This is a genomic window from Pseudomonas sp. LRP2-20 (assembly GCF_024349685.1).
Classification (GTDB): Bacteria; Pseudomonadota; Gammaproteobacteria; order Pseudomonadales; family Pseudomonadaceae; genus Aquipseudomonas.
This window is the reverse complement of the sequence record NZ_AP025944.1, coordinates 3,044,895-3,158,515: the sequence shown is the minus strand read 5'-3', so window position 1 is coordinate 3,158,515 and position 113,621 is coordinate 3,044,895. Positions and strand designations below refer to the sequence as shown.

Genomic DNA, 113,621 nt, shown 5'->3' with positions numbered 1-113,621 from the left:
CCAGTTGCAGGCCATCGCGCAGGCGCACAAACAGCACCACGCGCACATCGCCGTGCCAGTCCTGGCCGATGGCCACGCTTTCCAGCACTTCTTCGACCTTTTCCACCTGGCGGTAGATCTCTGCGGTGCCGATCCGCACGCCGCCCGGGTTGAGCACGGCATCGGAGCGGCCATGTATCAGCAGGCCGCCGCTGCTACGCTGCTCGGCGTAGTCGCCCTGTGTCCAGACCCCGGGGAACTGGCTGAAATAGGCGTCGTGGTAGCGGCTGCCGCCGTCGTCATTCCAGAAGCCCAAGGGCATGGAGGGGAAGTTGCGGGTGCAGACCAGCTCGCCTTTTTCATCGAGTACCGGCTGGCCCTGTTCGTTCCACACCTCCACCGCCATGCCCAGGCCCTTGCAGGCCATCTCGCCGCGGCGCACCGGCAGGGTCGGGTTGCCGAGCACGAAGCACGAGACGATATCGGTGCCCCCGGACATCGACGCCAGGCACAGGTCGGCCTTGATCTTGCCGTACACGTAGTCGTAGCTGTGAGGCGACAAGGGCGAGCCGGTGGAGAGGATCAGTTGCAGGCTGTCCAGCCGATGACTGCGCGCAGGCTCCAGCCCTTGCTGCTCCAGCGCGGCCAGGTACTTGGCACTGGTGCCGAAGGCCTGGATGCGTTCGGCGTCGATCAGGTCGAGCAGGCGCTCGGGGCCGGGGTGGAATGGCGAGCCGTCGTACAGCACCAGGGTGGCACCGATGGCCAGGCCGCTGGCCAGCCAGTTCCACATCATCCAGCCACAGGTGGTGTAGTAGAACAGTACGTCGTCGGCCTTCAGGTCGTTGTGCAGGCCGTGTTCCTTGAGGTGCTGCAGCAGCACGCCACCGGCGCGGTGGACGATGCACTTGGGCACACCGGTGGTGCCGCTGGAATAGAGGATGTACAGCGGGTGGTCGAATGGCAGCGAAGCAAATAAAGGTTCGCCACCGGCCTTGTAGAAGTCGTCCCACAGGCTGACCTTGGCGGCGCTGAATTCGGACGCTTGGGTCTGGGGGCGGGTATAAGGCACCACGATCAACTGCTGCAGCCCCGGAAGCTGGGCGCAGACCTGGTTGATCTTGTCGACCTGATCGATCGACTTGCCGGCGTATTGATAACCGGCGCAGACCAACAGCAGTTTCGGTTCGATCTGGCCAAACCGGTCGATGATGCCGTGCAGGCCGAACTCTGGCGAAGACGTCGACCAGACCGCGCCAAGGCTGCTGCAGGCGAGCATCGCCACCAGGGTCTGCCAGGTGTTGGGCATCACGGCGGCGATGCGGTCTCCGGGCTCGATGCCGGCGGCCTTGAACGCCTTCTGCAGGCCCGCGACTTCGGCGGCCAGTCGGGCATGGGTGAAGACTACCCGCTGGCCATCTTCGCGAACAGAAACCAGTGCAGGTCGGTCGTCACGCCGGCGCAGCAGGTGTTCGGCGAAATTCAGGGTGGCGCCGCTGAACCAGCGGGCTTGAGGCATCAGCGCGCCTTCGCTGAGGATCTGGCTGGGCGGGGTGTGCCAGGCCACCTGGAAATAGTCGGCAAGGGTTTGCCAGAAGGCCGCGCGCTGCTCGATGCTCCAGCGGTGCAAGGCCGCATAGTCGTTGAGCTGCAGGTTGTAGCGCAGGTTGACCCGGCGACGGAAGGCATCCATCCGGCTGGCTTCGATCTGCGCCGTGGAGGGGCGCCAGAGCACGTCGTTCATGCCGAACCTCCCGATACTGCTTGAGGTCGAGGGCCCCACGACGAGGCCCTCGGGGTTGTTTATTCCACTTTAGCGCTTTGCACGTCAGGCGACGCCGACCACACGCGATAACGCACTTCGACCCCCTTGGGCACGTACACCACCACCGGCAGCTTGCTGTTGTAGCGCAGCATGAAGCCTTCACCGACCACCGGCACGAAGGCCTGGGTCTTCTTGCCATCCGGGCAGGCCATCAGGGTGCTGGCCGGGCCACCGACCTTGTCCAGGCGGTAGTAGCTGTAGCCCCAGCCTTCCAGGGTGTGCTCTTGCAGGCTGCCGGCCAGGCGCTGGCGGTTGCAGTCCACTTGCAGCGTCTTGCCCGCCAGGATTTCCAGCTTGTGGGCCGATTCATCGGTTTGCGCCGGCAGGTGGATGACCTGCCGGGTAAAGCCTTTTTCCGCCTCGGGATAGGGCGCGACGTCCTTGAGGCTGGCAGCCATCGCCGGAGCGACGGCGGCCAGGGTCAGGGCAAAGATCGCGGTCATTGGGTTAGGGCGCATAGGGCCTCCTTGCAGATGAACGAGTGCAAGACCGTTGCCAGGCCCAGGCCGCCCGTCATTGGGCCAACCAGCCACCATCGACGTTCCAGGCGGCTCCGCGAACCTGGCTACCGGCCTCGCTGCACAAGAATAGTACCAGCTCACCGAGGTGCTCGGGCGTGACGAAGGCCAGCGAGGGTTGTTTCTCGGCCAGCAGATCGTGCCGTGCTTGCTGTGGGTCGACGCCGTTGGCGGCACGATCGTCGATCTGTTTCTGCACCAGCGGGGTCAGCACCCAGCCTGGGCAGATGGCATTGCAGGTGACGTTGCTGGTGGCGGTTTCCAGCCCCACCACCTTGGTCAACCCGACCACACCGTGCTTGGCCGCCACATAGGCCGCCTTGCCGGTGGAACCGACCAGCCCGTGCACCGAAGCGATATTGATGATCCGCCCCCAGTTGCGCGCGCGCATGCCCGGCAGGGCCAGGCGGGTGCCATGGAACACGGCCGAGAGGTTGAGGGCGATGATCTTGTCCCAGCTCTCCAGCGGGAACTGCTCCACCGGCGCCACGTGCTGGATGCCGGCGTTGCTGACCAGGATGTCGACACCGCCGAACTCGCGCTCGGCCATCGCGAACAGCGCTTCGATCTGCGCCACCTCGGCCAGGTCCGCCGGGTGGTGGGCAACCTTGACGCCATGGCTGGCGATTTGCGCCAGTGCCGCCGCCGGGTCGCCGAAGCCATTGAGCAGGATGTTGGCACCGGCGCGGGCCAGCACCTGGGCGATGCCCAAGCCGATGCCGCTGGTGGAGCCGGTGACGAGTGCAGTCTTGCCTTTCAAAGTCATGCAGAAACTCCTTAGACGATGCCGGTGGCGTAGAAGGTGGCGATGACCACGAATACCGCCAGGGTCTTGATCAGGGTAATACCGAAAATGTCCTTGTAGGCTTCGCGGTGGGTCAGCCCGGTCACCGCCAGCAAGGTGATCACCGCGCCGTTGTGCGGCAGGGTGTCCATGCCGCCGCTGGCCATCGCGGCCACCCGGTGCAGCACTTCGAGGGGAATGTTGGCGGCGTGGGCCGCGGCGATGAAGCTGTCACTCATGGCCGCCAGGGCGATGCTCATGCCACCTGAGGCGGAGCCGGTGATGCCGGCCAGCAGGGTCACGGTGATCGCTTCGTTGACCAACGGATTGGGAATGCCGCGCAAGGCATCAGCCAGTACCAGAAAACCTGGCAGCGAGGCGATCACCGCGCCAAAACCGTACTCGGACGCAGTGTTCATGGCCGCCAGCAGGGCGCCGCCGACCGCGCTCTTGGTGCCCTCGGCCAGGCGTTCGCGGATCACCCCGAAGGCGCACACCAGCACCATCAGGATGCCTACCAGCAGCGCGGCCTGCACCGCCCAGATTGCCGTGAGCTTGGCCACGTCACTGTTTACCGGCGCGCTCATGCCGGGCAACTGTAGGGTGTGGCTGGTGCCGTACCACTGCGGGATCCAGTGGGTGAACAGCAGGTTCATCACGCCCACCAGCACCAGCGGCGACAGGGCCAGCCAGGGGTTGGGCAGGGCCAGGTCGGCAGCCGTCTCAGGCTCGTTGCGCAGGTTGCTGCCGTAGCCTTCACCCGCTCGCTGAGCCTTGTTGCGTTGGCGCTGCAGGTAAAGCATGCCGCTGCAGAACACGAACAGCGTGCCGATCAGGCCCAGCCATGGCGCGGCCCAGGCGGTGGTGTTGAAGAAGGTGCTGGGGATGATGTTCTGGATCTGCGGGGTGCCGGGCAAGGCATCCATGGTGAACGAGAACGCGCCCAGGGCGATGGTCGCCGGGATCAGGCGTTTGGGGATGTCGCTCTGGCGGAACATCTCGGCGGCGAACGGATACACCGCGAACACCACCACGAACAACGACACACCACCGTAGGTGAGCAGGGCGCAGACCAGCACGATGACCAGCATCGCCTGGCGGGTACCGAGCAGGCGGATGGCGGCGGCGACGATCGAGCGCGAGAAGCCCGACAGTTCGATGAGTTTGCCGAACACCGCGCCGAGCAGGAACACCGGGAAGTACAGCTTGATGAAGCCGACCATTTTTTCCATGAACACCCCGGTGAACGCGGGGGCCACGGCGGCCGGGTCGGTGAGCAGGACGGCGCCGAGGGCGGCGATCGGGGCGAAGAGGATTACGCTGTAACCGCGGTAGGCGGCCAGCATCAGCAGGGCCAAGGCGGCGAGGGCGATGAGCACGGTCATCGGGGTGGATCTCCTGGGTGAGTCTTGTTGTTATGGGTGACCGGGAGATAGCGGGAATCGTGCCAAATCTGTAACTGGTTGAATTTAAAGGAATTATTAAGTTTGGTGATGAGCGGTGTCTACATTTTGAGATTGCACGGGGCTGCTTTGCAGCCCATCGCGGCTGAAGCCGCTCCTACAGGAGACCGCGATACCCCTGTAGGAGCGGCTTCAGCCGCGATCGAGGGCGTAGCCCTCGCAATAATCTCCAAACGGAAACAAAATTCTCTAATCAGAGACCAAGGGCTACCATTTTCTTGTACAAGGTCGAGCGCCCCAACCCCAGCGCCTTGGCAGCTTCCGGCACATTCCCCGCCTGTTCGGCCAACGCCCCGGCAATCAGCTGCCGCTCGAACTGTTCACACGCCTCACGATAGCTCATCCGCTGTTCCTGACCCGCAACCGGGCTCAACGGCCCCAGCGCCGCCGTCAGCTCGGCTACGCCCAGGCGTGGCTGGTCAGTCAGCAATGTCGCCCGCTCCAGCACATTGCGCAGCTCGCGAATGTTCCCCGGCCACGCGTGCCGCGCCAACAAGGCCAGGGCATCGAGCTCCAGCTCGTACTGGCTGCCCAGTTCGGCCAGGATCGCTTCGCACAACGCCGGCAGGTCCTCGATCCGCTCGCGCAGCGGCGGTACCGCGATCGGCAGCACATTCAGCCGGTAGTACAGGTCGGCACGGAACGCCCCCCGAGCCATGGCGGCCTGCAGGTCGATGGAGGTAGCGGCAATGATGCGCACATCGCTGCGCAGCATCTGGTTCGAGCCGACCGGTTCGTACTCCTTTTCCTGCAGCACACGCAGCAGCTTGCTCTGCAGCGCCAGGGGCATGTCACCGATTTCGTCGAGGAACAACGTGCCGCCCTCGGCCAGTTGCAGCTTGCCGCTGCGGCCCTTGCGGTCGGCACCGGTAAAGGCGCCGGGCGCGGTGCCGAAGAATTCGGCCTCCAGCAAGGTCTCGGGGATCGCTGCGCTGTTGATGCTGACGAAGGCCTTGTGTGCCCGCGCGGAGGCGGCGTGGATGGCATGGGCCAGCAGCTCTTTGCCGGTGCCGGTTTCGCCCAGCAGCAGCACCGGCGAATCGCTGCCCGCACCGCGCCGCGCGCGGCGCTTGGCCTCGAGGCTGGCCGGGCTGCTGCCGACGAACTGGGCGAAGCTGTATTTGGCCTGGCGTGCGCGCAATTGCGAACGGGTGCTGGCCAGTTCCTGCTGCATGCTCGAATAGCGCTTGAGCAGGGGCGACAGGCTGCGCAGCTCTTCGAACAGGGCAAAGCCGATGGCGCCGATCAGTGCACCCTGGGCATCGTGGATCGGCAGGCGCATCACCACTAGCGGCTCGTTGGGGGTGTCGAGCATGTCCAGCAGGATTGGCCGGCCATTGCTCACCACCTGACGCATCAGGCTGCCCGGGATGACCGCCTCGCAGGGCTGGCCGATTGCGCTGGCGGCGTCGGTGAGGCCAAAACGCCTGGCGTAGCGCTCGTTCATCCAGACGATGCGAGCGTCGCGGTCGACGATCACCGTGCCTTCGCTGGACTGCTCGATGATCTCGAACAGCGAGCGGATCGCCAGTTGCCGTACCTGGGGGTAGTCCTTGAGGCTGTCGCTGTCGTGCATCTTCTTCTACCTGAATCTTGTGGGTGCAGGCCCGGCCTTTTCGCGGGCAAGCCCGCTCCCACAGGTATTCCACACTTTTCAGCTTTGTGGCGATCCTGTGGGAGCGGGCTTGCCCGCGAAGAGGCCGGGCCTGAAAACCTATCCTCTGGGGTCGAACGCTTCGCGCAGGGCATCCCCGATGAACACCAGCAGCGACAGGATCACCGCCAGTGCAAAAAACGCGGTAAAGCCCAGCCAGGGCGCCTCCAGATGCTGCTTGCCCTGAGTCACCAGCTCGCCCAGCGAGGCACTGCCGGCGGGCATGCCGAAGCCAAGAAAGTCCAGAGCGGTCAAGGTGGTGATCGCCCCGGTCAGCATGAAGGGAACATAGGTCAGCGTCGCATTCATCGCGTTGGGCAGCACGTGGCGCAGCATCACCTGGGTATCCGGCAACCCCAATGCTCGGGCCGCCTTCACGTACTCCAGGTTGCGCCCACGGAGAAACTCGGCGCGCACCACATCCACCAGGGTCAACCACGAAAACAGCGCCATGATCCCCAGCAGCCACCAGAAGTCCGGCTCGACGAAGCCGCTGAGGATGATCAGCAGGTACAGCACCGGAAGCCCCGACCACACCTCCAGCAGGCGTTGCCCGAACAGGTCCACCCAGCCGCCGTAATAGCCTTGCAGCGCGCCGGCGCCAACACCGATCAGCACGCTGATCAGCGTCAGGGCAAAGGCGAACAACAGCGAGGTGCGGGTGCCATACAGCACCCGCGCCAGCACGTCGCGGCCCTGGTCGTCGGTGCCCAGCCAGTTGCTCGCGCTGGGTGGGCTGGGGGTGGGCACCAGCAGGTCGTAGTTGGGGGTGTCGGCGCTGAACGGGATGGGGGCGAACAGCATCCAGCCGCCCTGGCCCTCGATCAGCTGGCGCACATAGGCGCTGCGGTAGTCTGGCTGGAACGGCAGTTGGCCACCGAACTGCTGTTCGCTGTAGCGCTTGAGCGCCGGCATGTACAAGTCGCCTTTGTAGCTCAGCAGCAGGGGTTTGTCGTTGGCCACCAGTTCGGCGCAAAGGCTCAGCAGCAGCACGCCGGCAAACAGCCACAGCGACACCCAGCCCAGGCGGTTGCGGCGAAAGCGCAGCAGGCGACGACGCGAGACTGGCGACAGCATCAGTGTGCCCTCGAGTCGAAGTCGATGCGCGGATCGAGCACGGTGAAGGCCAGGTCACCGATCAGGCGGAACAGCAGGCCGGCCAGGGTGAAGATGAACAGCGTGCCGAACACCACCGGGTAATCGCGTGACACGGCCGCCTCGTAGCTCAGGCGGCCAAGGCCGTCGAGGGAGAAGATCACCTCGATCAGCAAGGAGCCTGCGAAAAACACGGTGATCAACGCCTGCGGCAGCCCGGCCAGCACCAGCAGCATGGCGTTGCGCAGCACGTGCCCATACAGCACGCGGCGTTCGCTGAGGCCCTTGGCGCGGGCGGTGACCACGTACTGGCGGGAGATTTCATCGAGGAAGGCGTTCTTGGTCAGCAGGGTGAGGGTGGCAAAGCCACCGATCACCAGGGCGCCGACGGGCAGTACCAGGTGCCAGAAGTAGTCGGCGACCTTGCCCAGCAGGCTGAGCTGGTCGAAGTCGTCCGAGACCAGGCCACGTACCGGGAACCAGTTCAGCGAAGTGCCACCGGCGAACAATACGATCAGCAGCAAGGCGAACAGGAACGAGGGCAGGGCATAGCCGACCACGATCAGCGCGCTGCTCCAGGCATCGAAGCGGCTGCCATGGCGCACCGCCTTGCGGATGCCCAGCGGGATCGACACCAGGTAGGTGATCAGCGTGGCCCAGAAGCCCAGCGACAGGGTCACCGGCAGCTTGTCGAGGATCAGGTCGGTGACCTTGGCGCCGCGGAAAAAACTCTGGCCGAAGTCCAGCCGGGCGTACTGGCCGAGCATCAGCCACAGGCGCTCTGGCGCTGTCTTGTCGAAGCCGTACTGGCGTTTGATCTCCTCGATCAGCTTCGGGTCCAGACCGCGGGTGGCACGGGATTCGCCGTGTACCACCTCTACCCGCGAGCCGGGCGCGCCACCGCCGAGGCCCTGCAACCGCGCCACGGCCTGCTCGACCGGGCCACCGGGGGCGGCCTGGACGATGGCGAAGTTGACCAGCAGGATCGCCAGCAAGGTCGGGATGATCAGCAGCAGGCGCCGCAGGATGTAGCTGGTCATGGCTTGGCCTTCTGTCGTTCGGCCATCTGCGCGTTGGTCAGCGCCGTCGGGCTGATTTCCCACCAGCTGTCCAGGCCTTCGTCATAGGCGGGCTGGGTTTTCGGCAGGCCAAAGCGGTTCCACCACACCGTCGAGCTGCCCGGCGGGTAATAGTTGGGGATCCAGTAGTAGTTCCATTGCAGCACCCGGTCCAGTGCATGGGCGTGGTGCAGCATGTCGGCCTGGGTGTCGGCGCGTACCAGGCCGTCGATCAGCTGGTCCACCACCGGGTCCTTGAGCACCATCAGGTTGTTCGAACCTGGGTCGTTGGCGGCGGCCGAACCAAAGTAGTTGTACAGCTCGGCGCCCGGCGACAGGGTGACCGAATAGCCGGTGACGATCATGTCGTAGTCGCGGGCCATCAGCCGGTTCACATACTGCGCCGAGTCGACGTTGCGGATGTTCAAGGTGATGCCGATCTGTGCCAGGTTGCGCTTCCACGGCAGCAGCAAACGCTCCATGCCGGACTGGCCGTTGAGGAAGGTGAATGCCAGCGGCTCGCCCTGGGCATTGACCAGGCGATCGCCATCGGGGTGCCAGCCGGCCTGTTGCAACAAGGCCAGCGCCTGCAGTTGTTGCGGGCGGATGATGCCCGAGCCATCGGTGACCGGCGCGGTGAAGACTTGGTTGAAGACTTCGTCCGGCACCCGACCGCGCAGCGGTTCGAGCAGCTTGAGCTCGCCTGCATCCGGCAGCGCGCGGGCGGCCAATGCCGTGTTGGAGAACACGCTCTGCTGGCGGATGTACATGTTGCGCATCATCTGCCGGTTGCTCCACTCGAAGTCCCAGAGCATGGCCAGCGCCTGACGCACACGGCGGTCCTTGAACTGTGGCCTGTCCAGGTTGAACACGAAGCCCTGGGCCGCCTGCGGCTTGGCCGGGCCGAGGTGCGCGCGCTGCAGGCGGCCATCGTCCAGCTGTGCGCCGTTGTAGCCCAGGGTGTAGGCGGTGGCGGAAAACTCGCGGTTGTAGTCGTAGCCGCCACCCTTGAGCACCTGACGCGCCACTTCGGTGTCGCCGAAGTATTCGATGCGGATGTGTTCGAAGTTGTAGCGCCCGCGATTGACCGGCAGGTCCTTGGCCCACCAGTTCGGGTCGCGTTCGAAGGTGATGCTGCGGCCGTTGTCGATGCGCCCAATGCGATACGGGCCGCTGCCGACCGGCTTGTCGAAGCCGGCGCCGTTGACGAAGTCGCGGTTGGCCCAGTCGTGCTCGGGCAGTACTGGCAGGCTGGCCAGGTCCAGGGCCAGGGTACGGCCGTGGGGCTGCTTGAAGTCGAAGCGTACCTGGCGCGGGCCTTCGACCGTGACCCCGGCGACATCGGCGAACTGGGTGCGGTACTTGAGGCTGCCTTCGGCCATCAGCTTGTCGAAGCTGAAGCGCACATCTTCGGCGCGCACCGGCTTGCCATCGGCGAAGGTTGCCTTGGGGTCGATCTCGAAGCGCAGCCAGGCGTCATCCGGGCCACGTTCCATGCGCCGGGCAATCAGGCCGTAGACGGTATAAGGCTCGTCGAACGAGCGTTGCGCCAGGGGCGCGTACAGCCAGCCATCGACTTCGCTGACGCCGATGCCTTTGTCGATGTACGGCAGGATATGGTCGAACTGGCCGATCTCGATGGCCGAGCGGCGCATCAGGCCACCTTTGGGGGCGTCGGGGTTGACGTAGTCGAAGTGGCGGAAGCTTTCGCCGTAGCGGGGGGCTTCGCCGTAAACAGTCAAAGCGTGAGTAGGTGCGGCCTGGGCCAGCCAGCCCATGCACAGCATCCAGACCCCCAGAAGGACCTGTGGGAGCGGGCTTGCCCGCGAATAGGTCCGCCCAGTCAACCGTGCTGACTGCTCAGGCCTATTCGCGGGCAAGCCCGCTCCCACAGGGATAATCATCGGATGCGATGACTTAGTCCTGGCGGCTGGTCACTTCCAGCAGGTGGTAGCCGAACTGGGTCTTCACCGGGCCCTGTACGGTGTTGACCGGGGCGCTGAACACCACGGTGTCGAATTCCTTGACCATCTGGCCTGGGCCGAACGAGCCCAGGTCACCGCCCTGGCGGCTGGACGGGCAGGTGGAGTTGGCCTTGGCGATTTCAGCGAAGTCGGCACCGGCTTCGATCTGGGCTTTGAGTTCGTTGCACTTCTCTTCGCTGGCAACGAGGATGTGACGGGCGGTGGCGCGTGCCATGGGTACTACTCCTTGGGGGGTGAAAACGGCAAGCCTAGCGCACTTGATCGGGTCATGTCTCGCCAGGCTTGCTGTAGGCACTTCACATACGTGCAGCGGCCTCGCGCAGCAGGGCTTCGGTCGCGCTCCAGCCCAGGCAGCCATCGGTGATCGACACGCCGTATTTCAGCGCGCCCTTGCCCAGGGCCTGGCAACCGTCGAACAGGTGGCCTTCGAGCATGACCCCGACAATCGAGCGGTCACCGGCCAGGCGTTGGGCCAGCACGTCCTCGAATACCGCTGGCTGGCGGGCAGGGTCCTTGCCGCTGTTGGCATGGCTGCAGTCGACCATGATGCGGGCCTGCAAGCCGGCCTTGGCCAAGCCCTGACGGGCCTGGGCGATGCTGTTGGCATCGTAGTTCGGGCCCTTGTGGCCGCCGCGCAGCACCAGGTGGGTGTCCGGGTTGCCCAGGGTTTCGATGATTGCCGGGTAGCCCTGCGCATCCATGCCGAAGTGGCGGTGTGGCGCCGCAGCGCTGCGCATGGCGTCACAGGCGATGCCGACGCCGCCGTCGGTGCCATTCTTGAAGCCCACCGGCAGTTCCAGGCCGCTGACCATTTCCCGGTGAACCTGCGATTCGGTGGTGCGGGCGCCAATCGCCGCCCAGCCCAGCAGGTCGTCGAAGTAGCCGGCGGCCATCGGTTGCAGCAACTCGGTGGCGATCGGCAGGCCGCGTTCGATCATGCTCAGCATCAAGCCACGGGACAGGGCGATGCCGGCATGCATGTCGTCGCTGCCGTCCAGGTGCGGGTCGTAGGCCAGGCCTTTCCAGCCCACCGTGGTGCGGGGTTTTTCCACGTAGGCGCGCATCACCAGCAGCAGCTTGTCATCGACGTCACGGCTTAGGGCGGCCAGGCGGTCGGCGTATTCCAGGGCCGAGCGGGGGTCGTGGATCGAGCAGGGGCCAACGACTACCAGCAGGCGCTCATCGCGGCCTTCGAGGATGGCGCGGATGGCCTGGCGGTGGCTATGGACCTGGTGGGCGAGTTCGCTGGACAGCGGCATCTGCTGCTTGAGCAGGTGCGGGCTGGGCAGGCGCTGGCTGACGGTGGTGTTGGCAGCGTGCGGTTGGGTCAGGGGCAGAGCGAGGTTCGAGGCTTGCATGGCGTATGTTCCCTGGGCGGACGGCGGGTTCTGGCCCGCGCGGTCGGCCCTATCGAGGTGTTCGACTATTCGTTGATTGATTGTCTGCAGCATTGCCACCGGAGAGGGACCGATCGGAGGCGGCAGGCTGGCCCGAACGGGATTGGCTAAATCGCCAGGCATAGGTGTTTGCGGAGTAATAAGTGGCGTAGTTCATGAATCTGTCCTCAATATGAATCGGTAAAAGTGCAATGGCCTGAAAAGCAAAACCCCCGGTCGGGGAGCCGACCGGGGGTTTGAGTATTCTCATGTTCGGCGGCCCCTCGAAGGTGGGCGCCGTGGGGGTATCGGCGCCTAGTGGCTAAACCAATACCCAAAGTAATAGCTGGCAGCAGCCTTGCAGCCGGCAACGGCCAGCACAGGGCGCAGGGTGCGACCGGTGTGGTTGGCGTGGTTGCGGGTGTTGTTCGGCATGTTGCTCTCCAGTGAATGAGCCCGAGCTTACTTCAAGCGATGCGCGCTGTTCAATGGATAAATGCTATCGCGCCGATATTTGCACAAAACGGATAGCACTCTGCACGCGATGGATATTGCCGCCCCAGGGCAACCCCTAACCTGACCCGGTCTGAACAATAACAATGGAGACCCTGGCCATGTCCCTGGGATTCGACTACCTCAATGCCATGCTTGAGGACGACCGTGAAACCGGCGTCTATCGCTGCAAACGCGAGATGTTCACTGACCCGCGCCTGTTCGACCTGGAGATGAAGCACATCTTCGAGGGCAACTGGATCTACCTGGCCCACGAAAGCCAGATCCCCGAAAAGAACGACTTCCTCACCCTGACCATGGGGCGCCAGCCGATCTTCATCGCGCGCAACAAGGACGGGGAGCTCAATGCCTTCCTCAATGCCTGCAGTCACCGCGGCGCCATGCTGTGCCGGCATAAGCGCGGCAACCGCGCCAGCTACACCTGCCCGTTCCACGGTTGGACCTTCAACAACAGCGGCAAGCTGCTCAAGGTCAAAGACCCGAGCAATGCCGGCTACCCCGACAGCTTCAACTGCGACGGCTCCCACGACCTGACCAAGGTCGCCCGTTTCGAGTCGTACCGTGGCTTCCTGTTCGGCAGCCTGAATGCCGACGTCAAGCCGCTGGTCGAGCACCTCGGCGAGTCGGCGAAGATCATCGACATGATCGTCGACCAGTCCCCCGAAGGCCTGGAGGTACTGCGCGGTGCCAGCTCGTACATCTACGAGGGCAACTGGAAACTCACCGCCGAGAACGGCGCCGACGGCTACCACGTCAGCTCCGTGCACTGGAACTACGCCGCCACCCAGAACCAGCGCAAGCAGCGCGAAGCGGGTGACGAGATCAAGACCATGAGCGCCGGCGCCTGGGCCAAGCAGGGGGGTGGCTTCTATTCCTTCGACCACGGCCACCTGCTGCTGTGGACCCGTTGGGCCAACCCCGAAGACCGCCCAGCCTTCGAGCGCCGCGACCAGCTGGCCGCCGACTTCGGCCAGGCCCGCGCCGACTGGATGATCGAGAACTCGCGCAACCTGTGCCTGTACCCCAACGTCTACCTGATGGACCAGTTCAGCTCGCAGATCCGCATCGCCCGGCCGATTTCGGTGAACAAGACCGAAATCACCATCTACTGCATCGCGCCGAAGGGCGAGAGTGCCGATGCCCGGGCCAAGCGCATCCGCCAGTACGAAGACTTCTTCAACGTCAGTGGCATGGCCACCCCGGATGACCTGGAAGAGTTCCGTTCGTGCCAGACCGGCTACGGCGGCGGCACCGGCTGGAACGACATGTCCCGTGGCGCGCAGCACTGGGTCGAAGGCGCCGATGAGGCCGCCAAGGAAATCGAACTCAAGCCGCTGCTGTCGGGCGTGCGCACCGAGGACGAAGGCTTGTTCGTGCTGCAGCACAAGTACTGGCAGGACACCATGATCAAAGCCCTCGAACAGGAACAGCAACTGATCCCCGTGGAGGCCGTGCAATGAGCCTGCATGACACCGTGCGCGACTTCCTGTACCGCGAGGCGCGCTACCTGGACGATGCCCAGTGGGACCAGTGGCTGGAACTGTACGCCAGCGACGCAACCTTCTGGATGCCGTCCTGGGACGATGACGACACCCTGACCGAAGACCCACAGAGCGAAATCTCGCTGATCTGGTATGGCAACCGTGGCGGCCTCGAAGACCGCGTGTTCCGCATCAAGACCGAGCGCTCCAGTGCGACCGTGCCGGACACCCGCACCTCGCACAACATCAGCAACATCGAGATTGTCGAGCAGGGCGAAGGCAGCTGCCAGGTGCGCTTCAACTGGCACACCCTGAGCTTTCGCTACAAGACCACCGACAGCTACTTCGGTACCAGCTTCTACACCCTCGACCTGCGCGGCGAGCAGCCGCTGATCAAGGCCAAGAAGGTGGTGCTGAAGAACGACTACGTGCGTCAGGTCATCGACATCTACCACATCTGATACGAGGTAACGCGAGCCACTCGGTGTGCCAACTGGCGCGCCACGGCCAGGCTCGCCCGCGAGGTGCAACATGAGCTTCCAGATCGCACTTAATTTCGAAGACGGGGTCACCCGCTTCATCGAGGCCAGCGGCCATGAGACCGTGGCCGACGCCGCCTACCGCCAGGGCATCAACATCCCGCTGGACTGCCGTGACGGCGCCTGCGGCACCTGCAAGTGCAAGGCCGAATCCGGGCGTTACGACCTGGGCGACAACTTCATCGAAGACGCCCTGAGCGCAGACGAAATCGCCGAGGGCTACGTGCTGACCTGCCAGATGCGCGCCGAAAGCGATTGCGTGGTGCGCATACCGGCTTCGTCGCAGCTGTGCAAGACCGAACAGGCCAGTTTCGAAGCGGCCATCAGCGATGTGCGCCAGCTGTCGGCCAGCACCATCGCCTTGTCGATCAAGGGCGAGGCATTGAGCCGCCTGGCGTTCCTGCCGGGGCAATACGTCAACCTCAAGGTGCCAGGCAGCGACCAGAGCCGCGCCTATTCCTTCAGCTCGCTGCAGAAGGACGGCGAGGTCAGCTTCCTGATCCGCAATGTGCCGGGCGGCCTGATGAGCAGCTTCCTCACCAGCCTGGCCAAGGCCGGCGACAGCATGAGCCTGGCCGGCCCGCTGGGCAGTTTCTACCTGCGGCCGATCCAGCGCCCGCTGTTGCTGCTGGCCGGGGGTACCGGGCTGGCGCCGTTCACGGCGATGCTGGAGAAGATCGCCGAGCAGGGCAGCGAACACCCACTGCACCTGATCTACGGGGTCACCAACGATTTCGACCTGGTCGAGCTGGACCGCCTGCAGGCACTGGCCGCGCGCATCCCCAACTTCACCTTCAGCGCCTGCGTGGCCAACCCCGACAGCCAGTACCCGCAGAAGGGCTACGTGACCCAGCACATCGCGCCGCAGCACCTCAATGACGGCGATGTCGATGTGTACCTGTGCGGCCCGCCACCGATGGTCGAGGCGGTGAGCCAGTACATCCGCGAGCAGGGCATCACCCCGGCGAACTTCTACTACGAGAAGTTCGCGGCGGCTGCGGCCTGAGTTTCCTCGGGGCTGCCGGCATCGTGCGGGTGACGGTGGCCTCCTTTTATTCCGAAGCCATATGCCCACCCTGTGGCAGCGGGTTTACCCGCGAAGAGGTCAGCAGGTTCGGCCGTGATGTCCGGTCGGCCGCATTCGCGGGTAAACCCGCTCCCACAAGGCCAAGCGCAGAAGCGGAGATCGATTATGAACAACAGATTCCAAGGCAAGGTTGCCCTGGTCACCGGCGCCGCCCAAGGCATTGGCCGCGGTGTGTGTTGGCGGCTCAAGGCCGAAGGCGCGCAGGTGGTGGCGGTGGACCGTTCCGAGCTGGTCCACGAGCTGGCCGGGGAGGGCATGCTGACCCTCACCGCCGACCTCGAACTGCATGCCGATTGCGCCCGGGTCATGGCCACGGCGGTGGAAACCTACGGCCGCCTCGACATCCTGGTCAACAACGTCGGCGGCACCATCTGGGCCAAGCCCTTCGAGCACTATGAAGTGGAGCAGATCGAGGCCGAAGTGCGCCGCTCGCTGTTCCCGACCCTGTGGTGCTGCCATGCCGCGCTGCCGTACATGCTCGAACGCGGCAGTGGCGCCATCGTCAACGTCTCGTCGATCGCCACCCGTGGCGTCAACCGCGTGCCCTACGGCGCGGCCAAGGGCGGGGTCAACGCACTCACCGCGTGCCTGGCCTTCGAAACCGCTGGCCGCGGCATCCGCGTCAACGCCACCGCCCCCGGCGGCACCGAGGCGCCACCGCGCCGGGTACCGCGCAACAACAGCGAGCAGAGCGAGCAGGACAAGGCCTGGTACCAGCAGATCGTCGACCAGACCCTGCAGAGCAGCCTGATGCACCGCTACGGCAGCATCGACGAGCAGGTCGGCGCCATCCTCTTCCTGGCGTCCGACGAGGCCTCCTATATCACCGGCGTGACCTTGCCGGTGGGGGGCGGTGATCTCGGCTGAACCCTCCCCATGCAAAGCCCCCAGGCAAAGCGTTCCTCCAAAACAACAACAAGAGAGACAGATGCCATGCGAACCCTTGACGTACACCCGATCATCGACAACGCCCGCTTCACGTCCTTTCACTGGCTGATCATGGCCCTGTGCGGCCTGCTGTTGATATTCGACGGCTACGACCTGTTCATCTACGGCGTGGTGCTGCCGGTGATCATGAAAGAGTGGGGCCTGACCCCGTTGCAGGCCGGCGCACTGGGCAGCTACGCGCTGTTCGGCATGATGTTCGGCGCCCTGGCGTTCGGCAGCCTGGCCGACCGCATCGGGCGCAAGAAAGGGATCGCCATCTGTTTCGCCTTGTTCTCCGGGGCGACCATCCTCAGCGGCTTTGCCAGCAGCCCCGGTGAGTTCGGCATCTACCGCTTCATCGCCGGTCTCGGCTGCGGCGGCCTGATGCCCAATGCCGTGGCGCTGATGAACGAATACGCACCCAAACGCCTGCGCAGCACGCTGGTGGCGATCATGTTCAGCGGCTATTCCCTGGGCGGCATGCTCTCGGCAGGTGTCGGTATCTTCATGCTGCCGCGTTTTGGCTGGGAATCGATGTTCTTTGCCGCGGCGGTACCGCTGCTGCTGTTGCCGGTCATCCTTTACTACCTGCCAGAGTCCATTGGCTTTCTGGTGCGACAGGGACGGACCGGTGATGCCCGCAAGTTGCTCAAGCGCCTGGACCCAGGCTGCGATGTGCAAGCGGACGACCTGCTGCAGGCAACCGATCGCAAAGGTGGCGGCACCTCGGTGCTGGAATTGTTCCGCAATGGCTTGGCGATCCGCACCCTGGCCCTGTGGCTGGCGTTCTTCTGCTGCCTGCTGATGGTCTACGCCCTGAGTTCATGGCTGCCAAAGCTGATGGCCAACGCGGGCTACAGCCTGGGGTCGAGCCTGTCGTTCCTGCTGGCGTTGAACTTCGGCGGCATGGCCGGGGCAATTCTCGGCGGCTGGCTGGGTGATCGCTACAACCTGGTCAAGGTCAAGGTGGCCTTCTTCATCGCGGCGGCGCTGTCGATCAGCCTGCTCGGCGTCAACAGCCCGATGCCCATTCTCTACCTGCTGATCTTCATCGCCGGGGCCACCACCATCGGTACGCAGATCCTGCTGTATGCCGGTGCTGCCCAGCTCTACGGGCTGTCGGTGCGTTCCACCGGCCTTGGCTGGGCCTCAGGAATAGGCCGTAACGGCGCCATCGTCGGCCCGCTGCTCGGCGGTGCGCTGATGGGCATCAACCTGCCGCTGCAACTCAATTTCATCGCCTTCGCCATCCCCGGCGCGATCGCCGCGCTGGCCATGGCCGTGCACCTGGCCAGCGGCCGGCGCCAGGCGCAAGTGGCGACGGCCTGACACCTCTACTGACTGAACTGGAGCTTTTGCATGACAAGCCCGACCATCGAACGGCTGGACGCAATCATTGTCGACCTGCCGACCATCCGCCCGCACAAGCTGGCGATGCACACCATGCAGCAGCAAACCCTGGTGGTGCTGCGTCTGCGCTGCAGCGACGGCGTCGAAGGCATCGGCGAGGCCACCACCATCGGCGGCCTGGCCTACGGCTACGAAAGCCCCGAGGGCATCAAGGCCAACATCGACGCGTACCTGGCACCCGCGCTGATCGGCCTGCCAGCGGACAACATCAACGCCGCCATGCTCAAGCTCGACAAGCTGGCCAAGGGCAACACCTTCGCCAAGTCCGGCATCGAAAGCGCCTTGCTCGACGCCCAAGGCAAGCGCCTCGGCCTGCCGGTCAGCGAACTGCTCGGCGGGCGTGTGCGTGACAGCCTGGAAGTGGCCTGGACCCTGGCCAGCGGCGACACCGCCCGCGACATCGGCGAAGCCGAACACATGCTGGACATCCGCAGGCACCGGGTATTCAAGCTTAAGATCGGCGCCAACCCGCTGGAGCAGGACCTGAAACACGTGGTGGCGATCAAGCGCGAGCTGGGCGAGCGTGCCAGCGTGCGTGTGGACGTCAACCAGTACTGGGACGAATCGCAAGCCATCCGCGCCTGCCAGGTGCTCGGCGACAACGGCATCGACCTGATCGAACAGCCGATCTTGCGCATCAACCGCGGCGGCCAGGTGCGCCTGAACCAACGCAGCCCGGCGCCGATCATGGCCGACGAATCCATCGAGAGCGTCGAGGACGCCTTCAGCCTGGCCGCCGAGGGTGCTGCCAGCATCTTCGCCCTGAAGATCGCCAAGAACGGCGGCCCGCGCGCCGTGCTGCGCACCGCGCAGATCGCCGAAGCGGCGGGCATCGCCCTGTACGGCGGGACCATGCTCGAAGGCTCGATCGGCACCCTGGCCTCGGCCCATGCCTTCCTCACCCTGCGCCAGCTGACCTGGGGCACCGAACTGTTCGGGCCGCTGCTGCTGACCGAAGAGATCGTCAACGAGCCGCCGCAGTACCGCGACTTCCAGCTGCACGTGCCACGCACCCCGGGCCTGGGCCTGACCCTTGACGAACAACGCCTGACGCGCTTTGCCCGCCGCTGAAAAACACACCCCCCCTGTGGGAGCGGGCTTGCCCGCGAAATAGGCAACTCGGTAGATGGCACGGGCTGCGCCCGTGTTCGCGGGCAAGCCCGCTCCCACAGGGATGGCACGGGCTTCGCCCGTGTTCGCGGCTGAAGCCGCTCCTACAGAGGGGCGCGCAAGCCTTTGGACATTTGCAAGACAGGAGAAAGCAGCATGCTGTTCCACGTGAAGATGACCGTGAAACTGCCGGTCGACATGGACCCGGCCAAGGCCGCGCAACTGAAGGCCGACGAGAAGGAACTGGCCCAGCGCCTGCAGCGCGAGGGCACCTGGCGCCACCTGTGGCGCATTGCCGGGCACTACGCCAACTACAGCGTGTTCGACGTGCCCAGCGTCGAGGCGCTGCACGACACGCTGATGCAGCTGCCGCTGTTCCCGTACATGGACATCGAGGTCGACGGCCTGTGCCGCCACCCGTCGTCGATCCACAGCGATGACCGCTGACCCCAGCCTTTTGCACAAGAACAAGATGAGGTAACCATCATGACCGTGAAGATTTCCCATACTGCCGATATCCAGAAGTTCTTCGAAGAAGCCGCCGGCTTTGGCAATGACCAAGGCAGCCCGCGCCTGAAGCGCATCATCCAGCGTGTGCTGCAAGACACCGCGCGCCTGATCGAAGACCTGGAGGTCAGCGAAGACGAATTCTGGCATGCCGTTGACTACCTGAACCGTCTCGGCGGGCGCGGTGAAGCCGGGCTGCTGGTGGCGGGCCTGGGCATCGAGCATTTCCTCGACCTGCTGCAGGATGCCAAGGATGCCGAAGTCGGTTTGACCGGCGGCACCCCGCGCACCATCGAAGGCCCGCTGTACGTGGCGGGCGCGCCGCTCGCCCACGGTGAAGTGCGCATGGACGACGGCAGCGAGGACGGCGTGGCTACCGTCATGTTCCTCGAGGGCCAGGTGCTCGACCCACAGGGGCAGCCGCTGGCCGGCGCCATCGTTGACCTGTGGCATGCCAACACGCGTGGCACTTACTCGTTCTTCGATCAAAGCCAGTCCGAGTACAACCTGCGCCGACGCATCGTCACCGATGCCGACGGCCGCTACCGCGCGCGATCCATCGTGCCGTCAGGCTATGGCTGCGATCCCCAGGGCCCGACCCAGGAATGCCTGGACCTGCTCGGCCGCCATGGTCAGCGCCCGGCCCACGTGCACTTCTTCATCTCGGCACCGGGGCACCGCCACCTGACCACGCAGATCAACCTGGCGGGGGACAAGTACCTGTGGGATGACTTTGCCTATGCCACCCGTGACGGGCTGGTGGGTGAAGTGGTGTTCCATGAAGGGGCTGATGGCCGCCATGCCGAGTTGAAGTTCGACTTCCAGTTGCAGAAGGCCAAGGCCAATGCCGATGAGCAGCGCAGCGGGCGGCCGCGAGCACTGCAGGAGGCCTGATACACCGCGCTGGTTTCTTCGCGGGGCAAGCCCGCTCCCACAGGGCTCGCGTCAATTTCGGACCTGTGGTGATCCTGTGGGAGCGGGTTTACCCGCGAAGAAGGCAACACAGAACAAGAGCCAGCCACCAAGGCCGGCCGATGCCTTGCGAGAAATCACATGAAAACCCTGATCAAGGACTGCTCCCTGTCAGCCCTGGTCGCCGGCTGCATCGCGACCCTGATCTCCTACGCCGGCCCGCTGGTGATCATCTTCCACGCCGCCGAAGCTGCCGGCCTGTCCCACGGCATGCTGTCGTCCTGGGTCTGGGCTGTTTCCATGGGCAGTGCCGTGCTCGGCGCCTTGCTCAGCCTGCATTACCGGGTACCGGTGGTCATCGCCTGGTCGATACCTGGGTCGGCATTGCTGGTCACCGCGTTGCCCCAACTCGGCCTGGAGCAGGCCGTGGGTGCGTATCTGGTCGCCAACCTGGTCCTGCTGCTGATCGGCATCAGCGGGGCCTTTGACCGTATCATCGCGCGTTTGCCAGGCTCCATCGCCGCCGGCATGCAGGCTGGCATTCTGTTCAGCTTCGGTACCGAGGTTTTCCGGGCACTCCCGGCGCAGCCCGTGCTGGTCTTGGCCATGTTCACCACCTACGTGCTGATGCGCAGGCTGCAACCACGCTACGCCGTGGCCGCGGTACTGTGCGCAGGCGCGGTGGTGACCCTGGCCAGCGGTGCCTTGCGCAGCGAGGCGCTGGTGCTGGAGCTGGCTTCGCCACAGTGGATCACCCCGCAGTTCAGCCTGGCGGCAACCTTCAGCCTGGCATTGCCGATGGTGCTGGTGGCGCTGACCGGGCAGTTCATGCCGGGTATGGCAGTGCTGCGCAACGCCGGTTACGACACCCCGGCCAGCCCGCTGATCAGCGCCAGTGCGCTGGCCGGTTCGCTGCTTGCGCCGTTCGGTTGCCATGGGCTGAACCTCGCGGCCGTCACCGCCAGCCTGTGCACCGGCCATGAAGCCCATGAGAACCCGCGCCGGCGCTATGTCGCGGCCGTCGCTGGCAGCGCGTTGTACCTGCTGCTGGGCATTGCCGGGGCCACCTTGATGTCGCTGTTTGCCGCGTTCCCGGCGGCATTGATCGCGGCACTGGCCGGCCTTGCCTTGTACGGCGCCATCAGTGAGGCCCTGGCGCGCAGCCTGGCCGAACCCAGCGAACGTGATGCCGGGCTGTTCACTTTCATGGTCACCGCTTCGGGGGTGTCCTTCCTTGGCCTGTCGGCGGCGTTCTGGGGGCTGCTGTTCGGCCTGCTGGCCCATGCACTGCTGCGCCTGCGCCGCCCGCAACCCCAGCAGGTGCTGCGCCGCAACCCCTGAATATCCGTGTTCCCCGCGCTTTATCCATAACAACAAGATCAAGAGAGCTTCGGAATGAACCACACCCCTTGTGTCGCCATCGGGCTGACCTTGCTCAGCCCCACCTTGCTCGCCGCCGAAGGTGGCTTCTTCGCGGATGCCAAAGCCAGCCTCAGCGCCCGCAATTACTACTTCAGCCGTGATTTCTCCGACATCGTCGGGGCCAACCGGCAGTCCAAGGCCGAGGAGTGGGCCCAAGGCTTCATCCTCGACTTCAAATCCGGCTACACGCCGGGCCCGGTCGGCTTTGGCGTCGATGCCCTGGGCCTGCTCGGCATCAAGCTCGACAGCAGCCCCGACCGGGTCAACACCGGCCTGCTGCCAGTGCACGGCGATGGCCGCGCAGCCGACGAGTACAGCCGCATCGCGCCCGCTCTCAAGGCCAGGCTGTCGAAGACCGAGCTGCGCGTGGGCGAACTGCAGCCGAACCTGCCAGTGCTGACCTTCAGCGATATCCGCCTGTTGCCGCCGACCTACCAGGGCACCAGCATCAGCTCGGCGGAAATCGACGGGCTGACCGTGCAGGCCGGGCACCTGACCAGCACGCACCTGCGCAACGAGGGCGGCGACGGCAAGATGAACGCCATGCTCGGCCATGTGCCCCAGCGCCAGGCCGAAAGCGATGCCTTCAACTACGCGGGCGGTGACTATGCGTTCAATGCCAACCAGAGCAGCGTCAGCCTCTGGTACGGGCAGCTTGAGGATATCTACCACCAAGGTTTCCTCGGCCTGAAGCACAGCAAGCCGTTGGGGGATTGGGTGCTGAGCGCCAACCTTGGCTACTTCACTGCACATGAGGATGGCGATGCGTTGCTGGGCAAGATCGACAACCAGGCGTTCTTCTCGATGTTCACCGCCCGGCATGGCGGCCACAGTTTCCACGTTGGCTACCAGGGTATCTACGGCGACAGCCCGTTTCCCCGGGTGTTCGCCAATGTCTCGCCGCTGGGCAACGAAGTGCCGACCTATGAGTTCGCCTACACCGACGAGCGCTCGTACCAGGTGCGTTACGACTACAACTTTGCCGCGATGGGGATCCCTGGATTGACCACCACGGTGCGCTACATCACCGGCAACAATGTCGACACGGGCCGGGGATACGAAGGCAAGGACCGCGAGCGCGATCTGGACATCGGCTATGCCGTACAGAGCGGGATGCTCAAGGGACTGGGCATCAGGGTCCGCAATGCGATGGCGCGGTCGAACTACCGCAGTGACATCGATGAGAATCGGCTGACCCTGGTGTACACCTGGCAGCTGTTCTGAGGCATAACCGGCCATTTGTTGTCACACAGCAGCGATTGCGCCACCCAGGTATCAGGGGTTAGGTTTCCTCGATTGCCATTGAGGAAGCCTGACTTTGGACTCCATCACCCAAGCCGTGCTCGGTGCTGCGCTGCAAGGTGCGGTGCTCGGCCGCATCCAGGGCCGCCGCTCGCTCATCTACGGCGCGGCACTGGGCACCGTGCCGGACCTCGACGTGGTCATCCGCTACGCCGACCCGGTGTCGCAGATGACCTATCATCGCGGCTTCTCCCATTCGATCTTCGTCCTCACCGGGCTGGCCTTGCTGCTGGCGTGGCTGGTCAACCGGCTCGCCCGAAGGCGATGGCCCGACAAGGGCTACACGCTGCCCCGGCTGTTCCTGGCGTTCTGGCTGGTGCTGGTGACCCACCCCATCCTCGATGCATTCACGGTTTACGGCACCCAGCTGTTCTGGCCGCTGCCGTTCACCCCGCTGAGCTGGGCGGCGGTGTTCATCATCGATCCCGTCTATACCTTGCCGCTGTTGCTGGCGGTTCTATATGCCGGCTTCAAAGGGCTGAAGGGCAGGGCTGTGCGGGTGTTGAGCCTGGCTCTGGTATTCAGCACGGCCTACCTGGGCTTGGGGTTGGCCGGGCGCATCGCCGCCGAGCAGCGTTTTCAGCTGGCGCTCGAGCAGCAAGGCATCCAGGCAAGCGAGCTGCGCGCCGTGCCCATCGCGTTCAATAGCCTGGTCTGGCGGGTACTGGCCAAGACCCCGGAGGGTTTCTACTACGAAGGCATCAGCAGCACGTTTGACCGCAAACCACCGGAAATGCAGCGTCTGCCTCTGAACCTGGAGGCAGGCAATGCCCTGCACGGTGCGCCTTTGCTCGAACGCCTGCGCTGGTTTACCGGGGGCTGGCTGCGCTATGACGTGGTCGGCGATCAACTGGTGGTCACCGACCTGCGCATGGGCATCCCCGGTAACTACACCTTCCGTTTCAACATGGGCCATCGCGACAGCCAGGGGCAGTGGGTGGCCGATACGCCAAGCCGTTGGGCCGGTTCCGGGGTCGGCGCGATGTTCAGCAACGGTGACCTGGCATTGATCTGGCGGCGCATACTCGACCAGCAACCGCCATTGCCGTTGGCCTCGTGGAGCGAGCGCTGAGCGCATGCCCTTGCAATACTGCAAAGTGATCCCATTTAAGCCGGCCTTCAGTTTGCCCAGGAACCTGCCATGGAACCCAACCGCTTCGGCGACATCGCTGCCTTCGTCAGTGCCGTCAAGGCCGGCAGCTTCACCGCTGCGGCCGCCAGCCTGGGATTGACCCGTTCGGCGGTGGGCAAGAGCATCGCCCGGCTGGAGGCGCGCATGGCGGTGCGCCTGCTCAACCGCACCACGCGCAAGCTGAGCCTGACCGACGAAGGCCTGGTGGCCTTCGAGCGCTGGCGACAGATCCTCGATGACCTGGACGAGGTGGAAAGCACCATGGCCCAGCGCCGTGGCAAGCCCACCGGCACCCTGCGCCTGACGGCGCCGCTTTCGTTGGGCCAACGCCATGTACTGCCGATCCTGGATGACTATCTCAAGCAGTGGCCGCAGCTGCGTGCCGACATCCGTTTCACCGACCGTTTTGTCGACCTGGTGGAAGAGGGCGTCGACGTCGCCGTGCGTATCGGTGCGCCCAAGGAAGACTCGCAACTGCTGACCCGCACCGTCGCCTGGCAGCAGTTCGTCACCTGCGCCTCGCCTGCATACCTGAGCCAGCACGGCGTGCCGCAGGTTCCGGCGGATTTGTACGGCCACGACAAGATCGCCTTCCTGGCCGGTGAAAGGTCGATGCCCTGGCGCTTCCACACCGCCGAGGGGCTGCACCTGTGCGAAGAGCCCGGGCGGCTCAACATCGACAGCTCCGAAGCGATGCTCGATGGCGCGCGGGCCGGCTTCGGCCTGATTCATCTGCCGACCTACATCACTGGCGACGACTTGCGGGCCGGTACGCTGGTGGAGGTGCTACGCGATTATCGGCCGCCAGCAGACCCTATCCGTGTGGTCTACCCGAGCAAGCGGCACCTGTCGCCACGGGTACGTGGGTTCATCGACCTGCTGGTGGCGACTTGGGCGCAAGGCGTGCCCTGGGAACACTGATTGGGGACTGCCAGGCCCGTATATGGGGCCTGACTTCGGGTTTATCCCTGGCGTGGCAGCGTAGACACTGGTGTCATTGATAATCCCTGTGGAGACCCCATGACTGCCTTGTCCGTACTGGATCTGGTCATGATTGGCGAAGGCAAGACTTTCGCCGACGCGATCGAAGAATCCCGCCAGCTGGCTCGCCACGTCGAGCAGCATGATTACCGCCGCTACTGGATTGCCGAGCATCACGACATGCCCGGCATCGGTTCGGCTGCCACCTCGCTGGTGATCAACGAGATCGCCAATGCCACGCAGCACATTCGCGTCGGTGCTGGCGGCATCATGCTGCCCAACCATGCACCGCTGGTAGTCGCCGAGCAGTTCGGCACCCTCGACACCCTGCATCCGGGGCGTATCGACCTCGGCCTGGGGCGTGCACCCGGCACCTCCGGGCCGACCGTGCGGGCCCTGCGTGGTGCCGCGCCTGAGCGCGACTTCAACCAGGACATCGCCGAACTGCGCGACTATCTGGCCGACAATGGCAAGCGCCAGGTCCGCGGTGTGCCGGGCGCGCACGCGGTGCCGGTGTGGATCCTCGGCTCCAGCCTGTTCGGCGCCGACCTGGCAGCGAAGCTGGGGCTGCCGTATGCCTTCGCCTCGCACTTCGCACCGCGTTACCTGCTGCAGGCGATTGCGCATTATCGGGCGAACTTCCAGCCTTCCGCGCAACTGGCCAAGCCGTATGTGATGGTGGGCGTGAACCTGTTTGCTGCTGACAGCGATGCCGAAGCGGATTACCAGGCCAGCTCGCACCGCAAGTGGATGCTCGACCTGCACGTCGGGCGCTTCGGCTTGCTGCCCAAGCCGCAGGAAGGGTATGTGCAGAGCCTGCCTGGGCATGAGCGGGCGGTATTGGAGCAGGTGATGGCCTGCTCAATTGCCGGTGGGCCTGAGCGGGTCCGGGAAGGGCTGCGTTCGTTGATCGAGCAGACCGGGGCGGATGAGCTGATGATCGATTGCCGGATCCATGACCCGTTCGCGCGGCTGCGCTCGCATGCCTATGCGGCGCGGGCTTTGGCTGAATTGAGTTAAACCTCACCGGCCTCTTCGCCGGCAAGTCGGGGCGCCGAACCGCCGCTCCGACTTGCCCATGAAGAGGCCGATGCAGGAGAACGCTCAGCGACGAGCCAACCGACCGCTGACAAAATGCGCCACATCGTTGAACCCCGGCGTCGACGCATGCCCCGGCGTCACCAGCGAATCGACGAATGCTTCATCTTCCGCCGTGATCTTCACGTCCAGCGCCCCGCCATAGGTATCCCACTGCGCCTCGGTGCGCGGCCCGACGATGGCCGAACTGACCAACTGGCTGTTGAGCACCCAGGCAATCGCGAACTCGACCAGCCCCACGCCCTTGGCCTGCACGTAGTCCTGCAGTTGCCGGGCAATGGCCAGCGATTCCTGGCGCCATTCCACCTCCATGATGCGCTTGTCCTGCCGCGCTGCGCGGCTGCCGGCTTCAGGCTCTGCGCCCGGCGCATACTTGCCGCTGAGCACGCCGCGGGCCAGCGGGCTGAACGGCACCACGCCCAGGCCGTGATACGCGGCGGCGGTCATCTGCTCCGGCTCGGCCTGGCGATTGACGATGTTGTACAACGGCTGGCTCACCACCGGCTTGGCCACACCCAGGCGCTCGGCAATGTTGCAGATCTCGGCAATGCGCCAGCCGCGGTAGTTGGACACGCCCCAGTAACGGATCTTGCCCTGCTGCAGCAGGTCGCCGATGGCCCGCACCGTTTCTTCCAGCGGCACCTTGTGGTCTTCGCGGTGCAGGTAGTAGATGTCCAGGTAATCCAGGTGCATGCGTGTCAGCGTGGCATCGATGCCATTGAAGATGTGCTTGCGTGACAGCCCGCTGCGGTTGGGCAGGCCATCGGTGGGCCCCATGCCGACCTTGGAGGCGACCACCCAGTCCTGGCGATGGCGCGCCACCGCTTCACCGACGATCTCTTCGGAGCGGCCGGCGTTGTACACGTCGGCGGTGTCGATGAAGTTGATGCCCTGGTCCCAGGCCTTGTCGATGATCCGCAACGCGTCCTCGGTGCTGGTCTGCTCGCCGAACATCATGCTGCCCAGGGTCAACGCGGAGACTTGCAGGCCGGAGTGGCCAAGGGGACGGTAGAGCATGCCGAGTGTCCTTTGCGGGGAATGATCCGCCTGTTTTACACATAACCGGCCGGGTTTTAAAGGGCGCGCGGGCGTTGGGATCAGCCAATCAGCTCAAGGGCCTGATCCAGGCTCAAAGGTCTTTTCATGCGTTGTGACAGCGTCGCCATGGCATCCGAATAGCCCTTGGCTACCACTGCCTCCACCTGATCCCCGACACACTGCAAGGCAATGAAATCGCCTTTCTCCGGTTCCCCGACGAACTCGATGCGGTTCCAGTCCTGGGCATGCCCCAGCACCTCGTAGGTGCGCCCGTGCTGGTAGGTCCAGAAGAACGGCACATCGTTGTAGCGGCGTTGTTCACCCAACATGTTGGCCGCTGCGATCACCCCATGCTGCTGGGCCAGCCGCCAGTGCTCGATGCGTACCGGCCGGCCTGCATGGGGGAAGGTGGCGATGTCGCCGGCAGCCCATAGACCCTCAGCGGCATGCAGTTCGGCATCGACCGGCAATGACTGATCCTTGGCCAACGGCACGCCCTGCACGAAGGCAGTGGCGGGCTTGACCCCGGTGCCCAGCAGCACCAGCCCTGCGAGCAGTTTTTCGCCATTGGCCAGTTGCACGGCCTCGACCTTGTCTTCGCCCAGGAAGCGTTCGACCTCGGTCGGGCCATGAAAGACCACGCCCTTGCGTTCATGCAGTTCGCGAATGCAGCGACCGATACGCTCACCGAGCTGTTTGGCCAACGGTACTTCGTGACGGGTGACCACATGCACCTGTGCGCCGTACTTGCGCAGAGCCGAGGCGGCTTCCAGGCCGATGAAACCGTCGCCGACGATCACCACCGGCTGGCCAGGTTCGGCGGCATCGAGCAGGCGAGCGGCATCCTCGCGTGAGCGCAAGGTCATGATGCCAGGCAGGTCCACCCCAGGCAGTGCCGGACGCAGCGGTTTACCGCCCGTGGCCAGCAGGGCGGCGTCATAGTCGATGTGCTGGCCGTCGGCGAGGGTGATCTGGCGCTTTTTCGCATCCAGCACGCGTACCTTGCCCAAGCGTCGATCCAGATGACCTTTGCGCAGTTGATCGGGCTCCAGCAATGCTGATACTTCGTCAGGTGCCATCTCCCCGGCGATGACGAATTTGCTCAAGGCCGTGCGGTCGTATGCCGGCTGCCGCTCCTGGTCGAGCCAGATCAGGTGCCCGCCAAAGCCGTGGTCGAGCAGCGTGGCAACCGCTGCCGAGCCGGCGGCACCGGCACCGATCACCACGAAGGTGCGGGCGTCGCTGTGTCGAGGTGGCTCGTTCTTCGGCAACGGCTGGTCATCGACCCACACTTCACCGTCCTTGACCCACGCGCGGTACCGGCGCAGGTCGGTCAGCGCCGGGGGCTCGCACACCGCACCTTCATCGACGGCAAACGCGGCCTTGTGCCAGGGGCAGACCAGCAGGCCGCCGCAGATCATGCCTTCTTCCAGCGGCGCGCCTTCGTGCGGGCAGTTGCCCTGGTAGGCATGGACCTGATCGCCCTGGCGGACGAGGATCATTTCTTCGTTGCCGGCCTGGACGCGCAAGGGGCGCTTGGGATCGAGCTGTTCGAGGCGGGCCACGGCGTGCTGGGTCATGGGGCATCTCCAAAGGGGCCATCTGCAAAGAGCTTTGCACCATTTGACGCCGGCGGTGGGAGGTGGATGCGTTGATCTGACGACCGGTGTCCTTGTGTTCGCCTCGGGATCTGCAGCGCCTGAGAGATCGAGCGCCGCCCGCGCGGCGCATCGCGAGCTTTGCTCGCTCCTACGTTTGTTTCGGGCCAGTTTATCCTGTGGGATTTGCGCGCGGACGCCTTGGAGCATGACTCGATATCGTGTCGTACCAACAAGGCGGTCGCGCGCGCCTGTCACAGGCATTACTGGCCCGAAACAAACGTAGGAGCGAGCAAAGCTCGCGATGCGCCGCGCGGGCGGCGCTCGATCTCATGGGCGCTGCAAACCTCCCGGCGAACCCACCAACAACCTCACTGGCTGCGCGCTGCCGTCAGTGCACCGGCCCGGGTAACCCGCAGGGCCACCAGGCTACCGAGCACGATCAACGCCGCCAGCGAATACAGCGCAGCATCGGTCGAGCCGGTCTGGTCCTTGATGAAGCCGACCAGGTACGGGCTGAGGAAACCGGCCATCTGGCCCACCGAGTTGATGATCGCCAGGCCCGCCACCGCCGCACTGGCGCTGAGCAGCGCAGTCGGCATCGGCCAGAACATCGGCAGGCCGGTGAGGGCGCCCATGGTGGCGATCGACAGGCCGAGGATGGCGATGCTCGGGTTGCCGGCGAAGTTGACCGCGATGAGCAGGCCGATGGCGCCCATCAGCATCGGCACTACAAGGTGCCAGCGGCGCTCGTTGCGCAGGTCTGCCGAGCGGCCGCAGAGGATCATGAACACGCCGGCCAGCAGGTACGGAATGGCGCTCAGCCAGCCGATCAGCAACGGGTTGTCGAAGCCCATGTTCTTGATGATCGACGGCAGCCAGAAGTTGATCGCGTACACGCCGCTCTGGATGCAGAAGTAGACGAAGCCGAAGGTCCAGATCAGCGGGTTGGTCAGCACGGCCAGCACGCTGTCGCCGGTGGTGTTCGGCTTGCTGGCGGCGTCGGCTTCGAGGTCGGCGGCAATCAGCTGGCGTTCGGCCGGGCTCAGCCAGGCGGCTTTCTGGTAGCCATCGCTGAGCAGCTTGATGGCCAGCACGCCGAGGGCCACGGTCGGCAGGCCCTGGATCAGGAACATCCACTGCCAGCCGGCCAAGCCATGCTGGCCAGCGGCGAAGTGTTCGAGGATCCAGCCGGAGAACGGCCCGCCGAGCAGGCCCGACACCGGGATCGCCGACATGAACAGGGCCATGATGCGGCCACGGCGGTCAGCCGGGAACCAGCGTGAGAGGTACAGCACCACGCCCGGGAAGAAGCCAGCTTCGGCGGCGCCGGTCAGCAGGCGCAGGCCGTAGAACTCGGCGGGGGTGGTGACGAACAGCAAGCAGGTCGACAGGCTGCCCCAGGCGATCATCATCGCCGCAATCCAGCGCCGCGGGCCGAAGCGGTTGAGGGCCAGGTTGCTCGGCAGGCCGCAGAGCACGTAGCCGATGAAGAAGATGCCGGCGCCGAGGCCATACACGGTTTCGCTGAACTTCAGTGCATCGAGCATCTGCAGCTTGGCGAAGCCGACGTTGACGCGGTCCAGGTAGTTGAACAGGTAGCAGATGAAAATGAACGGAATCAGCCGCAGGGTGATGCGCCGGTACAGCGCGTTGCGGGTGATATCGGTGCCTTGGTCAGGGGCAGGGCTGTGTGCCATGATCGTGGTCTCTGTTGTTATGGTTGTCGCCGCGTCGCCTGTGCCGGCGCTCGCCCTGACGAGTCTCGGGGAGTGCGACGCGCCTGTCTTTGTGCTTTTGCACAGCGTATCGTGCAGGGCGCTGTGCCGCTGTACAAAAGCTGACACGATTAAGGACCGCTGAATGTTCGAACTGGACCATGATCTGGCGCAGGATATCGTCGATCGGGCAATGGCCATTCTGCCCTGCAACGTCAACGTCATGGACAGCCAGGGGCTGATCCTCGGCAGTGGCGAACCGGAGCGCATCAACACCCGCCATGAGGGTGCGCAGCTGGTGCTGGCCAACGGACGGGTGGTCGAACTGGATGTCGACGCGGCCAAGTGCCTCAAGGGCGTGCAGCCTGGGGTCAACCTGCCGTTGATGCTCGATGGGCGCCTGATCGGCGTGCTCGGCCTGACCGGCGACCCGCAGCAACTGCGTACCTACGGCGAACTGGTGCGCATGACTGCCGAGATGCTCCTGGCGCAACGGCACCTGCAGGTCGAGCAGCAGTGGCGGCGCCAGCGGTGCGACGACTTGCTGGCGTTGTTGCTCGGCGGCAGCGGTGATTCGCCACGGCTGTTGGACGAGGCGCAGCAATTGGGCCTGAAACCTCAGCTGCCTCGGGTGCCATGCCTGTTCGAGCTGCAATCCGGGCCGCCTGCCGAAACGCTGTCGTCCTGGTTGATGAGCCGCTACCCGGAAAGCTGGTGCGTGAGCCCATCGCGCGAGTCGCTGCTGTGGTGCCGGCCGGCGGGGCTGGTGCTGGATGAAGCCCGCCTGATCGAACGCCTGCAGCGCCACGGCTGGGAGGTCGAACGCCTGGCGCTGGGCAACCCGGCGCAGAGCGTGGAGCAATTGCGCCGGGGTTACCGACGGGTGCGTGACTTGCTGGCCTACGGCCGTGAGGTACTGCCGAAAGAACAACTGCTGAGCCTTGGCCGCTACCGCTTGCCGGCCTTGCTCTGGCGCCATCGCAACGAAGATGCGCTGGACGAACTGCTGGAGCCGCTGCAGCGCATTCGCTCCCGGGATGCCAGCGGCCAGTTGCTGGCCACGCTACGCGCCTGGTGCGCGCACGATGGCCAGAGCCAGGCCTGTGCCGATGCCCTGGGCATCCACCGCAACAGCCTGCGCTACCGCCTGGAGCGCATCGCCGAACTGGGCGAAGTAGACCCGCTGCGCCTGGAGGGCATGCTGAGCCTGTACCTGGGGCTGCAACTGCTGCCGGCCGATTGAACGCGGGCAAAGGCATTTGCCCAAACAACGGCGCTGGCCTTTTGTGCATCCGACCGAGGTCGCCGCGCCAGTCAGCTGTCAGCATGCCAGTCATCAGGACAGGAGAATCCCCATGAAAATCGTCATCGCCCCCGACTCGTTCAAGGACAGCCTCGACGCTGCCGGTGTCGCCCGCGCCATCGCCCTTGGCCTGAGCGAGGCGTTGCCCGCTGCCGAACTGGTCGAGTGCCCGATGGCCGATGGTGGCGAAGGCACCATGCAAGCGATCGTGGCGGCCAGCCATGGCGAACTGCGCCGGCTGGCCGTACGCGGGCCGCTGGGGCAGCAGGTGGAAGCCGGTTGGGGCTGGCTGGCAGAGAGCCGCACCGCGGTCATCGAGATGGCCCAGGCCAGCGGTATCCAGCTGGTACCCAGCGGCCAGCGCGATGCCTGCCGCAGCAGCACCTGGGGCACCGGTGAGCTGATTGCCGCCGCGCTGGCGGCCGGGGCGCAGCGTATTGTCCTGGCCATTGGCGGCAGTGCCACCAACGACGGCGGCAGCGGCATGCTGCGCGCCTTGGGCCTGCGCTTGCTGGACGCCGATGGGCAAGCGCTGGAGGAGGGTGGCCTGGCCCTGGCCCGGCTGGCCCGCATCGACGCCAGTGACCTGGACCCGCGCCTGGCCGAGGTGCAGGTCGAAGTGGCGGCCGATGTCGACAACCCGCTGTGTGGCGCCAATGGCGCCTCGGCGATCTTCGGCCCGCAGAAGGGCGCCAACCCCGAGCAAGTGCAGGCGCTGGACCAGGCCCTTGGCCATTTTGCCGACCATTGTGCGCAATTGCTGGGTGAAGACGTGCGCGACTTCCCGGGTTGTGGTGCTGCGGGGGGCATGGGCTTTGCCGCCAAGGCCTTCATGGGCGCGCGCTTCCGCCCAGGCGTGGAGGTGGTCGCCGAGCTGGCCGGCCTGGACGCGCTGGTGCAAGGTGCCGACCTGGTGATTACCGGTGAAGGGCGCTTCGACGCCCAGACCCTGCGCGGCAAGACCCCCATGGGTGTCGCCCGGGTGGCCAAGCGTCACGGGGTGCCGGTGGTGGTACTGGCCGGGACCTTGGGCGAAGGTTACCAACAGCTGTATGCCCACGGTATCGACGCAGCCTTTGCCCTGGCCAACGGGCCGATGACCCTGGAACAGGCGTGCGCGGATGCCGCGCAGCTTTTGCAGGCCCGTGCCGGCGATATCGCCCGTGTCTGGCACAGCGCCAGGCAGCATCGCTGAGAGGCTGCAACCCTTCTGCATCAGGCGTCTGCTGTTCGCCGTGACGCCAGCGGAACTGGGGCAAGCGGTCGGCATTGCACTGGATCTGCCAGTTCAATGTCAGCTGTCTTCTGTATCACGACCGTCATGGCCACCTGACCGATCAGGTGGTGATGCCGGTACCGCGCATGACCCGTTCATCAGTGCCGGGTAGCACGGCCAGTTCGCCAAAGCGTTGGGTGGCATCGATGTAGCGCAGTGCCGACTTGGCGTCCTTCCAGCCCACGTAGCTCATCATCGCCTTCAGTTCCCAGCCATTGGCCGTTGCCCAGGTGGCGAAGCCGCGGCGCAGGGAATGACCGGTGTAGAGGGCGGCAGGTATGCCGGCACGTGCCAGCATGCGCCGCAGCAGGCCGATCAGGCTGTTGCTGTTGAGCGGCGTGTCGCTGAGGTTGCCCCAACGGTCGAGCTTGCGAAAGACCGGGCCGTGGGCGATGCCCGCCACCTCGATCCATTGCAGATAGGCATTGACCGGGCACAGCGTTTTCAGCGCCGGGGTGCGGTGCTGCACGCCAAGTGCTTCGCGGTCGCCCTTGCTGCGCGGCAGGAACAGGGTGATGCCGACGCCGGCTTCGGCCTGGATGTGCTCCACCCGCAGGCGCGCCAGTTCATCACCGCGAAAGCCGCGCCAGAAGCCCAGCAACAGCAGGGCGGTGTCGCGCCGGGCGCGACGCAGGCTCTGCAGGTCATGGCACTGCTGGGCCTGGGTGGCTTCTGCTTCGAAATGTTCGACGGCCGTTTGCAGGTGTTGCAGCAACAAGGGTGCGGCCTGCCTGGGAGGCGTCGGGTGCAGGGTGCGGATGCCGCGCAGCACCTGGCGCACCAGCGGCGCCTTGGTCGGGTCGGGGAAGCCTTGGCTGATGTGCCACTGGCTAAGTGCTGCCAGGCGCTGGCGCAAGGTGCTGACCGCGTGCTGTTCGGCGTGGTCGGCCAGGTAACGGGCGATGCTGTCGGCGGTGGCCGGCAGGAAGCCGCCCCAATGGGTCTCGAAGTGTTCGATCGCGGCCTGGTAGCTGCGCCGGGTGTTGTCACGGGTGGCGGCGCGGACGTAGCGCTCGATGTCGGTCATGGTGGTGGTGCCAGTTGCTGATGCCGACACCATACCCCTAAGTGGCTTTGCCTGTCCCGGCCTCTTCGCGGCTGAAGCCGCTCCAACAGGGACGGACTGCCCCCAAGAAGTTGCACAGCAATCCAACCCTTGGGGGCACCCAGGTACCGCATGCCGCTCAAGGTAAAGGAGGTCCTTGTGGGAGCAACGGTCTCGTTTGATTGCAAAAGCTGGCGCGATGTGGGAGCCGCGCTTGCCGGCGATGGGCCGCGAAGCGGCCCCGGTATATAAGTGATCGCTATCGACCCATGTCAAACGCAAGAATGTTGGGGCCGCTTCGCGGCCCATCGCCGGCAAGCGCGGCTCCCACAAGTACGGCGCACGCCTGGAAGCTGGCGACAATCGTGTGCGGCTTCAGCCGCGAACAGGCCGGGGCAGGATGCCCCGGGATCAGTTGGGCAATGAGGCATCCATCAATTGTGCGGCCAGGCGCTTCACAGCACGCATGGCTTTTCCTCGATACCGTTGAACGGCGGGTAGTCACGCAGCTGCGCCGGTGACAGCGGCCGGCTGAAGTGATAGCCCTGGGCGATATCGCAGCCGGCGAGCTTCAGGCACACCACCTGCTCGCGGGTCTCGACGCCTTCGGCCACCACTTCCAGGCCCAGGCGCTTGGCCAGGATGATGGTCGAAGAGACGATCGGGCTGTCATCGTGGCTGTTCGACAGCGGTGCGATCAACGAGCGGTCGATCTTCAGCTTGCTCAGCGGCAGCGAGTGCAGGTGGGCGAAGCCAGCGTAGCCGCGGCCGAAGTCGTCCAGGCTGATGCCCAGACCGGCTTCACGCAAGCACTGCAGGTGGTCGACGGCGGTGCCTTCCGGGTCGAGGATGGTGGTTTCGGTGATCTCCAGTTCCAGGCGTTGCGGGTTGATGCCGTACCGCTGCAGTTTGGCCAGCAGGCGGCTGCTGAAGTCGGCCTGGCGCAACTGCATGGCCGAAACGTTCACGGCCAGGCGCGCTTCACGGCCCTGAGCGCCCCAGCGGGCCAATTCTTCGCAGGCCAGGCGCAATACCTCCCAACCCAGCTCGATGATGAAACCGCTGCGTTCGGCCAGACCGATGAAACGGTCCGGGTACAGCAGACCGAATTCAGGGTGGGCCCACCGTACCAAGGCTTCATAGCCCATTACACGGTGGCTATCCAGGCGGATCTGCGGCTGGTAGTGCAGCACGAACTGGCGCTCGGTCAGGGCCGTGCCAAAGGCTTGTTCGAGGGTGAAGGCCTGGATATCGGAAAGGTTGAGCGAAGGGTCGAAGAAACGGTACTGGGCCCGACCGGCCTGCTTTGCCGAGTACATGGCGGCATCGGCGCAGCGGATCAGGCTGTCGATGTCCTGGCCATCGCGCGGGCAGATGCTGACCCCGACACTGGGGCTGGTGTTGACCTCCTGGCCGTCGAGGGCATAGGTGGCTGAAAGTTTCTGTACCAGCATACGCACCCAGCTATTGATCTGTTGTTCGCTGCGCTCGCCCGCCAGCAGCACGACGAACTCGTCGCCGCCAAAGCGCGAAGCCTCGTCGCCAGGTTCGAGCAGGCGCTGGATGCGCCCGGCCACTGCCTGCAGCAGCAGGTCGCCGATCTTGTGCCCGAGCGAGTCGTTGATCGATTTGAAACGGTCCATGTCGATGAACAGGATTGCCATCAAGCGGCGCTTGCCGCGCTGCCGGGTCAGCGCCTGCCCGGCGACTGCGACGAACTGGCGGCGGTTGTGCAGGCCGCTGAGGTGGTCGGTGGCGGCGGCGTGGCTGCTGCGCCGGTGTTCGTCTTCCAGGCGGCCGATCAATTGCTGGTTGACCTGTTGCGCTTGCTCCAGAGCGCTGAACGCCTCTTGGCGTTTGCGTAGCAGGCGCAAGGTCCAGGCCAGGCTGGCGAGGATCATCAGGGTCATGCTCAGGTTCAGCCAGAACTGGCGCGAATAGGCCAGCGCGGAAGGGGCGAGAATCTCGTCATAGCGCTGGCTGACCACCACGCTGAAGCCACGCTCGGGCACCCGCCGGTACAGGCTCTGGTAAGGCACGCCGGCAGCGTACTGGGTCAATTGCCCGGCCGCATCGTCGGCATCTGCCAGGTCCGGTTCGAAGCGCTCGCCTGTCACCACCACGCCGCGGGTATCGATGCGCAGGTGCTCCTGGCCATCGTCCTGGACCAGGCGCATCACGCCGCTGTCACCCAGGTCGATGTGCTGGAACAGCACCGCCAGGTAGCCGATGTCGAGCTGCACCACGAGCATGTTGTCGATCTGCCGGCCCGGCAGGTCGGTCAACGGCAGCAGAAATGGCAGCCAGTTGGGCAGGGTTGGCGTTGAGGTGCCTGGGGGGACCTGCGCCAGGAAGGGTTTGAAACCGTAGTGGGCGACATGCACCTGCAATTGCTTCAGCCAGTCGCTCGGCAGTGCCGCGGCTTCATCGCTGTGGCTGGCGGAAAGCAGCCGACCCTGGCGGTCGTAAAGGCTCATGCGTTTGAACACCGGGTCCTCGGCCAGCAGCCTGGCCAGGCTCAGGTTGCCCTGGCGCAGCGTCTTCATGTCGTCCTGGGTCACCCGGCCCACGGCCTGGGCGCGGTCGACCAGCTGGCGCAGGTTCTCGGCAACGATACTGGCCAGGTTCAGATGCTCGGCCGCCTTGGCTGCCAGTGCAGCCTGGCGCGCGGCGGCCTTCTGGCTGAAGTGCAGCCCCCAGAGGAAGGTCAGGGTGGCTGCGCAGAGCATCAGGATCAACAAGCGCAGGAGGCTTGCGGAGGAGAGAGAGCGGCGGATCACTGCTGGTATTCCCGACCCTGGGTGATGGTCGAAAAATACGACAGAAAGATGACTGCCTCATGACCGATGGCTAAATGCCTTTATGGTTTCCCCCGATCAGCCAAGGGCGCCTGTATGCGCGTGGTCTCTTCCTGCAGGTAGGTGATCAGCGCGGTGATCTCGGTATCGCCCAGGCGCATGTTGGGCATGGCCAGGCGGTTGTACTGTTCGTAGAGCAGGGTGGCCAGCGGTTCCTTCTCGGCCAGCATCTGGTCCGGTTCCTTCAGCCAGCGTATCAGCCAGCTGGGGTCGCGTTGCTGGGTCACACCGAGCAGGTCGGGGCCGATACCGGGTTGGCCGGGTTCGGTGTTACCCACGGTGTGGCAGGAAGAGCAGCGGGTGCGGAAGATCTGTTCGCCGCTGCTGGGCGGGCGGATTTGCGGGGCATTGGCGTAGTCGTTGGTCATGGCGCTGGCCTGTTTCCAGTTGTGCAGGCTGTTGCCCAGGCGGTCGGCGAGGATGTACGGGCTTTCGAAGGGCGAGGCCTTCATCCAGCGGCCCGTGGCCTGGTTGCCGATGATCAGGCTCAGGTTGTGGTCCTTGGAGCGGCCGTTTTCCAGGCCTTCGATATACAGGCCCAGGCGCCGGCGCAGTTGTTCGATATCGTCGGGTTCGCCGGTGAGCAGGGTCCAGCCGGGGCCGATGCCGAACTTTTCGGCGTAGCGCTTGAGGGTGGCGGGGGTGTCGTTGTAGGGGTCGATGCTGATGGAGTAGAGGAAGATGTCCTTGCCGACCCGGTCACCGAGGATTTTCTGCACCTGGCGCAGGCGGGCGGTTTCCACCGGGCAGGAGTCGGTGCAGCCGGTGAAGATGAAGTTGATTGCCACCACCTTGTCCTTGATCAGGTCGTCGAAGAAACGCACCTTCTTGCCGTCCTGGGTCACCAGCGGGGTGTTGGGGAAGTAGCTGGCGCCCCACGGTGTAGCCGCCACGGCCGAGGGGGCGGATTGGGCTGGATTGATTGGCCAGTAGTGGGTACCGGCGGCGAACAGGGTGAGGGCAAGCAGAACACGCCATGACAGGGCCATGATGCGATCCTCTGTTTTCTTGTGTGGTGGTTGACCGCCTTATCGTCGCCAAGCCGGGCTCCCACAGGCATTTCACATCACTGTGCTCGCTACCTGTGGGAGCCGGCTTGCCGGCGATGGGCCGCGTGGCGGCCCCGCTGTCACTTGATGCTGATGGGCGCCGTTACGCTCTGGCCCAGTGCTGACTTCACGGTGATCGTCGCCGGCGTCGCCGGGCCGCTGCCGGTGGTGGTCGTAGACAACCGCCAGCGCGCCCCGGTGGATGCCGTCGTCAGCGTTGCCGTGCCCAGGTTCAGCGGCCCACTGGTGGTGGCTGCGGTTACCGTGATGCTGTTGCCGCTGGCCACCGAGGTGGTGCCGGAGATGTCCCAGGTGTAGCGGTTGTTGCTGCGCACCTGCACCACGGCGCTGCTGACCTCGATCTTGTCCGCCACCACAGCAGGGCCCACCGCAACATTGACCGTCGCCTGGGTCAGCGAATCGGCACCCTTGGCGTCGCGCGCGGTGTAGGCGAAGCTGGCGGTGAACGGGGTGTCGACCGTGGCCGGCGGCGTGTAGGTCACGCTGGTGCCGTCGGTGCTGACCGTCCCCTTGCCGGAATCAGGCTGGTTGAGGTCCTTGACAGTCAGTGGCAGGTTGCCTTCGGGGTCGGTGTCGTTGGCCAGCACGTTGATCACGATCGGCTTGCCGGCCGTGGTCGCGGCACTGTCGTTCACCGCCACCGGTGGCTTGTTGGCCGTGTCGGTGTTGTTGTTGCTGGCGGTGCGGAAGGTCGGCAGGCCCACCGAAGCCATGTACTGCACGCCATCCCAGCCTGGCAGCGGCGTCGGCATCACCTGGAATTGCCCAGGGTGCTCGATGTCCCAGCGCAGCAGCATCGAGTTGTCTTCGTGCTGGGTGTTGTGGCAGTGCTCCATGTAGGTACCGGCGAACTCACGGAAGCGAATGGCCATTTCCACTTCGCTCGAGGAGTCGGCGTCCGGGCCGATGCGGTAGACGTCTTTACGTGCCCATTTTTCCCATTCCGGTGGCGCCTTGCCGTCACGGCTGAGGATCACACCTTCCTCGAAGTGCACATGCACCGGGTGGCTCCAGCCGCTGCCGCCGTTCTTGATCTTCCACACTTCCAGGGTGCCGTCGCCGCTGAAGCCGGCCTGGGTCGCTTCGCTGGCCAGTTGCGGTGCGGCGGAGATGCGCCGTGGGTCCATGCTGTAGCCAAAGCCACCGTCGGTCTTGATGGTCCAGGGGGTGGTGTCGGTGCCGTCGGAGCGACCGAAGGTGAACTCGCGGTGGCGCGCGGCCTTGATCTTGGCCTGGTCGGCGACGGCCGTGCGGTCGATGGTCAGCGGGATCATCTTCAGGCCTTCGGCCTTGCCCGGCTTGGCCGGTTCATAGGCGCTTGGGTCCATGCTGACGTCGGTGCCGCTGTAGGGTTGCACGACCAACTGCATGACCTTGCCGACTACCGGGTCGCCTCTGTCCCATTCGGGCCCGGTGCTGGTCTGCTTGATCACCGCCTTGTACTTCTCGGACAGCACGTCGGCCAATGAAATGGCCTGTTTCGGGCCCTTGCCGGTTTCGTGCTCCATGATGTTGACGATGTACAGCTTGTCGCCAACCTTGATCCCGTTCTTGGCGAAGTTGATGATGATGTCGTAACGCTCGGCGATGCCTTGCAGCGGCAGGATGCCGTTGTTGTCGTCGGTCTTGCCGTCGCCATTGAGGTCCATGGTGCCGTCGAACGGCACGGCGTGTTCCATGATGTTGCCGTCGTTGGCGATCATGTGGAATGGCACCCGCGCGTACGACACGTTGGAGCCGGACGGCCCCTTGAACTCGCCACTGTTGCCGGCGATTTCACGCACCACGGCAAACTTGAAATAGCGCGACACCGAGCCGTTGAGGATACGGAAGCGGTAGCTGCGGGCGCGCACCTTGAGTTTGGGCTGATACTGCCAGTTGACCAGCACCTGGTCGCCGAGGAAACCGTCGGTGTTGAACGGGTTGAACCACAGCTGGCCGTTCTGATCCCAGGCCTTGTCGGCGATCACCAGGTTGACGTCATAGTCGCGGTTGCCCCACGGCATGGCCGAGCCGCTGGGGAAGCGCAGGTTGACGCCGTCCTGCAGAGCTTCGTTGCCGCGGTCGATGGCGCTGTAGTAGTTCATCATCACGGCGTTGCCTTTGTAGACGTTCTGCGCCGTGAAATCCATCATGTGGTCGTGGAACCAGTGGGTACTCATGGTTTCGTGCCAATCGCCACGAATCTTGATGCTGCCGTTCTGGCAGGTCTTCAGCCCGGGGTTGGCGTCGTTGACGAACAGCGTTTCACCCGGCGAGCAGGGGAACGCGGCGCGCGGATCTTCGGCACGGGTGTTGATCGTGTCGTAGCCGGCCAGCTGGATCGGCCAGCGGTAGTCATAGTACTGGCCAGGGAAGAAGTAGGCGTTGGCAAAGCCATCGCTCTCGGCTGGCGAGTGGCCGTTGTGCTCGTGGGTGGAAATGGTGTGCAAGCCAAAGCCTGCGTTGGCTGCCGGGTCGATCGGCAGCGCGTTGTAGTGGCGCATCAGCACCGGCTGGCCATAGCGAACCATCAGCAGCTTCGGCGGGAAGGTGCCGTCGAAGGTCCACAGCGATTTGTGGTTCTGCTGCGGGAAGTTCGGGTGGAAGCGGGGGTCGATGCCCTTGGTGGTACCGAGGGTGGTCGGGATGTCCGAGGTCTGGTAATACAACCCGCCCGGCGCGAACTCGCCAACGGCATAGTTGTGCAACTGCTTGCGGTCACGCAGCCCCTGGTTGATGCGTGCACCCGCCTGTGCGGTCTTGAACGCTGCCTGGGGGTAGAACTCGTTCCAGCGCTGGTGCGACCAGCCTTTTCCTGGTGGCCGGCCTTCTGCCGGCGAGCCGACCGAGTTGCGGTTGAGGAACATCTCGATCTGCGCCTTCCACGGGTTGCGGTCGAGGGTGTTGGCGTACTGGGTGGGGAACGGGTACAGGCCCGGCTGCTTGAGGAAGGCTTCCAGGGCGTTGCCGTTGGGACTGCTGCGGGCCACCACGTCAGGGTCTTGCGCAGGGGCGGCGCCCAGCGTGGGGACCGGGAAGGTCAGGTTTGGCGGTGGTAGGTTGGGGTCGAGTTTCTCCGGGCCGAATTCTTCGAATAGCAGCAGTTGCTGGGTGAACGGCTGCGCCCCGAACAGCGGGCTCGGCTTGCCATTGGTAGGGTAATTGCGTGACGTCTGCAGGGCAGGCGGCAGTACGTTGTCGACGCGGTTGGAGGCACGATCGCCGTATACCCCGTTTTGCAGTTCCAGCGAACCTTGGTTGGCTTCGGGCAGGTTGAAGAGGTTGAGCAGTGCCGGGGCCGGGTCGGCCGGCTGGTCATCGTAATGCGACGGGTCTGTCGGCGGTGGCTGGCTGACATCATCCATTGTGCTGGCCATGGCCGAGATCAGCCCAAGGCTGAACATCAGCGCGGTCACGGCGGACAATTTGAAGGCGTGGCTGTTGGGGTGGATCACGGCAGGGGTTTTCATTGCCTGGTGCCTCGCTCACGGCTAAATGGCTATGGGCCATCAATGGCGTATTGCCGGGTTTTTATGGCCTGAGCAACGGCTGTGCCAACACATCTTTTGGTAAAGCTTTGTTAAACAATTCCTTGTGGCGCCTGAGGCGCGCTAAATAACGGGGTGTCAAAGACCGGGTGTAGGCCCCCAAAACTGGGCAGGGCTGGGCCCAACTCCGGTGATGGGAGTGGTGACAATTGGTGATCGGCGCTGTATACCTGTTGCCCACCAAGGGGAGCCCGGCAACGGGCTGAGAAACCGCTGGCAGCTGCAGCGCGGTGACCCTTCGAACCTGATCCGGATAATGCCGGCGAAGGGATGGGACTGCCAGACCTGCCTTTTGCCGGCCTCACTGTGAGGCCACACCATGAACGAACGCTTCAGCGAAACCCTGCAACGCCAGAACCAACCGACCTGGTCGGCTGCCGTCGGCCACCGTTTCGTCAGTGAACTCTGCGCGGGCAGCGTGGCCGACCCGATCATGGTCCGCTACCTGGTCCAGGACCACCGCTTTCTCGACAGCTTCCTGACCTTGCTCGGCGCCGCCATCGCCACCGCCGACACCTTCGAGGCCCGCCTGCGCTTCGGCCGCTTCGCGGGGATGATCTCCAGCGACGAGAACACCTATTTCCTGCGCGCGTTCGAGGCGCTGGACGTCAGCCCCGCGCAACGCACAGCGCCTGCAGACACTGCACCTACCGCCGGTTTCAAGGCCATCATGCGCGAGGCTGCTGCCACCCGTTCCTACGCCGCCGCGCTGGCAGTGCTGAACGTTGCCGAAGGCCTGTATCTGGACTGGGCTCTCAAGGCACCCAAGCCGTTGCCCGCCAACTTCGTCCATGCCGAATGGATCACCCTGCACGACAATCCGGCATTTTGCGATTTCGTCGCTTTCCTGAAGTCCGAGCTGGACCGGGTCGGCCCCCAGGAGGCCGCATTGGCCAGTGACTTCTACAAACGCACCGTTGAGCTGGAGCTTGCCTTCTTCGACGCCATTTACACCGAGGAGGCGTGAGCATGGATATTTTCGAGCGTTTGAAGGCTGCGACTGCCGGGCAGTGGCACAGCTATGTCGACCACGACTTCGTGCGGCAGATGGGCGAGGGTACCCTCCCGGAAGAAGCCTTCCGCACGTACCTGATCCAGGACTACCTGTTCCTCATCCAGTTCGCCCGCGCCTGGGCCCTGGCCGCCTACAAAAGCCGCTTGCCGGCGGATATCCGCGCCGCCCAGGCGGGCCTTGCGGCGATTCTTGACGAGACCGAGCTGCACCTGCGCTTGTGCGCGCGCTGGGGCTTGTCCCAGGCCGATATCCAGGCAGCGCCGGAACACCAGGCGACCGTGGCTTACACCCGTTACGTGCTCGACTGCGGCACGGCCGGTGACCTGCTCGAGTTGCATGTGGCCCTGGCACCGTGCGTGATTGGCTACGCCGAGATCGGCCGCACGCTGGCGCAGCGCATTGGCGACTTGAGCGAGCACCCGTACCGGGAGTGGATTGGCGAGTATGCCGGGGAGGCTTACCAGGGCGTGGCCGCGGCGGCGCGCAAGCATCTGGATGAACTGGCGGCACGGAGCATGACCGAGCAGCGGTTTGTCGAGCTGGTACAGATCTTTGGCCAGGCTTCGAGGCTGGAGGCTGATTTCTGGCAGATGGGGTTGGATGGCGTGGCCTGAGGCCGGGCTAAGCCTTCAATCGCGCGTTTTGGGCGAGTTTTGTAAATCGCCGTGCACATGAACCGCACGGCGATCCGGTCGCGTTTGGGCAGGGTGCGGAAGGTGGTGACCCCATCGAGTACGTCGTATTCATAAATGCGCCCACTGCCATCCAGGTCCTCCTGCGCGACCAGTCGATCCAGCTTGTCCCAGCCAAAATGATAGGACTCGTCGTTTTCATTGGTGAGCTTGAGCAATCGGCCGTAGGCGTCGTAACGAAATCTGACGCTGTGGCCCATGGCATCCAGGCGCTCGACCAGGCGACCGCTGTGGTCGTAGTTAAACTGCAGGTTCTTTTGCGCAGGATCGATATAGCGCGTCAGCTGGCCGGCGGCATCGACTTCGTAGCGGTCGATACGACCATCGGGCCGTTCATTTTCGATCAGGTAGCCGCGGGCGTCAAAACGGAAGAGGGTCTTCTCGCCGCGGGCGTTGATGCTCTCGCTCAGGCGGCCATGCAAGTCGTAGTGGTACAGCGTCTGGTTGTTGCTGCAGTCACGGTAACTGAGCAACTGGCCACGGGTGTTCCAGCTCAGGTGCTTGGTCTTTTCGAGGGCATCGGTAATGCGGGTAACGCGGCCTTCCGGGCTGTATTGATATTGTGTGCTATGGCCCAGTGGATCCTGCTCCCACAGCAAATTGCCATGGGCATCGTGGCCGTAACGCCGGGTACGCCCTGCAGCCTCGGAGACCTGAACGGGTAGCGCCCAGTGGCGCAGGTAGCTGATATGTTCGCTACGCCCAAGTGTCTCTGGGGTTCGTGAGATTTATTTAATGCCAGATTGTTTTTTGTTTCCGACAAAATACGCAAAGGCGTTATTTGTGAGATAACTACCATCCTGTCCATTATAGCAATTGGCAGCGTCTGGCCATGCAAGGAAATGAGTTTCTGGTTTGTCGGAAGTGTTGCCGGTTTTACGGTCAACTAAAAAAACATCTACCGCTCCCTTCCTGGCTATCTTAAATACTGTTTTTACAAACAAATCGGTTGCAGGATCTTTCTTGGGGTCGTATGAAGCAGATAGCCTTCCATTGCGAAGGCAGGAAGGGTCGTAGTCTGCTATGTGTGGTCTGATGTACTGGATGAGTCCAGGTCCGACCGTCGCCCCGAAGTATGACCTTTTATTCTCGTTGGGGAATATATAGTTTTTGCTATATATGTGCTCTGGTAGTATTAGTTTGTTCCATATGGAGTGCTGCGGGCTGTCACTGTGGCATTCATTTAGCATATGCCTTGTTTTGGGCGATCGTTTTTCCCAGTTTCCCGTCTCGATGAATGTTATCTCGGGAAATTGAGATAAGAGCTCTCTAGAAAAGCGAAGCTCATCAGCTTGCGTCATAAATACTAGGAGTGTTGGTGTTTTGTTGACCATTGTTAATTACCTTATTATCACTTGCCCGGCTGGCATGTTGGAAGTATTTAAAGATCCTGGAGTGGTGATTTTTCCTTTAACGACGCTGATTACAATGGCGCTAGGGTCTTGTTTCGTGATCCGGTTAGCATTGTCCCATTCGCGCTGTGACATTCCGTTGACCTTGCCTTTGTCCACTGTTTGAATGTATACGGTTCGGCCCTTTGCATCTATGAATGTCATGTCTGTGTATGAGCCTCCCTTTCGACCTAATCCTCCAGGTAGAGGCTTTAAGTATGTTTCTCTAAGTTCAATGCCAGTCCCCATCTGTCGTCCACCTTGAGTATGCGACATAGGTGAAAGGTTATTATCGCGTAAAAACTGATCTCTAATTTCATCCATGTGACGTTTCGTTATAGTATTCCCCCGGCGGCAAAGTCCCAGAGGGTCGATCCATGTGGCGGTGTTTGGGCCGTATTGGTAAAGGTTTATTCCGCCTGCCAACTCTACAGGATCCGGTGTGGTGAACCTTCCCACATCTGGGTCATAAAACCTGAACGTGTTGTAGTGCAGCCCCGTTTCTCGGTCAAGGTACTGACCTTGGTAACGTAAATTCTGCTCGCTTCCTTGCTGTGGACTGCGCCATTCCTCCCGTGCGGTGCCCCAACCGTGACAATCGATGCGCCACACTGTATGACCATTGTTATCCGTTACCTGTTCGGGCAGCCCAGCCAGGTTGGAGTGGAAATGCTGTATGTTGTCCTTATCCAGATTCTCGTCTATACGTGCTAGCGGTTCATAGCTATTTGGGCTCGCATAGACATAAAGGTTGGACAGTCCGCTCTGTACTTCCTGCACCAAGCGCAACCCCTGCCAGTGATACAGCGTCCGGCGTACAGGCTCGGCTTCGCCTTGCCTGTATACAGCCTTGCTGATCCGCCGCCCCAGCGGGTCGTAGCCGAACACAATGCGTTCGCTCTCCCCATGCCGCATTTGCTCCACACACACCAGCCGTTGTTCGGCGTCGTACTCGAAGCGCTGCACCCGATGACTGCCGATTCGCTTCTCGCACAATCGCCCAAATCGGTCATAGCGATACCGCTTGTCCTGATAAACCAGCACTCGGTTGTGCCTGATCAGGCCATTAAGCTTCGGCCCGTCGAACAGGTTGCCTGCCTTGTCGTACTTGTAATCCTCGACCTGTGTCGCCTGCCAGTTGGGGCGAGATTGGTGGACAGTTTGCAGTTGTTCGTTGGGATCGTATCCATAGCGATTACTGCCCGAGTAACTCCTCCCTGTGTGGGGCAGGTCGTGGAAACGACCGATGATCTGTTCGAGGTGGGCTTGTTCATCGTTGGCAGCGCCAGACATGCCTTTGCGTTGCGTCTGGGTCAGCCCTTCAGCCACAAGGTTGTCGCTGGCGTCATAGCGATAAGTTTTGTCCAACAATGGCAGCACTTCAGCAGGAGCATCGCGGTAGTGGATGGCCTTGCCACTCAAGCGGCCGCTTTTGTCATAACGGGTACGTGTAATCAGGCTGCCTTGGGTGCGCATGACTTCGTCATGCATGGCATCACGCTCAAAGTCACTGATGACCCGGCCGTCCAGGTTGATCTGGTGCAGGTGCCCACTGCCGTAGTAGAGGTAATTGAGTTTGCGCTGATCGGGCAGGGTGAGGGTCTGCAGGTTGCCCAACTCGTCATAACCGTACTGCAACAACCCGGCGCTGTTGGTTTCGCTCAGCAGTTGCCCTGTGGGATCGTAGGTGTATTCAAGCTGCTGTTTTTCACCCTGGTTATTGGTGAAAGCGATGGACAACAGATTGTCGGCGGTGTCGTAGCTGTAGCCGGTGATGCCATCCTCGGTGCGCTTGCTCAGCAGGCGGCCAACAGCATCGCGTTCGAAATCGTGGCGAATCGGAGTGGTCCGCGTTGCAGGGGCGTTCTCGGACAGGGGGGCTTGTTCATGGGGGGAGGGTACATGGGTGAGGCTGGTGACCCCATCCAGTACGTCGTATTCATAAATGTGCCCACTGCCATCCAGGTCCTCCTGCGCGACCAGTCGATCCAGCTTGTCCCAGCCAAAACGATAGGACTCGTCGTTTTCATTGGTGAGCTTGAGCAATCGGCCGTAGGCGTCGTAACGAAATCTGACGCTGTGGCCCATGGCATCCAGGCGCTCGACCAGGCGACCGCTGTGGTCGTAGTGAAACTGCAGGTTCTTTTGCGCAGGATCGATGTAGCGCGTCAGCTGGCCGGCGGCATCGACTTCGTAGCGGTCGATACGACCATCGGGCCGTTCATGTTCGATCAGGTAGCCGCGGGCGTCATAACGGAAGAGGGTCTTCTCGCCGCGGGCGTTGATGCTCTCGCTCAGGCGGCCATGCAAGTCGTAGTGGTACAGCGTCTGGTTGTTGCTGCAGTCGCGGTAACTGAGCAATTGGCCACGGGTGTTCCAGGTCAGGTGCTTGGTCTTTTCGAGGGCATCGGTAATGCGGGTAACGCGGCCTTCCGGGCTGTATTGATAGTGTGTGCTGCGGCCCAGTGGATCCTGCTCCCACAGCAAATTGCCATGGGCATCGTAGCCGTAACGCCGGGTACGCCCTGCAGCCTCGGTGACCTGAACGGGTAGCGCCCAGTGGCGCAGATAGCTGATGTGTTCGCTACGCCCGAGCGGGTCACGCGTTTCGATCAGACGACCGATATCGTCATAGCTGTACCGCCACTCGCCGCCCTGTGGGTCCGTTCGCTTGATCAACTGCCCGGAAATGATCTCTGCTTGCCAGCAGTTGCCCAGCGCGTCGACATGCTTGTAAACGTCGTATAGCGGGCCCCAGAAATAGCGATCCTGGCGGCCCAGCGAGTCAGTGACGAGGGTTTCACCTTGTTCGAGGTTGTAGGCGAACTGGTAGTCCTCGCCATCGCTCCCCCAGTGGCGAATCACCCGCCATTCGTGGTCAGGTTGCGGTTCAAGCAAAGGCGGCAGGCGATAAGGTGTGCCATCCGCCCGCCGTGGCGCAGGGCGTTTCTCAGGAATGGCGTAACATGCCCACACGTACTCGCGGACGGCGCCGCTGGCCAATTGGTGACGCTTAAGATAGCCGTCTTCGGTATAGCTGAAGCGGCGCACCACCTGACCTGTCGCATCCAGGACTTCCTGCAACTGCCCACAGTCGGTGTAGCCGTAGCTGACCAACCGCTCGTTGCGCTCGATAGCGGGGGCACCCTTATTGGTCAGGAAGATCCGCGAGACCTTGGAGACACGACGTGCATGCGCAGCCTCGTAGTGAAGCTGGACAACCGTCTGGCCGTACTTGTCATAGAGTGCTTGCAGGCGACCTTGTTTGTCGTAAAGCACATCGACGTAGTTGAGATTGCGGTCGCTCAGCCTGATGAGCCTTGAACGGTTGGGGTCGAGCGGGTCGATATCGAAAACCTTGTACTGCCCCTCATGAATGTCCTCGACAACCGTTTGACCATCCTCCAGCTGGAAGAAAGCCAAGCCGTCCACGACACTGACGAAGGCATCGCCGGCACTCAGGCGGCCCAGTTCCAGCCGATTGCCTTGTTCATCGATGTAGACCGACAGCTGGCCGCCTTCAGGATGGGGGACGCGGACAAGTTCCACCTCATATGGAACGCTCCAGCCCTGCCCGAACAGCCCGCCAGTACGAAGGTCCCTGCTATCGTAGCGGCGCGCCCATTCGATACCGAGCAGGCCGGGGAGGCTGAAGTCAGTGTCTTCGGGGCCGTCCTGGAATTTGCTGCCGGTGGCGACAGCCACCGGGTTGCCAACGTTGCAGCCCTTGATGCGGCCAAAGCGTCGTGAAATGAGAATTCCCGCGATGATCCCGGTGAACATCGCAATCTTGCTCTTGCCATTGCGAATATCCCGAACCGTCGCCGTCCCGCCGCCAATGCGCACATTCGGCGAGACCTTTTCATTCACATCAATCGTGGCGTCGCAGGTGGTCTTGTCGCCCGATCGCGCCGCGGGCTGGCCGTTGATGAAGACCTTGTCCGACCCTTGCGCAATGTGGTTTTCGGGCAGCGGCGGGTGGCGGCTGCATGAAATCCTGTCCTCGTCCCTGGACTCCGAGCCTGGGTCCTTTGGCGTCGTGACGGGCGGGTTGAAGATGTCGCGTATCGCCATGCCCAAGCCCACCACCGGGAGCAGGTAGGGCATCGCCGCCATGGCCATGGAACCGACGTTTTCCAGGATCGAGGGTTCTGCCTGTTCGGCATCGGCCGCTCCGCCGCCTGGCGGCCCGGTGATGCCGGCTGCCCGAGCGGCGGGCTTGCTGTTGATGAACACATTGCCTGAGCCGCTCTGGATCTTTCCGCAGGGCTCGGGCGCGGCCACGCTGTTGCCCAGGCTGTCGCAAAAGCTGGAGATGGCCTCGCCGACCGTCTGATCTTCACCAACCGAAAGGGTGCTCATCGCACCGACCGCCACGCCGGCGACGGCGGCGATGGCGAAACCTGCTGCGCCGCCAGTGGCGACGGTGCCGACAACGGCCAGGCTGATGGCGGCCGCTGCGGCTGCGGTGGCGGCGGCATAGATGACCGCCTCGGCGACCGCGCTGACCATTTCAGCCACGAGGGAGGGATGCAGTATGTCGTCGCCCATCCGGGCGGCGTGAACGAATTGTGCCATGGATTGTTGGCTCCAAGCGCTTGAGTCGGTGTGGTTCAGGGCAGGCGGGGGCCTTGGTTGAAGCGGAGCTTTTGCTTGATGGCGCGCCAGTGCTTGATGTCGTCGCTGTTCAATGGGCCTGGCTTGCTGTAATTGAGTACCAGCAGGCGGTGTTGGCCCGGTATCAGGCAGGCTGCCTGGAGTTGGAAGTGGGCGGTTTCACCGACCATGAATTCAATGGCCATCTCGCGGGCTTCTATCGGGTGTTCAGCGGCACCCAAGCACGCGATCTGCATGGGCGTGATGGTCATTGCCTTGGACTTTTTACGCAGTATTCGCAGTTGGTCTTCGACGGCGTCGTCCAATGTCTTGTCGTTGCCGACAGGGCTGCGCGCCACCACCAACGTGGTGTCTCGGGTACGAAAACGCAGCATGTTGAGCGTCAGGTCTTCGGGGATTTCCTCCCCCAGGTTGAGGATCAGGTCGTGAGTCAGGTAGTCAGTCATTGCGGGAGTCCATTCAGGAATTGATCCGGTGCGGGCCAGTGCCAGTCGTTATTCAAAGTGCTCATCCACATCGGCCTTGAGCGCACCGCTGTCGCGTCCACTCGCGGCGGCAGCCGCTGCTCCGCCGTCAGCGTTGAGGTCGAGCTTCGCGGCGAGTGTGTTGATATGCCCGCTCTGCTGGCCGGTGAGGTTGAAGGTTTCGCAGGTGATGTTGAGCGTGCCGTTGGCCTGCAGCTCAATGAGGGTCTTGCCGCACTTGAGGCGCAAGGTGTTGCCGGCTTCGATCTCGTAGTCACCGGTAATGAGGTCGTTCTTGCCGCCGCCAACTTTGAGCGTGTCGTTGGCCTTCACCACCCGCAGGCGATTGCGGCCGATGGCGATGGCTTCGTCCTGGCCAATCCGTTGGGCGCGATCGACGCCAACTGACAGGGACTGGTTGTTGTTGACCTTGGTGTTCTGGTCCCTCTGGGCGTGGATGAACACTTCCTCTTTGCCCAGCTCGTCCTCGAAGCGCAGCTCGTTGAAGCCATCCCCTTTGTGGGTCTGGCTCTTGATGGTCATGCGGGTCTTGTGGTCGGGCAGGTCGTACGGCGGCAGCTGGTCGCCGCAATAGGTGCGCCCGGTAATCATCGGTTGGTCGGGATCACCATTGACGTACTGGATGATCACGTCCTGACCAATACGTGGAATAGCCATTGCGCCCCAGCTACCACCGGCCCAGCCCTGGGATACCCTCACCCAGCAGGAGCTGAACTCGTTGTTCTGGCTTTCGCGGTCCCACGGAAAGCTGACCTTGACCCGGCCCCATTCATCGCAATAGATCTCTTCTCCCTTCGGGCCTACCACGGTCGCCATGTGTGGGCCGTCGATTCGCGGTTTCTCCAGTGGGGCAGGGCGCCATTCGGTCCGTCCAGGGACCAGCACGGCAGTCTGCTCGTAGTGCGTGCTTACATCTGCGCCGGCAGCTTCTTCCTGCAAGCTGGTGAACTGCTTGCCTTTGTGGGTAACCCTGTTCACCCGCCAATGGGCATTGAGGTCTTCACGTGGGTGCCCCGTCAGGGTGAAACTGAGGCCCGGTTGCAGGCGAACATCGTTACCTTGGACCTGCGCAATACGCACATCATGACGTAGCGCGGTGATGCGGTTTTCAGTGAACGGCTTGCCCACGGCATCGCGTTTATAGCGGCCTGGGTAATCGAAGTATTCGTACGCTTTGGACTGATGCTCCAGGAAGGGCCCGGCTGCCCTGTGTTCCTGGCGGTAGGCCGGGTTGGTAAAGGTGTAGTCACGCTGGACCTGCCGTGCGGTGCGCACCTGTTCGCTGTAGCGCAAGCGGCGAAGGCAGGGCCTGGCATGATCACCGCCGCTGGCGGCTTGATACAGCACGCTGTCTGGGTCTACAGGCTCGCCGTCATGATAGAAATCCTCGTCTTCATCTTCGGTCTTGATGGCGCCATGACTGATCAACCCCAGTGATTGCAGCCGATCGGTGATGATCAGCTTGTGTAGCTTTTCACTGTGCGCGAAGCGGTAGACGAAGCCTTCCTCAGCCGCCAGGCGAGCAATGAATTCAAGGTCGGTCTCACCCGCCTGCACGCAGAACTCGCGGACCTGATGGTCCATGCTCGCGCGCAGTTCGTACTGGTTGATGCCCTGGCGCTGGAGCATCAGTTCAAGAATCTGTGGGACGGTCTTGTGCTGGAAGATGCGCCAGTTCGAGCGAAGATTGGCACGGGCCAGCTGGGGCTCGATCAGCGCGTCATAGTAGGTGCGGTAGAAGCCGCTTTCAGCCTGGCTGAAGCGGCTGACCACACCGTGCACGTAGCGCACCGGGCTTTCGTCGCTCCAGATGGTGAAGAGCACGGGTTTGTCTAGCAGGTCGCCGAAGTCGATATCGTTTTCGAAGCTGATCAGTTTCAGCTCCAGCGCGAAGGGTATGCTGATCCCCTCTCGCAGTTCGAACGACACCACTTCGAATTCAGCGTTGCCAACCAGCGGCTGGAAGCTGTAGCGCAAGTCAGATTGGCCAGGCATGAGAAGTCCTTGTCCGCCGTCTGAAAATTCGAGAGCCCCTGGCAGGGCGTGCCTGCCAGGGATGTGCAACCGGGTTATACCAACGGTGTGCGCCAGTCGTCGGAGCCTTCGGTACCTGCAGCTACGTGGGACCAGGTGACCTTTCGGTACGACATTGATACCTCGACCAATTGGGTGAAGTCAGCGTTCTCCTTGTTTTGTGCATGGGGCAACGTGGTGTTGATGTTGACAATCGTGGCGTCTTCCAGCGTGGTGGTGAAGAAGTGCTCTTGCTTGCCTTCCACCGAGGTGCGGTACCATCTGACTTCGACGGTTGGCAGCATTTCGCCGCTGGTCAGGGCCTGATACATCAACGGCGTCGCCTTGTTCAGCGCGCTGGTGAAGATGAAAGGCTTGTGCACCCGTTGACCGGCGGGCTGGCCGCTTTGTGGGTCAGTGGGTACGGTCACCTGGTGCTTGATTTCCTGCACCAGGATTTCGTCTTCATGGCCTTCGACGAACACGTTGCCGACCGATTCGGAGGTGAAGGCGCCTGCAGTGATGTTGCCTTGGGTTTGGCCTTCGATCTTGATGTAAGCGGGTGTTGGCATGGCAGTCTCTCCTGCGTCCATGTGGATAAACACGCGCACTCAGGGTGGCGTGGCCATCGTGAGCGATGGGCTTGTCAACGAAGCAAACGCCTCGCTAATGCGTTGAAATCCGTGGCGACACGCGCCGGTCTGTTACTGCTGCAAGATGCCGTTGAGCGACTCCAGCACCTCGGTGGTAATGAGGTGCAGCCGGTAGCTGTAGATGCCGTAGGCCACCGCCATGGCGAGGGCGGAAATGACCAGCGGGCTCCACCACGGCCATTGCCGGCTCATGCGGAAATTGCGCGGGGCCACGTTGGTGTAGGGATCGCCGACCGACTCCGGCACGGGGCCGCGCAGTTCGCGGATGATTCCGTGAAGCTGGTGAATAAGCTGGTTCAGCGACTCTTCACCTTTCGGTGCAATGGCGTATTTGCCCTTCAAGCCAAGGCAAAGCGCGAAGTACATGAACTCCAGTACGTCCTGGTAGCGTTCGGGCTCCTGCATCAGGCGGGCAAGCACGGTAAAAATCTTCTCCCCACCCCAGGTTTCGTCGTGGAAGATGCTCAACAGGGGTTCCTGGCTCCAGCAACTGGTCTGGCCCCAGGGCGTTTCCATGACCGCTTCATCGATGTACAGGCACAGCCCGTATGAGTAGGCCAGCAGCTGAGTGTGCTCGTAGCCGTGCTGGCGCATCTCTTCCCTGATGTTGTCGACCTGGTTGCGCACCTGTCGGTGCACGTCCTTGATGTTGGGCAATTCGTCCAGTGTGCGCAGGCGCATGACCAGGCCGAACAAGGGGGCCGCCGCATCCAGCATCAGGTTTGCGAAGCCGCCTCGCAGCTGGAAGTCCGGGTCGGCTGCGTATCCTGCTTGCACAGGCTCTGGCTTGGGCTTCTGTTCGGCCCCTTCGGCTTCAGCGGGCGAGTCGCCGGACAATGACGCCTCGATGATCGTCTGCAGTTTTTCGTTCTCAACCTGTGCCGCATCGGTGGGGGAGGTGTTGTTTTCTTTCACGTCACTCGCTCCTGATTGCCCAGAACTGCAGCTCAAGGCCCGGGAACTCGCCCGCGACATGAACACCGAAGCCATTGGACGTCTTCATGCCCGCCCAGCTTGCGTCGCGGCGGTCCAGCTCGAAGTAGGTGAAGCCTGCATGGAAGGGCAAATCCCGAGGCGCCACGGGCAGCGGCACCAGTGGAATACCTGGCAGCTGCAGCGGCACGGCTTCGTTCAAGGATTCCAGCGAGACGACTTTTGCCTTCTGCACGAACAGCTGGCGCAAGGTTGGCGGTGGCAGATTGGCGCGCACTGCCAGGATGAAGTCGGCTTGGTCGATCAGGCGACGGTCTTCCAGTGTGGTGGTCATGAGCCCGTATTCCTGCGTCTTCAATGGCAGCGAGACGGCGCGGGGCTGCAGCACCGTGCTCAGTGCGCGGCGCAAGGTTTCTTCCAGAGGCTTGAACGAAGTGCGTAGCGCGGTGTGGTGATAGGCGGGGTACTCCTGTGGCAGCCGGCTCTCGTCGGTGAAGGTGACGAACTCGCCACAGGCCTGGCTCATGCACAGGTACAACTGCTCGGGGTGTGTCTGACCTTGCCTGGCCAGATGCTGAAAACAAGGCCACCAGCGGTTCATGGCTTGCAGCAGGTTGAAGTCGCGGATGTCGGCGATACCGGACTGCCCCGAGGCGCCAATGCGGGCGGCGAGGTTGCGCGCGCGCTCGCGCAGGCTGTTGGTGATTTCCTCAAGAAAGCGTTGCAGTGCCGGTACGGCACGCACCGAGACGCTGGTGGGGTAGAACCCCTCATCCAGCTGCAGGCTGCCATCGGGGCGCCGTTCCAGAATGCGGGCCAGGGCCAGGCGGGTATAGGCACTGCTGTCGTCGGCCTTGCGTTTGAGCTGCAGGTTGGGCACCGCCAGGTCGACCTGCACCAGATCACCGTCGGCGCTATGGGTGTCCTTGATTTCCAGAGCCTGGGCGCTGTAACGGAAATTGGCGGCGTTGTCGGGCCAGCTCACCTCACGGCCACCCTCGGTACGCAGCGGCAGGCACAGGTAGATTTCACTGTCCTTGGCGCCGTCGTCCTCGATTTCCAGCGGTGGGGGTGGCGGCAGGTCTGCAGGGATATCGAACACAGTGCCGTCTGGCATGATGCCCCGCGCACGGGTGATGGCGATCTTGCCCAGGCTCAGGTATTCGTCGTTCAACTGCAGTTCACTGAAGCCATAAAAAGCTGCGTTCAGGCTGCCGAGACGTTGATGCAGGGCTGCTTCGGCGGCGCGGGCAGCCTGTTGGAAATGCTGCGGTTTGACGAACAGGCCTTCAGGCCACAGGACGGGGTTTCGTGAGCTCATGAGCGCTCCGTGTCAGCGTGAGTCAGTGAGAACGGCAGGGTTACAAGCGCCATCAGTCTTCTTCCTTGAGCAGGACTTGCGTATCGTTGAGCAACACCGACAGGACGATTTGGTGACCGTGTGGAGGTATGCGCAGCACTTGGCTCCACTTGGCGCCTTCCTTGTTCCGGTAATTGGCGATTACCGCAACGAAACGGGTTTCCGGCTCGATGGGGGCAAAGGGAATGAACTTGAACTGGCCTGGGCGCAGCATGTAATCGTCATCGCGGATGTAGGTGCTGCGCAGCGCCTTGGCAGGGTCCTCGTCCAGCAGCTCGTAAGCGCTGTTGTGCAGGAGAGAGTCGTCGCGCAGTTGCAGGATCTTGATGGCCATGGGCGTAGCGAGCGCCTCGGTGCCCTCGGTGGTGCTACGCGGCAAGCTCAGCACCACTGTCGGGTCGTCGTAGTTGCCGGGGGTACTGTCTTCCATTGGAGAACGCGACGGATAATCGCCATCGTCCATTGGCAGCGGGACGGGCGACATTGCCGGGAACTGTTCCTGGAGGTAATCGAGCAGGTTCCCGACTTTCTCGGTGAGCAGGTAGGGGTCGGCTGCGCTCAGGTTGACCGCGTAGGGGCTGGGCTCGAGAACGCCTTCCTGTTCAGCTGAGACCTTGACGCTGCTGGGGTTGCTGTTGAGCGTGGGGCTGGCGTTGATGCTGAACGCGACCTGGGTGGGGTGTGCCTTCGGCGGTCCGACGGGCAACGAGGGGTCTATGATCACTTGGCCAACTTTGTTCAGGGCCGTGCAACCCGAGATCCCGATCAGTGCCGTCAGCAGGCCGGCCGCGAATGAATGACGGGTCATGGGCGTTCTCCTGCAATCAGGCGTTCCAGTGAGTTCTCTTGCTCAGGCCTCGTAACTGTGTCCAGTGCCGCCAAGGGGTCGTTGCCCATGCCCGGCTCGAAGACCGAGCAGATTTCAACAGCGAGCTCGCTGCTGGCTGAAACGGGTTGCCACGCTTGGGCTGGTTGGTCGAGTAGCCATTGGTCAAGGGTGCTGTGTTCAGGGCTGACCAGATCTGCCAGTGAGCGCACCTCGGTTTGTGAAAGCTGCACTTGCAGCCGACAGGCGCCAATGCGCAGTCGGTCACCCTCTCGCAGCCGCCTGGCGGTGAGCGGCCCCAAGCTGTCGAGGTTGTCATTGAGGTAGGTGCCATGGCAGTGGTCGATCACGCAGAAGCCGCCTTCGATCCATCGAATCTCGCAGTGGATCGGCGCAACCGCCCGTTCGCGATCATTGATCAGCCAGGTGGTTCCCACGCTGCCGATGGTGCCGCCTTCGCTATCGAACTGGTGCCGGGCAGTGTCCGTGTGTTGCAACTGGCCGAGGTTGATGATGCTCAAGGTCAATGTGTTCATGAGCGCCCCCGAAACCGCACGACAGGGCTGATCTTGCCGTGACGGTCATCGACAAAACTGGTCCAGCCCAGGTAGGCGCCTTGGCTGGCGTGCAGGCAGAAGGGCGACAACGCGTTCCGCTTCAGGCGCAACTCCAGGTCGTAGGCCAAGCCATCACGCAATAGAAAGTCGATCAGCGCACGCAAGCGATTGAAGTTGATGCCGCGGGGCAGCAGGGCGCGTAACTGGTCCTGGTCGAGTTCACTGATGACTATGGTGAACTTGCTGCTACGGGTTCGCGTGCGGCTGCCGACCGTGAAGGAGCTGCCCAGCTCGCCATTGCTGCGGCCAAGGCTGACCCGTTGCCTTGCCGTGGTGGGGACCGAGCGGGTTTCGAACTCGCGGATGTGTACCTGCTTCAAGTCGAAGCAGTGGGCGATGATGCCGGCGACGGTGCCTGGCGCACGGCTGCGACTGGCGATAACACCGGCGAAACTGAGCAGCCGGCTCCAGGGCAACGCGGTGTCGCCGCGCAGTTGTTTGTCATTCAACCCGAGCAGGGCAAAGATGTACTGCGAGAAGCCATCGGTCGCGCCCGGCTGGAAGCGGATGTAATAGCGGTACTTGCGCCAGATGCGGTGCAGCAGGCTTAGCAGGCAGTGGTTGAAAAAGTCGAAGAAGGCCGGCCGCACGCCAATGCCGTGGGCGTGCTCGTACGACACTTCTTCCAGGTAATAGGTTGGCAAGGGCGAGTCGGTGCCGTGCAGCCCCATGAAGGTGGTGCACACGCGATAGCGGTCTTGTGCTTCAGGCATGCGTTCGGCCTTGTACACGTCGGAAACGGGAAAGGTCAGCCGCGGGTCACTGGCAAGGCGCACGCGCAGCCGCGTTGCCGGTGCGGGCCAACGTGGTTCCAGGTCATCCCCGTGCAAGCCGTGCAGGCGCTCCAGCAACTGGAAGAAGTTGTACTGGTGTGCCTCGGCGAGCAGCTTGTCGGCTAGATCAGCGGTTGTTTGCCGGTCTGGATGGGCCATGTGTAGTGCTCGTTGTTGGTGATGTTGATCACTTCCAGTTGGTGGAAGGAATTGATGCTGGCGTAGAGGGCAAAGAAGTGCGCGAGCACGCAACCGAACAGGTACAGGTCGCCTTCGCAGAGGAATGCGCTTTCATCCAGCTTCAGTCGTGTACGCAAGCCGCGAATGGGCTGGCCCTTGATCAGCCAATCCAGGGGTTCTGTTTGAACATCTCGGATACCCTCGAGGCGTTTGCGGGTGGTGCGGGTTTGCTGGATGTCATGCAGGGCGGCGAAGTCATAGGCATTGATGACCGCTTTCAGCGGCTCGGCCGATAGCAGCGACAGGTAGTTGAGCGACATGTTGGAGATCAGGGCCCATTGCAACTGGCCGTCCAGTACCGGCCGACAGGGGCGGGTGGGAGTACGAAGGTTGGTGTAGGTGGCCAGGGGAGGCGTGACTTCGGAAATGACATTGATGTCATCGACGGCTAACGCCAGCGGCAGGTCGCGGTTGGTACAGGTCAGGTCGATGGACGCCGTTTCCAGTTCGCCGATGTAGGCGTTGGCGTCGGCGCGTACAAATGCGATGCGGTGCGTGACGCCGTCGCCCAGCAAGGCGCCTTCAAGCGTGTAGCGGTAGTACAGTGCGGTGCGCCCTTGCACATGCTCGATCTCATGGGCGAACGATTCGAAGGGACGGAAGGTTCGCAGGTGTTCGCCGGTAGTGCCGTCAGTTGTCGTGCGGGTGCTGATGACCTGATCGATGCTGAAGATTTCATAGGCGTGCCGCTGCTCACCTCGGGGCGTAAGCTCGACCTGGGCGGACCGGTTGGACAGGTCGATAGGCTCGGCGCTGTGGCTGAACAGGTTTACCGCAGGCGTACAGAACAGGCTGAAATCAGCGCTGCAGACACGCAGTGAATCGGGTAACTGGCGGGTGAAGTGAAATGCCAGGCCGACCTGCTGAGTCGCCTGATCGGGCCAGACCTTCTCCAGCCCGGTTACGCTGAAGAAGTGGAACCGTTCGGGAAATACAAAGTACTCCTGCAGGATCCGGTAGCCGTCGAAGACGTTCTTGGGGTAAGGCAGCAGCGCTTCGCCTGGGCTGAAACCTGGGAAGACGATGCTGCTGGCCGGCAGCCGGCGAACCTCGCCATTGATGGTCACGCTCACCTGTTCAAGGTACTGGGACAGCCACAGATACAGCGTGCGGGCAGTTTGCGTATCACCACTCAGGTGAAAATCCAGGCCGGCGCAGCCCAGGGTGTTCAAAGGCCGCTCGACCAAGGTCCGCAGCTCAACCCGCACCACCGAACTGCTGAGGGTCTGGGTCGCACCCACCGCGTCGATCTCGAACGGATGAATGTCCACCGCCGTGCAAGTGCGAAACTCACAGGGCACTCCGTCCACGGGTTTGGAAAACAGTCGTGAGCCCCTGGGGATACATTGCGACTGGCTGAGGGCCAGCTTGCGAGGCGTAAACTGAATGATCGTGGCGCTCGGCAGAGGCCGCAGGTAGTTGGGCCACAGCAGCTGCAGCATCGGGTGCGTCAGCTCCGGCAGGTCGTCTTCCAGCTTGAGCCGCAGCTTGGCCGTGAGGAAGGCAAAGGCTTCGATCAGGCGTTCGACATCCGGGTCGCTGCCACCCTTGCCGAGCAGCCGGGCAAGCTGTGGGTTGTCCTGGGCGAAGTCGTTCCCCAGTTCGTGGAGGTAACGCAACTCTTCGCTGAAACGATCCTTGAGTGACATCGGGTCACCTCACGCGGGTGTGGCGGTTATGGCCGTTGACCAGCAGCTCCAGTTGAAGCTGCTCCATGTGGTTGTTGACCCGCACGAGGCAGTCCAACCTGAAATGCAGCTCCAGAGGGGCATGGCAATCAGGCACGGCCTTGAGCGTTCGCACGTGCACACGCGGCTCGAAGCGTTGAAGGGTGCGGCGGATGTCTGCACACACTTGCTTCAGAAGGTCGCCACTGCTGACGTCGTGCCCGTTGAAGTCACGCAGGCCCAGCTCAGGGCTGCTTTGTGAGCAACCCAGACGAGCGTTGAGCAGCGTTTCCAGATGGAGCTTGATGGCGGCGAACTTCTGGGTAGCGTTTTCTTGCCTGGACGGCACCCGGCTTGCGAACTGATTCGTCACCAAGCCATCGAAAAATCCACTCATTGGGTATCAAGCCGTCCAACCAGGGAGATTTCGAAATTCGCCCCCATGTACTTGAAGTGCGGGCGTACGGCGAGCGAAACCTGGTACCAGCCCGGGTCACCGGCAACGTCCGACACCTCGACCCGCGCAGCACGCAACGGGCGACGGCTGCGTACATCGGCTGACGGGTTTTCCTGGTCGGCAACATACTGCTTGATCCATTTGTTCAGTTCGGACTCAAGGTCCTTGCGCTCTTTCCAGCTACCGATCTGCTCGCGCTGCAGCACTTTGATGTAGTGGGCCAGGCGGTTGACGATGAACAGGTAAGGCAGCTGGGTGCCGAGTTTGTAGTTGGTCTGCGCTTGCAGGCCTTCCGGGGTCTTGGGGAAGTTCTTTGGTTTTTGTACCGAGTTGGCTGAGAAGAACGCGGCGTTGTCGCTGTCCTTGCGCATGGTCAGGGCGATGAAGCCCTCTTCGGCCAGCTCGAACTCCTTGCGGTCGGAAATCAGGACTTCGGTAGGGATCTTTGCCTGCAGTTGACCGAGCGACTCGTACAGGTGCACCGGCAGGTCTTCGACGGCACCTCCCGACTGTGGGCCAATGATGTTCGGGCACCAGCGGTAGCGGGCAAAGCTGTCGTTGATGCAGCTGGCCAGCAGGAAGGCGGAGTTGCCCCATAAATAGTGCTCGTGCTTCCCGTCGATGTGTTCTTCGTAATTGAAGCTGGTGATCGATTGTTCCTGAGGGTGATAGGCCGAGCGGAGCATGAAGCGTGGCCCGATCAGTGCGGTGTGGCGGGCATCTTCGCTTTCGCGGAAGGCACGCCACTTGGCATGGCGTGGGCCGGCGAAAATGTCCTTGATCTCCTTCAGGTTGGGCAGCTCTTCAAAACTGCTCAGGTTGAAGAACTCAGGGGAGGGCGCGGCGAGGAAAGGCGCATGTGACATGGCACCGACCGAAGCCATGTAACTCAGTAGCTTGATATCGCGGGAAGAAGGCCCGAAGTTGTAGTTGCCGACCATGACCGCGACCGGCTCACCACCAAACTGGCCGTAACCTGCAGTGTAAACGTGCTTGTAGATGCCACTGCAGGTAATGTCGGCCGCATTCTCGAAATCATCGAGCAAGTCGTCCTTGCTGACATGCAAAACTTCAAGCTTGATGTTCTCGCGAAAGTCCGTGCGGTCGACAAGAAGTTTGAGGCTGCGCCAGGCGGCTTCAAGTTGCTGAAAGTCGGGTTGATGCAGAATGGCATCCATCTGCTTGCTCAGCACCCGATCCAGCTCCGCAATCATCTGATCAACGCGATGTTTATTGATTAATTGGTCCGGATCATTGCTTTTGAGTATTTCTGCAATAAAAGCAGATACACCCTGACGAGCAACTTGGTAGCCCTCTTGTGCGGGTGTCACTTTGGTTTGGGCCATGATCTGGTCGAGCAAGGTGGCATTACTGAGTGTCTCACCCATTGTTTCAACGGCGACACTAGTGCTGGTTGGCTTTGGCATGGGAACTCCGTTGTCTCAGTCTTCTTTTGGCGCTTCAAGCACCAGGTCCAGTTCTTCGGCGAGTTGTTTGCGCGCTTGCTCGTTGTTCAGCAGGTGCTGCAATTGCTTGCGAAACGCTGGCACGTTGCCCATCGGGCCTTTCAGGGCCACCAGCGCTTCGCGAAGCTCCAGCAGCTTGTTCAGCTCCGGGACCTGGCGGGCGATGCGATCTGGCCCGAAATCGTTGATCGACTTGAACTGCAGGCTGACCGCCAGCTCCGCATCGGGGGCAGTGCTGAGCATGGAAGGCACGGACATGGCCAGGCTGACGCCGGCGTCATTCAACACGTTGTTGAAGCTGTGTTTATCAATGCGCATGACCGAACGGTCTTCTAGCGCACGGGCATCATCGAGGCCGAAGTCGCCCAGCACCAACATCTTGTGCGATAGCTCTACTTCGGCTTGTTCGTCTCCAGTGGCGGGTACATATTTGATGTTGATGCGTTCTTTCGGTGCAACCGATCCTGTGGACTTTGACATCGCAGATCCTTTCCTTGGTTTGTAGGGTGTTGTTCCTAATGGTTGCCTCTGCCTTAAATCGACATGTAGGAAATTTCCTCAGTATTGTCATGCGGCATAAACAAGATGACGGGACTTTTTCCCCGCCACCTAAAAACCATGCCTTCGGTGTTGCTATTCGTCGAGGGCGAAAATGTTAGAAAATATTTACTTGTGGCACTTTATTTTTATGGGCTAGGCTCATCCCGCTTTTGGGTCACGGAGTGCGTGGGAGTGGTTTTATAAGTCCGCCGATCAAATAGGGTGCATGTATTATTGACAGGGAATTTTCTTACGATGATTGGTAAAAAATCCTACAAGTTAAGTCTTTCGCTGATACTCGGTTGCCTGTCGATAACCGTCTATTCCGATGAAGATTGCCAGCGGATCGTATCCAACCTTGAACGCTTGGCCTGTTTCGACAAATCAGCCGGAACGCCAGCGCATCTTGCGCCAATGCAATGGCCTGCGCCGGAACAAGAATCGCCCACGTTGCGACGCGTGATGGCGCATCAGGCGGGCCGACCCGCAGAAGACCTGACCTTTCGCCTGAAGTCTGCAGAGGACGGGCTGATGATCTCGGCGCCTGCAATCGCTTCAGCCGCACCACACCCCTACCTGGTGATCAGCTGTGTGCAGAACATCTCCAGATTGCAGTTGATCGCTGCACAGCCCATCCAGGCCGGCCGAGTGGAGGTGCGCTTGATGGGGGATCGTGGTTCGACCGTCCCTACGCCATGGCAGGTGACGGAGAACGGCCAGGTGCTCGATGCCGGCAGAGGCTTGCCAGGCATCGAACAGATCAAGCCATTGATCGGGGCCCGTCGCATTCAGGTCGAGAGTGACAACCCGGCCGTCGATGGGTTGATTTTTGATGCTCAGGGACTGGACCCGCTCATCGACGAGGCGCGCAAGACATGTCGCTGGTAGCAGAGGTCGCCGCACAGGACATTGCCCGGCTGCTCGCCCCCATCGACGCCCAGGCACCGGCTGGCCTGTTCGATGTGGAGGACGAAACCTACCAGGCCATAGACCAGGAAATGGTCAAGCTCGGCGGGCTGCAGGAGTCTTCCATCGACTGGCCCTACATCGAGGAAGCCTCCCAACAGTACCTGGGCCAGCAGTGCAAGCATTTGCGCATCGTCGCGCACCTGAGCGTGGCGTGGTTGCGAGCTGGTTGCTGGGAACGCTGGGGGCACACCTTGGCACTGCTGGGCGGCATCGTCGAGGGCTACTGGGAGACCGCTCATCCAAAGCCTGGCCCCAAAGGCTTCCTCGGCAAGCGCAAGCTGGTGGGGATGGTGCTCAATCGGCTGATCGAAGCGCTGCCGCGCCTGGATCGCTTCACATATGGCCCGGCTCACGCAGCGGCGGCTCAGCATGCGATGCAACGCCTGCGACAGCAGCAAGCCATTGCACAGCTGGATGAGGCCGTCGTGAGCGAGCTGGAGCGCCAGCTGGGCAAATACACGGAACTTGCCAACGGCGTGGCTGAGCCGGCTACAGCCACGGCTGGTGCGGCACGCATCAAGCCTGCACCGCTGGCCGAAGTCATTGCCACACCGACGCCCCGCGTGTCACTCGGCAACGAGCGCGATTCACGCCGGGCCGTGCTGACCATGGCTGAGCTGATCAATCAACAGGACCCGTACGACCCGACGGGTTATCAGCTACGTCGCTTCGGCTTGTGGGCCCACATACAGGTGGCACCTCAAATCAAGCAAGGCAACCGCACCGAGCTGATGGCCGTGCCACAGGATATTGCCGGTGACTACGAAGATGCCGTCGCGGGCACTGCGGTTGACGCAGTCTTGCTCCAGCGGATCGAAAAAAGTGTGACGGCCAGCCCCTACTGGGTTCGCGGCAGCTTCCTGGCGGCGGCTGCCGCAACGCGGCTGGCAATGGGCGAGGTGGCTGAGGCCATTCGCGCTGCGACCGCACGGTTCGTGCAACGTATGCCAGCGCTGCAGCAACTGTGCTTCAGCGACGGCACGGTGTTTGTCGACGACCAATGCCTGGCATGGCTCAAGGCTGCACATAAGCCATCGGACGAGGGTGGAACCGCCCATGAGTTTGCCAACCTGCGCGAGGAGATGATCAAACAGCTGGAAACCGGCGGCGTAGAAACGGTTTTGCTCAGGTTGCAGGGGATGCAAGCGGACTTGCGCGCTCCGCGTGAGCGCTGCCATACCACGGTGATTGCTGCCGACCTGTTGGCAGCAAGGGGCGTGTCGTGGCTGGCCCAGGAGCTGTGTGCAGGCGTTGCCCGAACGATGCAGGAAACCACCGCCAGCGCCTGGGAACCTGAGGTGTTTCAACGTCTTCAGCTGTATGCGACAGCGCAAATGCAGGCCGACTGGAACAAGGAACGGGAGTCACGATGAATCAACCATGGAAGCACTTCAAACGTTGGGGCTTGCCCCTGGTGACTCGTATCGGCCTGGCCATGCCGTTGCTGCTAGGGCTGGGGGCTGCACTGTTGCTCGTAGCCATCTGGTGGCTCGGTCCGCAATGGACGTGGCGCGAGCAGGAGCCGTTGGCCAGTATGGCCCATCGGGGGCTGGCAAGCCTGGTGCTCGTTCTGGTACCCCTGCTGGGCTGGCTCGTTGTGTTGCGCAGTCGTAATCGCCGCCTGCACGCAGAACGCAATCAGGCAGTGGCCGCCGAACTGGACCGCACGTTGCCGTTCGTTCAAGCACAAGAGAAGGCGTTGGATCAGGAGCTTACGCGGTTTTTGCACAATGCCGGCGGGCGACGCGCCCTGTACCGTTTGCCCTGGTATCTGGTGTTGGGCGACCAGCATGCTGGCAAGACCCACTTCATCGACCATACCGAACAGAACTTCTCGCTGACCCGCATCGACAGGGTGCAGAGGCGAGGTCAACAAGCGCAAGCATTGGCCTACCCGATAGGCTGGTGGGTCAGCGACGACGCGGTGATCATCGATCCGCCGGGCGCCTTCATCAATGAAGCGTCGCAATCAGGCGCACCCACCGAGGAGCCAGGTACATCGCAACTGCCACCTGATACCTCGGCCAGGTTGTGGCAGCACCTGCTGGGTTGGCTGGTGCGCAATCGCAGTCAGAGAGCCCTCAACGGCGTGGTACTGGTAGTCGACCTGCCTGCATTGTTGCATGGCACACCTGAGCAGCGGGTTGCTCAGGCACAGGTCCTGCGCACCCGCTTGTATGAGGTGGGTAGCCAATTGGGCGCGCGCCTGCCTTTGTATGTGGTGCTGGCCAAGTTCGACCTGTTGGACGGATTCGACCAGCTCTGCGCAAAGCTCCCCACAGCCAAGCGGGAGCAGATGCTGGGTTTTACCTTCAAGCTGGATGCGCTCGGTTCGTTTGACGCGTGGCTCGATGAATATGGTGACCACTACGATCGGTTGCTCAGCGAGTTGTTCGAACAGATGGTAGAGCGGCTCGATGCACTGGACGGTGCACCATTGCGAGCGCGCCTGTTTTCGTTGCATGCCCAGTTGATTGGCCTGCGCCCGATACTGCTGGGGTTCTTGAAAGAAGCACTGGCAAGTGACCGCTACACCACGCCTGCCTTGGTCCGTGGCGTGTACTGGTCCTCGGTCGTGCAGCAAGGCGACATGCTCAATGCCTTTGTTCGCGAGGCGGCCCAGCCATACAAGACGAAGCTGCCGTTGCTTGAGGGCAAGGCGCAAGGCAAGGCGCTGACCTACTTCATCCAGCACGCGTTCAAGCGTGTCATCTATCAGGAAGCCGGGCTTGCCGGGGACAACATCAGTGTGGCGCGCAGCAAGCGCAACCTGCTCTGGGTAGGCTCTGGCGTAGGCATACTGGCTTTATGCGTGACCATCGCCAGTTGGCAACGTTATTTCGACATCAACTCCGCCAAGGCCGCCAGCGTCCTTGCCAAAAGCCGGGAATACAGCCACCACGAAGTGGACCAGCAACTGGACCCTACCGGGCGCAACCTGTTGGGGCCACTGGACCAGATCCGCGATGCCGTGTCGGTGTTTGGCGACTATCGCGCCGCCTGGCCGGGTGTTGCTGAGCTAGGCCTGTATCAGGGGCGTGCCATTGGCCCCCGCGTCGATGAGGCCTACCTCAACTTGCTTGCCAAGCGCTTCCTGCCGGCCTTGGCCAGTGGGGTAGTCGATGCGATGGACGCGGCGCAGCCAGGCAGTGAGCAGCAAATGGCTGCGCTCAGGGTTTACCGGATGCTGGAGGACCGCCAGAACCGCCGGCCCGAATGGGTCGAGGACTGGATGGCCCGCCAGTGGCAGCAAACATTCCCGGGCCAGGGGCAATTGCAACGTGACCTGATGCAGCACCTGAAGTATGCGTTGGCCTATGCCGATGCCGATCTGCCGCAGTATCGCCAGCGTGTTGCCCAGGTGCAGCAGGTACTGCGCAAGGTGCCACTGCCTGAGCGGGTTTATGCGAGCCTCAAACAGCAGGCCGCGGAACAGTTGCACACTGGCTTGGACCTGCGCCACCAAGTGGGGCCGGCCTTCGATGTGGTGTATCAGTCGGCTGACGGCTCCAGCAAAGGCGATGATGTCTTGCTAGCGCCCATGCTTACCGCCAAAGGCTCAAGGGAGTACTTCGAGCCACGCAGCCTGCGGTTCGCAGAAATGGCGATGATCGACCAGTGGGCACTGGGCGAGCGCGACCAGCTCGATTACTCGAATGCCGACCGGGAGGCGCTGAGCCAACGGCTGCATAACTTGTACAGCACCGACTTCATCGACAGTTGGCGGCGTGCATTGAACGCCTTCTCGGTGGTTGAATTCCGCGATCTGGACCATGGCGTCGCGGTCCTGCAGCGGTTCACCGGGCCGGCGGCCCCGCTGCATCGGCTGTTGGATACAGTGAAGGAAAACACTTCGCTTTCATCTACCGTGGGCGTCGAGGCCCCTGAGGAAGCTGAGGCGTTGCGACCGACATCCGGAAAGGCCGAGCAACCCCAGGCGTGGGCCATTCAGCGGGCTTTTGCCAGGCTCAGCGCCATGCTGCAGGCAACGGGTGAAAAACCCAGCAACTACGATGAAACCCTCGGCGCCATTGCGGCAGTACACGATTATGCCAAGGCGGTGCAGGACAGCCCGGACCGTGGTAATGCCGCACTTAGGGCCGTGCATCAGCGCTTCTCGATGACCGGGCACGACCCGATCGGCACCTTGCAGCGGGTGGCAACCCGTTTGCCAGAGCCGATCAACCGCCACGTCAGTAAGCTGGCCGATCAAACGGCGCGGGTGCTGAATATTGAAGCCCTTCGCGAGCTGGAGCGCCGCTGGGATGCCGAGGTGTACAGCTTCTTCCAGCAGCGCCTGGCTGGGCGCTACCCCTTCGTGGTGAAGGCGCCCGATGCCTCCCTGGATGACTTCGAGGCGTTTTTCGGGCCGAAGGGGCGATTGCAGCAGTTCCATGACCAGTACCTGAAGGTTTTCCTGAAAGATAACCTCGAAGCTTTACAGGCGGGGGAGCAGGGGCAATCACTGATCCGCGACGATGTACTCGAGCAACTGGAGTTGGCGGAGCGGATCCGCGAAACCTTCTTCGATCAGCGCGGCAACCTGACCGTGCAGTTCAGTATCGAGCCGTTAGGGCTCAGTGCCAATCAGCGCACCAGCGTCCTGAACCTGGATGGCCAGTTGATTTCCTTCACCCATGGGCCGAGCCAGATCACCGGTATCGTCTGGCCCAATACCTTGGGGCCGCAGGTTCGCAGCAACCTGACCTTGCTCAGGCACAATGGCAACAGCAGCAGCCTGGAGTACCGCGGCCCGTGGTCGATGTTCCGCCTGCTCAGCCGCGGCGCGCTGAACGGCCGCACGTCGACCAGCGTCGACCTGAGTTTTGCGACTGGCGATGGCGTGATTCGCTACCGGCTGAATGCCGAAAAGGCGTTCAACCCCATAACCCAGCAACCCTTCCAAGGCTTCAAGCTGCCGCGTGGTCTGCTGCAGGACCCAGGTTGATCTCGCAACGCCAGCGCCAATGAGATCGGGCTCCGCCCGCGCGGCGCAACACGGCCTGTTTCGGGCAGAGGTCTGTACTGTTAAAGATAGGCTGCCCGCCCTTCACCAAGCGCCCAGCTACGCACGCCTGCCCGCCTGAGCGCGGGCAGGCTGCGCGTACTATCGGCGAGCGTAAAGCACGGCTTTTCACCCTTCACATGCGATAAGCCGTGATTATTAAGCCTTAGATATCACTTGAAATTTTACCTGGCAAGGAACAAAATCGCTACGTAATTACATAGTACGTATCATGTTACGAAATCGTAGGAGCAAACATGGCCCGGGGCGGTATCAACAAGGCGGTAGTGCAGCAGGCGCGGCAGGTGCTGATCGCCCGGGGCGAGTACCCCAGCATCGATGCAGTACGTATCGAGTTGGGCAACACCGGTTCAAAGACCACCATTCACCGTTACCTGAAAGAGCTTGAAGGGGCCAAACCTGTGGCGCTGCAAGGCCAGGCCGCGCTCAGCGATTCGCTGACCAGGCTGGTATCGCAATTGGCCGCTCAGGTGCAGGAGGAGGGGGATGCCCGCGTCGAACAGGCCGAAGCCGCGTTCAACGAGCAGCGTGAGCAGCTAGCGGCGCAGTTGCAGGTGGCGCAGCAGGCACTGTCCGCCGCGCACCAGCAACAGCAAATTCAGGCCGCTGCACTGGCTGCCGAGTCGGAACGCCTGGTGACCGCGCAGAACTCGCTTCAGGCCGAGCAGTTGCGCAGTGCCAGCCTCAATCAATCATTGGGCGAATTGCAGGTGCGCCTGGCCGATAAGGAAGAACAAATCCGCTCGTTGGAGGACAAGCACCGCCACGCCCGTGAAGCGCTTGAGCATTACCGCAGCGCCAGCCGCGAACAACGCGAGCAGGAACAGCGCCGCCACGAAGCGCAAACCCAGCAGCTGCAAGTGGAGCTGCGCCAGTTGCAACAGAGCATGATCGTCAAGCAGGACGAGTTGACTCGTCTGCACCGTGACAATGAGCGGATGCTCGGCGAGCACCGTCAGGCCAGCGGCGAATGCAAGGCATTGAACGAGCTGGTCGAGCAGCGCGACGCACAGATCCAGGGTTTGCGCACGATTCTCGCGCAAGCCCAGGGCGCCAGTGATGAGATGCGTCGGCAATTGCAGGCGCAAACGCAAAGCCTGGAAGACAAACGTGGCCTGTATGCCGAGCAGGGCCGGCAGTTGCAGCACCTGCAGAGCGAACTGCTGAAACGCGACGAGGCACTTCAGGCATGTCGGGCACAGCTGGCGGCGAGCAATTGAATCAAACTTCCCGCGGTGTCTGCGTTCTTCCGTAGACATCCCAGGGAGCGCGCAACATGAAAAAGCCAGAGCAACATCGACAGGGGCCACATTCTTCAGAACAGGCAAACCGCAAGAATGACCTCGGTTTCGACCCTGACTCACCGGACCTTGACGATCCGCAAGTCGACCCGCAGGGGCCGGCGAAGCCGCCGAGGGACGATGAAAAAGCCAACACAAAGCACTGACGCGGGTAGCCCCATCGCCGGTGGAACGGCGATGGGGTGGTGCGCTTCAGCCCTCCAGCTGCTTGGCTGCCTCGACTCCCGCCGATGACAGTTTGATCGGGTAACTCACGCTGATCTGGTGGTCTTCATCGACCGCCACAGCGCCATCCTGGATCAGGCCATGCTCCTGCAGCGTCTGGAGCATGCCGGCCACGGCTTTCTCACCGCGATAATTGTCCAGCAGTTCCTTGCCCAACCCGTGCGGGTGGGCGTGCAGCAGGCGGGTCAGGATTTCGCTGCGCAATGCATCGTTAGTCATGTGTGGCCTCTTGTCGGGGTTCGCTCATTTGCCGTGGGTGGCCTGGAGTGCCTTGGCCTGCTCCAGGTGGTGCTCCAGGGTCGGCAGTGTTTCGCTGGCGAAGGCTTTCAGTTCAGGCTTGTCCGAAGACGCCGCTTCTTTCTTGAACAACTCCACGGCTTTTTCGTGGGCGTCGACCTGGTTGTTGACATACGATTTGTCGAACGACTCGTCGCGCCATTCAAGGATCATCTTCTTCACTTTATCGGTCAGCGCTGCTTCGTCCGGCACGCTGATATCGAGTTTGCGGGCGATGTCGCCGAGCTTCTGGTTGGCCTTGGTGTGGTCGGTGACCATCTGCTGGGCGAAAGTCTTGATCTCGGTGTTCTGGCTCTTTTCCATGGCCAGCTTGCCGGTGACCGTCTCGGCGATCCCTGCCTCAGTGGCAGCTTCGACGAAATCATCGGATGTGGCGGCCAGTGCCTGCAGCGATGCCATGCCCAGGACCAGCGACAAACCGGCGCGTTTGATGAACAGATTGCTCATGCCTGACTCCTTAACCGTTGGCGCGACCTCAGTGTCGCGTACGGTTGAGCCGGCCCGGGCGGCAAAGGTTTCGTTTTTCTCGACAGCGGGCGACCACCGCGAGGCACCTGGGCGCTGAACTATAGTCATAGGTGGCATACGCTTAAGGGCAAGGACTTCCATGGGTGCGGCCAGAAAGCAGGACGAGGAAGGGCTGTTCACAGTGAGCAGCGACGGACGTGCCGTGGCGCTGTTTCGCCTGGTGTTGTCGTTCATGGCTGTGGCAATGCTGGTCTTCGTGCTGGTCGAAGGCTGGCGTACCTGGCGTGACTACCGGCTCGCTTTCAGCGCAGCGCAAAACACGGTCACCAACCTGGCCAGGGCCACCAGCCAGCATGCCGAAGATGCGATACGTCAGGTGGATGCGATCACCGCCGCACTGGCCGAGCGCCTGGAGGGTGATGGCCTCGACCACCTTGACCGACCACGCTTGCATGCGTTGCTGGCACAGCAGATGGCGATCATGCCGCAGCTGCATGGTTTGTTCGTGTACGCGCCGGACGGCAGCTGGATCGTGACCGATCGCGACGCTATACCACCCAATGCGAACAATTCGGATCGCGACTATTTCATCTATCACCGTAACCATGCCGATCGCAGCGTGCACATCGGCTCGGTTGTGCGCAGCCGTACCACCGGTGACCTGATCATTCCCATCTCGCGCCGGCTCGACAATCGCGATGGCAGCTTTGCCGGGGTGTTGCTCGGTACCATCAAGGTAGACTGGTTCGTGCGCTATTACGGCGATTTCAAGATCGATGAACGCGGTGCGTTGGTACTGGCCAAGCGCGATGGCACCATCCTGGTCCGACGGCCGTTCGTGGAGCAGGTGGTGGGGCGCAGCCTTGCCAACAGTGAGGTGTTCCGCAATCACCTGCCCTATGCCAACGAGGGGCTGGTCGAAGCGGTGGCGGTGGTTGACGGCACCCCGCGCCTGTACGCCTACCGGGCATTGTCGAGCTACCCCCTGGTGGTAGAGGCGGGCTTGTCACGGGAGTCGATCATCGCGCCATGGCGGCACGATGTGATCAAGTCGGTCGCGGTACTGTTGCTGCTGCTGGTCGGCCTGGCGGCATTCGGGTGGGTGGTGCTGCGCCAGTTACGCGAGCGTATCGCCATCGAGCGGGCGCTGCACCAGGCACACCAGACCCTCAAGGCGCTGGCGCTGACCGACAGCTTGACCGGGCTAGGCAATCGCCGGCGCCTGGATGCGGTGTTCGAGGCCGAGTTCAAGCGGGCCCGGCGCCAGGCCTACCCGGTGGCGCTGGTGATGCTCGACCTGGATTACTTCAAGCTGTACAACGATCGCTACGGGCATCCCGCAGGGGATCAGTGCCTGCAGCACTTTGCCGAGTTGTTGAAAACGGCGCTGAAGCGGCCAGCAGACCTGGCCGTTCGTTATGGCGGCGAGGAGTTCACCTTGCTGCTGCCCGACACCGATGAGCCTGGCGCCGCGCTGGTTGTCGAGGAAATCATGCAAGTGCTGCGTCGTCAGGCAATCCTGCATGCCGGCAGCCCGTTAGGGCGTGTGTCGGCCAGTGCAGGAATCGCCGTTGGCCATCCGGCGCGTGATGCCAGCACGCCGCAAAGCCTGATGGCGGCGGCCGACGCTGCGTTGTACCAGGCCAAGCGGCAAGGGCGTGATGGTTACTCTGTGGCAGCCGGCAGAGTGGAACGTACCGAGTGACCGCTCAGGCCAGTGGCAAGCGCATTGCGCAGCGCCCAGACAAGCCATGGGCACGCTCGGTCGCCAGAATGCCCTGCAACCTGGCCCCGAGTTGCTGTTCATCGAGCACCTCGAAACCGTGCCTGGCATAGAAGGGGCCATTCCAGGCCACTTGCGCAAAGGTGGTCAAGGTGACCTCCTGGGCACCCCGATGCCGCGCCACGGCACACGCCTGGTCCAGCAGCTGCCTGCCGATTCCTTGCCCCTGTGACGGCAAGCGTACCGAAAGCTCGTGAATGTGCAGCGCTTGGCCTTCCAGGCGCAGGCACACAAAGCCCAGAGCCTGCCCCTGATCATCCTCGGCCAACCAGCTGCCAGCGTCGGCAATGAAGGCCTTGTGCGCCTTCTCATCCAGCCCCTCGGCACGTGCCAGCCAGGCCAGCTCAGGCAGCCGCAAGAACGCTTGGGCGGCCGATTGCTCGATGGCAATCAGCTGGGCGATGTCATCGAGTAGAGCGGGGCGTATGTGCATTGAACGTTCTCTATGGACTGGCAATAGTCTGCGGCGAGATGACCGGGGCTTGCAATGATTGAGTTATAACGTAACATTTGTGGATTCCCAGCTACGCGAGACTGCCTTGATGACTGAAGAGGAACTGCTGCGCCAGGCGCCTGCAGCCTATATGAACGAGGTGCAACAGCAATTTTTCCGCACGTTGCTGCTTGGTCAGCGCTTCGACCTGCAAGCCCGCATCGACCTGGAGTTCCAGGCCCTGCGCGAGCAGGAAGTACTCAGCGACCCGGCCGACATCGGCAGCGCCGAAGAGGAACGGCAGTGGCGGCTGCGCTCGCTGGAGCGGGAAAAGAAGCTGCTGGACAAGATCGACCAGGCACTGGAGCGCCTGGCGCGCGGTGAATATGGCTGGTGCGAGGAAACCGGTGAGCCGATTGGCCTGCGCCGTCTGCTGCTGCGCCCCACGGCAACGCTGTGCATCGAAGCCAAGGAGCGCCAGGAGCAGAAGGAGCGGCACCTGCGCGACGAGCGTTAGTCCGCCGCCAATGCCTGTGGCTGCAACTGCCAGCGCACCGAGCTGACGCCTTTTTCCAGGCTCACGCGACCTACCAGCCGTTCCAGCTGCGCCGGTGCCTGGGGGTTGCCGAGCAGTTCTGCGCGCACTTCCAGGCGGGCCGGGTTGGCCAGGTCTTCACTGTGCAGCGATTGCAGGCGCAGCTGCGGGTCGCCCAGGCTGTGCAGCATCAGGCTGCGCACCTGGATTTCATCCTCGGCGCGGCAGACGATGCGCACCTCGAAGCGTTGCTCAACCTCGTTGGCGGGCAGCACCTCCTGGCGGTCGAGGCGCTGGGCGATATCGCGCAGCAGGATGTTGGCACACAGCACCATCAGGCTGCCAAGCGAGGCCTCGAGCAGCAGCCCGAGGCTGCACAGCACACCGACCGCCGCGGTGCACCAGAGCGTGGCGGCGGTGTTCAGGCCACGCACGTTGAAGCCATCGCGCATGATGACCCCACCCCCGAGAAACCCGATACCCGACACCACGTAAGCGGCCACCCGCGAGGCATCGTTGGGGGCCATGCCGGGCACCGCCTGGGTCATCAGCACAAACAGGCAGGCACCGGTGCTGACCAGGGCGTTGGTGCGCAGCCCGGTCAGGCGCTGACGCAGTTGGCGCTCGGCACCGATCAGGGCGCCAAGCAGCAGGGCAATGCCGACGCGCAGCAGAAAGACTTTCCAATCCATAGCAAACCTCTTCCACGGGCACACGCCCGCACGGTTGAATAACCAGAAAATGCGCAGGACCACGAAAGGGAAAGAGGAGGACAGCCTTCAAAGGCTGGGGAATTCCACCGTCTGGCTAATGGCGAGACAGTGGCAGGTAGCTGCCGGACTAGCTCGCCGTGTGGGCCTGTCGCAAGCGACTGGGGCTACTGTCCAAAGCAGGACTCCTGTTCAGGGATGCGAAATTGCGTCGCGGACCTTACGCCGCCGCCCACGCAGGGTCAAGGGCAAAAACATGACAAGGGATTCATCCGGAAATGCCCTACAGCCGGTCACGCCTGAATGGAAATAAACCTGGGTAATCGGTACCCTTGCGCCATTCTCCGCCATACCCCGGACCGTTACATGCTGTTCAATCTCGCCGTGCTGCTCGGCACCCTGGTGGCCATGGAAGGTGTCGGCACGCTGGCTCACAAGTACATCATGCATGGCTGGGGCTGGTGGCTGCACCGTTCGCACCATGAGCCGCAACTGGGCATGCTGGAAACCAACGACCTGTACCTGGTGGCGCTGGGCCTGATCGCCACGGCGCTGGTCGCCCTGGGCAAGGCCGGCCATGCGCCATTGCAGTGGGTGGGCGCTGGCGTGGCCGGGTATGGGGTGCTGTACGTATTGGCCCACGACGGCTTCTTCCACCGGCACTGGCCGCGCAAGCCACGGCCGGTCAACCGCTACCTCAAGCGCCTGTACCGTGCCCATCGGTTGCACCACGCCGTGAAGGGCCGCACCGGCAGCGTGTCGTTCGGCTTTTTCTATGCGCCACCGCTGAAGGTGCTCAAGCGCCAGCTGCAGGCGCGGGTGCCACGCGACCGCGGCTGACCCACCAACCAAACCCGGCTGCGGTAAAGAACATGATCAGGCTGTACAGCGCGGCCGGCACGGCCATGCTGGCGTTGTTCAGCAGCGCTGGGCTCAACGCCAGGGCGATGGCCAGGGTGCCATTGTGGATACCGATTTCCATGCCGATGGCGATGGCCTGGGGCTTGGGAATGCTCAGCAGGCGCGGCACCCAGTAGCCGAGTGCCAGGCTGATCAGGTTGAACAGCAAGGCGGCCAGGCCCACCACCGGGGCATAGTCGACGACGGTCTGCCAGTCCTTGGCCAGCGCCAGGACGATGGTGAATGCCAGGAACAGCGCTGCCACCAGTTTCATCGGTTTTTCCATGCGCGCGGCAAAGCGCGGCGCCCAGTGGCGGATCAGCATGCCCACGGCCACCGGCAGCAGGACGATGGCGAACACCTGCATGACCTTGGCGAATTGCAAGGGAATGGCCTGGTCCGATTCCATGAACCAGGCCAGGGACAGGTTCACCAGCAGCGGCATGGTGAGGATCGCGATCAACGAATTGACTGCGGTCAGGGTGATATTCAACGCCACATCACCGTGGGCCAGGTGGCTGAACAGGTTGGCAGTGGTGCCGCCGGGGGACGCCGCCAGCAGCATCAGGCCGACTGCCAGAGCCGCTTCCAGGCCAAAGCCGTTGGCGATCAGGAAGCACACCAGTGGTAACAGCAGAATCTGGCAGCACAGGCCGATCACCACCGGTTTCGGGTATTTCACCACGCGGGCGAAGTCAGCCAGGGTCAGGGACAGGCCAAGCCCGAGCATGATGATGCCCAGCGCCAGGGGGAGGAACGCAGTCAGCAAGGGAGAGGCGGTCATGGGCAGGCACTCGAGCAAAGGATCCAAGCAGTCTAGGTGGGCCTTGTGGGCTGGCTAATTGCAATGCGCCAGTACTTGGTAACTGTTTGTTACCGGGCGCGCCTCAGACCTTGCCACGTTGCGCCTGCATGCCGCGTTGCGGTAGGCGCCCCGGCGCAGTAGCATTCCCGCTTTTGCCGAGGATTAGCCCGTCATGCCGTTCCAGCAAGGTCTGCTTGCCACCCCCGTGCCGGCCCACGCCCGTCACCTGTTCTTCGCCCTGCAGTCGCCCGAGGCGTTGTCTGCCGTACTGGATGCACTGCTGCCGCAGGTGGATGGCCAGAACCTCATCCTCGGCATCGGCGCCCCCTTGGTGAAAGCCCTGGGCCGTGACATTCCTGGCCTGCGCGCCTTCCCGCAACTCGATGCGGCAGTGGAAAACCCGAGCACCCAGCACGCCCTGTGGCTGTGGCTGCGCGGCAACGAGCGCGGCGAGCTGTTGCTCCAGGCCCAGGCCCTGGAGCAAGCGCTGGCCCCGGCGCTGCGCCTGGCTGACAGTGTCGATGGTTTCCTGCACCGCGGTGGCCATGACCTGACCGGTTACCAAGACGGCACCGAGAACCCGGTGGACCAGGATGCGGTAGATGCCGCCATTGTCGCCGGCGAGCAGCCGGGGCTGGCCGGTTCCAGCTTCGCCGCCTTCCAGCTGTGGAAGCACGACCTGGAATACTTCAAGTCACTGCCCCAGGCCGACCAGGACAACATCATCGGCCGCCGCCTGAGCGACAACGAAGAGCTCGAAGACGCCCCGGAGTCAGCCCACGTCAAGCGTACCGCCCAGGAAAGTTTCGACCCGGAAGCCTTCATGGTGCGCCGCTCGGTAGCCTGGGCCGATGGCCGTGGCGCAGGCCTGGCGTTCGTTGCCCTGGGCCACAGCTTCGATGCCTTCGAAGTGCAACTGCGGCGCATGAGCGGCCTGGAAGACGGCATCATCGACGGCCTGTACCGCTTCAGCCGGCCGCTGACCGGTGGCTACTACTGGTGCCCACCGATGGCCGAGGCAGGTCTGGACCTGAGCGCGCTGCTGCAGGCCTGATCTCTAACATCCAGATACAGAATCACCTGCCAGCGCAGGGTAGAGCGGCTAGCCTTGAAAGTTTCCGACTTATGACGGGAGCTTTGCCATGTACAAGCGTCGCGATGTCCTACGCGCTGGTGCGGCTTTGGGCCTTGTGGCCGCCAGCCCCTGGCTACATGCCGCCGGCTCTGCTGGGTTGCTGACGCGCAAGGTTCCCTCGACGGGTGAGGCCTTGCCGGTGATCGGCGCCGGCACCTCCGGCAGCTTCGAAGTCGAAGCCGGCTCCGCCGCATACCAGCAGCTCAAGGCGGTGCTCAAGGCATTCTTCGACGGTGGCGGCAAGGTCATCGACACCTCGCCCAACTATGGCGGCGCCGACCGCATTCTCGGGCAGTTGCTGGAGGAGGGCGGCTGGCACCGGCAATGTTTCATCGCCACCAAGATCGCCGCTGACAGCCGGGCCGGAGCCCAGGCGCAATGGGCCGGCACGCTCAAGAGCCTGCGCACCGACAAGGCCGACCTGCTGCAGATCCACAACCTGCGAGACTGGCAGACCCAACTGCCTTATGCCCGCGAGCTCAAGCAGCAGGGCAAGGCCCGCTACGTCGGTATCACCCATTACCTGAACAGCGGCCACGAAGACGTGGCGCGCATCGTGCGCAGCGAGCCGCTGGACTTCATCCAGATCAACTACTCGGTGAATGCCCCGCAAGCGGCACGCGAACTGCTGCCGTTGTGCCAGGACAAGGGCGTCGCCGTGCTGATCAACCGTGCCTTCGACGACGGCCGGCTGTTTGCCAGGGTCAAGGACCAGCCGTTGCCGGCATGGGCCGCCGAGGCCGGTATCGGCAGCTGGGCGCAGCTGTTTCTCAAGTTCGCCATCAGTCATCCGGCCGTGACCACGGTCATTCCCGCGACCGGGCGCCCGGAACGCCAGCTAGACCAGCTCAAGGCCGGGCATGAGCCCCTGCTCAGCCAGGTGCAACAGCAAGCGCTGATCAAGCAGTTCGCCTGACGTGATGGGCAACTGGCGCAGGCGCCTCGACCAGGCACTGAACATCCAGCCGGGTGAGGGGCCTGCGGTGATCGCCGGGCTGTTGCTGTTCTACCTGCTGTTTACCGGCTATTTCATGCTGCGCCCGGTGCGCGAAACCATGGGGGTGGCGGGTGGCGTCGACAACTTGCAATGGCTGTTCACTGGCACCTTCATCGCCACCCTGGCCTGCCTGCCTGTGTTCGGCTGGCTGGCCTCGAAGGTTCGTCGCCGGCATATCCTGCCCTGGACCTATGGTTTCTTCGCCAGCAACCTCTTGCTGTTCGCTGCGCTGTTTGCGGTTGATCCAGCGGATTTGTGGAATGCCCGGGCCTTCTACATCTGGCTGTCAGTGTTCAACCTGCTGACCATCTCGCTGGCCTGGAGCGTGCTGACCGACCTGTTTTCCACCGGGCAGGGCAAGCGCCTGTTCGGCCTGTTGGCCGCCGGTGCCAGCCTCGGCGGCCTGAGCGGGCCAATCCTGGGCACGTTGCTGGTTGCACCGCTGGGGCACGCCGGGCTGGTACTGCTTGCCGGGGTGTTTCTAGTGGGCAGTGTGCTCGCATGCACATACCTGCAAAGGTGGCGCGATCGCAACCCGTTGCCTGCTTCAAGTGAGCAGCCAGCCTCGCGGCCGTTGGGCGGCAACCCCTTGGCCGGCGCGACGGCCGTGCTGCGCTCACCCTATCTGCTGGCGGTCGCCTTGTTTGTCGTGCTGCTGGCCAGTGTCAGTACCTTCCTGTACTTCGAACAGGCGCGCATCGTCAGCGAAACCTTCACCGACCGCACGCGCCAGACCCAGGTATTCGGCCTGATCGATACGGTGGTGCAGGCGCTGGCGATCCTCACCCAGGTGTTTCTCACCGGTCGGCTGGCCAGGCGCATGGGTGTCGCCGTGCTGCTGGTCGCGGTGCCGCTGGTGATGGCTGCCGGGTTCGTGTGGCTGGCCCTGGCGCCGGTGTTTGCCGTGTTCGTGGTGGTGATGGTGGTGCGCCGGGCCGGTGAATATGCGCTGGTTCGCCCAGGGCGAGAGATGTTGTTCACGGTCTTGCCTGCCGAGGACAAGTACAAAGCGAAGAACTTCATCGACACTGTGGTGTACCGCGGTGGCGATGCCCTGAGCGGCTGGCTCAAGCGCGGGCTGGACCTGCTGGCCGAACATCCCCAACTGGCGATGCTCATCGGTGCCGGGCTGGCCCTGGGCTGGTCATTGACCGGAATGTGGCTGGGCAGGCGCCAGCGCGAGGCCGAATCGGCTGTCGCACCAAATAAACCTCCGCCGCTTATTTAACGCCACCGGTCCGAACCCGTCGCAATAAAACGAATCCCCCGATATCGCCGAACTCCGACCTTATGTACGGCGCAGCGCCGTGCACACTTCGAAAGCCACAAGAGGTTAGAGACCATGGCCAGCAAAGACAACAGCCGCACCGGCAGCCAGGGTGGCAACAAGAACCCAGGCAACTTCGCCAATGATCGCGAGAAGGCCTCCGAGGCCGGTCGCAAAGGCGGCCAGCAATCCGGCAGCGGCCGCAGCAGCACTGAGTCGGGCCGCAAGGGCGGCCGTTCGTAAGTGAGGTACATGCAGTGCCGGGGCGACCTGGCACTGCAGTCAACCAGAACAGGAGGTTTTCCATGCGCCTGACGCCCCTGATCGCTTTGCTGGGCAGCTTGACCCTGCTTGGCGGCTGCTTCGACAGAGACAACAACCACCCGGGCAAGGACAGCGACCCGAGCAAGCCTTCGGTGCAGATGCAGCAGCACGATGAAAAACCCGCGCCACAACCTGCGCCAGACCCGGAACCCATGCCGCAGGACAACCAGCGCCAGTAAGTGGACAAGGAGCAAGGCATGACGGCAATGACCTCTGACACCCTGGCACCGATGCCAGCCCTGGCTGTCGATGACAGCCTCGCCAGGCGCTATCAGGCGCTTTTGGCAGGGGATGAGCACAATGGTCGGCAATGGCTGGCGGCCCGGTTGGCCGAGGCGAGCGTCATGGCCGATGACTTGCCTGATACGATCGGGCAACTCGATGATTGGAGTGCCCGGCATGCGGCGCAGGTAGCCCATGACCATGCGCACTACCTGGAACAACGCCGCCACGGGGCACCACGGCGCTACTTTGCCAACCGCTCGCAGGCCCTCTGGTTCCTGCAGCAAGTCGCGCCGACCAAGGCCGTGGATGGTGCCTGGCTGCACGCTACCCTGCGCCACTGGCACGACCCGCGTTACCACGGCCTGATTCGCACCTACCTCGAAGAACTGGGCGACGGCGACCCACGCTGCAATCACGTGCTGATCTACCAGCGCCTGCTGAGCCGACTGGGTTGCCTGGACACGCTTGCGCTGGATGACGAACGCTATCTGCAGGGCGCCTTGCAGCTTGCCCTGGGCCAGTACGGCGATAGCTTCCTGCCGGAGGTGATCGGTTACAACCTGGGCTATGAACAGCCGCCACTGCACTTGCTGATCACCACCCATGAACTGGCAGAGCTAGGCATCGACGGCCATTACTTTCAGTTGCACGTGACCATCGACAATGCCGCCAGCGGCCATGCGCAGAAATCCATCCGCGCCGCACAACAGCTATGCCCGCAGCAGGCGCCAGAGGTGTTCTATCGCCGGGTGCGCCACGGCTATCGGCTCAATGATCTGGGCATCCCGGCGCCTGACCTGATCAGCCGCTTCGACCTTGAGGCCCAATTGCTGTCAGCCCTTGAGCGCAAACGCGCTTTCGGCCAGTTCATGCACGCCGACCGTTGCCGTCTTCAGCAGCGCACGGTCAATCAGTGGCTGGCCGAACCGGCGGCATTGCCGGCGTTCTTGCAGGCACTGCAGGCCCAAGGCTGGATCAGGTGCGGGCAGAACCCTGCCGAAAGCCGCTGGTGGTCGCTCATCGAAGGGCCGAGTGCACCCATGTTCGGTGTGTTCAATGCCTATGAAAAGCAGCTGTGGCACGACTGGATTGCCGCTGACTGGCAGGCACCTGTAAAACGCGTCCTGCCCGGCAGCTGGTTGCCAGCCTTGCAAGGCCCACCAGAGAGCGAGGGGCTGGATGAAAGCATCGATAGCCTGATCGCCCGGATGGCCGGCAATCGTCATGCCCAGCCTCAAGGGCTGCGCGCCACCCGTGCCTACCTGCGCGCCACCGGCCTGGCTCAGGAGGGCCCGCACTGATGATGCTCAACCCACAACAGGAACAGGCCGACGTGGCCTTGCTGCAGCTTGGCCGCCGCCTGCGCGCCGATGGCTACCGCTTCACTTGCGTGACACCGGCTACCCAGGCACGCAACAACGCCCGGCCTGGCGCCGAGCAGGCCAGCAACCTGCGCGATGTGTTCGGCTGGAGCCGGCCATTTTCGCCTTCGCTGATCTCGCTGGATGAACTGGAGCAGCTGCGCCACGCACAGGTGCTGAGCGAGGAGGGCGACCGGCTGCGCAGCCGCGTGCGCTGGTCGAGCCTGGACGACCTGTTGCTGGTGCATTCGGCCTATCCCACCCAGGCTAGCGATGCGGTGTTCTTCGGCCCCGACAGTTACCGCTTCGCCCAGGTCATTCACGATCACCTGCAGCGCAGCCCGACCCGCGTTCAGCACGCGGTCGATATCGGCTGTGGCAGCGGCGTCGGCGCCTTGGTGATCGCCCGCGCGGCGCCACATGCGCAAGTCAGCGCCGTGGACATCAACCCACTGGCCCTGCGCTACACGGCCATCAATGCGGCGCTGGCCGGAGTCAGCAATGTGTCGGTCGAACCGAGCGACCTGCTTGAAGGCATCAGCGGCACATTCGACCTGATCGTCGCCAACCCGCCCTATATGCTCGATGCCGGTGAGCGCACCTATCGCCACGGCGGTGGTGCGCTGGGCGCCGAACTGTCGCTGCGCATCGTTGAACAGGCCCGCGAGCGCTTGAGCCCAGGAGGCTCATTGCTGCTGTACACCGGGGTGGCCATCGTCGAAGGCCAGGATGCCTTGCTCGAAGCCATTCGCCTGCGCCTGGCCGGCCCGGAGTGGGCTTGGGTCTACCGCGAGATCGACCCGGATGTGTTCGGCGAGCAGTTGCTGGAGCCAGGCTATGAACGGGTCGAGCGCATCGCCGCGGTATCGCTGACCGTCAAGCGTAGCGCCTGACGCCGTATGTACAGGCCTTGTACGTTTGGCATCGAAGAGGAGTATCTGCTGACGGATCTGGCCAGTGGCCGGGTGCTGATCACCCCGTCGCCAGCCGTGGTCCGCCGTTGCCGCGACGTGGTGGGCGAGTACTTTGCCGAAGAGATGTTCTGCAGCCAGATCGAAATCGCCTCGCCGGTTTTCACCAACCTGTACCAGGCCCGCCAGTTCTTTCTCGACTACCGTCAGCGCCTCAGCGCAAGCCTGGCCGAGGAGGGCGTCGGACTGTACTGCGCCGCCAGCCACCCCAATGCGCCCTGGTTGCGCCAGAAGGCCAGGCCGTCGCGGCACTATCGCCAGGTTTTCGACGATTACCAGCACGTAGCCCGGCGCAGCCTGCTCAATGGTCTGCACATTCATGCAGGTGTGCCGCCGGGCTGCGACCGCATGCAGTTGATCAACCGTCTGCTCTACTGGTTGCCGTTGCTGCTGGTGCTGAGTACCTCATCGCCCATGTGGGCCGGGCAGGCGACCGGCTACATGAGCTACCGGCGGGTAATCTGCGGCGAGTGGCCACACATGGGGTTGCCGGAGGCATTGCCCGACTGGGCTGCCTATGAACGCTACCGGGCGTTGCTGCAACGTACGGGTTCATTGGCAACGGAGGGGGATTTCTGGTGGGCGATCAGGCCGTCGCGGCGTTTCCCCACGGTGGAACTGCGCATCTGTGATGCCTGCCCGGTGCTCGAGGATGCGCTGTGCCTGGCCGGCCTGTTCCGCCACTTGGTGGAGCACAACCTGCAGCCCCATTACGACCCTGGCCCGCTGAACCGGGAACTGCGCTGGGTTACCCAGGAAAACTACTGGCGCGCCATGCGCCATGGCCGCTTCGCCGAATTCATCGGCCTGCATGACCAGCAGCCGGTCACGGCACTGGGCTGGCTCAGCCAGCTACAAGCGCGCTGGCCGACCGACACGGTGGATGCTGAGCGTTCGTACCGGCACGCGCAACACATACTGCAACAGGGGACCAGTGCCGATCACCAACTGGCGGTGCTGGAGCAGGCACTGGCCAATGGCGCCACTACCGCTCAAGCGCTGCACGCGGTGACCGCTCAGGTGCTGGCGCAAACCCGCGATGGTGCGGCAACGCCGGTCACGGCGGCGGGGCTTGCAATCAGGTAACGAATGCCGAAAATGGCAGCGCCACCGCAAGCCATTCGGACCACCTGCGCCATGATGCTGACCAAGCAATTCCCCGATATCTCCCTCGCCGATACGCTGTTCGTCTTCGCCCTGGAGGCAGAAGCGGGTGATGTGTTCGCCCATGTGAACACCGTGTTCACTGGCATTGGCAAGGTCAACGCCGCCATCGCCCTGACCAAGGCCATCCAGCAGCGGCGCCCCAAGTTGATCGTCAACCTCGGTTCGGCCGGCAGCCAGCGCCATGGCAAGGGCGAGGTGGTGTGCTGTACACGTTTCGTGCAGCGCGACATGGACGTCACCCCGCTGGGCTTCGCCCGTTACCAGACGCCACTGTCGGACATCCCGGTGCTGCTGGAGCATGGCCAGGCAATCCCCGGCCTGCCAGTGGAAACCTGTGGCAGTGGCGACAGCTTCGAGATCAACCATGGCGACGCGCCTTATGACGTGGTCGACATGGAAGCCTACGTGTTCGCGCTGATCGCCCGCGATGAAGGCATACCGTTCGTGTGCCTGAAGTACATCTCGGATGACGCCGGCAGCGACGCGGCCGATGACTGGGCGGTGCAGGTGCATCTGGCGGCCGAGGCCTTCAAGCGGGTGTTGTTCGCCGACGTGGGCTGACCATCCGTCGGGCCGGCGCCTTCCCGAGCAAACCTTCTCATGCACGGCTATCTCGAAATCCTAGAGGCCCGCTCTTCGGGCTAGGGAGGTGCCAGCCATGGCCAGGGCTATCTGGAAAGGCGCGATCAGTTTCGGTCTGGTCCATATCCCGGTGTCGCTGAACACCGCCGTGCGCACCGAGCGGGTCGACTTCGACTGGCTCGACAAGCGCAGCATGGAGCCGGTGGGCTACAAGCGGATCAACAAGGTCACCGGCAAGGACATCGACAAGGACAACATCGTCAAGGGTGTGGAGTACGAGAAGGGCCGTTACGTGGTGATCAGCGAAGAGGAGATCCGCAAGGCCCGCCCCGAAGCTACCCAGACCATCGATATCTTCTCGTTCGTCGAAGCCTCGGACATTCCCCTGCAGCATTTCGACACGCCGTACTACCTGAGCCCCGACAAGCGCGGCGGCAAGGTCTACGCGTTGCTGCGCGAAACCCTGGCCAGCACCGGCAAGGTGGCGCTGGCCACGGTGGTGCTGCATACCCGTCAGCACCTGGCACTGTTGCGCCCGCTGGAGGATGCGCTGGTGATGATCACCCTGCGCTGGCCGGAGGAAGTGCGCGGGCTGGACAGCCTGGAGCTGGACAAGAGCGTTACCGAGAGCAAGCCCGACAAGCGCGAGCTGGACATGGCCAAGCGGCTGGTCGAGGACATGAGTGGGCCGTGGGCGCCGGATGAGTACCACGATGCCTTCCGCCAGACCATCATGGACCTGGTGGAAGAAAAGGCCAGCAAGGGCAAGATCGCCGTGGTGGAAAAAGACGAGGCTGGGGCTGCCGAGAAGGGGGCCGATATCATCGACCTTACCGAGCTGCTCAAGCGCAGCCTGGGTGGCAAGGCATCCAGGAAAGCCACCCCCGAGAAGAAAGCGACCAAGCGACCCCGCAAGGCTTCTTGAGTCCGTAGCGGCCTCATCGCGGGCAAGTCGGGGCGCCGAACCGCCGCCCCCACAGGTGTGGCCTATCGAAGTTTTCGCGAAACATGTGGGGCTTGTGCTGCTTGTGCCGGCCTCTTCGCGGGTGAACCCGCTCCCACAGGTTCAATGCTATCTCAAGGCATGCGCAATGCCTGTGGGAGCGGGCTTGCCCGCGAAGGCGTCGGAACAGGCCGCTACAGGCTCGCCAGATAATCCCCGAATCCTTCCCGGGCCCGGCTGTCGATGCGGCTACTGGTCGCCACGCTGTGCCTGGCCGTCCACACAATCTGCGCGCCATCAGCCTCAAGATCGCGCACCAGCTGCACATCCTCATGCGCCGCCAGCGGCTGAAACCCGCCGACTCGCTCGTAGGCCCGGGCACATATGCCCAGATTGGCCCCATGCACATGCCGATGGCCTTCCCGCGCCTCGTAGCGGCTGAGGTACAGCTTGCGCAGTGCCGCCCGCTGCCAAGGCTGCCAGTGATCGATATGCACCGTGCCGCACACCACATCAGCCGTGCAGGCCAGTTGCGACAGCAGCCAGTGCGCTGGCACCTGGCTGTCCGCGTCGGTGCAGGCCAGCCAGCTGGCGCCACGCTCCAGCATCCATTCGGCCCCCAGGCGGCGCGCCATGCCGACGCTGCCGGCCGCCACCGCAAGCACATCGACATCGTAGCGCGCGGCCACCCTGGCGCTGCCATCGACACAGCGATCGAGCACCACCAGCACGTTGACGGCGTGGCCTGCCTGCCTTGCCACGGCCACTGCTGCTGCCATGGCTTTCAGGCAGCGCCCGAGGCGGCGTGCTTCATTATGCGCAGGAATCACCACGCCGATCATGGGCAGGTCTCGTCCAGGTCGACCACGCTGGGCTGGCACGACCAGTACTCAAGCAGGAAGTCGGCCTCCTCGTGCCGATAGACGAGGAAAAGTGGCAAATGCTTGGCCAGTAACTGGTGTACTTCGCGGCCATCCTGCGGGCAGCCGGCGATCGGGTGCTTCCAGTGGCAGGCCAGCAAGCCGCCGTCATAGGTCAGGCTGGCCAGCGATTGTTCGATGACCTGCAGCCAATCGGTGGGGTCGAGGTAATAGCCGATTTCGCTGAGCACGATCAGGTCGAAGCGCCCACCCGGCCAGTCGCCCGGCAACCGGGCAAGCTCGACCGAAGCGTTGGGCACGTCCTCCAGGCGCTCACGGGCCAGCCCCACGGCCGTGGGGTCGAGGTCCTGGCACAACAGCTCGGCGCAGCGCCCGGCCAGCAGGGCGCTGAGTTCGCCATTGGCGCAGGCGGGCTCGAACACCCGTTGATAACACTGGCGCGGCAAACTGGCCATGACCAGCTCGCGTTTGCGCTTTTCATACCAGCGCGTTCGGAAGGCCCAGGGGTCTTCATTGGTGGCATACAGGTCGGCGAAATACTGCGCATCGAGGCTCATGACAACTCCGTTTACAGGAACACCAGTTCAAAAGGTTGCAGCAGGCAATCCAACAAGCGCGGCGGCAGCACGGGCGAACGCGGACCATCCGCTTCCAGTTGGCTGGCGTGGGCGGCCAGGGCCTTGCGCTTGCACGCCAAGGTGGCCTCGTTGAGCTCGATGCGATGGGCACGTGGCCAGGGCAGGCGCGGGTCATCCGGTTGCGCCCAATGCCAGGCCCACACCGGCACTTCCACCAACTGTGCCTTGCGCGCCAGCGCCGCCTGCGCAGCCGCTCTTCCGACGGCCTCATGGTCAGCGTGGCCATCCCCACGCCAGGTGGCCATCAGCAGGTCATCCGGGCGCAGTACCTGGGATAGGTGATTGACCAGGAAGGCTTCCTCACGGGGCAAGGCGCCGTCCTTGAGGTTCAACCTGCGCCAGTCCAGACGGTTGAGGTCCAGCTCAAGCTGCTGCAGGGCCTGGCGGCTTTCCAGCGGGCGCTGGCGCCGCAGGCGGTGCTCGCTCCACTGTTCGGAACCGGGGTGGCTACCCTCGCCATCGGTCGCCGAAATCAGCACCAGGTCGTCTTCGCGACCGCGAAAATGCCTCAGCAAGCCGCCGGCCATGAGGATCTCGTCGTCCGGGTGCGGCGCAATCAGTACCAGACGGCGCCCAGGCGGGCACAGCTGCTGCGGGCTTATCCAGGTGGCGCGCGCCAGGTGCGCCGCGTGCTGCCACTCGGCCCACGGGGTGCCGCTGCTGGATTGAATCAGGTTTTCGCTCATAGCTTCCAGGCTCCTGCCGGCACCTGCGTCAATTGCGCGCCCAGTGCTGCCAGGTCGCGTTCGGCATGGCTCTGGCGCAAGTAGACCGGGAGGTCCGCGCTGAGCCTGGCGAAGTGGCTGTTGCGGCAGAACGGCGTAGCGCCCAGCGCCCGGCCCACATGGTGGATCACCTGGTCGACCGCCTGTTCGACCTGGGCGCGGGTGCGGCGCACCTCGAAGCTGGCGTCGGCGTCGGGTTGCCGGTCGATCCACGCGGCGCATTCGCGCAGGGCCGCGCGGGCGCCGTACAGGGCGGCGTCCACCGCTCCAAGGTGGGCATCGGCATGGGCGTCGGGGCGGGGTTTGCGACAGTGCGCCCGCAAATAATCGGCCAAGGCTTCCGCGGCGCCGTACCAACAGGCGGCAATGCCTGCGCCACCGTGCCAGAAGCCAGGGCGCGACAGGTATTGCCCAGGCCTGCCGATGGCGATGCCGGGGGTGTTGTCGAATGTCACTTCGATGCTCGCGGTGGTCGCCATGCCCACGGCCTGCCAGCGGTCGATGCTCAAGCCCTGGCTTGGCTGCGCCAGCTCGATCGCCACCAGTTGCGTCTGGTCGCCATCGGCCCAGGCAGTAATCAGGGCCCGGTCGATCTGCAATGCACCCGAGCACCAGGCCTTGCGCCCGCTCAGTCGTACCTGGTCGCCCTCACGCGCAACGATGCGCGTTCGGGCATCGGGCGGCTCCGCTGCCCAGACGCCCCAGGTGCCTTCACCCACCCGGTGCGCCGCGCCACACTCGGCCAGGATCGCCAGCGCGTCGGTATGGCCTTCGTAGAGCTTGGCCAGCGCCAGGTCACAGCCGGCCACCCGTGCCAGGGTCTGCCAGCGGCGCAAGGTGTTGCCTTGCCCTGGCAGTGGCAGCAGGTCCAGATGGTCGGCCTTCAGTGCCTGGATCAGCTGCGGCAGCTGGGTGTCGAGGTTCAGGGGTTGCGGCCGCTCACCAAAGGCGCGCAACAGCCGGTCGAGGTTGTTGAGGTCGAAATCCTGGATGATGCTCATGCCATTCCCATCTGCTTGCGCATGCGCGCGGTGATCGATTGGCGGACCTTGGCCATGTCGGCCCAGGGGTCGTCGACCTCGGCAAGGCGTTCCCGCAGGTTGCCGATATGCCACTGGTTGGCGCCCTTGAGCTGGGGCAGCTCCTCGCGCCAGATCGGTACCGACACCGGCAAGCCCTCACGGGCGCGCAGGGAGTAGGCGCACACGGTAGTGGCGCCTTTGCCGTTGCGCAGGTAGTCGATGAAGATCTTGCCGACCCGGTTCTTTGGCCCGGACACCGCGCTGAGGCGATCGGGGAACAGCCTGGCCAGGTAGTCGACGATGGCGTGGCTGAAGTCCTTGACTTCATCCCAGCCGGCCCGCCGGGTCAGGGGGACGACCAAATGCATACCCTTGCCGCCGCTGGTCTTGAGGAACACCTTGAGGCCCAGCTCGTCGAGCAGGGTAAGCGCCAGTTGGGTGGCCTCGAGCATGGCTTTCCACGGCAGCGCCGGGTCCGGGTCGAGGTCGAGCACAAAGCGGTCAGGCTTGTCGAAGTCCTTGTCGGTCGCGTTCCAGGAGTGCAGCTCGAGCATGTTCATCTGCACGGCGCCCAGCAATGTATCGGGGCGGTTGATGACCATCGCTGCCTGGCCGGCTTCGGCTTTGTCGTAGGTGAGCACATGAGGGATGTGCAACTGCCCGGCGTTCTTCTGGAAAAACAGCTCGCCAGCCAGGCCGTCCGGCGCCCGCACCAAGGCCACGGGGCGGTCCTTGAGCTGCGGCAGCAGCCATTGGCTGACTGCGGCGTAGTACTCGGCGACTTGCCGCTTGGTGGCGCCGATACTGGCATCGATCACCCGCTCGGGGTGGGTCAGACGCAGTTCGCCGAGGTCGTCCGGTTGTTCAACTTGCTTGCGCTTGGGCACAGTCTTGCCGGGCATGGCGCGCTCCAAGTCGATGGCGGTGGCGGGTTTGTCATCGCGCAGCCCATGGAATACCGAATGGCGCACCACGCCGTCGCGGGTCATCTGGGCATAGGCGACTTCGGCCAGCAATTGTGGCTTGAGCCAGTGCACGCCACGGGCCTCGGCGCCGGTCGGCGGCCGGGGCAGTGCGGGCTTGGCGATTTCCAGGGGTTTGAGCCGGGCATGGATGCTGTCCAGTGTGGTGGCGCTGAAGCCGGTGCCGACCTTGCCGGCGTAACGCAACTCACCGCTGTCGTTGTCGTGCAAGGCCAGCAGCAGGGCGCCGAAGCCGTTGCGGCTGCCTTTGGGGTCGGTAAAACCGACGATCACGAACTCCTGGCGTTGCTTGCACTTGAGCTTCACCCAATCGGTGCTGCGCCGGCCGACATAGGGGCTGTCGGCGCGCTTGCCGATCAGGCCTTCCAGCTCCAGGCGACAGGCGCTGTCCAACAGCGAGTCGACCGGTTGGTCAAAGTCTTCGGAGAACTTGAGCTTCTGCGACTCACCCTGCTCAAGCAGCTGGCGCAAGGCAGCTCGGCGCTCTTGCAGCGGCAGTTGGCGCAGATCGCGCCCGCCCAAGTACAGCAGGTCGAAGAGGTAGTAGCTGATCTGCTCGTCGTGATCGGCGTCGAAGGCGTTCTGCAGGGCCTGGAAATCGGCCTTGCCACTTTCGTCGTTGACCACCATCTCGCCATCCAGCCACGCCGAATCGACACCCAGCCCCCGCAATGCCGCCACCTGGCCGGGCATTTTGGCGCTCCAGTCGTGGCCATTGCGGGTGAACAGGCGAATATCGTCGCCTTCGATACGTGCGAGGATGCGGTAGCCATCGAACTTCACTTCGTAACGCCAGTCACCGCTGGGAGGCGAGTCCACCAGTGTGGCCAGCTGCGGCTGCAGGTGTTCAGGCAGCGCGGCTTTCACCGCGCGGTTACGGGCCGCCGGGCGTTTCGCTTCAGGCGCCCGTCGAGGCAGCAATGTGCGGTCGCTGAGCACGCTGTCCGGCTGGGCCTCGACGATGCTGTACTCGGCTTCACTGCGAGCCTCGCCATCGTGGGACTTGACCAGCATCCATTGCTCTTTCTTGCCGGCCAGGTGGGTGCGGAACAGGTTCCACACGCCATTGAGTTTTTCGCCCTGCAGACGAAAGCGCAATTTGCCCTTGGCATAGGCCTGGCGGGCATCACCTTCCGGCTCCCAGATACCCCGGTCCCAGACGATCACATCACCGGCACCGTAGTGCCCCTCGGGGATATTCCCCTCGAAGTCGGCATAGTCCAGAGGGTGGTCTTCGACATGAACCGCCAGGCGCCGCACTTTGGGGTCGAGCGAGGGGCCTTTGGGGATCGCCCAGCTTTTCAGTGTGCCGTCCAGTTCCAGGCGGAAATCGTAGTGCAGGTGACTGGCATCATGTTTCTGGACGCAGAACTGCAACGCGTGGGCGTGCCTGCCCCGAGTGCGCTGGCCACTGGGTTCGGGCGTGGCGTTGAAATCGCGCTTGCGCTCATATTCGGCAAGGGGCTTGGCCATGGCAGGCTCCCGGGTAATTCGGTGTCTGTAGTTTGGGAGGCGGCCGAGTGCATGCGAGTTCAAAAAAACTCTGAATCATCCGCAGCTTGCCGGAGTCGACCGTGTGTACCGATCTGATGGAGAGCCGCAATGAGCCGCAAAGATGAGCCCAAACCCTACACGCCGACTGAGATCGACGACACCGAAGACCGCATGGGCAGCGTCCATGAACTGGACTTCAGCGACCGCCAAGACGACCGGGAAGGCCGGGTCGGCGATGAAAGGCCAGCTGCTGAAGTGGCCCAGGAGTTCCCGGCACGCCGCGTTGCCGAAAGCGGCATGACCGGCGGCGAAGCCCTGAGCGACAGCCTGCATGAAGACAACGTGACCTACGATGACCTCAGCCCCGACACCCTGCTGGACGAATCCGGTGCCCGCGCCCCCCATGAACCCGGTGGCAGCGGCGGGCCGGCGGACCAGACCCTGCGCCGGGTGGATGCCGACGAGATTGGTGGCGGCTTCGGTCTGGACGAGGCGGAGTTGGCGCGTTCCGCACCGCTGGACGGCAAACCGTGGACCGATGACGTGATCGAGGACGACTAGGCGTAACACCCTGCGTGACCAACTGCCTTGCTCAATTTTTAAAGTTGGCGCGATCCCTGTGGGGGCAACTGGCTTGCAGAACTTCTAAACGCTTGCGCGATCGCTGTGGGAGCGGGCGTGCCCGCGAACACGGGCGAAGCCCGTGCCATCCACCGCAGTGCCTTCTTCGCGGGCAAGCCCGCTCCCACAAGGATTGCGCCACATTCTGGAAATTGAGCAAGCCAGTGCTCCGACAAGGGTTGTATCAGCACTCAGACGATGCTCAAGGCAAACACCCGCGTCCGCTTCGCAGGCCTATACCGGTCTGTGGCGCTGGCGCATGGCCTTGGCGCGCTTTTCCAGGATCAGGTAAGTGACGACGGCAACCATCAGCGGCACCAGGTAGTACAACGTCCGGTAACCCAGCAGCGCGGCTACCAGCGAGCCTTGGCCGAGCTGCCCATGGAGCAGGGCGAGAAACACCGTTTCGAGCACGCCGAGGCCGGCGGGTATATGCGCGACCACCCCCGCCACACAGCTGATCAGCAGGATGCCGAGAATCGACGGGTAGAACACCTCGCCTGGCAGCAGCCAGAAGATCAGCAAGGCCATCGTCGCCCAGTTGCTGGCACCTAACGCCACCTGGCACAGCGCCAGACGCAGCGAGGGCAGGGTGACTTCATGCTCACGCCAGCGCCAGGTGCGTTTTTTCGCCAGGCCGCACGCCAGCAGATAACCCACGGCGATGGCCAGCAACAGCACGCCGATCAGTCGCAGGCCGGTGGCCCCCACCTTCCAGTTCGCCGGCAGCTCCACCAGGCCCAGAGCGAACACGCTACCGGCCAGCAGCATGTAGCCCATCCAGTTGGTCAGCAGGCCCAGGGTGAGAATGCGGGTGACGGTCGGCGTATCCAGGCCCAGGCGGCCGTACAGGCGGTAGCGCAAGGCCACGCCGCCTACCCAGGTGGTGAAGTTGAGGTTGAAGGCATAGCACACGAATGCCACCGGCAGCACCTGCCGGGCGGGCAGACCGTGGCCGGTGTAGGCCCGGGCCAGCAGATCATAGCTGGCGAAGATCAGGTAGCTGAGCAATGCCAGCGCCAGGCCGATGGCCAGCGTGCCCGGTTTGTAGGCCAGCAGCGACTGACGCACTTCGTTCCAGTCCAGGTTGCGCGCCAGCAAGTACAGCAACACCGGTATCAGGATCAGGAACGCTACGGTGAACAGCCGCTTGCCCCAGACTTTCCATGGTTTTTGCACCATCAGCCATTACCCTCGTGCAGGTCGCCCTGGGCCGCGACCTCTGGCTGCACCGAACGCAGACGTTGACGGTGCGCGGGGAACCAGCCGGCGATTCGCGGGAAATGCCGGATGACGTGAAAGCAGACGAAGATCAACGGTGCCCGCCACCAGTAGCCGCGGATCATGCGCGCCAGGGTGACCGGTTTGCATTGCTCGCTGGCCAGGGTGTGCAGGTGCTCGTACAACTGCTGGTTGAATGCCGGGTCACGGATGAACAGGTTGGCTTCAAGGTTGAACGACAGGCTCAAAGGGTCCAGATTGCTCGATCCGACCGTGGCCCATTGCTCGTCAACCAACGCCACCTTGCCGTGCAACGGCCGCTGGCAATACTCACGAATACGCACACCGTCGCGCAGCAAATAGTTGTAGAGCAGGCGCGACAGCGCCCGGACCCAGCGCATGTCCGGCTGGCCCTGGAGGATCAGCGTGACCTCGACGCCGCGCCGTGCTGCGTTGCGCAGTTCGCGCAGCAGCCGGTAACCCGGGAAGAAGTAGGCATTGGCCACCACCACGCGCCGCCGCGCTGCGCGCAGGGCCTGCAGGTAGTGGGTTTCGATGTCGGTGCTGCGCAGCCGGTTGTCACGCTCGATCAGTACCGCTGTACTCTGGCCTGTAGGCTGCGTCACGGGGCGTACCTCGCTGGGCGGCTCCAGCACCGGGGCCATCAGCCTGCGGCTGGCGGCATGCACCTGCGCAACCACTGGCCCTGTCACCTCGACGGCGTAGTCCTGCTTGGCCATGGGGCCGAAATCACCCAGGTGGTCGGCGCTGTAGTTGATCCCGCCGATAAAGGCCCGTGTGCCATCGATCACCACGATCTTGCGGTGCAGGCGCCGGAACAGGTTGGTGCGCATGCCGGCCAGCCTGGGTTGCGGGTCGAAGGCATGGAAGCTGACCCCAGCATCGGTCAGCGCGGCCACGAAGCTGTCTGGCAGGTCGGCAGTGCCATAGCCATCCACCGCAACCTCCACACGTACCCCACGCCTGGCGGCACCGATCAGTACCTTCTGCAATTGCTGGCCGACCTTATCGTCAAAGATGATGAAGGTTTCCAGCAGGATCTCCTCCTGCGCCTGGGCCATGGCCTCGAAGACGCGGGGATAGTACTGCTCGCCATTGATCAGCAGTTCGACATGGTTACCGTCAACCCAGGGTCTGTTCACAGGTGGATCTCCGCAGCCAGTGGGGCATGGTCGGACAGATGCGACCAGGGATACATGGACAGCACCTGAGCCTTGGCCGGCATGGCATTGCGCAGGTAGATACGGTCCAGGCGCAGCAGCGGCAGGCGGGCAGGAAAGCTGCGCGCCGGGCTGCCGAAGTGTTCGCCGAAGGCCTCGACCAAGCGCTCGGAGAGCACCGCATCGGCCTTCAGCCGCCAGTCATTGAAGTCGCCGGCGATGATCACCGGTGCCTGCGCCGGCAGGCTGTCGAGCCGCTTGAGCAGCAGCTGTATCTGGCTTTGCCGGTGCGCCTCGCGCAGCCCCAGGTGCACGCAGATGGCATGGACCTGCTCATGGCCCGGCACCTCCAGGCGGCAATGCAGCAGGCCGCGCTGTTCGTTGCCGTGGATCGACACGTCGAGGTTCTCGTGGTGAGCGATCGGGAATTTCGACAGCAGGGCGTTGCCGTGGTCGCCGTGGGGATAGACGGCGTTACGCCCATAGGCGAACTGCGGCCACATGCTGTCGGCGAGGAATTCGTACTGTGGCGTTTCTGGCCACGCCGGGTGGCGCTCGGCGTACTGCTGGTGGCTGCCGTGCACTTCCTGAAGGAACACCAGGTCGGCGTTGGTGGCGCGCACCGCTTCGCGCAACTCCGGCAGGATGAAGCGCCGGTTGAACAGGGTAAAGCCCTTGTGCACGTTGATCGTCAGCACGTTGAGGCGGTGCACCGTAGTGACCTTGTCGATGATGCAGCGCGGCGTGGGCAAGGTCTTGTTCACAGCGCCACCTCCGGAGTCACGCCCGGTTCGGTGAGCAGGTGATAATCGAGCTTGAGCTTTTCCAGCAGGCGACGCGCATCGTAGGGCGCATGCACTTTCTGATCGTTGTCGAAGTAGCAGTAGATATCGCGTGAGGCTCGCCTGGGCGGCGCTCCGGGCACGATCAGTCGGGCATCGTCGGCCTGGCCGCCCTCGGCCCAGGCTTGAATGCGCTGTTTCCAGCGGCGCAGGGCGCGCGCGGTGTAGCCACTGCTGTAGAGTTCGACGTCACCGTGCAGGCGCAGGTAGACGAAGTCGGCCGTCACATCCTCGACATACGGCCACTTGCCCGCGCTGTCCGCCACCACCAGTGCCACGCGGTGCTTGCGCAGCAACTTGACGAACGTTTCGCAAAGGAAGCTCTCGTGGCGGATTTCCACGGCATGGCGCAGCCGCACATTGCCCTTGATCGCGGTACCACCGTTATCCTTGAGGCGTTCAGCGCAGCCCTTGGCACAGGCACGTGCAGCCTTGCGGTCCTTGGGCAGCATCTGCAAGAAGCGGCTGAAGCGCGCTTCGTCGAACTTCATGTTCGGCGGAAACTGCCACAGGAACGGCCCCAGCTTGTCGCCCAACAGCAAGGGCCCAGAGGCAAAGAAGTTGGCAATGGGCTCTTCGATGTCCTTGAGCCGGCGCACATGGGTGATGTAGCGCGGGCCTTTGACGGCGAAGATGAAGTCGCCCGGCGCCTCGTCACGCCAGTGCTGGTAGCGTTCGGGCGTTTGCAGGCTGTAGAACGAGCCATTGATCTCGATGCTGTTCACCGCCCGCGAGGCAAACGCCAGTTCACTGTCCTGGCGCAGGCCCTTGGGATAGAAGTCCTTGCGCCAGGGGCCATAGCGCCAGCCGGAAATACCGATGCGGATATCGCTCACGCTGCTGTCCTCATAGCCTGCTCCATAGCACGTCACTGTGAAGTTGCGACCGGAGCAGAGCGGTAAGGGTTCAGCGCATGTGATCGAAGGCAGCGTTGCGGGGTCGAGTTGAACTTTGCCGCCGTCAGCGATTCCACCGGATAGCGGATAGGCAGCACAGGAGAGCGTTGGCATGAAATTCGATCGTTTCTGTCAGGGCCTGGCCAACTGGACCGGGCGGCCTTGGGCGTTCGGCGTGGCCTTCCTGTTGATTGTGGTGTGGGGTATCACCGGGCCGCTGTTCGACTTCAACGACACCTGGCAACTGGTGATCAACACCTCGACCACCATCATCACCTTCCTGATGGTGTTCCTGATCCAGAACACCCAGAACCGCGACAACGACGAACTGCATATCAAGGTCGACGAGTTGCTGCGCACCACCCGCCAGGCGCACAAGGCACTGCTCGACCTCGAGGACATGGACCCGGCCGAGCTGCACGCCTTGCGCAAGCAGTACCAGCAACTGGCCAAGCGCAGCGACGACGGGCAAACACCGAAGGAATGACCTGCCAAGACCGGAGGCAAGCATGGCCAGACATATCGTTCACTTTACCGGGCCGATCAATTCATCTACCTGCGGCAATCTGATCAACACCTGCTCGCGCGCCATGCAGCAAGGCGCTGACCTGCTGCAACTGAACATCGCCACCATGGGCGGGGAGTGCAGCTACGGCTTTACCCTGTACAACTTCCTGCGCAGCCTGCCGATCAGTGTGCATACCCATAACCTGGGGACCGTCGAGTCGATGGGCAACATCATCTTCCTGGCGGGCGAACACCGCACGGCGTGCAGCTACAGCAAGTTCCTGTTCCACCCGTTTCACTGGACGTTGCACGGTTCGGTGGACCATGCGCGCATGGCCGAATACGCCATGAGCCTGGATTACGACTTGCGTCTGTATGCACAGATCGTCGCCGAACGTACCGAAGGCAGCAGCGAAGTGCTGGATGTGCCGCGCTACCTCATGGCCTATCCGCGGATCCTCGGGCCCAAGGAGGCGCTGGACTGCGGGATGATCCATGCCATCGATGAAATGCCGATCGAGGCCGAGGTCAATCAGTGGAGCGTGCATGCCTGAATCAGGGCATGCTCAGCGCACCGAGGCGGCAAGGGTGCGGTCGCAAGCCAGCAGCGACTGGATCAACGCCTTGATCTCACCCTTGAGCGCCGACATCTGGTCCAGGTGCTGGAAGCGGCAGTCGGCAATCTCATGGTCGGCAGACGGCTTCGGGGCATGGGTGAACTCGGCCTCGAACACATAGTGCATGCGCTCGCCGGCCTCGAAGCGCATCAGGAAGGTCAGTGCATCAGCCTGCAGCCCGGTCTCTTCGCGCAATTCCCTCTCTGCCGCCTGCAGCGGTGTCTCTCCTGGCTCGATCTTGCCACCGGGCAAGGTCCACAGCGCCTTGGATTTGCGGACCCACAGCCACTTCTGAGACTGCTTGCCATGCCGGCAGATGATGGTGACGCGGTGTTTGACTGGCTTCATGCAGGCTCCTGCGGCGTTTCCCTGTTTCATAAGGGTTTGTCCGCAAGCATGCAAAGAACGTTCTGTTTAACCTGCAAGTTGACCTGCAAGCGGCTCAGCAGGGCACCGAACCGCTGAGGGCCTCGATGGCATCGACCAGCTCGTCATAGCCTACCGGCTTGTTCAGATGGCGATCGAAGCCAGACTGACGCGACTTGTGCTGGTCGGCGCTGGCACCGTAGCCGGTGAGGGCAATTGCCGGCGTGTGACGCAGGTGGGCGAGGCCGCGCAGGGCCCTGATCAGCGCGTGGCCGTCCATCACCGGCATGCCGATGTCCGAGATGATCACGTCATAGTGGCCGCTGGCTGCGGCCTGCAGCGCCTTCAGCGGGTCGCTGTAGGCCGAGACTTCGGCGCTTTCCATCTCCAACAACTGTTGCATGACCTCCAGTACATCGGTCGAGTCGTCGACCAGCAATACCGTCGTGCCTTGCAGCCGCCCCTCGCTGAAAGGTTCGGGGGCATCGGACTGCAGTTGCAGACCGGTGTCGCACAACGGCAGGCGCACGGTAAAGGTGCAGCCCTTGCCAAGCCCCGCCGAGCTGGCTTCGACACTGCCGCCATGGGCTTCGGCGAGCTGGCGTACCAGTGACAGGCCGATGCCGAGGCCTTCACGGCCATGGCTGGCGGACTGCGGCGCCTGGCTGAACAGGTCGAAGATATGCTCCAGGTTGTCGTGGCTCAGGCCCACACCCTGGTCTATTACCTGCAGACGTGCCTGGGTTTCGTCGTGGCTCAGCACCAGGCGAATGTCGCCGCCTGGCGGGCTGAACTTAAGCGCATTGTTCAACAGGTTCCAGACGATCTGCTCCAGGCGCGTCACGTCACCCTCGATCATCAGCGGCAAGTCATCGGCGGGTTGCTCAAGGCGCACCGGGCACGGGTGCTGCTCGTTGAGCACCACCGCGTGGATGCCCCGAACGATGGCTACGAGGTCCACCGGCTCGGTCTTGAGCTTGAGCTTGCCGGTGCGAATACGCGCCACGTCGAGCAAGTCATCGATGATCCGAGCCTGGCTGGACACGGCTTCGCAGATGGTGGCAACGGCCTTGCTGGCAGCGCCGATGTTCTTGATCGAGGGGAGCCGGCGGAGGATTTCGGCATTGAGCTGGATCAGGTTGAGCGGGTGCTTGAGTTCGTGGGACATCACCGCGAAGAACTCATCCTTCATGTGGCTGGTGCTCTGCGATTCGGCCAGTTGCTTGCTCAGGCGCTCTTCACCCAGGCGCACGCGCTCTTCTGCGGCGTGGTTCTTGCTGATGTCGATGAAGGTCAGCACGGTGCCGTCGATCTTCTGCTCGCTTGACCGATAGGGCAGCAGGCGCGCCAGGTACCAGTGATCGTCCTGGGCACCGATCTCGCGTTCGATGATGGTTTCACCCTTGGCCACGGCACGGGCGTCATCGGCCAGGGACGGGTAATCCAGGCGGTGGGTGATATCCAGCAACGAGCGGCCGGTATCCACCGGCAGCATGTTGAACAGATCGGTGGCGCGCGGGGTGAACCAGCGAATGTGCAGGTTGCGGTCGACGAACACCGTGGCGATGTCGGTCGAGGCGATCAGGTTGCTCAGGTAGTCGTTGACCTTGTCGGTTTCCTCGACCTTGGTCTTGAGCTCGTAGTTGACGGTGAGCAGTTCCTCGTTGATCGACTGCAGCTCTTCCTTGCTGGTTTCCAGCTCTTCGCTGGCCGAGCGCAGTTCTTCGTTGATGGCCTGCATTTCTTCGTTGGAGGCGGTCAGCGCTTCGCTGGAAATCTCCGACTGCTCGATGGTTTCCTGCAATTGCAGGCGGGTACGCTGTAATTCGCGCTCCAGGTTGTGCAGGACCATGCTGTCGGTCTGGCGGATGACCCCGGGCAGCGGCAGCGTCGGGTCGGGCGCTCGCGCCTCGAACACCACCAGCAGGCATTCGCCGGTGTTGTGCTCGTCCTTGAAGGGTTGCACGGTGATCTCCACCTGCTGCCGGTTTTCCCCATCGCCAAGGTCGACCGGCCGCGAGGTGACGGCCTCGGTGCCCTGACGGGCCTGGAACAGCGAGCTGCGCAAGGCCAGGCGCAAGCTCGGCAGTACCAGGTTGAGCAGGTTGCGGCTCGGCTCGCCTCCTGTCAGTTGCAGGTAAAGCCCGACGCCGTCGCTCATGTGCAGGATATTGCCGTCGCCATCGATGATCAGGCTTGGTGGCGTGCGCCGGGCCAGGGCCCGATGGTGCATTTCGGCATAGGACGGCTTGCGCCCGGGCTTGGCCTTGGCCTGCAGCACCTGGGCCAGAGTGGCCATGTTCGCACCGGGCAGCTGCCGGCCGGAGCTGCGGCCGGCCGGGCTGACGTCACGGGCGCGGAAGATACGGTTGCGCTTGTCCACCGGGACGAACAGTTCGCCGGCCACATCGGCCGATTCGGACGTGCCCAGAAACAGGTAGCCACCGCTGCGCAGGGCATAGTGGAACATCTGCAGGATGTCGTGCTGGATTTCGCGGTCCAGATAGATCAGCAGGTTGCGGCAGACGATCAGGTCGATCTGCGAGAACGGCGGGTCCGACAACAGGTTGTGGCGGGCGAACAGCACCTTCTCCCGGACCTCCTTGCGCACCCGGTAGTGCTGGTCTTCCTTGACGAAGAACTGGCGCAGCCGGGTAGGCGGCACGTCGGTGACGATCGCTTCGGGGTAGGAAGCCGCCCGGGCGATGCCGATGGCGCGTTCATCAAGGTCGGTGGCGAATACCTGGACCTTGCTTGCACGTTGCTCCAGGGCCAGCTGCTCAGTTACCAGCATGGCCAGGCTGTAGGATTCTTCGCCGGTTGAACAGCCGGCCGACCAGATGCGGATCTCGCGATTGTCTTCGCCTTCGCTGACCAGTTGCGGCAGCACATGGCGCTCCAGCGACTCGAACGCCTCGCGGTCGCGGAAGAAATTGGTCACGCCGATCAACATGTCGCCCAGCAAGGCGCGGGCTTCGCCAGTATGCTGTTCCAGGTAGCGCAGGTAACCGCCAAGATCAGTCTGGCCGGTCACGTGCAGGCGGCGCTCGATCCGCCGCAGGACGGTGGCGCGCTTGTAATGCTGGAAGTCATGGCCGGTGGCACTGCGCAGTTGCAGCAGGATCTCGTCGAGCAAGGGCTCTGCGGCCTGGGCATCGCCGGCGCGGGTGCCCAAGGCTGGGGGCAGGGTATCGTCTTCGATTTCCGGCAGTTGCACCTGGCGCGCAGTGCGCCACAGCTCCATCAGCTTCTGTGGCATTTCTGCAGCCGGCAGCACCACGTCGACCATGCCGGTTTCGATGGCCGCGCGCGGCATACTGTCGTACTGGGCGTCGTCCGGGGTCTGCGCCAGGGTTACTCCGCCTTGTTCCTTGATCCGCGACAGGCCTACCGCGCCGTCGGCACCGGTGCCTGACAACACCACGCAGAAGGCGTGGTCCTTGTGCACGTCGGCCAGGTCACGGAAGAACAGGTCGATCGCCACGTGGTCGCCGCGTCGGCGGTTGGCAGGGGTGACGCGCAGGTAGCCATCGTTGGTGGACAGGCGGTTGGCCGGGGATATCACGTAGACATGGTTGCGCTGGATCGGCACGGGCTCGGTGACCTGGCGCACAGGCATCGGCGTTGCTTCCTGGATAATCCGGTCGGCCACGCTCTGGTGGTCGGGCGACAGGTGCAACACCACCACGAAGGCCATGCCGCAATCGCCGGGCATCTGCTGGAACAAGGTGCGGATGGCTTCCAGCCCGCCAGCCGAGGCGCCGATGCCGACTACCGGGAAGTCCAGGTGGCTGGGGCTCAGCGCGGGGTTTTGCGGCGATGCGGGTTGCTCAGTCATGGAAAAGCCTTATGCAGACCTGGGGTGCCCTACGAAGCGTCGCCGGGCAGCTGGGCGAGCATTATAGGCCGCTCGCCGGCTCAGCCGCGAGGCAATGCAGTGTGAGGCCGCTTGCAGTTGTGACAATTGGCATTCAGGAAAATTGCCGGATGCAAAACCCCCTTGCGCAAGCATTTCTTCCGATGGCCTTTGGCGCCGCCCGTCAGGGGCACGCAATCGGATTGAGCAGACCTCGCCATCGCTTGTTCGGAACTAAGGCATGGCACCGTTTCATGCGCCCAATCCATCCGCATCGCAAGGAGAAACGACATGGCTGGTGATCAACAACGGACCGGACAACGCGGCGGCACCAAAGAGACCAACCCTGGCAACTTCGCCAATGACCGCGAGCGGGCTTCCCGTGCCGGCCACAAGGGTGGCCAGGCCTCAGGTGGCAACTTCGCCAACGACCGGCAACGGGCATCGGAAGCTGGCCGCAAGGGCGGGCAGAATAGCCACGGCGGAGGCCGCCAGCAGCAACCGTAACCACGTTCGCCGGGGCCCGTCGGCGCGGCTGGCGGGCCGCCTGCCTGCTCGTATGGGCGTTCGCCGACCAACAGGCGCGTTGTCGCAAGGTCATCGAGGTACCGGCGGCGACCTGACCCCGCCATTTGAATTGTTGGACAATCTTTTTGAATCTTTCCCAGGCAGCGTCACTCCATGACAGTGTCATCCATGGAGAAGAGGAGGGCCGCGCGATGCCTAGTCCCCAGCTGTACATTATCGATTACCTGCTGCATGGCCAGCCACACAGCTTCATTATCCGGCTCGAGAAGATCGATAACGCCGAAGCCTGGCACTGGGCAAGTTGTGATGCAGGGATTGGTATCATCCCGAAATTCGGGCGAGAGAAGATCAGGAAAGTCAGCCGGCCGATGGCTGAGCGCTACGGGATAACCGCAGTGAGTTGGCGGCTGTCGGGAAGTCGGCCCAGCCAGTCAGTCAGTGATTCCAGTGTGACCAACTGATCTTCATGCACCGGATTCGGGGTCGCTGGCAGGCACCCCGGGCCGGTTCTGCTCGTCATCTGTGAGGTCAGGATCGGTATCCGGGTCGTCTGCGCGGTCATTGCCGTTGGCCGGCTCCAGTTCCGGCCAGTCGTCCTGGGCGCTGCCGCCGCCCATGTGCAGTATCAGATTCATGATGGCACCCTCGCTCGTTGAAAAAAGGCCCACCCAACGGTGGGCCAGGCACAGGAGTGAGGGGCAATGCCATTGACCACCCCTCATGGATTGAGAGTGCCGGGCACCCCGGCATGATCAGTCGCAACCCCATTGGCACCGACCGACGGTATCAGGTGCCGCTGTACTTCACTGCTGCCGCCGTGCGCGAGGTGACATTGAGGGCCTTGAGCAAAGACGACACGTGAATGCGTACGGTGAACGGCGAGATGTCCAGGGCGCGGGCGATTTCTTTGTTGGTCTTGCCTTGGGCGATCAGGCGCAGCACCTCGTGCTGGCGGTGGGTGAGCTGTTCCAGCTCGCTGGCATTGCCCAGGCTCGGCAACAACCCCGAAGGGCTATACCTGACCAGCACTTCGCCGTCACGGATGGCCAGGATCGCCTCCCCGAGCTCGTCGGGGGCAACGCTCTTGCCGATGAAACCATCCACGCCACTGGCCATGACCTGTTCGATCAGCGCCGGGTCATCGACCATCGACACGATGATCAGGGTGGTACGGCGCAACAGCTGGCGCAGTTCGGCCAGCCGTTCGAGGCAATCGAGCCCCGGGAAGCGCAGATCGAGAATCAGCGTGTCTGGCACCTCGCCCTGGCGGGCCAGCGACAGCACCTGCTGCAGGTCGCCGGCTTCTTCGAGCTGCGCCTGTGGCAGTACCCGCTGCACGGTACGGACCATGGCTTCCCTGAACAGCGGATGGTCGTCCGCCACGATGATGCGGCACGTCACGTCCTGACACTCCCTGTGAACGACGGTTTTCCCGACCATGCTAACTTAGCAGGCGACCACGGCGAATGCTGCGCCAAGAGGGCGTTTATGCGACCCCGTGCACAAGGACGTCGACCATGGACTACAACAAGAACACCGAACTCGACCAGGCTAACCTGCGCGTCATCGTCGCCAGTTGCGCACTGGTCTACATCACCGTGCTGGGTTTTCTGCCGGGTGAGTCGATCGACAGCTACCTGCCGGTGATCTACTACATCATCAGCTTTATCGCGCTGTCGATCGGCCTGCGCCAGGCCATCGCCCGCTGGCCTGGGCACTACCCGTGGCGGCGGGTGCTGGGCATCGTGCACGACTACACCGGCACCTGCTTCGGCCTGGTGCTTGGCGGCGAAGCGGCGCTGCCGCTGTATGCGGTGATGGTCTGGGTCAACCTCGGCAACGGCATGCGTTTCGGTACCCGTTACCTGGCCGTCGCCACGGTACTGGCGCTGACCGCACTGGTCGCGGTGTACCAACTCAACCCTTACTGGCAGGCCAACCCGTTCATGGTGCTGATGCTGCTCACCACCAGTACGGTGATCCCGCTGTACGCCCATATCCTGCTGGAGCGCACGCGCAAGGCCTCGGAGCTGGCGATGGCGGCCACCCGGGAGAAATCGCGCTTTCTGGCCCAGGCCAGCCATGACCTGCGCCAACCGATCCACTCCATCGGCCTGTTCACCGCGTGCCTGCGTGAAGCGCCGCTGGCCGAGCAGGAGCGGCGCCTGGTGGACAGCATCGACCGCTCGCTGCTCAACGTATCGCAGCTGTTCCGCTCGATCCTCGACCTGTACACCCTGGACAATGGCCGGGTGCAGCCGAAGTACGAGGTCTTTGCCTTGCATGAGTTTTTGGCCGAACTGCTGCGCCAGAACGCCGAGGCGGCGCGCTGGGCTGGCGTGGAAATGCGCCTGCGCCACAGCCGTCACTGGACCCGCGCCGACCGCGGCATGCTCGCGACCATGGTGCAGAACGTGCTGTCCAACAGCTTCAAGTACGCCGCCGGGCGGCCGTTGCTGATTGGCGTGCGACGTCAGGGTCAGGCCCTGGCCATCGTGGTCCATGACCAGGGGCGCGGGATCGATGAGGCGCATCAGGGCCTGGTCTTCGAAGAGTTCTACCGGGTACGCCAGGTACGGGACAAGGATGTCGAGGGGGTTGGCCTGGGCCTTTCGATCGTCAAGCGCCTGGGGCAGTTGATGGGGTTGCAGGTGCAGCTGCGTTCGCACGTGGGGCATGGCACGGCGGTGAGCCTGCAGGGCTTGCCGCGCCTAGCGGCACAACCGGTGGCCCGCAGCAGTGACCAGCAGGTGTTGCAAGGCGCGATGTTCAGTGGCCTGAAGGTGTGCCTGGTGGAGGATGATCACAACGTCCTGCGTGCGACCTCGGCGCTGCTGCAGCGCTGGGGCTGCGAAGTTGAAGCGCATGCTTCCCCCCTGGGGCTGGTCAGCGCGTGTGATGTGATTGTCGCCGACTACGACCTGGGCCAGGAGGCCACCGGGGTCGATTGCATCGACAACCTGCGTGCACAGCGCGGCTGGGAGGTGCCGGCATTGATCATGACCGGGCATGACCTGGAGAAGATCCAGGCAATCGTGCAGGGGCGCACTATCGAGCTTTTGGCCAAGCCGGTGCGCCCGGCGCAATTGCGCGCGGCCCTCTGGGCCTTGCGCGAGGTGCCGGCGGCGCCGGAGCGGGAGCGCGGCGCCGGGGGCAGGGGCGGCATCACTGCAGGATGATCGCCTGGCCTTCCTTCAGGCAGGACGGGGTCGGCTCATAGAGGCCCATGCTGCCCACCGCGACGATGGCACCACTGGGCATCTGGCAGTTGTACTCGCCCTTGGCGGTGGTAGCCGTGTAGTAGGTGATGGTGCTGTCACTGCGCACGTTGGTGACCTTGCTGACCGGGGTGTTGAGTGCGAACTCGGCGCGCTCCTTGAGGGTCTGGTCGGAAGGTTTGATGGTCTGGCAGCCGGCGACGGTGAACAGGACAGCGGCGCTGAGCAGGAGCTTGGCGGGTTTCATGGTGGATGGCTTCCTTGGCGTAGGGTGTGGCGGGTGGCCGGACTATAGCGCCGAGGAGCGGGCAGGGCATTAGGGCAGATGTACGAGGTGGCCATGTGCCTTTATGTGCTGCCTGTGCCGGCCTCTTCGCGGCTAAAGCCGCTCCCACAGGGACCGCACATGGCTTGAGGTTTGCGCTGTACTTGTAGGAGCGGCTTCAGCCGCGAAGAGGCCGGCACAGGCTATATGCCTCTGGCGGACTGATCTCAGATTGTGGTTTTCACAAGACCGGCAGATCACTGTTTCAGAGCAGGTCAGGTTTTTTTCAGAACCAGGGTCAGAATGTCATAACTGGCCACCAGCTCACCGAGCTGGTTGGTCACCTCCACATCCCAGGCCACCACACCTTGCGGCTGCCCCAGCGGGCTGGTCTTGCCCTGGTCGATCTTGCGCTTGCAGGTCAGCCGCGCCTGGATGGTGTCGCCGATCCCGACCGGGTTGATGAAGCGCAGGGTGTCCAGCCCATAGTTGGCCAGCACCGGCCCGGCACCTGGCGAGACGAACAGCCCGGCTGCGGCGGAGAGTACGAAGTAGCCATGGGCGATGCGCTTGCCGAATTGCGACTCCTTGGCCGCGATCTCGTCGAAGTGCATGTAGAAATGGTCACCCGACAGGCAGCCAAAGTTGACCAGGTCGGCTTCGGTCACGGTGCGACGGTGGGTCAGCAGCGATTCACCGATGCGCAGGTCGTCGAAGTAGCGGCGGAACGGGTGTACCTCGGTCTCGATCACTTCGGCGCCACGCACGTATTCGCCGGTGACGGCGGTCAGCATGCTTGGCGAGCCCTGCACCGCAGCGCGCTGCAGGTAGTGCTTGACCGCACGCAGGCCACCCAGCTCCTCGCCACCCCCCGCACGGCCAGGGCCGCCGTGTTTGAGTTGCGGCAGCGGCGAGCCGTGGCCGGTGGACTCTTTGGCCGCTTCACTGTCGAGCACCAGCAGGCGCCCGTGCCAGGCGGCGGCCGCAGGAATGGCCTTGGCGGCCACGGCGCGGTCGGCAGTGACCAGGGTCGCCACCAGGCTGCCTTTGCCGCGGGCGGCCAGTGCCAGGGCCTCATCCAGGTCGTCATAGGCCATCAACGTGCTGACCGGGCCGAACGCCTCGATGTCATGGGCACCGCCCTCGGCATGCGGGTCGCGCGCTTGCAACAGGGTGGGGGCGAAGAACGCGCCTTCGGCAACACCTTCACCCCGCGGGGCAAAGCCGTCGCTGGCGCCAAACAGCTGGTCACAGCTCTGCAGCAGGCTGCGCACGCGTTCGCCGACGTCGCGTTGCTGGTCGTGGGAGGCCAGGGCGCCCATGCGCACGCCTTCCACCGACGGATCACCGACCACCACCTTGCTCAGACGCTCGCGCAGGCGGGTAGCCACCGCATCGATATGCCTGGCCGGGACGATGGCACGGCGGATGGCGGTGCACTTCTGCCCGGACTTGGTGGTCATTTCCCGCGCCACTTCCTTGATGTACAGCTCGAACTCTTCGCTGTCCGGGCTTACATCCGGGCCGAGGATGGCACAGTTGAGCGAGTCGGCCTCGGCAGTGAACGGCACCGAGTTGCGAATCAGGTTGGGGGTGACGCGCAGTTTCGCGGCTGTGTCGGCAGAGCCGGTGAAGGTCACCACGTCCTGGCCCTGCAGGCGGTCGAGCAGGTCGCCGGTGCTGCCGATCACCAGTTGCAGGCTGCCCGCTGGCAGCAGCCCGGAGTCGTGCATCAGGCGCACCACGGCTTCGGTCAGGTAGCTGGTGGAGGTAGCGGGCTTGACGATGCACGGCATGCCGGCCAGGAAGGTCGGCGCGAACTTTTCCAGCATGCCCCAGATCGGGAAGTTGAAGGCGTTGATGTGCACGGCCACGCCAGCACGCGGCACCAGGATGTGGCTACCGGCAAAGTGGCCCTGCTTGCCCAGCGGGATCGCCGGGCCTTCGTGCACCAGGTTACCCGATGGCAGCTCACGGCTGCCGATGCCGGCATAGCTGAACAGCGTGGCGTTGCCGCCTTCGATGTCGATCCAGCTGTCGGCGCGGGTGGCACCGCTATGGTGCGACAGCGCGTAGAGCTGTTCCTTGCGCTCGGCCAGGTACAGGGCCAGGGCCTTGAGGCGCTGGGCGCGTTGCTGGAAGTCCATGGCCATCAGCTCGGCCAGGCCGCGCGCGCGGGCAAATGCCACAGCCTCGGCGAAATCCGGGCGTTCTTCGTGGCTGTAGGCCAGTACATGGCCGTCCAGGGCGCTGCGCAGGGCCTGGGCGCCGTGCTGGCCGATCCAGCGGCCGGCGATGAAACTCTGCAGGGTTGGGGCGTCAGACATGCTGTTTTCCTCGTGTGGGCGCTATTACCACAGCGCCAGGGTGTAGCCGATGATCAGGCGGTTTTCGTCCACGGCGTTGGTCAGGCCATTGCCGGAACGGAAGGTGACGTTGCGCCAGCGCAGGCTGACGTCCTTGAGCGGGCCGCTCTGGATGACGTAGGTGAGGTCGCTGTCGCGTTCGCGCTCGCGGCCATTGCTGAGCGTGGCGGTTTCGGCGTGGCGGCCATCGGTGTAGCGGGTCATGAAGCTCAGGCCGGGGATGCCCAGGGCGACGAAGTCGTAGTCGTAGCGCAGCTGCCACGAGTCCAGCCCGGCGCGGGTGAAGGTGTTGTAGGTCACCAGGTTGACGGTGAACGGGTCGCCGCCGTTGACGAACGGGAAGGCGCTGTCGCCGGACATCTGTTGCCAGGTGGCGGTGAACTTGTGGGCCCGCACGCCGAGGGTGAACATGGCGTTGAAGTTGCGGTTGTCGATCTTGCCGGCGCGCTGGGCGCCATCTTCTCGGCTGTCAAAGTAGCGCAGGTCGCTGCGCAGGCTCAGGCCCTCGCCCAGCGGGCGGGTATCGATCAGGCCGACAAACTGCTGGCGGTAGATGTCCTGCAGCTTGGCGTAGTAATAGCTGACGCTGGTCTGCGGGGTGAGCGCGTAGCTGCCGCCGCCAAAGTCGAGGTGGTCACTGGTAGCGGCGCCATAGCCCATGTCGTCGCGGCCGGAGGAATCGCGCAGGTTGACCTTGCTCAGGCGCCCGGCGTTGAGGGTCAGGCCGTCGATGTCCTGGCTGGTCAGCTGGCCACCCTGGAAGGCCGAGGCCAGCAGGCGGGTGTCGTTGTACACCACCACCGGCAATATCGGCTGCAGGGTGCCCAGGCGCAGGGTGCTCTTGGCCACCCGCACCTTGCCGGTCAGCCCCAGTTCGCTGTAGTCGTCGACCGGTTCGTGGCTGCTTGCGCCGAACGGCAACAGGCCGGTGTTGCGCCGGTCAGGGCTGGAATCGAGCTTGACGCCCAGCTGGCCCATGGCATCGAGGCCAACACCGACCAGCCCCTCGGTGAAGCCCGATTCCACTTTCGCGGTAAAGCCCTGGGCCCATTCCTCGGCCTTGGCCTGGGGCGCGTTGCTCTGGCGGAAGTCGCGGTTGATGTAGTGGTTGCGCAGTTCCAGCCGAGCGTGGCTGTCGCCGATGAAGTCCGCCAGCGCCGGCAAGGGCAGGGCGAGGGTGGCCAGCCAGGCGGCCGATTTGAGGTACATGCGGTTCATTGTTGTTATACCCGACATTGTCAAAGATCAGTGCTTGCTGGCGCCGGCGGCGCCGATACCGGTCATGGAGCGGATGAACTGCGCCAGGTAACGGCCGCGCTCTTGCTTGGCCCGCTCCGAGCTGTCGCTGACCGAGAACGCCCAGGCGCCGAGGAACGCCAGGCTCATCGAGAACAGCGCCGGGTTGCTGTAGGGGAACAGTGCCGTCTGGTTGTGCAACACGTTGACCCACACCGCAGGGCCGAGCACCACCAGCACCACCGCCGAAACCAGCCCGGCCATGCTGCCGCACACCGCGCCACGGGTGGTCAGGCCCTTCCAGAACATCGAAAGCAGCAGCACCGGGAAGTTGACCGAAGCGGCAACGGCCAGCACCAGGCCGGACAGGAAGGCGATGTTCTGCGACTCGAACACCAGGCCCAGCACCACGGCGAGCATGCCGATCACCAGGGTGGCGATCCGCGACACGCGCATTTCCTCCTGTTCGCTGGCCTGGCCCTTGCGCACCACGCAGGCATACAGGTCGTGGGACACCGCCGAGGCACCGGACAACGCCAGCCCGGCCACCACGGCCAGGATGGTGGCGAAGGCCACGGCAGAAATGAAGCCGAGGAACAGGTTGCCACCCACGGCCTGGGCCAGGTGCACGGCGACCATGTTGCCGCCACCGATGATGGCGCCCGCCGCGTCGCGATAAGCAGGCTCGGTACCGACCATGACGATGGCGCCGAAACCGATGACGATCAGCAGCAGGTAGAAGTAGCCGATGAAGCCGGTGGCGTAGAACACGCTCTTGCGCGCTTCCTTGGCGTCGCTGACGGTGAAGAAGCGCATCAGGATATGCGGCAGGCCGGCGGTGCCGAACATCATGCCCAGGCCCAGCGAAATCGCATCCACCGGGTTCGACAGCAGGCCGCCCGGGGCCATGATCGCCTGGCCCTTGGCGTGCACCGCCACGGCGCTGGCGAACATCGCTTCAGTGCTGAAACCAAAGTGCTTGAGCACCATGAAGGCCATGAAGCTGGTACCGGACAGCAGCATCACCGCCTTGATGATCTGTACCCAGGTAGTGGCCAGCATGCCGCCGAAGGTGACGTAGGCGACCATCAGCACACCGACCAGCATCACCGCGTACAGGTAGCTGATGCCGAACAGCAGCTCGATCAGCTTGCCGGCACCGACCATCTGCGCCACCAGGTACATCAGCGCCACCACCAGGGTGCCGAACGCCGAACTCAGACGCACCGGGGTCTGTGCCAGGCGATACGACACCACATCGGCGAAGGTGTACTTGCCCAGGTTGCGCAGGCGCTCGGCGATCAGGAACAGGATGATCGGCCAGCCGGCCAGCACCCCGAGGGCATACAGCAGGCCGTCGTAGCCATTGAGGAACATCATCGCGGAAATGCCGAGGAACGACGCCGCGCTGATCATGTCCCCGGCGATCGCCAGGCCGTTCTGCATGCCGGTCAGGCCGCCGCCGGCGGTGTAGAAGTCACTGGCCGAACGAGTACGCAGGGCTGCCCAGCGGGTCACCAGCAAGGTGAAGCAGACGAACACCATGAACATCGAGATGGCAGTCCAGTTCATTGTGCGCACTCCTGCTTGACCTTGTCGTTGAGCGGGTCGAGCACGTTGTTGGCGCGGTGCACGTAGATGCCGGTAAGGGCGAACGACAGCAGCACCATCAGCACGCCAACCAGCATGCCGACGGTGGTCACGCCGCCGCTCAGGGACTGGCCGAGGGTGCTCGGCGAGAACGCCACCAGCAGGACGAAGCCGTAGTAGATGACCAGCATCGCCAGGGTCAGGCCGCCGTTGAGGCGGCGTTTACGCTGGACCAGGTGCTGGAAGTCGGGGTGGTTGGCGATGCTTTCGATGTGTTCCGGGGTCATGGCAAGCGATCTCTTTGGTTTTGTAATTGTTGTAATCAGGTCACTTTGGGGTGTTGCTGATGGCCTCTTCGCGGGCAAGCCCGCTCCCACAGGTACGGTGCAGTACTCAAGGGCAATGGGATTCCTGTGGGGGCGGGTTCACCCGCGAAAAGGGCGACGCGGTGTCAAAGCTGGTCGAAGTCGAGCACCACCTTGTCGCTCACCGGGTAGGTCTGGCACGACAGCACATACCCGGCCGCCACTTCGTAGTCCTCCAGGGCATGGTTGCTGTCCATCTCCACCTCACCCTCGATCACCCGGCACTTGCAGGTCGAGCACACCCCGGCCTTGCACGAGTAGGGCAGTTCGGCGCCGATGGCATTGCCGGCATCCAGCACGTTCTGGGTATTGCGCGGCAGGTCGAAGCTCAGCGCGCGGCCGTCGCTGATCACGGTGATATGGCTGAGCGCCGAATCCACCTGGCGTGCGGCCTCACGGGCTTCGCGACGGGCTTCATTGCCGGCGGCGGCGAACAGTTCGAAGTGGATGCGCTCCTTGGCCATGCCGTTGGCCTGCAGGCTGTCGCGCACGGTCTCGGTCATCGCCTGCGGGCCGCAGATGAACGCGGCGTCAAGGCCGGACACGTCCATCCAGCGTGAGAACAGCTGGCCGCACTTGTCGGCGTCGATGCGGCCGTTGTACAGGTCGACATCCTGCTGCTCGCGGCTGAACACGAAAATCAGGTTGAGACGGTCGAGGTAACGGTTCTTCAGGTCTTCGAGCTTGTCGCGGAACAGCGCGCCGGAACTGGAGCGGTTGCCGTACAGCAGGGTGAAGCGGCTGTGCGGCTCGCGGGCCAGGGTGGTGGCGATGATCGACAGGATCGGTGTGATGCCGCTGCCGGCGGCCACGCCCAGGTAATTGCCCTGGCGCGCCGGGTCCAGCGGCACGAAGAAGCTGCCCGAGGGCGGCATCACGTCCAGCTGCTGGCCGGCCTTGAGCACTTCGTTGGCAAACGCGGAGAAGCGCCCACCGGGCACGCGCTTGACGGCCACCCGCAGCTCGCCATCCTGCACGGCGCTGCAAATGGAGTAGGAACGGCGGACTTCTTCGTTGCCCAGCTGGGTGCGCATCACCAGGTACTGGCCCTGGGTGAAGCGGAAGGCCTCCTGCAGGTGCGCCGGCACGTCGAAAGCGATCGACACGGCGTCACGGGTCTCGTTGCGCACTTGCTTGATGGTCAGGCTGTGAAACTGGCTCATGGTGGTCTCCACGGCTCAAATGCATTTGAAATAGTCGAACGGCTCCAGGCAATCGCGGCAGCGATACAGCGCCTTGCAGGCCGTGGAGCCGAACTGGCTGAGCAATTCGGTATGGCGGCTGCCGCATTGCGGGCAGCACACGTCTGGGGCTTCGCCGAGCAGGCTGCGCTTGCTGGCGCTGCCTTGCGGAGGGGCGATGCCATAGGCGCGCAGGCGTTCGCGGCCCAGTTCGCTGATCCAGTCGGTGCTCCAGGCCGGGGTCAGCCGGCGCTCCAGGTCCGGCGCGGTGAAGCCGGCCTGCTCCAGCGCCTGGCGAATATCACCCTCGATCACCTCGGTGGCCGGGCAACCGGAATAGGTCGGCGTAACCACCAGGTGCAGGTGGCCGGCTCGCCAGCCCAGATCGCGCACGATCCCCAGGTCGACCACGCTGACCACGGGCACTTCCGGGTCCATGACCTGGCTCAGTACCTCCCAGGCCTTTGCCAGGTCGCCGCTTTGCTGGGCGCGGGCGCCGCGGTCGCCGGCAATCAGCTCACCAGGTTGCATCGGGGTAGGCCCTTGGCAGGAACTGCATTTCGGCCAGCAGCAAGCCCAGGTGCTCGGTGTGCAGGCCCTGGCGGCCGTTGAGGTAGAAGTGGCTGGCGGCCTTGGGCAGCGGCAGCTCGACCGACTCGAAGATCGCGCTCACCTGTTTCAGCCAGGCTGCAGCGACCGCCGCCGGGTCGGCGGCAATGCCCGCCTGTGCCAGTTGCACCTCGTTGTCGCTGCCGGCGCTGAGCTCGACGGTGAAGCGCCACAGCGCCGGGATCGCGTCGAGCATGCGCCGGCGGCTTTCTTCGGTGCCGCCACCCAGGCGCTGCACCCATTCGGCAGAGCGGCGCAGGTGATAGGTGACTTCTTTCAAGGCCTTGGCGGCAATGCCAGCGATACGCTCGTCGTTCGATTCGACCAGGCCCTGCAGCACGGCATGGTGCCAGGCGTCGTAAAGGAACTGTTTGGTCATGGTCACGGCGAAGTCGCCATTGGGTTGCTCGACCAGCAGCAGGTTGCGGAATGCGCGCTCGTCGCGGCGGAACGCCAGGGCATCGGCGTCGCGGCCGTCGTCCAGCAGCTCGGCGGCGTACTCCAGCCAGTTGCGCGCCTGGCCCACCAGGTCGAGGCCGACGTTCATCAACGCCAGTTCTTCTTCCAGTGCCGGCGCGTGGCCGCACCATTCGCACAGGCGCTGGCCCTGGATCAGGGCGCTGTCGCCGAGCAGCAGCAAATACGGGATCAGATCGTGCTTGTGCATGGCCAACCTCACATGTGCCCGACTTCGTCGGGCAGTTCGTAGAAGCTGGCGTGGCGGTAGACCTTGTCGTCCGAGGGGGCGAACAGCGGGTCTTTCTCGTCGGGCGAGGAGGCGGTGATCAGCGCCGACGGCACCACCCACAGGCTCACGCCTTCGCTGCGGCGGGTGTACAGCTCGCGGGCGTTCTCGATGGCCATGGCGGCGTCGGCGGCATGCACGCTGCCGACATGCTTGTGGTTAAGGCCGTGCTTGCTGCGCACGAACACTTCGTAGAGGGTCCAGACAGACATTTTCGATCTCCGCATCAATCGCCGCTCAGGCGGCGTTCTTGTTCTGTTGCTTGCGTGCATAGGCCACGGCCGCTTCGCGCACCCAGGCACCATCCTCGATGGCCTTGCGCCGGGTGGCGACGCGTTCCTGGTTGCAGGGGCCGTTGCCTTTGATGACTTCGTAGAACTCGTCCCACTGGATCTCGCCGAAGTCGTAGTGGCCGCGCTCGGCGTTCCACTTCAGGTCCGGGTCGGGGGCGGTGCAACCGAGCAGTTCGAGCTGGGGCACGGTCTGGTCGACGAAGCGCTGGCGCAGCTCGTCGTTGGTCTGGCGCTTGATCTTCCAGGCCATCGACTGGGCGCTGTTGGGGGAATGCTCGTCGCTTGGGCCGAACATCATCAGCGCTGGCCACCAGAGGCGGTTGATGGCGTCCTGGACCATGTCCTTCTGCGCCTGGGTGCCCTCGCGCATCATGGTCAGCAGCAGTTCGTAGCCCTGGCGCTGGTGGAAGCTCTCTTCCTTGCAGATACGGATCATGGCGCGGGAGTAGGGGCCGTAGGAGGTGCGCTGCAGCACCACCTGGTTGACGATGGCAGCGCCATCGACCAGCCAGCCCACGGCGCCCATGTCGGCCCAGCTCAGGGTCGGGTAGTTGAAGATGCTCGAATACTTGGCCTTGCCGCTGTGCAGCTTGGCGATCTCTTCGTCGCGGTCGGCACCGAGGGTTTCCATGGCGCTGTACAGGTACAGGCCGTGGCCGGCTTCGTCCTGGATCTTGGCCATCAGTTGCAGCTTGCGCTTGAGGCTGGGGGCACGGGTGACCCAGTTGCCTTCGGGCAGCATGCCGACGATTTCCGAGTGGGCGTGCTGGGAGATCTGCCGGATCAGGGTCTGGCGGTAGGCCTCGGGCATCCAGTTCTTGGCTTCGATCTTGATTTCGGCGTCGATCTTTTCCTGGAAGTTGCGCTCTTCGGGGGACATCTCTTCCAGCGACTTGACGCGCTTGACTCCGGTTTCCACTAGCTGTGCGTACATGTTGCGACTCCTGCTAAGGCATGAGTCATTTGTAAGCGATACAAAACATAACGTCAAAAGGTTTTGTGTGTATCAAATGATATTTGTGTGTCGCTTAGGGAGTTTGGCTTGAGGTAGGGGTGGGGCGGAAATCGAGCGCCGCCCGCGCGGCGCATCGCGAGCTTTGCTCGCTCCTACGTTTGTTTCGGGCCAGTAACGCCTGTGACAGGCGCGCGCGACCGCCTTGTTGGTACGACGCGATACCGAGTCAGGCGCCAAGGCGTTCGCGCGCAAATCCCCCAGGAAAAATTGGCCCGAAACAAACGTAGGAGCGAGCAAAGCTCGCGATGCGCCGCGCGGGCGGCGCTCGGTCTCACAGGCGCAGAAACCCTCGCGCCGGACAAAAAAAAGCCCCGGACGATACCGGGGCCGAAAAGGCAGCCGATGACTCAGCTGGCCAACCGTTTGTCAAACACATGGCAAGCCTTGCCCTCGGAGCGCTTGAGCGTGCCGCAAGGCTGCAAAATCACCTGGGTGCTGAGGCCGATATAGGTCTTGATCTGCTTACCCAGCTCACCAACAACCAGCTTGCGCTGCGGCTCATCCAGGTGCTGGCATTCCGCACGCAACTCCACGTGCACCTCGACGCTGTCAAGGTTGCCATTGCGATACAGATGAATCTCATAAAGCTCTGAAAGC

At 63.4% G+C, this 113,621-nt stretch carries 99 protein-coding genes, 4 pseudogenes and 1 riboswitch (2 of these 104 cut by a window edge); of the genes and pseudogenes, 42 read left to right on the top strand and 61 right to left on the bottom strand.

The window, feature by feature from the left end; translation table 11 throughout:
• The 10 genes from OCX61_RS14030 to OCX61_RS13985 form a co-directional block, all read right to left on the bottom strand.
• Nucleotides 1-1,723 carry the 5' portion of an acetoacetate--CoA ligase gene (locus OCX61_RS14030; RefSeq protein WP_261940029.1) on the bottom strand. Its footprint begins 236 nt before the window's first position, so the window shows 1,723 of its 1,959 coding nt (coding positions 1-1,723); its start codon is at nt 1,721-1,723; its stop codon lies beyond the left edge, outside the window.
• Nucleotides 1,724-1,782: 59 nt separating this feature from the next.
• A complete protein-coding gene (gene eco, locus OCX61_RS14025; protein WP_261940028.1) occupies nt 1,783-2,262 on the bottom strand; it encodes a serine protease inhibitor ecotin in 480 nt (159 codons plus the stop codon).
• Nucleotides 2,263-2,317: 55 nt separating this feature from the next.
• The gene (gene hbdH / locus OCX61_RS14020; RefSeq protein ID WP_261940027.1) at nt 2,318-3,088 is read right to left on the bottom strand and encodes a 3-hydroxybutyrate dehydrogenase; all 771 of its coding nucleotides are present in this window, start codon (nt 3,086-3,088) and stop codon (nt 2,318-2,320) included.
• Between the two features lie 11 nt (nt 3,089-3,099).
• The gene (locus OCX61_RS14015) at nt 3,100-4,491 is read right to left on the bottom strand and encodes a GntP family permease (RefSeq protein WP_261940026.1); all 1,392 of its coding nucleotides are present in this window, start codon (nt 4,489-4,491) and stop codon (nt 3,100-3,102) included.
• A gap of 271 nt (nt 4,492-4,762) precedes the next feature.
• Nucleotides 4,763-6,145, bottom strand: a complete 1,383-nt coding sequence (locus OCX61_RS14010) for a sigma-54 interaction domain-containing protein (RefSeq protein ID WP_261940025.1) — start codon at nt 6,143-6,145, stop codon at nt 4,763-4,765.
• A 138-nt stretch (nt 6,146-6,283) separates the two neighbouring features.
• Nucleotides 6,284-7,300 (bottom strand): ABC transporter permease, encoded by a 1,017-nt coding sequence (locus OCX61_RS14005; protein ID WP_261940024.1) that lies wholly within the window; start codon nt 7,298-7,300, stop codon nt 6,284-6,286.
• On the bottom strand, nt 7,300-8,358 hold the full coding sequence (locus OCX61_RS14000) for a microcin C ABC transporter permease YejB (protein ID WP_261940023.1): 1,059 nt from the start codon (nt 8,356-8,358) through the stop codon (nt 7,300-7,302). Before OCX61_RS14000 ends, OCX61_RS14005 begins: the two co-directional genes overlap by 1 nt.
• Entirely contained in the window at nt 8,355-10,280 is a 1,926-nt protein-coding gene (locus tag OCX61_RS13995; protein ID WP_261940022.1) for an extracellular solute-binding protein, read from the bottom strand. The genes OCX61_RS14000 and OCX61_RS13995 overlap by 4 nt, the downstream gene beginning before the upstream one ends.
• Nucleotides 10,281-10,293: 13 nt before the next feature.
• The gene (locus tag OCX61_RS13990; protein ID WP_261940021.1) at nt 10,294-10,575 is read right to left on the bottom strand and encodes a peptidylprolyl isomerase; all 282 of its coding nucleotides are present in this window, start codon (nt 10,573-10,575) and stop codon (nt 10,294-10,296) included.
• 82 nt (nt 10,576-10,657) lie between these two features.
• The gene (locus tag OCX61_RS13985; protein WP_261940020.1) at nt 10,658-11,719 is read right to left on the bottom strand and encodes a 3-deoxy-7-phosphoheptulonate synthase; all 1,062 of its coding nucleotides are present in this window, start codon (nt 11,717-11,719) and stop codon (nt 10,658-10,660) included.
• Between the two features lie 632 nt (nt 11,720-12,351).
• On the opposite strand from OCX61_RS13985, the gene benA reads away from it, so the two are divergent.
• The 13 genes from benA (at nt 12,352) to OCX61_RS13920 (ending at nt 26,080) form a co-directional block, all read left to right on the top strand.
• Entirely contained in the window at nt 12,352-13,710 is a 1,359-nt protein-coding gene (gene benA / locus OCX61_RS13980) for a benzoate 1,2-dioxygenase large subunit (protein ID WP_085678369.1), read from the top strand.
• Complete coding sequence (gene benB / locus OCX61_RS13975) at nt 13,707-14,192, top strand: benzoate 1,2-dioxygenase small subunit (RefSeq protein ID WP_261940019.1); 486 nt, start codon at nt 13,707-13,709, stop codon at nt 14,190-14,192. The genes benA and benB overlap by 4 nt, the downstream gene beginning before the upstream one ends.
• A gap of 70 nt (nt 14,193-14,262) precedes the next feature.
• On the top strand, nt 14,263-15,276 hold the full coding sequence (gene benC / locus OCX61_RS13970) for a benzoate 1,2-dioxygenase electron transfer component BenC (RefSeq protein ID WP_261940018.1): 1,014 nt from the start codon (nt 14,263-14,265) through the stop codon (nt 15,274-15,276).
• Between the two features lie 186 nt (nt 15,277-15,462).
• A complete protein-coding gene (locus OCX61_RS13965; RefSeq protein ID WP_261940017.1) occupies nt 15,463-16,224 on the top strand; it encodes a 1,6-dihydroxycyclohexa-2,4-diene-1-carboxylate dehydrogenase in 762 nt (253 codons plus the stop codon).
• Between the two features lie 66 nt (nt 16,225-16,290).
• Nucleotides 16,291-17,613, top strand: coding sequence for an MFS transporter (locus OCX61_RS13960; protein ID WP_261940016.1), 1,323 nt, complete (start codon nt 16,291-16,293; stop codon nt 17,611-17,613).
• A 30-nt stretch (nt 17,614-17,643) separates the two neighbouring features.
• Nucleotides 17,644-18,765: a muconate cycloisomerase family protein gene (locus OCX61_RS13955; protein ID WP_261940015.1), complete on the top strand. Its 1,122-nt coding sequence runs from the start codon at nt 17,644-17,646 to the stop codon at nt 18,763-18,765.
• A gap of 195 nt (nt 18,766-18,960) precedes the next feature.
• Nucleotides 18,961-19,251 (top strand): muconolactone Delta-isomerase, encoded by a 291-nt coding sequence (catC, locus tag OCX61_RS13950; protein ID WP_003256111.1) that lies wholly within the window; start codon nt 18,961-18,963, stop codon nt 19,249-19,251.
• 39 nt (nt 19,252-19,290) lie between these two features.
• Entirely contained in the window at nt 19,291-20,205 is a 915-nt protein-coding gene (catA, locus tag OCX61_RS13945) for a catechol 1,2-dioxygenase (protein ID WP_261940014.1), read from the top strand.
• Between the two features lie 159 nt (nt 20,206-20,364).
• Entirely contained in the window at nt 20,365-21,564 is a 1,200-nt protein-coding gene (locus OCX61_RS13940; RefSeq protein ID WP_261940013.1) for a benzoate/H(+) symporter BenE family transporter, read from the top strand.
• Between the two features lie 54 nt (nt 21,565-21,618).
• On the top strand, nt 21,619-22,869 hold the full coding sequence (locus OCX61_RS13935) for an OprD family porin (RefSeq protein WP_261940012.1): 1,251 nt from the start codon (nt 21,619-21,621) through the stop codon (nt 22,867-22,869).
• Nucleotides 22,870-22,963: 94 nt separating this feature from the next.
• On the top strand, nt 22,964-24,019 hold the full coding sequence (locus OCX61_RS13930; RefSeq protein ID WP_261940011.1) for a metal-dependent hydrolase: 1,056 nt from the start codon (nt 22,964-22,966) through the stop codon (nt 24,017-24,019).
• Between the two features lie 69 nt (nt 24,020-24,088).
• Nucleotides 24,089-25,000, top strand: a complete 912-nt coding sequence (locus OCX61_RS13925) for a LysR family transcriptional regulator (RefSeq protein WP_261940010.1) — start codon at nt 24,089-24,091, stop codon at nt 24,998-25,000.
• 99 nt (nt 25,001-25,099) lie between these two features.
• A complete protein-coding gene (locus OCX61_RS13920) occupies nt 25,100-26,080 on the top strand; it encodes an LLM class flavin-dependent oxidoreductase (RefSeq protein WP_261940009.1) in 981 nt (326 codons plus the stop codon).
• An 84-nt stretch (nt 26,081-26,164) separates the two neighbouring features.
• On the opposite strand, the gene OCX61_RS13915 is transcribed toward OCX61_RS13920, so the two are convergent.
• The 3 genes from OCX61_RS13915 to OCX61_RS13905 all read right to left on the bottom strand — a co-directional run bounded on the left by OCX61_RS13915 (nt 26,165) and on the right by OCX61_RS13905 (nt 30,494).
• Nucleotides 26,165-27,175 (bottom strand): aldo/keto reductase, encoded by a 1,011-nt coding sequence (locus OCX61_RS13915; protein WP_261940008.1) that lies wholly within the window; start codon nt 27,173-27,175, stop codon nt 26,165-26,167.
• A gap of 80 nt (nt 27,176-27,255) precedes the next feature.
• A complete protein-coding gene (locus tag OCX61_RS13910) occupies nt 27,256-28,776 on the bottom strand; it encodes an FAD-dependent oxidoreductase (RefSeq protein WP_261940007.1) in 1,521 nt (506 codons plus the stop codon).
• Nucleotides 28,777-29,165: 389 nt separating this feature from the next.
• Nucleotides 29,166-30,494, bottom strand: coding sequence for an MFS transporter (locus tag OCX61_RS13905; RefSeq protein WP_261940006.1), 1,329 nt, complete (start codon nt 30,492-30,494; stop codon nt 29,166-29,168).
• Nucleotides 30,495-30,657: 163 nt separating this feature from the next.
• Here OCX61_RS13905 and OCX61_RS13900 point away from each other — a divergent pair, with 163 nt between their 5' ends.
• From OCX61_RS13900 to OCX61_RS27215, 3 genes and pseudogenes are all read left to right on the top strand, one after another.
• The gene (locus OCX61_RS13900) at nt 30,658-31,755 is read left to right on the top strand and encodes a sugar diacid recognition domain-containing protein (protein ID WP_261940005.1); all 1,098 of its coding nucleotides are present in this window, start codon (nt 30,658-30,660) and stop codon (nt 31,753-31,755) included.
• A gap of 112 nt (nt 31,756-31,867) precedes the next feature.
• Nucleotides 31,868-33,010 carry a glycerate kinase gene (locus tag OCX61_RS13895; protein WP_261940004.1) on the top strand — a complete coding sequence of 381 codons (1,143 nt, stop codon included), beginning with the start codon at nt 31,868-31,870 and terminating at the stop codon, nt 33,008-33,010.
• Between the two features lie 31 nt (nt 33,011-33,041).
• A pseudogene (locus tag OCX61_RS27215) lies at nt 33,042-33,174 on the top strand (SMP-30/gluconolactonase/LRE family protein); the annotation flags it as partial.
• On the opposite strand, the gene OCX61_RS13890 reads toward OCX61_RS27215, so the two are convergent.
• From OCX61_RS13890 to OCX61_RS13875, 4 genes are all read right to left on the bottom strand, one after another.
• A complete protein-coding gene (locus tag OCX61_RS13890; RefSeq protein ID WP_261940003.1) occupies nt 33,153-34,118 on the bottom strand; it encodes a site-specific integrase in 966 nt (321 codons plus the stop codon). The pseudogene OCX61_RS27215 and the gene OCX61_RS13890 overlap by 22 nt on opposite strands.
• A gap of 473 nt (nt 34,119-34,591) precedes the next feature.
• Nucleotides 34,592-36,916, bottom strand: a complete 2,325-nt coding sequence (locus OCX61_RS13885) for a putative bifunctional diguanylate cyclase/phosphodiesterase (protein WP_261940002.1) — start codon at nt 36,914-36,916, stop codon at nt 34,592-34,594.
• 80 nt (nt 36,917-36,996) lie between these two features.
• Nucleotides 36,997-37,983 (bottom strand): SCO family protein, encoded by a 987-nt coding sequence (locus tag OCX61_RS13880; protein WP_261940001.1) that lies wholly within the window; start codon nt 37,981-37,983, stop codon nt 36,997-36,999.
• A gap of 140 nt (nt 37,984-38,123) precedes the next feature.
• Entirely contained in the window at nt 38,124-41,516 is a 3,393-nt protein-coding gene (locus tag OCX61_RS13875) for an Ig-like domain-containing protein (protein WP_261940000.1), read from the bottom strand.
• Nucleotides 41,517-41,767: 251 nt separating this feature from the next.
• A riboswitch (TPP riboswitch) is annotated at nt 41,768-41,882 on the top strand.
• A gap of 31 nt (nt 41,883-41,913) precedes the next feature.
• Between OCX61_RS13875 and OCX61_RS13870 the strand changes: the two genes are divergently transcribed.
• Nucleotides 41,914-42,561, top strand: a complete 648-nt coding sequence (locus OCX61_RS13870; RefSeq protein ID WP_261939999.1) for a TenA family protein — start codon at nt 41,914-41,916, stop codon at nt 42,559-42,561.
• Complete coding sequence (tenA, locus tag OCX61_RS13865; protein ID WP_261939998.1) at nt 42,558-43,223, top strand: thiaminase II; 666 nt, start codon at nt 42,558-42,560, stop codon at nt 43,221-43,223. Before OCX61_RS13870 ends, tenA begins: the two co-directional genes overlap by 4 nt.
• A gap of 311 nt (nt 43,224-43,534) precedes the next feature.
• Here the strand turns inward: tenA and OCX61_RS27465 are convergent.
• The 15 genes and pseudogenes from OCX61_RS27465 to tssB form a co-directional block, all read right to left on the bottom strand.
• Nucleotides 43,535-43,900, bottom strand: a pseudogene (locus tag OCX61_RS27465) (type IV secretion protein Rhs); the annotation flags it as partial.
• Nucleotides 43,901-44,029: 129 nt separating this feature from the next.
• Complete coding sequence (locus OCX61_RS13855) at nt 44,030-44,635, bottom strand: DUF8467 domain-containing protein (RefSeq protein ID WP_261939997.1); 606 nt, start codon at nt 44,633-44,635, stop codon at nt 44,030-44,032.
• Nucleotides 44,636-44,641: 6 nt separating this feature from the next.
• Nucleotides 44,642-49,270, bottom strand: coding sequence for an RHS repeat-associated core domain-containing protein (locus OCX61_RS13850; protein ID WP_261939996.1), 4,629 nt, complete (start codon nt 49,268-49,270; stop codon nt 44,642-44,644).
• 35 nt (nt 49,271-49,305) lie between these two features.
• Nucleotides 49,306-49,755 carry a DcrB-related protein gene (locus OCX61_RS13845; protein ID WP_261939995.1) on the bottom strand — a complete coding sequence of 150 codons (450 nt, stop codon included), beginning with the start codon at nt 49,753-49,755 and terminating at the stop codon, nt 49,306-49,308.
• A gap of 48 nt (nt 49,756-49,803) precedes the next feature.
• Entirely contained in the window at nt 49,804-51,789 is a 1,986-nt protein-coding gene (locus OCX61_RS13840; RefSeq protein WP_261939994.1) for a type VI secretion system Vgr family protein, read from the bottom strand.
• A 74-nt stretch (nt 51,790-51,863) separates the two neighbouring features.
• Complete coding sequence (locus OCX61_RS13835; protein ID WP_261939993.1) at nt 51,864-52,379, bottom strand: Hcp family type VI secretion system effector; 516 nt, start codon at nt 52,377-52,379, stop codon at nt 51,864-51,866.
• Nucleotides 52,380-52,511: 132 nt separating this feature from the next.
• On the bottom strand, nt 52,512-53,375 hold the full coding sequence (icmH, locus tag OCX61_RS13830) for a type IVB secretion system protein IcmH/DotU (RefSeq protein WP_261939992.1): 864 nt from the start codon (nt 53,373-53,375) through the stop codon (nt 52,512-52,514).
• 1 nt (nt 53,376) lies between these two features.
• Nucleotides 53,377-54,714, bottom strand: coding sequence for a type VI secretion system baseplate subunit TssK (gene tssK / locus OCX61_RS13825; protein ID WP_261939991.1), 1,338 nt, complete (start codon nt 54,712-54,714; stop codon nt 53,377-53,379).
• Nucleotides 54,715-54,766: 52 nt separating this feature from the next.
• Nucleotides 54,767-55,561, bottom strand: a complete 795-nt coding sequence (gene tssJ, locus OCX61_RS13820; protein WP_261939990.1) for a type VI secretion system lipoprotein TssJ — start codon at nt 55,559-55,561, stop codon at nt 54,767-54,769.
• Complete coding sequence (locus OCX61_RS13815) at nt 55,558-56,115, bottom strand: FHA domain-containing protein (protein WP_261939989.1); 558 nt, start codon at nt 56,113-56,115, stop codon at nt 55,558-55,560. Before OCX61_RS13815 ends, tssJ begins: the two co-directional genes overlap by 4 nt.
• Entirely contained in the window at nt 56,112-57,128 is a 1,017-nt protein-coding gene (gene tssG, locus OCX61_RS13810) for a type VI secretion system baseplate subunit TssG (protein ID WP_261939988.1), read from the bottom strand. Before tssG ends, OCX61_RS13815 begins: the two co-directional genes overlap by 4 nt.
• Entirely contained in the window at nt 57,092-58,858 is a 1,767-nt protein-coding gene (gene tssF, locus OCX61_RS13805) for a type VI secretion system baseplate subunit TssF (RefSeq protein ID WP_261939987.1), read from the bottom strand. The genes tssG and tssF overlap by 37 nt, the downstream gene beginning before the upstream one ends.
• Nucleotides 58,859-58,862: 4 nt before the next feature.
• Nucleotides 58,863-59,273 carry a type VI secretion system baseplate subunit TssE gene (gene tssE / locus OCX61_RS13800; RefSeq protein ID WP_261939986.1) on the bottom strand — a complete coding sequence of 137 codons (411 nt, stop codon included), beginning with the start codon at nt 59,271-59,273 and terminating at the stop codon, nt 58,863-58,865.
• A complete protein-coding gene (gene tssC, locus OCX61_RS13795) occupies nt 59,270-60,760 on the bottom strand; it encodes a type VI secretion system contractile sheath large subunit (RefSeq protein WP_261939985.1) in 1,491 nt (496 codons plus the stop codon). Before tssC ends, tssE begins: the two co-directional genes overlap by 4 nt.
• Before the next feature lie 15 nt (nt 60,761-60,775).
• A complete protein-coding gene (gene tssB, locus OCX61_RS13790) occupies nt 60,776-61,279 on the bottom strand; it encodes a type VI secretion system contractile sheath small subunit (RefSeq protein WP_261939984.1) in 504 nt (167 codons plus the stop codon).
• A 315-nt stretch (nt 61,280-61,594) separates the two neighbouring features.
• On the opposite strand from tssB, the gene vasI reads away from it, so the two are divergent.
• From vasI to OCX61_RS13765, 5 genes are all read left to right on the top strand, one after another.
• Nucleotides 61,595-62,227, top strand: a complete 633-nt coding sequence (vasI, locus tag OCX61_RS13785; RefSeq protein ID WP_261939983.1) for a type VI secretion system-associated protein VasI — start codon at nt 61,595-61,597, stop codon at nt 62,225-62,227.
• Nucleotides 62,215-63,681: a type VI secretion system protein TssA gene (gene tssA, locus OCX61_RS13780; RefSeq protein ID WP_261939982.1), complete on the top strand. Its 1,467-nt coding sequence runs from the start codon at nt 62,215-62,217 to the stop codon at nt 63,679-63,681. Before vasI ends, tssA begins: the two co-directional genes overlap by 13 nt.
• Entirely contained in the window at nt 63,678-67,256 is a 3,579-nt protein-coding gene (tssM, locus tag OCX61_RS13775) for a type VI secretion system membrane subunit TssM (protein ID WP_261939981.1), read from the top strand. Before tssA ends, tssM begins: the two co-directional genes overlap by 4 nt.
• A gap of 314 nt (nt 67,257-67,570) precedes the next feature.
• The gene (locus OCX61_RS13770) at nt 67,571-68,554 is read left to right on the top strand and encodes a DNA-binding protein (protein WP_261939980.1); all 984 of its coding nucleotides are present in this window, start codon (nt 67,571-67,573) and stop codon (nt 68,552-68,554) included.
• Nucleotides 68,555-68,610: 56 nt separating this feature from the next.
• Nucleotides 68,611-68,781, top strand: coding sequence for a DUF6021 family protein (locus OCX61_RS13765; protein WP_261939979.1), 171 nt, complete (start codon nt 68,611-68,613; stop codon nt 68,779-68,781).
• Nucleotides 68,782-68,827: 46 nt separating this feature from the next.
• On the opposite strand, the gene OCX61_RS13760 is transcribed toward OCX61_RS13765, so the two are convergent.
• Nucleotides 68,828-69,079, bottom strand: a complete 252-nt coding sequence (locus tag OCX61_RS13760; protein WP_261939978.1) for a hypothetical protein — start codon at nt 69,077-69,079, stop codon at nt 68,828-68,830.
• A gap of 24 nt (nt 69,080-69,103) precedes the next feature.
• Nucleotides 69,104-69,604 carry a DUF4142 domain-containing protein gene (locus tag OCX61_RS13755; protein WP_261939977.1) on the bottom strand — a complete coding sequence of 167 codons (501 nt, stop codon included), beginning with the start codon at nt 69,602-69,604 and terminating at the stop codon, nt 69,104-69,106.
• A gap of 160 nt (nt 69,605-69,764) precedes the next feature.
• Between OCX61_RS13755 and OCX61_RS13750 the strand changes: the two genes are divergently transcribed.
• Nucleotides 69,765-71,330: a sensor domain-containing diguanylate cyclase gene (locus OCX61_RS13750; RefSeq protein WP_261939976.1), complete on the top strand. Its 1,566-nt coding sequence runs from the start codon at nt 69,765-69,767 to the stop codon at nt 71,328-71,330.
• Nucleotides 71,331-71,334: 4 nt separating this feature from the next.
• Here OCX61_RS13750 and OCX61_RS13745 read toward each other — a convergent pair whose 3' ends face one another.
• Nucleotides 71,335-71,841, bottom strand: a complete 507-nt coding sequence (locus tag OCX61_RS13745; RefSeq protein ID WP_261939975.1) for a GNAT family N-acetyltransferase — start codon at nt 71,839-71,841, stop codon at nt 71,335-71,337.
• A gap of 109 nt (nt 71,842-71,950) precedes the next feature.
• On the opposite strand from OCX61_RS13745, the gene dksA reads away from it, so the two are divergent.
• The gene (gene dksA, locus OCX61_RS13740) at nt 71,951-72,358 is read left to right on the top strand and encodes an RNA polymerase-binding protein DksA (RefSeq protein ID WP_261939974.1); all 408 of its coding nucleotides are present in this window, start codon (nt 71,951-71,953) and stop codon (nt 72,356-72,358) included.
• Here dksA and OCX61_RS13735 read toward each other — a convergent pair.
• Nucleotides 72,355-73,068 carry an MgtC/SapB family protein gene (locus OCX61_RS13735; protein ID WP_261939973.1) on the bottom strand — a complete coding sequence of 238 codons (714 nt, stop codon included), beginning with the start codon at nt 73,066-73,068 and terminating at the stop codon, nt 72,355-72,357. The genes dksA and OCX61_RS13735 overlap by 4 nt on opposite strands.
• A 384-nt stretch (nt 73,069-73,452) precedes the next feature.
• Between OCX61_RS13735 and OCX61_RS13730 the strand changes: the two genes are divergently transcribed.
• Nucleotides 73,453-73,926 (top strand): sterol desaturase family protein, encoded by a 474-nt coding sequence (locus tag OCX61_RS13730; RefSeq protein WP_261939972.1) that lies wholly within the window; start codon nt 73,453-73,455, stop codon nt 73,924-73,926.
• Here the strand turns inward: OCX61_RS13730 and OCX61_RS13725 are convergent.
• On the bottom strand, nt 73,883-74,770 hold the full coding sequence (locus tag OCX61_RS13725; protein ID WP_261939971.1) for a bile acid:sodium symporter family protein: 888 nt from the start codon (nt 74,768-74,770) through the stop codon (nt 73,883-73,885). The genes OCX61_RS13730 and OCX61_RS13725 overlap by 44 nt on opposite strands.
• Nucleotides 74,771-74,963: 193 nt before the next feature.
• Here OCX61_RS13725 and OCX61_RS13720 point away from each other — a divergent pair, with 193 nt between their 5' ends.
• From OCX61_RS13720 to ku, 10 genes and pseudogenes are all read left to right on the top strand, one after another.
• A complete protein-coding gene (locus tag OCX61_RS13720; RefSeq protein WP_261939970.1) occupies nt 74,964-75,845 on the top strand; it encodes a Dyp-type peroxidase in 882 nt (293 codons plus the stop codon).
• 88 nt (nt 75,846-75,933) lie between these two features.
• Nucleotides 75,934-76,842, top strand: coding sequence for an aldo/keto reductase (locus tag OCX61_RS13715; protein WP_261939969.1), 909 nt, complete (start codon nt 75,934-75,936; stop codon nt 76,840-76,842).
• Between the two features lie 4 nt (nt 76,843-76,846).
• Nucleotides 76,847-78,151: an NTP/NDP exchange transporter gene (locus OCX61_RS13710; RefSeq protein WP_261944315.1), complete on the top strand. Its 1,305-nt coding sequence runs from the start codon at nt 76,847-76,849 to the stop codon at nt 78,149-78,151.
• Nucleotides 78,152-78,310: 159 nt separating this feature from the next.
• Nucleotides 78,311-78,433 (top strand): annotated as a pseudogene (locus OCX61_RS13705) (con-10 family general stress protein); the annotation flags it as partial.
• A gap of 62 nt (nt 78,434-78,495) precedes the next feature.
• A complete protein-coding gene (locus tag OCX61_RS13700; protein WP_261939967.1) occupies nt 78,496-78,693 on the top strand; it encodes a hypothetical protein in 198 nt (65 codons plus the stop codon).
• Nucleotides 78,694-78,711: 18 nt separating this feature from the next.
• Nucleotides 78,712-80,040, top strand: coding sequence for an iron-containing redox enzyme family protein (locus OCX61_RS13695; protein WP_409260357.1), 1,329 nt, complete (start codon nt 78,712-78,714; stop codon nt 80,038-80,040).
• The gene (locus OCX61_RS13690; RefSeq protein WP_261939966.1) at nt 80,040-80,993 is read left to right on the top strand and encodes a methyltransferase; all 954 of its coding nucleotides are present in this window, start codon (nt 80,040-80,042) and stop codon (nt 80,991-80,993) included. The genes OCX61_RS13695 and OCX61_RS13690 overlap by 1 nt, the downstream gene beginning before the upstream one ends.
• Nucleotides 80,994-80,999: 6 nt before the next feature.
• A complete protein-coding gene (locus tag OCX61_RS13685) occupies nt 81,000-82,157 on the top strand; it encodes a carboxylate-amine ligase (protein WP_261939965.1) in 1,158 nt (385 codons plus the stop codon).
• A gap of 51 nt (nt 82,158-82,208) precedes the next feature.
• The gene (locus tag OCX61_RS13680; RefSeq protein ID WP_261944313.1) at nt 82,209-82,799 is read left to right on the top strand and encodes a phosphorylase family protein; all 591 of its coding nucleotides are present in this window, start codon (nt 82,209-82,211) and stop codon (nt 82,797-82,799) included.
• A 97-nt stretch (nt 82,800-82,896) separates the two neighbouring features.
• Nucleotides 82,897-83,745, top strand: coding sequence for a non-homologous end joining protein Ku (gene ku / locus OCX61_RS13675; RefSeq protein WP_261939964.1), 849 nt, complete (start codon nt 82,897-82,899; stop codon nt 83,743-83,745).
• Between the two features lie 212 nt (nt 83,746-83,957).
• Here ku and OCX61_RS13670 read toward each other — a convergent pair whose 3' ends face one another.
• The 5 genes from OCX61_RS13670 to ligD are packed head-to-tail and all read right to left on the bottom strand — an operon-like array spanning nt 83,958 to nt 89,485.
• Nucleotides 83,958-84,605 (bottom strand): glycosyltransferase family 2 protein, encoded by a 648-nt coding sequence (locus tag OCX61_RS13670; RefSeq protein WP_261939963.1) that lies wholly within the window; start codon nt 84,603-84,605, stop codon nt 83,958-83,960.
• Nucleotides 84,602-85,201: a class I SAM-dependent methyltransferase gene (locus tag OCX61_RS13665; RefSeq protein WP_261939962.1), complete on the bottom strand. Its 600-nt coding sequence runs from the start codon at nt 85,199-85,201 to the stop codon at nt 84,602-84,604. Before OCX61_RS13665 ends, OCX61_RS13670 begins: the two co-directional genes overlap by 4 nt.
• 11 nt (nt 85,202-85,212) lie before the next feature.
• On the bottom strand, nt 85,213-85,968 hold the full coding sequence (locus OCX61_RS13660; protein WP_261939961.1) for a PIG-L deacetylase family protein: 756 nt from the start codon (nt 85,966-85,968) through the stop codon (nt 85,213-85,215).
• A complete protein-coding gene (locus tag OCX61_RS13655; RefSeq protein ID WP_261939960.1) occupies nt 85,965-87,008 on the bottom strand; it encodes an acyl-CoA dehydrogenase family protein in 1,044 nt (347 codons plus the stop codon). The genes OCX61_RS13660 and OCX61_RS13655 overlap by 4 nt, the downstream gene beginning before the upstream one ends.
• Nucleotides 87,005-89,485, bottom strand: a complete 2,481-nt coding sequence (gene ligD, locus OCX61_RS13650) for a DNA ligase D (RefSeq protein WP_261939959.1) — start codon at nt 89,483-89,485, stop codon at nt 87,005-87,007. The genes OCX61_RS13655 and ligD overlap by 4 nt, the downstream gene beginning before the upstream one ends.
• Before the next feature lie 129 nt (nt 89,486-89,614).
• On the opposite strand from ligD, the gene OCX61_RS13645 reads away from it, so the two are divergent.
• Nucleotides 89,615-90,067 carry a phosphotransferase system, HPr-related protein gene (locus OCX61_RS13645; RefSeq protein ID WP_261939958.1) on the top strand — a complete coding sequence of 151 codons (453 nt, stop codon included), beginning with the start codon at nt 89,615-89,617 and terminating at the stop codon, nt 90,065-90,067.
• Nucleotides 90,068-90,361: 294 nt separating this feature from the next.
• On the opposite strand, the gene OCX61_RS13640 is transcribed toward OCX61_RS13645, so the two are convergent.
• Genes OCX61_RS13640 through OCX61_RS13625 form a run of 4 tightly spaced genes read right to left on the bottom strand, consistent with a single transcriptional unit; the run spans nt 90,362 to nt 94,207 of the window.
• Complete coding sequence (locus OCX61_RS13640; protein ID WP_261939957.1) at nt 90,362-91,309, bottom strand: lysylphosphatidylglycerol synthase domain-containing protein; 948 nt, start codon at nt 91,307-91,309, stop codon at nt 90,362-90,364.
• Nucleotides 91,309-92,511: a cardiolipin synthase ClsB gene (gene clsB, locus OCX61_RS13635; protein ID WP_261939956.1), complete on the bottom strand. Its 1,203-nt coding sequence runs from the start codon at nt 92,509-92,511 to the stop codon at nt 91,309-91,311. The genes OCX61_RS13640 and clsB overlap by 1 nt, the downstream gene beginning before the upstream one ends.
• Nucleotides 92,508-93,293 carry an endonuclease/exonuclease/phosphatase family protein gene (locus OCX61_RS13630; protein WP_261939955.1) on the bottom strand — a complete coding sequence of 262 codons (786 nt, stop codon included), beginning with the start codon at nt 93,291-93,293 and terminating at the stop codon, nt 92,508-92,510. The genes clsB and OCX61_RS13630 overlap by 4 nt, the downstream gene beginning before the upstream one ends.
• Nucleotides 93,290-94,207, bottom strand: coding sequence for a DUF72 domain-containing protein (locus tag OCX61_RS13625; protein ID WP_261939954.1), 918 nt, complete (start codon nt 94,205-94,207; stop codon nt 93,290-93,292). The genes OCX61_RS13630 and OCX61_RS13625 overlap by 4 nt, the downstream gene beginning before the upstream one ends.
• Nucleotides 94,208-94,379: 172 nt before the next feature.
• Here OCX61_RS13625 and OCX61_RS13620 point away from each other — a divergent pair, with 172 nt between their 5' ends.
• Both OCX61_RS13620 and OCX61_RS13615 read left to right on the top strand, forming a co-directional pair.
• Nucleotides 94,380-94,754: a low affinity iron permease family protein gene (locus tag OCX61_RS13620; protein WP_261939953.1), complete on the top strand. Its 375-nt coding sequence runs from the start codon at nt 94,380-94,382 to the stop codon at nt 94,752-94,754.
• A gap of 22 nt (nt 94,755-94,776) precedes the next feature.
• Complete coding sequence (locus OCX61_RS13615; RefSeq protein WP_261939952.1) at nt 94,777-95,328, top strand: ATP-dependent Clp protease proteolytic subunit; 552 nt, start codon at nt 94,777-94,779, stop codon at nt 95,326-95,328.
• 12 nt (nt 95,329-95,340) lie between these two features.
• Here OCX61_RS13615 and OCX61_RS13610 read toward each other — a convergent pair whose 3' ends face one another.
• Entirely contained in the window at nt 95,341-95,739 is a 399-nt protein-coding gene (locus OCX61_RS13610; RefSeq protein ID WP_261939951.1) for an NUDIX hydrolase, read from the bottom strand.
• Between the two features lie 94 nt (nt 95,740-95,833).
• Nucleotides 95,834-99,595 carry a CheR family methyltransferase gene (locus OCX61_RS13605; RefSeq protein WP_261939950.1) on the bottom strand — a complete coding sequence of 1,254 codons (3,762 nt, stop codon included), beginning with the start codon at nt 99,593-99,595 and terminating at the stop codon, nt 95,834-95,836.
• Between the two features lie 309 nt (nt 99,596-99,904).
• Here OCX61_RS13605 and OCX61_RS13600 point away from each other — a divergent pair, with 309 nt between their 5' ends.
• Together OCX61_RS13600 and OCX61_RS13595 are read left to right on the top strand one after the other, a co-directional pair.
• The gene (locus tag OCX61_RS13600; protein WP_261939949.1) at nt 99,905-100,120 is read left to right on the top strand and encodes a con-10 family general stress protein; all 216 of its coding nucleotides are present in this window, start codon (nt 99,905-99,907) and stop codon (nt 100,118-100,120) included.
• A gap of 212 nt (nt 100,121-100,332) precedes the next feature.
• On the top strand, nt 100,333-100,602 hold the full coding sequence (locus tag OCX61_RS13595; RefSeq protein ID WP_261939948.1) for a DUF6555 family protein: 270 nt from the start codon (nt 100,333-100,335) through the stop codon (nt 100,600-100,602).
• A gap of 3 nt (nt 100,603-100,605) precedes the next feature.
• Here OCX61_RS13595 and OCX61_RS13590 read toward each other — a convergent pair whose 3' ends face one another.
• Together OCX61_RS13590 and OCX61_RS13585 are read right to left on the bottom strand one after the other, a co-directional pair.
• Nucleotides 100,606-100,776: a hypothetical protein gene (locus OCX61_RS13590; RefSeq protein WP_261939947.1), complete on the bottom strand. Its 171-nt coding sequence runs from the start codon at nt 100,774-100,776 to the stop codon at nt 100,606-100,608.
• Nucleotides 100,777-100,927: 151 nt separating this feature from the next.
• Nucleotides 100,928-101,542 (bottom strand): LuxR C-terminal-related transcriptional regulator, encoded by a 615-nt coding sequence (locus OCX61_RS13585; RefSeq protein ID WP_261939946.1) that lies wholly within the window; start codon nt 101,540-101,542, stop codon nt 100,928-100,930.
• A 116-nt stretch (nt 101,543-101,658) separates the two neighbouring features.
• Here OCX61_RS13585 and OCX61_RS13580 point away from each other — a divergent pair, with 116 nt between their 5' ends.
• Complete coding sequence (locus OCX61_RS13580; protein WP_261939945.1) at nt 101,659-103,320, top strand: ATP-binding response regulator; 1,662 nt, start codon at nt 101,659-101,661, stop codon at nt 103,318-103,320.
• Here OCX61_RS13580 and OCX61_RS13575 read toward each other — a convergent pair.
• From OCX61_RS13575 to paaK, 11 genes and pseudogenes are all read right to left on the bottom strand, one after another.
• Nucleotides 103,307-103,606, bottom strand: coding sequence for a hypothetical protein (locus OCX61_RS13575; protein ID WP_261939944.1), 300 nt, complete (start codon nt 103,604-103,606; stop codon nt 103,307-103,309). The genes OCX61_RS13580 and OCX61_RS13575 overlap by 14 nt on opposite strands.
• Nucleotides 103,607-103,899: 293 nt before the next feature.
• The gene (paaZ, locus tag OCX61_RS13570; protein WP_261939943.1) at nt 103,900-105,951 is read right to left on the bottom strand and encodes a phenylacetic acid degradation bifunctional protein PaaZ; all 2,052 of its coding nucleotides are present in this window, start codon (nt 105,949-105,951) and stop codon (nt 103,900-103,902) included.
• Between the two features lie 24 nt (nt 105,952-105,975).
• The gene (locus OCX61_RS13565) at nt 105,976-107,208 is read right to left on the bottom strand and encodes an OprD family porin (RefSeq protein WP_261939942.1); all 1,233 of its coding nucleotides are present in this window, start codon (nt 107,206-107,208) and stop codon (nt 105,976-105,978) included.
• Between the two features lie 27 nt (nt 107,209-107,235).
• A pseudogene (locus OCX61_RS13560) lies at nt 107,236-108,804 on the bottom strand (cation acetate symporter); the annotation flags it as partial.
• Entirely contained in the window at nt 108,795-109,103 is a 309-nt protein-coding gene (locus OCX61_RS13555; protein WP_085677511.1) for a DUF485 domain-containing protein, read from the bottom strand. The gene OCX61_RS13555 and the pseudogene OCX61_RS13560, both read right to left, overlap by 10 nt.
• Nucleotides 109,104-109,267: 164 nt before the next feature.
• Nucleotides 109,268-110,344: a 1,2-phenylacetyl-CoA epoxidase subunit PaaE gene (gene paaE / locus OCX61_RS13550; RefSeq protein WP_261939940.1), complete on the bottom strand. Its 1,077-nt coding sequence runs from the start codon at nt 110,342-110,344 to the stop codon at nt 109,268-109,270.
• A 15-nt stretch (nt 110,345-110,359) separates the two neighbouring features.
• Complete coding sequence (gene paaD / locus OCX61_RS13545) at nt 110,360-110,893, bottom strand: 1,2-phenylacetyl-CoA epoxidase subunit PaaD (RefSeq protein ID WP_261939939.1); 534 nt, start codon at nt 110,891-110,893, stop codon at nt 110,360-110,362.
• Nucleotides 110,880-111,638: a 1,2-phenylacetyl-CoA epoxidase subunit PaaC gene (paaC, locus tag OCX61_RS13540; protein ID WP_261939938.1), complete on the bottom strand. Its 759-nt coding sequence runs from the start codon at nt 111,636-111,638 to the stop codon at nt 110,880-110,882. Before paaC ends, paaD begins: the two co-directional genes overlap by 14 nt.
• An 8-nt stretch (nt 111,639-111,646) precedes the next feature.
• Nucleotides 111,647-111,928: a 1,2-phenylacetyl-CoA epoxidase subunit PaaB gene (paaB, locus tag OCX61_RS13535; RefSeq protein ID WP_004374528.1), complete on the bottom strand. Its 282-nt coding sequence runs from the start codon at nt 111,926-111,928 to the stop codon at nt 111,647-111,649.
• 25 nt (nt 111,929-111,953) lie between these two features.
• Nucleotides 111,954-112,943: a 1,2-phenylacetyl-CoA epoxidase subunit PaaA gene (gene paaA / locus OCX61_RS13530; protein WP_261939937.1), complete on the bottom strand. Its 990-nt coding sequence runs from the start codon at nt 112,941-112,943 to the stop codon at nt 111,954-111,956.
• Between the two features lie 428 nt (nt 112,944-113,371).
• Nucleotides 113,372-113,621, bottom strand: partial view of a phenylacetate--CoA ligase PaaK gene (gene paaK, locus OCX61_RS13525; RefSeq protein ID WP_261939936.1) — the final stretch only. The gene runs 1,070 nt beyond the window's last position; the window shows 250 of its 1,320 coding nt (coding positions 1,071-1,320); the start codon falls outside the window, past its right edge; its stop codon occupies nt 113,372-113,374.

What these genes read in the sequence shown, in the direction of transcription:
- OCX61_RS13580 (WP_261939945.1), top strand. Translation starts at nt 101,659, where the DNA reads ATGGACTACAACAAGAACACCGAACTCGACCAGGCTAACCTGCGCGTC.
- OCX61_RS13655 (WP_261939960.1), bottom strand. Translation starts at nt 87,008, where the DNA reads ATGAGCATCATCCAGGATTTCGACCTCAACAACCTCGACCGGCTGTTG.
- paaE (WP_261939940.1), bottom strand. Translation starts at nt 110,344, where the DNA reads ATGAGCCAGTTTCACAGCCTGACCATCAAGCAAGTGCGCAACGAGACC.
- vasI (WP_261939983.1), top strand. Translation starts at nt 61,595, where the DNA reads ATGATTGGTAAAAAATCCTACAAGTTAAGTCTTTCGCTGATACTCGGT.
- OCX61_RS13910 (WP_261940007.1), bottom strand. Translation starts at nt 28,776, where the DNA reads ATGACCCAGCACGCCGTGGCCCGCCTCGAACAGCTCGATCCCAAGCGC.
- OCX61_RS13690 (WP_261939966.1), top strand. Translation starts at nt 80,040, where the DNA reads ATGATGCTCAACCCACAACAGGAACAGGCCGACGTGGCCTTGCTGCAG.
- benB (WP_261940019.1), top strand. Translation starts at nt 13,707, where the DNA reads ATGAGCCTGCATGACACCGTGCGCGACTTCCTGTACCGCGAGGCGCGC.
- OCX61_RS13605 (WP_261939950.1), bottom strand. Translation starts at nt 99,595, where the DNA reads ATGACTGAGCAACCCGCATCGCCGCAAAACCCCGCGCTGAGCCCCAGC.
- OCX61_RS13920 (WP_261940009.1), top strand. Translation starts at nt 25,100, where the DNA reads ATGACTGCCTTGTCCGTACTGGATCTGGTCATGATTGGCGAAGGCAAG.
- OCX61_RS13670 (WP_261939963.1), bottom strand. Translation starts at nt 84,605, where the DNA reads ATGATCGGCGTGGTGATTCCTGCGCATAATGAAGCACGCCGCCTCGGG.
- tssA (WP_261939982.1), top strand. Translation starts at nt 62,215, where the DNA reads ATGTCGCTGGTAGCAGAGGTCGCCGCACAGGACATTGCCCGGCTGCTC.
- catC (WP_003256111.1), top strand. Translation starts at nt 18,961, where the DNA reads ATGCTGTTCCACGTGAAGATGACCGTGAAACTGCCGGTCGACATGGAC.
- OCX61_RS13660 (WP_261939961.1), bottom strand. Translation starts at nt 85,968, where the DNA reads ATGAGCGAAAACCTGATTCAATCCAGCAGCGGCACCCCGTGGGCCGAG.
- OCX61_RS13995 (WP_261940022.1), bottom strand. Translation starts at nt 10,280, where the DNA reads ATGATTATCCCTGTGGGAGCGGGCTTGCCCGCGAATAGGCCTGAGCAG.
- OCX61_RS13845 (WP_261939995.1), bottom strand. Translation starts at nt 49,755, where the DNA reads ATGACTGACTACCTGACTCACGACCTGATCCTCAACCTGGGGGAGGAA.
- OCX61_RS13990 (WP_261940021.1), bottom strand. Translation starts at nt 10,575, where the DNA reads ATGGCACGCGCCACCGCCCGTCACATCCTCGTTGCCAGCGAAGAGAAG.
- paaA (WP_261939937.1), bottom strand. Translation starts at nt 112,943, where the DNA reads ATGTACGCACAGCTAGTGGAAACCGGAGTCAAGCGCGTCAAGTCGCTG.
- benC (WP_261940018.1), top strand. Translation starts at nt 14,263, where the DNA reads ATGAGCTTCCAGATCGCACTTAATTTCGAAGACGGGGTCACCCGCTTC.
- OCX61_RS13925 (WP_261940010.1), top strand. Translation starts at nt 24,089, where the DNA reads ATGGAACCCAACCGCTTCGGCGACATCGCTGCCTTCGTCAGTGCCGTC.
- OCX61_RS13745 (WP_261939975.1), bottom strand. Translation starts at nt 71,841, where the DNA reads ATGCACATACGCCCCGCTCTACTCGATGACATCGCCCAGCTGATTGCC.
- OCX61_RS13700 (WP_261939967.1), top strand. Translation starts at nt 78,496, where the DNA reads ATGCGCCTGACGCCCCTGATCGCTTTGCTGGGCAGCTTGACCCTGCTT.
- OCX61_RS13960 (WP_261940016.1), top strand. Translation starts at nt 16,291, where the DNA reads ATGCGAACCCTTGACGTACACCCGATCATCGACAACGCCCGCTTCACG.
- OCX61_RS13765 (WP_261939979.1), top strand. Translation starts at nt 68,611, where the DNA reads ATGAAAAAGCCAGAGCAACATCGACAGGGGCCACATTCTTCAGAACAG.
- OCX61_RS13555 (WP_085677511.1), bottom strand. Translation starts at nt 109,103, where the DNA reads ATGACCCCGGAACACATCGAAAGCATCGCCAACCACCCCGACTTCCAG.
- OCX61_RS13955 (WP_261940015.1), top strand. Translation starts at nt 17,644, where the DNA reads ATGACAAGCCCGACCATCGAACGGCTGGACGCAATCATTGTCGACCTG.
- OCX61_RS14000 (WP_261940023.1), bottom strand. Translation starts at nt 8,358, where the DNA reads ATGACCAGCTACATCCTGCGGCGCCTGCTGCTGATCATCCCGACCTTG.
- benA (WP_085678369.1), top strand. Translation starts at nt 12,352, where the DNA reads ATGTCCCTGGGATTCGACTACCTCAATGCCATGCTTGAGGACGACCGT.
- OCX61_RS13600 (WP_261939949.1), top strand. Translation starts at nt 99,905, where the DNA reads ATGGCTGGTGATCAACAACGGACCGGACAACGCGGCGGCACCAAAGAG.
- OCX61_RS13640 (WP_261939957.1), bottom strand. Translation starts at nt 91,309, where the DNA reads ATGGTGCAAAAACCATGGAAAGTCTGGGGCAAGCGGCTGTTCACCGTA.
- OCX61_RS13620 (WP_261939953.1), top strand. Translation starts at nt 94,380, where the DNA reads ATGAAATTCGATCGTTTCTGTCAGGGCCTGGCCAACTGGACCGGGCGG.
- tssJ (WP_261939990.1), bottom strand. Translation starts at nt 55,561, where the DNA reads ATGACCCGTCATTCATTCGCGGCCGGCCTGCTGACGGCACTGATCGGG.
- OCX61_RS13665 (WP_261939962.1), bottom strand. Translation starts at nt 85,201, where the DNA reads ATGAGCCTCGATGCGCAGTATTTCGCCGACCTGTATGCCACCAATGAA.
- OCX61_RS13935 (WP_261940012.1), top strand. Translation starts at nt 21,619, where the DNA reads ATGAACCACACCCCTTGTGTCGCCATCGGGCTGACCTTGCTCAGCCCC.
- OCX61_RS13850 (WP_261939996.1), bottom strand. Translation starts at nt 49,270, where the DNA reads ATGGCACAATTCGTTCACGCCGCCCGGATGGGCGACGACATACTGCAT.
- tssC (WP_261939985.1), bottom strand. Translation starts at nt 60,760, where the DNA reads ATGCCAAAGCCAACCAGCACTAGTGTCGCCGTTGAAACAATGGGTGAG.
- tssE (WP_261939986.1), bottom strand. Translation starts at nt 59,273, where the DNA reads ATGAGTGGATTTTTCGATGGCTTGGTGACGAATCAGTTCGCAAGCCGG.
- OCX61_RS13770 (WP_261939980.1), top strand. Translation starts at nt 67,571, where the DNA reads ATGGCCCGGGGCGGTATCAACAAGGCGGTAGTGCAGCAGGCGCGGCAG.
- OCX61_RS13905 (WP_261940006.1), bottom strand. Translation starts at nt 30,494, where the DNA reads ATGGCACACAGCCCTGCCCCTGACCAAGGCACCGATATCACCCGCAAC.
- paaB (WP_004374528.1), bottom strand. Translation starts at nt 111,928, where the DNA reads ATGTCTGTCTGGACCCTCTACGAAGTGTTCGTGCGCAGCAAGCACGGC.
- tssG (WP_261939988.1), bottom strand. Translation starts at nt 57,128, where the DNA reads ATGGCCCATCCAGACCGGCAAACAACCGCTGATCTAGCCGACAAGCTG.
- OCX61_RS13710 (WP_261944315.1), top strand. Translation starts at nt 76,847, where the DNA reads ATGGGCAACTGGCGCAGGCGCCTCGACCAGGCACTGAACATCCAGCCG.
- paaC (WP_261939938.1), bottom strand. Translation starts at nt 111,638, where the DNA reads ATGCACAAGCACGATCTGATCCCGTATTTGCTGCTGCTCGGCGACAGC.
- OCX61_RS13645 (WP_261939958.1), top strand. Translation starts at nt 89,615, where the DNA reads ATGAGCCGCAAAGATGAGCCCAAACCCTACACGCCGACTGAGATCGAC.
- OCX61_RS13575 (WP_261939944.1), bottom strand. Translation starts at nt 103,606, where the DNA reads ATGAAACCCGCCAAGCTCCTGCTCAGCGCCGCTGTCCTGTTCACCGTC.
- OCX61_RS13680 (WP_261944313.1), top strand. Translation starts at nt 82,209, where the DNA reads ATGATGCTGACCAAGCAATTCCCCGATATCTCCCTCGCCGATACGCTG.
- OCX61_RS13595 (WP_261939948.1), top strand. Translation starts at nt 100,333, where the DNA reads ATGCCTAGTCCCCAGCTGTACATTATCGATTACCTGCTGCATGGCCAG.
- OCX61_RS14010 (WP_261940025.1), bottom strand. Translation starts at nt 6,145, where the DNA reads ATGCACGACAGCGACAGCCTCAAGGACTACCCCCAGGTACGGCAACTG.
- OCX61_RS13565 (WP_261939942.1), bottom strand. Translation starts at nt 107,208, where the DNA reads ATGAACCGCATGTACCTCAAATCGGCCGCCTGGCTGGCCACCCTCGCC.
- OCX61_RS13755 (WP_261939977.1), bottom strand. Translation starts at nt 69,604, where the DNA reads ATGAGCAATCTGTTCATCAAACGCGCCGGTTTGTCGCTGGTCCTGGGC.
- OCX61_RS13855 (WP_261939997.1), bottom strand. Translation starts at nt 44,635, where the DNA reads ATGGTCAACAAAACACCAACACTCCTAGTATTTATGACGCAAGCTGAT.
- OCX61_RS13835 (WP_261939993.1), bottom strand. Translation starts at nt 52,379, where the DNA reads ATGCCAACACCCGCTTACATCAAGATCGAAGGCCAAACCCAAGGCAAC.
- hbdH (WP_261940027.1), bottom strand. Translation starts at nt 3,088, where the DNA reads ATGACTTTGAAAGGCAAGACTGCACTCGTCACCGGCTCCACCAGCGGC.
- OCX61_RS14005 (WP_261940024.1), bottom strand. Translation starts at nt 7,300, where the DNA reads ATGCTGTCGCCAGTCTCGCGTCGTCGCCTGCTGCGCTTTCGCCGCAAC.
- OCX61_RS13685 (WP_261939965.1), top strand. Translation starts at nt 81,000, where the DNA reads ATGTACAGGCCTTGTACGTTTGGCATCGAAGAGGAGTATCTGCTGACG.
- OCX61_RS13880 (WP_261940001.1), bottom strand. Translation starts at nt 37,983, where the DNA reads ATGGCCCTGTCATGGCGTGTTCTGCTTGCCCTCACCCTGTTCGCCGCC.
- tssF (WP_261939987.1), bottom strand. Translation starts at nt 58,858, where the DNA reads ATGTCACTCAAGGATCGTTTCAGCGAAGAGTTGCGTTACCTCCACGAA.
- eco (WP_261940028.1), bottom strand. Translation starts at nt 2,262, where the DNA reads ATGCGCCCTAACCCAATGACCGCGATCTTTGCCCTGACCCTGGCCGCC.
- OCX61_RS13940 (WP_261940013.1), top strand. Translation starts at nt 20,365, where the DNA reads ATGAAAACCCTGATCAAGGACTGCTCCCTGTCAGCCCTGGTCGCCGGC.
- ligD (WP_261939959.1), bottom strand. Translation starts at nt 89,485, where the DNA reads ATGGCCAAGCCCCTTGCCGAATATGAGCGCAAGCGCGATTTCAACGCC.
- OCX61_RS13895 (WP_261940004.1), top strand. Translation starts at nt 31,868, where the DNA reads ATGAAAATCGTCATCGCCCCCGACTCGTTCAAGGACAGCCTCGACGCT.
- tssM (WP_261939981.1), top strand. Translation starts at nt 63,678, where the DNA reads ATGAATCAACCATGGAAGCACTTCAAACGTTGGGGCTTGCCCCTGGTG.
- catA (WP_261940014.1), top strand. Translation starts at nt 19,291, where the DNA reads ATGACCGTGAAGATTTCCCATACTGCCGATATCCAGAAGTTCTTCGAA.
- OCX61_RS13915 (WP_261940008.1), bottom strand. Translation starts at nt 27,175, where the DNA reads ATGCTCTACCGTCCCCTTGGCCACTCCGGCCTGCAAGTCTCCGCGTTG.
- OCX61_RS13985 (WP_261940020.1), bottom strand. Translation starts at nt 11,719, where the DNA reads ATGCAAGCCTCGAACCTCGCTCTGCCCCTGACCCAACCGCACGCTGCC.
- dksA (WP_261939974.1), top strand. Translation starts at nt 71,951, where the DNA reads ATGACTGAAGAGGAACTGCTGCGCCAGGCGCCTGCAGCCTATATGAAC.
- OCX61_RS13725 (WP_261939971.1), bottom strand. Translation starts at nt 74,770, where the DNA reads ATGACCGCCTCTCCCTTGCTGACTGCGTTCCTCCCCCTGGCGCTGGGC.
- OCX61_RS13730 (WP_261939972.1), top strand. Translation starts at nt 73,453, where the DNA reads ATGCTGTTCAATCTCGCCGTGCTGCTCGGCACCCTGGTGGCCATGGAA.
- paaD (WP_261939939.1), bottom strand. Translation starts at nt 110,893, where the DNA reads ATGCAACCTGGTGAGCTGATTGCCGGCGACCGCGGCGCCCGCGCCCAG.
- OCX61_RS13615 (WP_261939952.1), top strand. Translation starts at nt 94,777, where the DNA reads ATGGCCAGACATATCGTTCACTTTACCGGGCCGATCAATTCATCTACC.
- tssB (WP_261939984.1), bottom strand. Translation starts at nt 61,279, where the DNA reads ATGTCAAAGTCCACAGGATCGGTTGCACCGAAAGAACGCATCAACATC.
- OCX61_RS13735 (WP_261939973.1), bottom strand. Translation starts at nt 73,068, where the DNA reads ATGGATTGGAAAGTCTTTCTGCTGCGCGTCGGCATTGCCCTGCTGCTT.
- OCX61_RS13870 (WP_261939999.1), top strand. Translation starts at nt 41,914, where the DNA reads ATGAACGAACGCTTCAGCGAAACCCTGCAACGCCAGAACCAACCGACC.
- OCX61_RS13720 (WP_261939970.1), top strand. Translation starts at nt 74,964, where the DNA reads ATGCCGTTCCAGCAAGGTCTGCTTGCCACCCCCGTGCCGGCCCACGCC.
- OCX61_RS14015 (WP_261940026.1), bottom strand. Translation starts at nt 4,491, where the DNA reads ATGACCGTGCTCATCGCCCTCGCCGCCTTGGCCCTGCTGATGCTGGCC.
- OCX61_RS13610 (WP_261939951.1), bottom strand. Translation starts at nt 95,739, where the DNA reads ATGAAGCCAGTCAAACACCGCGTCACCATCATCTGCCGGCATGGCAAG.
- OCX61_RS13715 (WP_261939969.1), top strand. Translation starts at nt 75,934, where the DNA reads ATGTACAAGCGTCGCGATGTCCTACGCGCTGGTGCGGCTTTGGGCCTT.
- OCX61_RS13590 (WP_261939947.1), bottom strand. Translation starts at nt 100,776, where the DNA reads ATGAATCTGATACTGCACATGGGCGGCGGCAGCGCCCAGGACGACTGG.
- OCX61_RS13900 (WP_261940005.1), top strand. Translation starts at nt 30,658, where the DNA reads ATGTTCGAACTGGACCATGATCTGGCGCAGGATATCGTCGATCGGGCA.
- OCX61_RS13750 (WP_261939976.1), top strand. Translation starts at nt 69,765, where the DNA reads ATGGGTGCGGCCAGAAAGCAGGACGAGGAAGGGCTGTTCACAGTGAGC.
- OCX61_RS13840 (WP_261939994.1), bottom strand. Translation starts at nt 51,789, where the DNA reads ATGCCTGGCCAATCTGACTTGCGCTACAGCTTCCAGCCGCTGGTTGGC.
- paaZ (WP_261939943.1), bottom strand. Translation starts at nt 105,951, where the DNA reads ATGTCTGACGCCCCAACCCTGCAGAGTTTCATCGCCGGCCGCTGGATC.
- ku (WP_261939964.1), top strand. Translation starts at nt 82,897, where the DNA reads ATGGCCAGGGCTATCTGGAAAGGCGCGATCAGTTTCGGTCTGGTCCAT.
- OCX61_RS13815 (WP_261939989.1), bottom strand. Translation starts at nt 56,115, where the DNA reads ATGAACACATTGACCTTGAGCATCATCAACCTCGGCCAGTTGCAACAC.
- OCX61_RS13695 (WP_409260357.1), top strand. Translation starts at nt 78,712, where the DNA reads ATGACGGCAATGACCTCTGACACCCTGGCACCGATGCCAGCCCTGGCT.
- OCX61_RS13760 (WP_261939978.1), bottom strand. Translation starts at nt 69,079, where the DNA reads ATGACTAACGATGCATTGCGCAGCGAAATCCTGACCCGCCTGCTGCAC.
- tssK (WP_261939991.1), bottom strand. Translation starts at nt 54,714, where the DNA reads ATGAGCTCACGAAACCCCGTCCTGTGGCCTGAAGGCCTGTTCGTCAAA.
- OCX61_RS13890 (WP_261940003.1), bottom strand. Translation starts at nt 34,118, where the DNA reads ATGACCGACATCGAGCGCTACGTCCGCGCCGCCACCCGTGACAACACC.
- OCX61_RS13875 (WP_261940000.1), bottom strand. Translation starts at nt 41,516, where the DNA reads ATGAAAACCCCTGCCGTGATCCACCCCAACAGCCACGCCTTCAAATTG.
- OCX61_RS13965 (WP_261940017.1), top strand. Translation starts at nt 15,463, where the DNA reads ATGAACAACAGATTCCAAGGCAAGGTTGCCCTGGTCACCGGCGCCGCC.